The organism is Paraburkholderia sp. BL10I2N1, assembly GCF_004361815.1.
Classification (GTDB): domain Bacteria; phylum Pseudomonadota; class Gammaproteobacteria; order Burkholderiales; family Burkholderiaceae; genus Paraburkholderia.
This window is the reverse complement of sequence record NZ_SNWA01000002.1, coordinates 2460976-2576318: the sequence shown is the minus strand read 5'-3', so window position 1 is coordinate 2576318 and position 115343 is coordinate 2460976. Positions and strand designations below refer to the sequence as shown.

The window sequence follows — 115343 nt, the reverse complement described above, 5'->3', positions numbered from 1 at the left end:
GCACCGCCGCAAGGAATCCGCTTGATGTCTGCCGACGCTCCCCCGCTAGCCACCGAAGACTGCGATGTCCTGGTCATCGGCTCAGGGGCGGCCGGCTTCGCCGCAGCAGTGACGGCGGCCTGGCATGGCCAGAAAGTGATCGTGGTCGAGAAAGACCCGGTGTTCGGCGGCGCCACGGCCTGGTCCGGCGGCTGGATGTGGGTGCCGTGCAACCCGCTCGCACGACGGGCGGGCATCGTCGAGGATCGTTCGCTGCCTCGCACGTACCTCGAACATGAATTGGGCGACCGTTTCAGGCCGGCCCTCGTGGATGCATTTCTGGAGGCGGCGCCGAACATGGTGTCCTTCTTCGAGAAGCACACCTCGCTGCAATTCGCCGACGGCAATGCGATCGCCGACATCCATGGCGACACGCCGGGCGCGGGCACGGGCGGCCGCTCGGTGATCGCGGCGCCGTACAACGCCTACGAGGTCGGCAAGCTGCTCAAGCGCCTGCGCAAGACCATGCGCGAAACGTCGTTCATGGGCATGCCGATCATGGCCGGCACGGACCTCACCGCCTTCCTGACAATGACCCGCTCGTGGAAATCCCTGTTCCACGTGACGAAGCGCTTTAGCAAACACCTTCTCGATCTGGCCTTGACCGGACGCGCCATGCATCTTGTGAACGGCGTGGCCCTGGTGGCGCGGCTGGCAAAGTCGGCAGAAGACCTGGGGGTGCAGTTGAGGGAATCGACACCTGCCAGAAGCCTGATCCGCGAAAATGGCCGCGTAGCAGGCGCCGTGATCGAGACCGCTACAGGCCGCCGAGCTATACGCGCACGAAAAGGCGTCGTGCTGGCCGCCGGCGGCTTTCCCAATGACATCGAGCGGCGCAAGGCCATGTTCCCGCGCACGCCGACCGGCCGCGAACATCTGGCCTTGCCGCCGCTCGCTGCCAATGGCGACGGTTTGCGTCTGGGCGAAAGCGTCGGCGGCGTCGTTGCGCAGGATCTGGCGTCGCCCGCGGCGTGGTGTCCTGTTTCAAAGGTGCCGTACAAGGACGGGACGTTCGGGCATTTCCCTCACATCATCGAGCGCGGCAAACCCGGAATCATCGGCGTGCTGGCCAATGGCCAGCGCTTCGTGAACGAAGCCGGCGGGTATTACGACTATGCCCGCGCGATGGTCGAGGCCGCCCCCGGCGAAGAAGTGGCGTCCTGGCTGATCTGCAGCCATCCCTTTCAGCGCCGCTACGGGTTGGGGATTTCGCGTCCGTCCCCGGTTCCAGTGGGACCGTTCGTCCGCTCCGGCTACCTGAAGACGGGCAACACCATCGAAGAACTGGCGATCGCCTGCGGCATCGACGCTGCCGGCCTGCGCCGGACCGTCGACGACTTCAACGGCCATGCCCGCAACGGCGAAGACCCGCAGTTCGGCCGCGGTTCGACTCCTTACAACCGCAAACAGGGTGACGCCTTGCACAAGCCCAACCCATGCGTCGCGCCGATCGAACAGGGTCCGTTCTACGCCGTGAAGGTAGAGGCAGGAAGCTTTGGGACGTTCGCGGGCCTGAAAACCAACGAGCACGCTCAAGTGCTCGACGCCTCCGGTCAGCCTGTCGATGGCCTGTATGCCGCAGGCACCGACATGGCCAGCATCATGGGTGGCTACTATCCGGCAGGCGGCATCAACCTCGGGCCTGCCGCCACGTTCGGCTATATCGCCGCGCGCCATATGGCGGGCGTCACGCAATACGAATAGCCACGCTCAACCCCATCCTCAGACGCCAAAGGTAAATGCTCATGAATCAACGCATCATGTCGCTTGCAGCGCTGACCGTGCTCGAGCTGTCGCCGCCCGAAATGATCGACGTCGCTGCCCGCGCCGGCTACAGCCACGTCGGTCTGCGCACGGAGCCCGCCACGCCTGAGGAATATCACTTCCCGCTGCTGCGCGATGCCGATCTGCGCCGCGAGACCGCTGCGCGCCTTCGCGACACCGGCATCAAGGTGCTCGACATCGAAATCCTGCGGCTCAAGCCCGATACCGTCGTCGCTGACTTCGAACCGCATCTTGCGCTCGGTGCCGAATTCGGCGCAAGCGAATTGCTGGTTGCGGGCAACGATCCCGATGAGCACAGGCTCACCGAAAACTTTGCGGTGTTGTGTGACCTGGCCGCGCGGTATCGCATTCGCCCGCATCTGGAATTCATGCCGTGGACCGATGCACGCGATCTGACGCAGGCCATGCGCATCGTCGAAGGTGCTGGCCGGGAGAACGGCTGCGTGCTCGTCGATGCCTTCCATTTCGACCGGTCGGCATCGCGTCTCGACGATCTGCGCAAGCTCCCGGCTTCGCGTATTCACTACGCCCAGTTGTGCGATGTAGCCGGCCCGCGGCCCAACGACATGGCAGAGATCCTGCGGCAGGCGCGCAACGAACGACGCTTTCCCGGTGACGGCGACTGCGACCTGGCCGGCCTTCTGCGCGCGCTGCCCGCCGACCTGCCGCTAAGCCTCGAGATTCCCACGCGACAATTGCTCGAACAGGGTGTCAGCGCGCTGGAACGCGCAAAGATTGCGCTCGACAAGACCCGCGAGCTACTGGCGCGGCTTTGATGCCGCCCGCCATGGCCCGATTCCAGGCGCAGGCGGGCGGTTAGCGGTGCTGCAAGCTCACGTCGGCAAGTTGGCGCGCCCAGCTACTGTTTGATCTGGGAGACGGCTCGCAGCGCATCGGGCGTGGCCGTGCCGAAGCCAAAAAACTCCAGGTAAGCCGGAATCATCTCGAACAACATGTCGGTACCGACCTGCACCTGACAGCCTTTGGCCAGCGCCGCCTGCAGCAACGGCGTGTATTCCGCCTTCATTACAACCTCTCCGACGAAGGTGTTCGGCGCGATACGATCGATATCGAATGGCAACGGATCGCCTTCCTTCATGCCGAGGGGCGTTGCATTCACGATCAGGTCGAAGCCAGCGGGATCTTTCGAGCCGGTAGTCACCACCAGTTGCGGGTAGTGCTTGCGCAGACGCCCCGCGAGCGCCTCGACCGAAGCCTCCGCAGTGTCGAAGAGCGCCATCTCCGCCACGCCCGCGCCGGCTAGCGATGCCGCGATCGCCGAGCCCACCCCGCCACTGCCGAGCACCAGCACGCGGGCGCCCTTCAGCGCGCGCCCCTTGCGTTCGACACCCCGTACGAAGCCCGCACCGTCGAACTGGTCGCCGAGCAGCGTGCCGTCTTCACGTTTGAGAACCGCGTTGCAAGCGCCCGCAATACTGGCAGTGGGCGTCACTTCATCGACAAGCCCGACGGTCGTGATCTTGTGGGGCATCGTGACGAGTGCGCCACGAATGTTGGTCAGGCGGAACAGCGATGGAAAAACCGTCGGGTAATCGTCGACCAGCACGCCCATCGGCATGACGACCGCATCAATGCCTTTTTTCTCGAACCAGGGGTTGTAGATGAATGGCGCCTTGAAATTCTCAGTCGGGTAACCGAGGTGGGCAATCAAAGTGGTCTTTCCGCTGATCATCGCAGTCTCCTTGAATGTTCCTGGGATCCGACATCGATTTCGACACGCTGCACATCACTGTGGCTGAAAATGTACAACAGCGCGCCGCGCACTGACCGCCATGACGACCGGCACCGCCAGTCGACGTAAAGCATGTGGCACGTCTGCCTCATGACACATCCGATGATGAACCGACTCAAGCTTGACTGCACGTTCGAAATATTCCGGACCGCGAAACCTGCAACGAAAGAGACCAGAGGCCGGTCACCCGCCAGAAGTCGCTTTTCCGCCCTTCCGCAGGCTGATTGCCGTGCGAACGATCGATCGCAAAAAAAAATGGAATAAGCGTCGGAGGTATGTGTTCACCCTCATGTAGACGCTAACGCGAACGGACATAGTCCAGCGGGGGCGCTGCCAGAACCCGAATCAGATTTTCCAGGCACGGAATAGAAGCCGCACGGGTAGTTTTCCCTTGAGAAGTTAGACGGAATCAATCCAGCACAATTTAGGAGTGCAACATGAATGGCAAATTCGCAATCTCTCTTTCGATGATCCTCCTTGCTACGGCGGGAATCGCGACTAGCGCGTCGGCGCAGGAAAAGACCCGCGCAGAAATCCGCCAGGAATTGATCCAGGCGGAAAACAACGGCTCCCGCTTCGTGACCGACACGTCATACCCCGACGTCAATCCGATCTTCGTGCAAGAGGCGGCATATCTGAAACAGCGGAACGACAGCGGTGATGGAACCGGCATGTCGGGTTCAAGCGCGGCAGGCCAACGCGTAACAACACGCGTTGCCGGCAATACGGGCAGCCCGGCCGCCGCCTGCGTCGGTCGGGCTGGTTTCTGCACGCCCTACTTCGGTAGTTAAGGCGTTCACTCATCAACGGGCAGTTGATTTCTCAACCGCTCACTACCAGTCGATCAAGGACTATCAATCATGAAGATGCTCGCTTGCCTCACTCTTGCCGTCAGCGCACTGGCAGCCCCAGTTCTCAGCTTTGCTCAGACCGCCCCAGCCCAGATCACTCGCGCCGAGGTCCGCGCGGATCTGGTGCGTGTCGAGCAGGCGGGCTACAACCCGTCGCGGAGTGATGACGCCGACTACCCGGCGGACATCCAGGCGGCCGAAGCCAGGGTGGCGGCGCAGGATCACGCACAGGTCACCAATGATGCCGTGGGCGGTATGCCTCTCAATGGGATGACGTCGTCCGGCGCGCCGAAACACGCAGCCGCACAATCGTCCTGCGTCGGCCCGGTCAGCTTCTGCGATGTGTTCTTCGGCAGTTGAGCCGCCCGACTGCGCGGGAGCTGTCCCGCCTGTCAGATCATCGACCCTTGACGGAACTGGAGAGCGGCCCGAGTTTCTCGTTGAGCCAATAGGCGTAAGCGACCTCGACGTTCTCCTGCAATGCCACCAGATTAGTGGTCTGGTTGAAGAACAACTGACCGATCTGGGCCACGAGGTTGAACTCCTGCTCGACGAACTTGGAAACGGTGTTCGCACCTTTGATGCTGGCGCGCTCCTGATTCCAGACTGTCCAGCCTCGCACCCAGTCCTGTTGTTGCTGCATCAGCCGTTGCAGGATTGCCTGCTGCATCTGGAAGAGTTCGTCCCAGGTTTGCAGATTCATGCCGAAGGCGAGCAGTTTCCCGGTGTCGATCCCGTTACCCGCGGCACGGACCGCCCAGCCGCCCAGCAGGACGGGGGCTTTCAGCGAGTCCTGCACTGCGGCGGCATGTGCCGCCGGCACAGACCGTTGTAATGCCGACGCAGCGGGTACCAGCGAGGTAGATGGGGGTGTCGGAGAGTCGTCCATGGCAGGCTCGTCTTGTTTGAGGTGGAGGCGTCAACCGCCAAGCCGGCTCAACATGCGATACAGCGCCTTGATCTGAATGGCGTCGCGCGAGTAGTAGTCGGGCTGCTCGGGGTCGAGGCTGGTATAGCCCCACCAGTCCCAACAGCCGTCCGGGTTTTGCAGACCACCGCCGTCCGCGCCCTTCGCCTGCGGATAGAGCACGATGATGTCGTTGCTGTCCGCCATCTCGTTGTAGCCCGTCGTGGTGATATAGCGGTTGCCATAAGGCGCCTGGTTGGCGACGTCGGCCTGGCCGTAGACATAGTTCACGTAGCCGTAGCCCTGCTTGCAACCGTGCAATACGATGTGCACCCGCGCCGGCTTCTTTTCTTCTTCGACCGCGCGAGGCACGTAGGCGTAACCGAAATCGCTCATGCTTGCCCGCTCGTTCCCGTCGAAGAATTCGCTCTGGTCAAAGCGTATCAATCGCCCGTTCAGGTACTTCGACGGTGCATTCAGGCCGGCGTAGATGTGTTTCAGAATTTCGTGGGACTGCATGAAGTCGCCTTGATTGATGTACGGCGGCTGGTTCACACCCAGCAGCGAATCTTCAGGGTTGTCCGTGATGATCGAATGGCCAGCAGGGACGGTGTCCACAAACTTGATGTTCCTGGGTATCACGCCCAGCCGTTCGTAGAATTGCTGCGTGCACCTGACCACGTCCGAATACACGACCGTGTCGCGACTGCCCGTGAAGAGGTACACCCGGTCGTCGGCGAGGTTTGCGATCTCGTCGATCTTGCCTGCCTGCGCCGTCTCGCGGGCCAACTGCGCAAGATGACCGGCGTTCGGCCCGGTTTGCGCGGTCAAGGGACTCATGCAGATGAATTCCGCACTTTGCACGTAGGCATCCGCGGCGAGCGGCGCTGCCCCGCGGAACGATTCGGCGCAACGAAACGGGCCGCCGGCCACGACGCCGACGCCGGAAAAACTGGAGGAATGCGCGAGATGCAATTGCACCGTCATGAAGGCTCCCGAAGAAAGCCCGGAAACCGAACTCTCGCCCTTCTTAACGTTGTACGTGCCCAGTTGTACGATGCGCGAATTGTCGGTATCGCTCGCCATCAGCCTCTCCCCGTGACAACACTCGTAGCCGCACAGCAACCCGCCAGCCTGACGGCGCGGCGTAACCGTTTCCTGAGGCGCTTTTCGATACGTCAAAGCGCTCCGGCTATATTGGTATAGGCGACGTTGCGCGCTGCAGCAAGGGTAATTTTTCGCGGATTGCGGTGGCGGCCGGGCGTCACGGAAATAGTCCGCGAGCGTCTGATATCCGGCGATACGTTTCGAAAACCGAGCGGGCGCAGATAGCTCGCGCTTTTCATGAATCGCTTTATGCTTACGCGATATTCGCTAGCGGTTTGTACGCCACTTTGCCAAGCGTGATCGCACACCCCGCAAACGCAACGGCCCATGCTCATCGCGAGCGTGGGCCGGGCATCCGTTTCGAGCGTGGCTGATCAGTGGCCGAAAGATCCGGCCTCCTGCGAGGCGCCAGTGACGGTGTGCGGCCGTGCGGCCTGCTTGATCAGCAGCGCGATGCAGGAAATCACACCCGCGCCCGCGACGATCGCGAAGATGGCGGAGAAGCTGAAGTGTTCGCGTGTCAGTTCTGCGACGAGGAACGATCCGGCGATACCGCCAAAGCGTCCCACCCCGAGCATCCACGCCACGCCGGTGCCCCGCCCTTGCGTCGGATAAAACGCGGCGGCCAGCGCAGGCATCGACGACTGTGCCGTGTTCATGAGCACGCCCGCGACGAATACGATGAATACCAGCGCGCCGACGTTTCCGACAGCTTGACCGATGAAGTAGACGCTCACCGCGGTCAACGCATAGCACGCCGCAATGATGCGGTTCGCGTTGAAGCGGTCCATCAGCACGCCGCACAGCACAGCACCGACGCCGCCGAGCGGGAACAGCGCGGAAATCAGGGTGGCGCGCTGCGGAGTGAGGCCGGCGTCCTTGAGCAGCACCGGCATCCAGTTGATCGACGCATAGAAGATCACGAGGCCCATGAAGTACGCGACCCACAGCATCACGGAACCGACGATATACGTGCGCGACAGCACGACGCCGAGGCCCTTGCTGCCCGTTTGCGGAGCAGTCTCGGTCATCACGAAGGAGCCGGCTTGCACGGCGTCGTCTGAAATTCGCGCGAGCGCCGCGCGGATCCGTTCGACCGGGTGACTGCTCGCCACCATGTAGCGTACGGATTCCGGCATCTTCGCGAGCAGCAGGACCAGCAGCAGCAAAGGCGTGACACCACCAAGGACCAGCACGCTGCGCCAGCCGAAATGCGGGATCAGCCACGCGGCGAGAAAACCGCCAAACGCCGCGCCCAGCGGAAAGCCGCAGAACATCAGATTGATCAGCGTCGCACGGCGCCGGTCAGGGCAATATTCGCCCATCATCGTCACCGCGTTCGGCATCGCCGCGCCGAGGCCCACGCCGGTGATGAAGCGCAGTGTCGTCAATTGCTCGATGCTGCTGGAGAACGCCGAGCCGAGACACGCCACGCCGAATAGTAAAACCGACCCAAGCAGCAACGAGCGCCGCCCGATGCGGTCAGACAGCGGCCCCGAGACGAGCGCACCGCACGCGAGACCAAACAGGGCCGCGCTGAGCACCGGTGCAAGCGCCGGCTTGCTGATGCCCCATTCGGTAATCAGCGACGGCGCAATGAAGCCGATCGCCGCGGTGTCGAAACCATCCAGCAGGACGATGACGAAGCACATGAAAAAAATGAGCCATTGAAATCCGGAAAACGGATGCTCATTGATGAAGGTCTGTACGTTGACGGCATTGCTACGGCTCATGGCTTGTCTCCTTTGCGGGCGGCAGGCACGAGGGCCACCGTCCTTTTTACGATCGGGCCGCTTTAGCCGTATCGACCGGACTGCTGGCCTGGCGACCCGGTCGTCAAATCCTTGGCCTTCGTCTTTGTTCGCATATCGAACCCGCATTCTTGATGCGAACGGCCCGAACTGTAATGAATCCGCCAGCATAGGGTCAACGCGGGATAACCCCCATTCAATTTTTAATGCGACAGGCACCCGTTTTTAGTTGGACGAACGAGCGGGTGTCAGGAAGCACAGCGCAAACCGGACGAGCCTTGGCATGGTCGCGGAACGCCAGCCGGGCACCTGCCTGAATCACGGTCTGCAGCTCACCACAAGCTTCCTCGTCACGAAGCTGCCCGAGTCGGTATAGGTTTTCTTCTCCTGACGGTCGAGCACGTCGTATCCGCTAGAGCAGGCGTTCGCGGCCGCCTTGTCGCAGTCGTGCCATGTCCGCAGAAGGCCGCCGCAGGAGATGATCGCACCATTGCGGCCGCTCGCTGTCCGCGTGTGGTCGACCATCGCCCCGCAGCCGGCCAGGGAAACCACAAGGAGAATTGCGATGCTTCGCATGACGTCCCCTTCGGTATGGGTTAGCTGCCAGATTAGATCACAACGCAACTGGACTCCGCCCGGTACCCAACAATAGAGGCTCGGCCTACCCAGGCACGGTCGATCGCCGGCTGATCCGTGCTCGTGCCCGGGGGTAACGCGATCCATCGCGCAACTGGCGTGCATGGGGAAGCACCCGCCCTGCTGCCGTGAACGTATCCGCGAAAACTGCGCGATAAAGCGATGCTTACCCGTTCTGCGCCCGTAACACTTGCGCTACTGCTGCCACTGTACGTGCCACGTCCTGAGAACTGGTCTGCCAGTTGCACACTGACACGCGCATGCAACGCTTCCCCCGCCAGGTCGTGTTGCTGAAGAGCGCTTCGCCGCTTGCCAGCACCGCACTTGTGACAGCATCGGTCCATGCATCGTGCTCGGCCTCGGTGGCGTGTGGCCGTTGATCCAGAAAACGGACCAATCCCTGATTGATTGTCGGCTCCCACACCAACTCGGCGCCGGGAAGAGCGGCGATGCCAGTCGCGAGGCTATACGCTGCGTCGCAACAGCGCTCGATCAGAGCGGCGACGCCCTGGCGGCCGAGTTGACGTAGCGCGGCATAAGCCGCGACACCGCGCCCGCGCCGGGACCAATCCGGGTTCCAGTCCTTTTGCTCGCGCACCTGATCGTTGTGCGAGATGTAGCTTGCCTCGTAGGACATCGCATTGCGGTGAGCCTGCGGATGCGCGACGAAAGCAAAACCGCTGCCATACGGCACGTTCAGCCATTTGTGCCCGTCGGTTGCCCATGAGTCGGCCTGCTCGACGCCGGCCAGTAAATGTTTATAACGCGCGCTGACGTTCGCCCACAGACCGAAAGCGCCATCGACATGGACCCAGGCATCGTAGCGATGTGCGAGAGGAATCAGTTCGGCGAAACAATCATAGGCGCCGATGTTCAGATCGCCCGCCTGAAGCAGGACGATAGTGGGTGTGTCGGGCGCTTCCTGCAGCGCCTGTTCGAGCGTTGCAGCATCCAGTTGACCGGCCTGATTGGTCCGCAGCCCTGTCACCGCTCCTGTTCCCATCCCCAGCAAGCGCATGGCGCGAAGGATGCTGCCGTGGAACTGATCGCCGCTCAGGATACGGATTCTTGGTGCGCCGCAAAGCCCGTCGCGCTCGACCTGCCAGCCGCGGCCAGCAAGCAATGCGTGACGCGCTGCCGCCAGCGCGGTGACATGCGCCATCTGACAACCGCTGGTCAAAGCGAAACTGGCGTGGCGTGGCAAGCCGAGCAAATCCTTTAGCCAGTCTCCGCATACTTCTTCAATCACGGCTTCTGCCGGTCCGCATGAATACGATGCGGCATTTTGATCCCACGCGCTGGTCAGCCAGTCCGCCGCCAACGCGGCGGGCAAGGATCCACCGATCACCCAGCCGAAGAACCGGCCGCCAGCGCTACCGATGATGCCCCCGGCCGTGTCGGCGACAAGTTCGTCAATCACCCGCTCGGCGGGCATGCTCTCGCTGTTGAGTGGTTTCGCCAGGCGTTCGCGCAACGAATGCAGACTTGCGCTGGCGGCGACTGGACTATGTTCCAGATTTTCCAGATGCGCGAGGGAGTGGCTTAGCGCATGTTCAAGTACGAGGCGAAAAGAGGATGTGTCGTTCATGCCTGGTTCCCTGATAGATGTGGCCAGACAATAACCTGCGCCGCCGGCGCCGCAGCAATCACCTGGCATTCGGGGCAAGTGTAGCGACTATACGCAGCGTTGACTGGCGTTTGCAGCATGGATCCTGGTCTGCGCTGCGCCAACCTTATCCACATTACAACGGTGTCGAGGCTGCCGCCCTTGGCATTCCCGCGGTGGGAATGTCGAAACTCTACCCGACAGCGTGGCAAACATGAAGTTGCGCTGGCGATCGCGTTTCAGTCTCGGAGAGAATCGTCGGGATCAACATGTCGCAGACAAAAGCAGCAGACGACCCATCGACGGGGCTATGATTCGATCAGCCAATTCTCTTCAGTGTGTAAGAGAGCCCCGTTTTCCAGCCCGCTATCACCTTGATCATTTCATTCTGCGGGCTGCTGATGTGATGTGATGTATGCGAGAGATGCCATGAACCACACCGAATTGAAGAACCGTATCGCCGGATGGCTCGACCAGCATCGCGACGAACAGCAGGCGCTGCTTGCGGCACTCGTCCGTTGCCCATCGGACAACCCGCCGGGAGACTGCGCGCCCCACGGCGAACTCGTCGCCAGAGAAATGGAAAAGCTGGGCTTCACGGCGGAGCGTCATCGTGTTCCTGACGAGGTCCTCGCGCGTCACGGCCTGCGCAGCGTGATCAACGTCGTCGTGCGCGAGCGGTTCGGTAGAGGCCCGACCGTCGCCCTTAACGCGCACGGCGACGTGGTCCCTGCCGGCGGCGGTTGGAGCACCGACCCTTACGGCGCGGAAATACGCGACGGCTGGATGTATGGGCGCGGCTCGGCGGTATCCAAGTCCGACTTCGCAACCTATGCGTATGCGCTACGCGCGCTCAAGGATTGCGGTGCACCGCTTGCCGGCACGGTAGAACTGCACTTCACCCACGATGAAGAAACGGGTGGATTGGCAGGACCCGGCTGGCTGCTCTCAGAGGGCATCACGCGCCCCGATTTCGCCGTCTGCGCTTCGTTTTCGTATCACGTGACAATCGCGCACAACGGTTGCCTTCATCTCGAAGTCAAGGTCAGCGGAAAGTCCGCGCACGCAGCGCGACCCGACACGGGACACGACGCGCTTGAGGCCGCAACACGTATCCTCGCCGACCTGTACGCGCATCGCGCGACGCTCAGCGAGCGTCATTCGAAGGTCGCCGGCATCGACACGCCGACGCTCGTGGTCGGCCTCATCGAAGGCGGCATCAATACGAACGTGGTGCCCGACGAAGTCACGTTCCGACTCGACCGGCGGATCATTCCCGAAGAACAACCCGAAGCGGTCGAAGCCGAACTGCGCGCGCTCATCGAAGCGAGCGCCGCGAAGCTGCCCGGCACTCGTGTAGGTATCACGCAGATCCTGCTCGCCCGGCCATTCATGCCAATCGAGGGAGCCGAACGGCTCGCCGATATCTTCTGCCGCGAGGCCAGCCTCGTAATGGGCGAGGAGGTGCCGACCAACGGTGTCCCGCTGTACGCCGACGCCCGGCTCTACGTCGAAGCCGGTGTCCCGACCATCATGTACGGCGCGGGACCGCGCACGCTGCTGGAGGCGAATGGCCATCGCGCGGACGAACGGGTACCCGTGGCGACGCTTTCGCTCGCGAGCAAAGTGGTGGCTAACGCGATCGTGGAACTGCTCGGCACATCCGCCGGGCCAGGAGAGGGTCAATGACGCAACGGCATACGCACTCACGGTTCTCCAGCGAACTCGAATCGTTTAAGCGCGCCTCACAGTAGCCGAAAGCGCTCCTGTCGAGCTCGGTTGCGATTGCTATTCAAGCATCAAAGATTGGCGACGATTTAACCGGCATTACGGGGTGGCTGTAAATGGCCGATTTTGCCCCGCATGCGTCTTGCATAACGACCGTCATCCCGGCCACCCGCCGGAAGCGGCTCGCGACTTTTGTCCGGCCATCACGGCTGTTCAGCCTTCCCCGTCGCGACGATCATTCCGTCGCGAAGTCCAATACTGCCATCCAGACAGAAAGGGTTAATGTCCACAATCCACAGGGCATTGAGCGCTTATCCGTCCAGTGCCTTGCAAAAAAATAACACCAGCCACGAAATCTAAAGAATCGCAGTTGTGGGCCGTAAAAGAGAATACGTGTTCTCGTCGTTCGACGTATCTGATGCATCTGATCCATCGAGCGGCGGCTACCGGGGCCAGTTTCTGTTCGAGATAATCCGAAAAAGTAGAAACAAGAGATATTCATGTTCAATACAAAACGCACAATCGCGCTTGCCGGTGCAATCGGTCTTGAGCTATCGCTCTCTGCCTGCATGACGCCTCATTCGTATGTGGACCACTCGCTCGGCGAACCGCACTACGCAGATCTGAAAAAGTCCGCGAGCCCACAGCCCATCCAGTTGCTGGTCGAGTTCCAGAGCAAGGGCGTAACCAATGCACGGGCTACTGACGCCGTTAAACCCCGCGTGTACGAGCAGGTATCGCAATCCGGCCTTTTTAGCCAGGTGTCGTACGACCCTGTACCGTCCGGCCGCAAGCTGTCCATTTCCATCAACAACATCCCGTTGACGGACAACCTTGAAGCCAAGGGCTTCGGCGTCGGACTGACGTTCGGCCTCGTAGGCACGATGGTCACCGATGGGTACGTCTGCACCGTCAACTACGTCGAGCCTGGCCACGATGCGGTGACCAAGGTAGTCAAGCACGCTATCTACACGACGATCGGCAATGCATCTGGCCCGGCGGGACTTCAACCGATGCCCATTCAGCAAGCCTCCGACACAATGATCAGACAGATCGTGGCCAGGAGTCTGGAAGAAATCGATCAGTCGTCGGACCTGGCCCAGTGATTCGCTACCTCGAAGCCCGTCGGCGCCTGGCCAGGTCGCTTGCCGGACCGGCGATTCTGGCTGGCGCCCTGATCTTGAGCGGGTGCGTCACGCAGCAAGTGCTGCCCTATCAGGTGAGCGTGTCAAACCAGATGACGCTAGCGCGTCTCCCGCATGCAGCACGCTACCGGGTAACGACTGGCGCAGAGCCCGCCGACGTTCAGACCTCGGTGCGCGCCGTTCGCTTCTCCGCGCCGGGAAGCGGTTCGTGGTCCTCATACCTGAACGAAGCGATCCGCACCGAACTGTCGACCTCGGGAAATTACGACGCTGGCGCAACTGCAACGCTGGAAGCGACGCTCCTTGAAGTCCGGGTAACAGACGGCAAGGCAGAACTGACGGCACACTTTGTCGTCAGACGCGACCAGACCGTCCGTTACGACAAGATGCTGCGCGTGAGCACCCATTGGGATTCGGAGTTCCTTGGCGTACTCGCCGCCTCGAACGGACTTAATCAAACCACAGCCATCTTCCAGGATCTGCTTCGCAAGCTGTTCGAAGATCCGGATTTCGTCGCAGCCACCTAGGCCGGAACTGGCCTGACTCACCGGGTTGGGCGACTGGGCGATAGGTGATCGCTGATGCATGTCAATTCCCGGCTTATCGGTGATTGACTCATACGGGATCGGTTCAGAAACATTGGATCGATCCTCTTCTTCGAATCGCGACGGTCCGTGCATAAGCAGGATCAGGCATTCGGAATGCCGCTCTCTACGTCGTAATTGCGACCGTGGCGATTGCATCAACCGATGGCAATCGACCCCGCCAGCAAACCGGCCGCTTCGACGCATCTTTCAGCCGCATCGTCGACAGAAAAACCGCCGACAATACTTTGCATTCCCGATTTATTGCCGAATGCGCTAAAGCACCATCAAAGACCAGGTGCTTCACCTCCGTGCGGATTCAGCAAAAAGCCCCCGAATTCTTTCGCTTTGAAAGCACTGCAAGTTCACAGGCAATGCTTGATTCGCGTCCGCGTATACCCCATTGCAACTATTTTTTTCCCATGAAACACTTCCATCCATCTGCTGTGTCGGACAGCATTCCGATATATCAGACATACGAGCATAAGCGCGCGATTAGTTCGATCTCACCGATCGGAGCATGCCGGGAAGGCCATGTTGATCGCCGTTTCCTCCACCCACGGAGTTCTCACACCAGATCGGGATCGAAAAATGAGATTTGTCAGGGAAAGCGCAAAATTCACTTGCCTGTTCGCGGTAGCCGGCCTGCTGATGCTCGCCGGCTGCACGAAGGTCGCCCCGCCGGAACAAGGCGCCGCGGTTGATTCGACGCTGAAGCAGGTCCTGCAACGGGGCACGCTGCGCGTAGGCGACTGTTTGACCTTTGCGCCGTTCGGCTTCTACAACAAGGACGGCCAACCTGACGGCTACGACGTCGATCTGGCGAAAGAGCTGGCGAAGCAGATGGGCGTCAAGCTCGAAGTCGTGAATACGACGAGCGCCAACCGCATTCCGAACCTGCAAACCAGCAAGGTTGACGTCGTGTTCTGCAACTTCACCCGCAACCTGGAGCGGGCGAAGGAAATCGCGTTCACGAATCCCTATGTGGTCGCAAGTGAGGCGCTTCTGGTCAAGAAGAGCAGCGGCATCAAGTCCATCGACGACATGTCGAATCGCACGATTGCGACGGTCAAGGGCTCGACGAACGGCGACGAGGTGCGCTCGCTGAACATGAAGGTCAAGATCCAGGAATTCGACAGCTCTCAGGCAGCGATCCTCGCCGTCAAGCAGGGACAGGCCGATGCGATGATCGAGGACAACAACTTTCTCGCCTATCAGGCATCGCTCGATCAGGATCTGACCGTCACCAACGAAGCGCTGGTTCCGCTCGAATACAACGCATTCGGCGTGAAGGCAGGCGATGCGGTCTGGCTCAACTACCTGAACCTGTTCCTGTTCCAGGTCAACGCATCGAAGCAGAACGCGCAGCTCTACAAGAAGTGGTTCGGTGCCGAGCCGCGCTTCCCGCTGAACCCGCAGTACTGAAATCCCGCCAGCGCTGCGCTGCTCGACCGACGGAGGAACCATGAGCTATGAATGGGTGACCCTTGCGGGTTATTGGAACGATTTCGTTCGCGCGTCGTGGCTGACGCTCCAGGTCACGCTGCTGGCCTTCGTCCTCGCGATGCTGCTCGGTTTGCTCACCGCGCTCGCAAGCTCATCGCGCGTCGGGCTGCTACAGGCGATCGCCAGGATGTATATCGAAGCGATCCGCAATACGCCGGTACTGCTGCAGATCTTCATCGTGTTCTTCGGATTGCCATCGCTCGGCATCACGCTCAATGCCTATACGGCCGGCGTCATTGCGTTAGGCGTGAACGTCGGCGCATACCTGGCCGAAGTGTTTCGCGCGGGTATCCAGTCTGTGCCGCGCGGTCAGCTCGAGGCGGCGTCGATCCTTGGTCTGGAACGTTCGCAGATCTTCATCGAGGTGGTTCTGCCGCAGGCTGCGCGCGCCGTCTATCCGGCGATCGTCAACAACCTGATCCAGCTGCTGCTCGGCACGTCGCTCCTGTCGGCGATCGCGCTGCCGGAGCTGAGCGGAACGGCGACGGTGATCAATGCGCGCACGCTGCTCTATATCCAGACGTTCTCGATCACGCTAATTGCCTACCTGTTCCTGAGCAACCTGCTGTCGTGGCTGGCGGGCCAGATCAGCGTGCGTGTCTTTCATCCGCCGCTCGTCATGAAGAAACGCACGCGCCGGCCATTCCTCGTAGCACGACAGGCCGATCGCACCTGAGCGCTCAAACCGGAGACCGAACATGTCGAGCGAACTGTTAATGACCAGCCTGGCGATCCTGTTTCAGGGACTGCTGGCGACCCTGCTCCTCTCTGCGGCATCTATTGTTGGTGGAACGCTGATCGGACTGCTGGCAGCCGTATTGCGCTCGTTCGGGCCATGGGGCACGCCGCGCATCGCCAGGCTCTATACCGAACTGTTTCGCGGCACGCCTGTGCTGATCACGCTGATGTTCATCTATTTCGGCGTGTCGTACTTCGGCTACGCGATCGATGTATTCGCGGCGGGTGCCGTAGGCTTGAGCGTATATCAGGGCGCCTACATCGCCGAGGTGTTCCGCTCAGGCATCGAAGCCGTTCCGAAAGGCCAGTGGGAGGTGTCGCAGATCCTCGGGCTCAGCAAGACTCAGGCTTTCTTTTCGGTGATCCTGCCGCAGACCGGAAAGATCGTGATGCCGCCGCTCGTCGGCCAGTATTTATCGCTTATCAAGGACACGTCGATCGTGAGCATGATCGGCATGTCGGAATTGATGCATGGTGGCCAGGCCATCGTCGACCGGGTTGGCAAACCGGTGGAAATCTATGGACTCGTCGCCGTGCTTTATTTCATCGTGTGCTTTCCACTGTCGCAGTGGGTGCGCCACCATGATCGAAGAAGGAGCCTGTTGTCATGACCACTGTCACTACGTCGAAGCCCATCATCAACCTCACCGGCGTGAGCAAGTCGTTCGGCGCTACGCAGGTCCTGAAGGAGATCAACCTCGATGTGCGGCCGGGCGAAGTACTCGTGCTGATCGGCGCGTCGGGCTCTGGCAAGAGCACGGTGCTGCGCATCATGAGCGGTCTGGAAACAGCCGACACGGGCGAAGTCTGGGTCAACGAAGTGCCGCTGCACGATGCGCGCCGGGCGAAGGAAATCCGCGGTCATGTCGGCATGGTGTTTCAGCAGTTCAACCTGTTTCCGCACAAGAGCGCGCTTGGCAATGTGACGCTCGCGCTGATCAAGGCACGCAAGATGAGCGCAGCGGACGCGCGCAAGCGTGCGATGGACGCGCTCGACCGGGTGGGCCTCGCCGATCGCGCCGAGCACTATCCCAGCCAGCTCTCCGGCGGGCAACAGCAACGTGTCGCGATCGCAAGAGCGCTGGCAGTCGAGCCAGGCATCATGTTCTTCGACGAGGCCACCTCCGCCCTCGATCCGGAACTCGTCGGCGAAGTGACCGAAGTCATGCGTGGACTGGCGCGCGACGGGATGACCATGGTCGTGGTCACGCATGAAATGGGCTTCGCGCGCAAGACCGCCGACCGCGTCGTGTTCATGGACAAGGGTGTGATCGCGGAACAGGGCGCTCCCGAGCAGATCTTCGTGAACCCGCAGAACGAACGTACCCGCCAGTTCCTGCATCGTGTGCTCGATCATTGAGCGTGCCGCCGAAGAGGCGGCAGTCGTCTTCAGGCCGCAGGCTGACGGCGCGCCGCCCTTCACGCGCTAAACTCGCGTCACACAAACGACAAACTGCGAACCCTTTCGCCGACGGAGTTGAAGGAATGTCCGCACCAGAATCATCGAGGGCCAGGGGAGTTGACCGCGTCATTGGCATTCTCAAGCAGTTGCATATCGCGCGGCGTCCGATGACGATGCGCGAACTGATCGAAGCGACCGGCGCGCCGCGCTCGAGCATCTACGAACTGGTTACCATGCTCACGGAAGCCGGATGGCTCGAGACGACGGCCGACGGCAGCGTGTTTTTCGGCCGCGAGATGCATTACTACGGCTCCGACTATGCCGTACATAACGATCTGATCAGTCGCGCTCATCAGGCGATCCTCGCGCTCGTCCGGACCCATGATGAGACTGCGCAGTTGTGCATGCTCGAGGGCAACAAGTACACCGTGGTCCTGTCGGAGAACAGCTCGCGACCGTTCAACATCAGTTCCGACATCGGCGTGAAGGTGCCGATTCCATGGACTGCATCGGGCCGCCTGCTGCTCGCCCATCTGCGTGCGGAGGAGATTCGCAGCTTGATCCCGGACGAAGACTTTATCCTCGACAACGGCAGGCGCGTTGAATTTCAGGACTTTCTGCGCGACGTCGAACACGCCGCTGAACTGGGGTACTGTTGCACCGAAGGGCTTTCGCATACCTTTCGCCTGTGCATGGCAGCACCTATACACGACCGGACGGGGCTTCCTGTCGCCGCGCTTTGCTTCATGACGAGCCGCGACACGGATCCGAAAAAGCGCGAGGTGATGCTGGAGGATCTCATCAGGTCTGCGAAATCGTTATCGCAGCCTTATGCCCGGTTGTAGACGCACTGCGGGTCGCGTCTATCGCGCTGAAAGACGCTCCCCGCAAGACTGTTTCGAGCAGCCCGCACGCAAAGCATTCTCCAGGCAGCCATTCTGCCCGTTGTGAGTTCGCCTGCATCGCCGTGCCTCTCGGCTCAAACACTTCGCACTAACCAACCGGAGAATATCCGACTATATTTCGAATGGTCGCGCCGCCCCTTGCTCGATTCCGCAAGCGTTGTTTGCCAGCGCGGGAGGGAGGGGCCAATGTCGAGCGCCAGACTTATTCGAAAGCTTCTCAACCTGTCCGCACTGTGGTTGTGCGCGTACGCCGGCTCGGCATGCGCGCAAAGCGGCGATTCAGTGCCCGCCTACCACCACACGGGCGACCGAAGCGGCCAGTATGTCGTGGCGGGCCTCACCTGGCAGAGTGCGCCACGCCTGCATCGGGACGTGCGCTTCGACGGCGCGGTCGAGGGGCATGTCTATGCCCAGCCGCTCTACTGGCACCCTCCCGGGGCGACGAGCGGACTGCTGATCGTCGCGACTGAAGCGAACGTCGTCTACGCGCTGGATGCCGTAACGGGTCGCGTGGTCTGGCGCAATGCACTCGGAACGCCTGCACCTGCGGCTGCACTGCCGTGCGGCAACATCCATCCACTTGGAATCACTGGCACGCCGGTGATCGACTCCGCGACTGGCGCGCTATATCTCGACGCGCTGGTGGTCCGCCGGAATGAGCCGAGGCACCTGGTGTACGCGCTGTCGCTGCGCGACGGCTCGGCGCTGCCGGGCTGGCCGGTCGATATTGCCGTAGGGCTGCAGGCGAACGGAATGTCGTTCACGCCGCGCCTGCAGAACCAGCGAGGGGCGCTGACACTTCTCGATGGGCGGCTGTTCGTGCCATACGGCGGCCACTACGGCGACTGCGGCGACTACCATGGCTGGGTAGTTGGCTTGCGACTCGACACGCCAGCGGTCTTCGGCGGATGGGAGACTCGCGGACGCAAGGGTGGCATCTGGGCCCCTGGAGGAATCGCCACGGCCGACGCCGCCCTGTTCGTCTCGACCGGCAACACCGCCGGCGCCGATAGCTGGGCGGATGGCGAGGCAGTCATCCACCTCGCCCCCGACCTTCACCGGTCCGCAAGCCAGCACGACGCGTTTGCACCCGCCGACTGGCACGAGCTGGACGAGGCCGACCTCGACCTCGACGGTGCCAACCCGATGCCGATCGAACTACACGGCCATCGCCTGATCGTAGCGTTGGGCAAGGATGGCAAGGCCTATCTGCTGAACCGGGAGAATCTGGGCGGCATCGGCGGTGAGCTCGACGTGCAGCAGGTGTCGCGCGGGCCAATCCGCGCCGGGCCCGCCTCGTACGCCACGCCGGATGGGGTTTTTGTCGCATTCCCGGGCGCCGGGTCGGCGTGTCCGGGCGGAAGCGACACCAATGGTCTGGTCGTGTTGCGGATCAGCGCGGCTTCTCATGGCGGCTTGCGTACGGCCTGGTGCGCGAAAATTGACGGTGCGGGTAGCCCGATCACGACAACCAGCGACGGCAGCGCGGACCGCATCGTATGGATCGCAGGCGCGGAGGGCGACAACCGTCTGCATGGTTTCCGGGGCGACAGCGGCCAGCCGGTGTTCGTCGGCGGAGGCACTGACGATGTCATGCCCGGGCTGCGGCATTTCGTGACCATCCTCGCCGCAGAAGGGAAACTCTACGTCGCGGGTGACGGCAGAATCTACGCTTTCAGCATCGGACCGTGAGCCGGCTACCGGGCAAAGACGACGCCACGGACCGTTTTGAGAACATACTGCTGACGCGGCGAACGCTGCATCACCGGTACCCAGCCGAGTGTATAAAGAAAGCTCGACGCCGCGGAATTCACAGCCCTCGCTCTCAGGGTTCACGCAATAGGAGTACGCGGCCATCGGAGGTAGTGATGACCGATCTCTATCATCAGATCACAATCGAGGCCCCGGCCGGGCGCGTGTTCGCCGCGCTGGCCACCCAGGAAGGACTGCAGGCGTGGTGGACGGAAGATAGCGTCTTCGAAGCGCGCCCGGGCGGCATGGCCGAATTTGGTTTCTGGGAACGCAGCGTCGTATTCCGCATGCGTGTCGACGAGCTGGATCCGCCGCACAGGCTGGTGTGGTCCTGCGTCAGCGGGCCACCGGACTGGGTCGGCACCACGCTCAGTTTCGAGCTGGCGACGCTCGAGGCAGGTAAGACCCAGGTCTCTTTCCTGCACGCCGACGCACAGTCGGCAGCAAAGGCGATAGCCGAGCGCAACACGACCTGGGGATGCCTGATGCGCCAGCTGAAACACCAACTTGAAGGCATACCCTTCAACCCGGTGTTCGCGGTGTCGGGACGTCTGCGATGAATCTCCCTCTCCAACCCGGCACCTTGTGGCCCGCCATCCTGCGCCAAACGACGCATGCGCTGGCTTGTGGCGCGTTGCACCCGATCGGGACACTCCCCACGACGATCGAAGATGGCGGCGTACGCTTCCTTGTCCGCCAGGTGTCGAGTCTCGCGCGCAAGGATGAGGACCAGCAAAAGCGCAAGGCCAGGACTGCGGACGGTTGCAAACCTAACCCTTTCCTCCCTTACGACCCGGACCTCTTCGTCGCTGATATCTCGGAGACGCACCTCGCCCTCCTCAACAAGTTCAACGTCATCGATCATCACCTCCTCATCGTCACGCGTCGTTTCGAACTGCAGGAGGCGTTACTCAACCTGGAAGACTTTGCCGCGCTGTTCACCTGCATGGCGCAGTTCGATGGCCTCGGTTTCTACAATGGCGGTCTGGCCGCCGGCGCGAGCCAACGTCATAAGCATCTGCAGATCGTGCCCTTGCCACTCGATGAACTGGACCCGCTTTTGCCGATCGAGCCGCTCCTCGCGGCTGCATGCATGGACGGATTGATCGGTTCCGTACCCGGCCTCGCTTTTCCCCACGCGTTTGCCCGACTGGAGCCGTTGAGCGCAACGCATCCGCTGGAGACGGCTCACAGAGCATTCGAGCGCTACCTCGCGTTGCTCGATAGAGCCGGTATGCCGGCGATGGTTGTCGATGGCGAACCGCGGCAGTCGGCGCCGTATAACCTGCTCGTCACGACCCAGTGGATGCTGCTTGTGCCGAGATCGACAGAGTGCGTCGAGGGAATCCCGGTCAATGCCCTGGGGTTCGCGGGGTCCCTCTTCGTTCGTGACGAAATGCAGATGGAAACGGTCCGGAGACTCGGCCCGATGACCGTATTGCAGCGAGCCGCCAGGTCGACTTCGAAGTAAGTCCGTTCTTACGGCCTGCGTGCCTGACGTGTTGTCAAAGAACGTTCAACATCATCTTGCCCACCGGACAGTTACTGCTTGCCCGAAGCAAGCTGCTGGTTGCGCTCAGCAAGAAACTGGATCAAGGCGTCAACGCTGCCCTGCTGAATCTTATCGTTGAACTGCTGCCGATACGTTTGAACCAGCCACGAGCCGAGCACGTTCAGGTCATACACGCGCCAGCCTTGCGGCGTTTTGTACAAACGGTAGTCGATTTCTACGGGTCCGGCATCGTTGATCGCGACCGTGCGCACCACGACGTCGGTATCGGTCGGCGCGACGCGCATCGGCGGGTAATCGATCTTTTGATCCTGGCGAAGCTGCGCAAGCGTGCCCGCGTACATATGGATCAGCAGCGCCTGGAACTGGTCGGCCATCTGCTGCTGCTGCGTCGGCGTCGCCGTCCTCCAGTGGCGGCCCATCGCGAGCTGCGTGGTACGGTGAAAATCGATGTAGGGAAGGATGTCCCTGTTCACGACATCCTTGATGCGAGAGATATCGGTCGGCTCGATCGCCCGGGTGTGCACCTCGTCGAGTATCTGCTGGGTTACGGTCTTGATCAGCGCCTGAGGATCCGACTGGTCGACCTGCGCGTACGCCGCGCCGCCGAACATGAATAGCGCTGAGAAAACAGGGATGAGGAACAGAATCTTCATATGTAGGGTTCCGGCAATATTCACTATCGCGAGTGACAAGCATATTCCATCTACGCCAGATCGGCAGGCGCTGCTGCGCATCACCTTGAGTGTCACACCAAACGGGTGAGGCAGTCGGCACTCTGCGTCGTCCGCCCGCTCGACAATGATAGGAAGCCGTTCGGCGTGTCGCCATGCATTTTTTCAATGCAGGAAGGACTGATGGATTGCCTGAACCCGCTTCGGCGCCAGTCCAGAGGGGCCGGGACGCCCGCAGACTTTGTCGTCGCGCTTCTGGCCTTTGTGCCCGCGATCCACATAGGGCCCGCAAAGAAGATGCCTGTCGAAGCGTTGTCGCCGCTTGCGGACTGAAGCGCCGTGTGGCGATTGCTGGCGTCGCTGCAGGCAAAGCCGGTTTGCGTCAAACTGACAGTTCATCGGCAGCCAGAGCGTGCCCGTCGTGCGCGCGGCGCCTCGACTTTCCAGCCATGCAAGACATGGAGCATGCAACATGTCCACCGTGCCCCGTATCAAGGCGGCGATCCTCGACGATTATCAGAATGTCGCACTGACGATGGCCGACTGGTCGCCGCTGGACGGCCGCGTCGACATCGCTGTGTTCAATGACCACATCGACGACGTTGAAAAACTGATCGATCGTCTGAAGCCCTTCGACGTGCTGTGTGTAATGCGCGAGCGTACGCCGCTTACGGGCGACATCATCGACAAGCTGCCGAACCTCAAGCTGATCGCGTCGACCGGCGCGGCGAATGCGTCGATCGATCTCGACGCCGCGGCTCGCCGTGGTATCGAGGTGCGTCACACGGGTTACAGCTCCACGCCGACGATCGAATTCACGTGGGCGCTCATCTTGAGCATGGTTCGCAACATACCGCTCGAGAACCAGTCGTTCCGGCAGGGCGGCTGGCAACTGTCGCTGGGAGAAGAACTCGCCGGCAAGACGCTCGGCCTGCTTGGTCTGGGACGCGTTGGGTCCGCCGTCGGTGTGATCGGCAGTGCGTTCAGAATGAACGTCATTGCGTGGAGTCAGAATCTCACGGCGGAACGCGCGCAAGAGAAAGGCGTACAACGGGTCAGCAAGGACGAACTGTTTTCCGGCTCCGACCTCCTGTCGATCCATGTGCGTTTGAGCCCGAGAACGCATCATCTCGTTGGCGCAGCCGAATTTGCCCGGATGAAGCCGACCAGCCGGCTGATCAATACGTCGAGAGGTCCGATCGTCGACGCCGCCGCGCTCGTCAAGGCTTTGACGAGCGGTCAGATCGCCGGCGCCGCGCTGGATGTTTACGATGTCGAGCCTCTAGACAATCCGCATCCGCTGCGCGAATTGCCCAATCTATTCGGGACCCCGCATATCGGCTACGTGTCGAAGGAACTGTATCGCACGTTCTATGGTGATACGGTCCGCAACATCGTTCAGTGGCTTGACGAGACCGCGCGCGCTTCGAAGGCGTGACGCAGACAGTATGCGATACACGTCGCGCGGGTGGTGCAGGCACGCGAGTTCCCGTGCCTGCTCAGGAGCCGGCAGAAAAACTGGCGCTGTCGCTTCTTCAAAGTGCGTTCGCAATCGCAGCGAACACGCGTCCGACGTCCTCTTCGCTGGTGCGCCAGTTACTGAATGCGGCACGGATAGCCCGCGTGCCGTGCAAGACCGTGGGCGACAGGAATACCTGCCCATCGTCGCGCAGACGCCTTATGAGCATTTGAATTCGCTCTTCACCCGGTTCATGGGCGAGCGTAAAACAGACCACGTTCATTCGAACCGGCGCCAGTAGCAAGAGTCTCGGTTCGTTGGCGATACGCTCGCCCAATGCACGCGCCGCGGCGATGTTCTGTTCGACGATGTCACGATGCCCCGCTTTACCGTAGCTAGCCACAGCGAACCAAACCGCGAGTGCCCGAAGACGTCTCGAATTTTCGGGCGTGAGGTGCACGAAATCGGGTTCCCCCTGCGGAAATCCAAGATAAGACGCGTTGTTCTGGAACACGCGTACCTGCAGATCGCGACGCCGCGTGAACTGGAGCGCACTGTCATAAGGCACGTTCAGCCACTTGTGGCAATCGATGCAAATGGAATCTGCCGCGTCGAGCACGCGCACGAGGTGTGCGTGCTCTGCCGTCAATGCGGCGAATCCACCGAAGGCTGCATCGACGTGCAACCAGAAATTGTGGCGGCTCTTCAGTTCGACAATCGCGTCCAGATCGTCGAAGTCGACGGTATTCACGGTGCCGGCGTTGGCAACGACAATCGCAGGGGCGCCCGCGAGGCTGGTCAACACTTCATCCAGCGCGACCACATCGATTGCCTCACGTCCGGGTAACAGCGGTACGCGCTGGATGGCCTGCCGTCCGAGACCAAGCATGGATGCCGCCTTGTAGATGCTCGAATGCGGTGCGCCCGACAACACGCGTACGGCTCCCAGTGCGGCCAGACCTTGCTCACTGACGGATACGCCCGATCGCTCGCCGAGCCATTCGCGCGCGATGGCCAGTCCCACCATGTTCGACATGGTCGCGCCACTGACGAACGTCCCTGTGTGCGCAGTCGATATACCGAACATCTCCCGCATCCACGCCACGGTCTCACGCTCGAGATCCGGTGCCAGTGAGTCGAGGCCGGAGGTTGGATTCTGGTCGAAAACGCTGGTCAACCAGTCACCTGCGAGCGAGGCAGGTGTCGCACCGCCAGTGACGAATCCCAGATACCGCGGCCCGGCACTGCCTGAAAAACCCGGCGCCCATCTTGCGCGAAAATCGGCGAGCGCGACATCGAAGCCTCGTCCTGTAGCCGACAAGGGCATCGATGCGGGCGCTTTAGGGGCCTGCGCGACCGGCCGGTCATCCACAGCGGCAAGCAGCTGAGCCGCGTATTCCTGCGTCGTGGACAGAATCTGGGCAATACGGTCGAGATCGTGTTTCAGGTCGGGATGCATGATGGTTCGCTATCAACGTGTCCGACAAGCATGATCCGTCAGACTGAAATCCTGAAGATACAATTCCATAAGAACTGTACTGGTCAGCGGGACGCGCGGCTGCCTATGCCGGATTCGCTGCCGATCGCGGTTCGACGGGCAAGGATGTCCTCCCGACCATCCCCTTTCAGCGCGTAACCAGATCGATATCTTCGGCAAAGAAGCGCCGGCGCGCCGCTTCATCACTCGGCGTGTCCGGCCCGAGGCCCGATATATCCGGCGCACGCGCCGGCTCTTTGGCGAGGTGCGGCAGCACGTGCGCGCGGCGCGCGTCTGCGATTGGACCGGTCTCGTACAACAATCGGGTGAGCCAATCTTCGACGCGGTGTAGTGCCCCGTAATACGTGTCGTGCTGTTCGGCGTAAGCGTGTGCGGCGGCGTCCCAGTCGTCGGTGCCGAGCAGGCAGTCACGCAGCACCCTGACGTCGCGCAACGTGAGCGATAACCCGCACCCCCATGACGGGTCGCTGGCGGCGGCCGCATCGCCGATCAGCACCACGCCGTCTCGATACGGATGGTCGACCCAGGAGTCGGCGCCGGGATAGGCTGCCAGCGGGCCAGCGAGCGTCGCACCGGCGTACCAGTCGCGGGGCGCGCCGGTTTGGACGCACGCATCGACGAATTCGCCGATATGCTCGCTGCCGCTAATGGGACACCGCCGCTGCTCAACCCCGGACACGAAATAGGATCGGAATCGTTGCGAACCGAGCGGAAAAATCAAGGCTCCCTGCCCGCACGACGGATTCTGGAAGTAATGAACCGCGTCGTCCGGCGCGCCCAAGCCTTCATGTAACACGCCCGCAACGACCAGCCGCGCCGGATCCTGGCGCAGGATGAAGCCCGCTGAACGGCGCACCATCGAACGGCGACCCTCTGCACCCACTACGAGGCGTGCCGACACGCGCTCCGTACCGTGGCCCGAACGCAGTTGCACGACCGGCGCATTCCCCGGCTCGACTCCAACCACTGCCGTACCGCGGCGCACCACCGCGCCCGCCGCTTCAGCCGCATCGAGCAGCTTGCGTTGCATCGTCGGATGATGGAAATCGAGACACCCGCTATGTGCCGGTGTTGTTTCGGGAAGATCGCGGCAATCTCGCGGCACAGGTCCGAGGTAACGTTTCCACCAGCGGACCTCATGCGCGCCACTGTCGCGTAGCAGGCCATCGATACCTAACGCGCATGCCTCCGTGACGCCCCACGGGTGCATTCCCTCTCCACGTACGCGATCCTTGAAGACCACCTCGCGTTCAATGACGAGCGTGCGGATTCCCTGGGTCGCCAATGCGCGACCGAGCGTCGCTCCGCCCAGGCCGCCGCCCGCGATGACGATATCGTAGTGTCCATGTGCCATTTGCGTCGATCCTGAGCGGAGTCGGGGTCACGTGCTCACGTGACCAGACACCCAATAGACGATCGTCCGGCGGCGGGTTTGCAGTTGCGTTCAACGGTTGCGCGAAGCGGCGGGCAGGCCGTCCAGCCTTGTCAACAGCTCCGAAGCCCGTCTCCCCAGCGCGCGAGGCAACCCCGGCGTCGCCAGCACCGTATCGATGCGTGCGCGCCAGTAGGCCGGTGTCGTCACCATGGCCGACGGGTTGACGTCATGGCAGCGAATCAGGCGCTCCAGCTGCACAATCATGGTCTCGATATGCGACAGCTCCTGCATGGCATGGTCGTGATACCACATATGCACCTCGTCAATCCAGCTCTGGTGTTGCTGTTGTACCGGCCGTCGCCCGACTTCAGGCATGGCACCGACGCGGCCATCGCCGCGGCTTACCCGAGCCACGGCGCCCGTGGCCATCGATGCGGCATCGAGCAATCGGCCTACCGCGGCGCTGGTCGAACGTTCTGGTTAAGGCGAAAGAAATTGGTCGGGTCATACCTTTTCTTCAGTTCCATCAGTCGCGGATCGTTTTCGCCGTAAGCAGAGCGCACCCGATCCTCACCTTCCTCGCCGAGGTTGTTCGCATCGACCCCGCCAGTCGAGAACGGTTTGACTGCGTCCCATACCTCGCGCGCCCAACGGATATTCAGGTCGTCGTCGGCGGGATCGTCCCAGATCGAAATCGGAAAGCAGTCGTAACGCGCATCACGGTTCACATAGGCCGTTTCCGATTTCGACATCCGCGCGATCGCCCCGCCAACCTGCTGCAACACGAGCAGCGATGTGACGGAGGGCGCGTTCGCGTAGACGCTGAGCATTGTGTCGATGGCAGCGTCGGTGAGTTCGCCCAGGAATTGGGATTTCCAGTAATAGCGCCGCCCCCGCAAGAAGATGCCGTGCGATCCGGCGCACGGGATCGACTTCAATTCGCTTCATGCGCGAAAGATCGATCACGATCCCCTGGTCGCACACCGACAGACCCGCCACGTTGTGGCCGCCACTGCGAACCGCCACAATGTAGTTGCCCGACCTCGCGAAGTTAACCGCCTCGATGACGTCATTCGCATCGGCGCAATAGACGATGATCGCTGGTCGCCGGTCGATTGCACCGTTCCACACCTTGCGGGCGCACTCATATCCAGCATCCACCGGCAGGACGACCTCACCGCGCACGCGCTGCCGGAATCGCTCGACACTCGATGCTGGTTGATCGACGGCCCCGCCGGCACTCTCAATGCGCTTGCCCACTTCGATCGAGCCTTCTCCTCGCGTCCCGACCAGGCCGCCGACAGCTTCGCATCCGCCTGTCGCGGCTCACTCGTACAAAGGGATGTGCAGATCGCCTGTATGACGACGCCGTTGACCGGATTCCTACGCCGCCCAAAATTCTTACATAACGTAAGATAGACGAAAATATGAAAGTGTTTTGTAGGGATTACCCGGGTGCAGCATTGCGATACCTTGCTTCGAACGCAATGATCGCCGCGCACGCGGACAAACGGGAATACGGGCAAGTGACATAATTCCCACTTTGCAGTTCTGCACGACAGCGACTGCTTTATCGCCTCGAAACACAAGGAGATTCAAATGAGCAAGGGATATTGGGTGACCGCATACCGCAAGACGAAGGACCCGTCGAGGCTGGCGGCTTACGCACAGTTGGCGGCGCCCGCTCTGGCAGCCGCTGGCGGCAGATTCATCGTGCGGGGAGTGGCCGACGAGGCTCGTGAGCAAGGTTTGAAGGAGCGGACGGTCGTGATTGAGTTTCCGACCTACGAGCAGGCAGTTGCCGCATATGAAAGCGACGCGTACAAGAAGGCGCTTGAAGCCTTGGGCGACGCCGTCGAGCGCGATCTGCGAATCATTCGCGGCGCCGAATGACACGCGGCATGCGACCGACGCAGACGGAGTAAGACGGTCCGCTATCGGGTGGATCGGACAGCCGGATGTCTGCGCGAATGCACAGGCCGACCTAAGCGCGTCTCCGACGCGCTAGCCATCCCGGATGCGAGGTCAAACGAGCAACGTCAAGGTGTCAAACAGCACAAGATCTTCTTTCTTTGCCGATCTTGCGTGTTGGCGGATCACTTGCAGGAGGCACTCGATAAAGCACGAAGCCGCTCCGCTCAGCGTGCTGTTGCGTCGGGTGACAATGCTCAGTTGTCTCGGCTCGAATGCTTCCCTCAACGCCAGAACCGCCAGGTGCGCCTTGAACGGCGCCGCCACTTTCAGAATGGTCGGGCACCACGTGCACATATCGGCTCGTTCGATCAGGGTCTGGAGCGTCCCCAGTGAGTGCGCGCGCACGATGCGGCGCGGGTCTATTTGCGCACCATGGCGCGTAAATAGATAGTCGATGAGCGCGTCCCGCCCGTCCGGCGCGAAATTCAGCGCCCAGTCCTGGTCCAGTAAATCGTGAATTGAGCGACACGCCTGCCGAGGATGTCCTTGGCGCACCATAACGGCTGTCTCGTAGTTCAAGACCGGCTCGCAGGAAAACTCCTGCGTGGCAATAGACGGATCCAACTGCCCGATCACGAAGTCCATGTCGCCCGCACGCAAAAGCGGCTGCGCGACAGCCATCAGACTCTCGAACAGTTCCAGCTGAATATCGGGCATTCGCTTGCGGAACAGCAAGACCGTCTCGGCCAGAAACGTCAATGTGATCCACGGGGTGACTCCGACACTAAGCCGTCCCTCCGCCCGACCGCGTAACCTGGCCAGTTCGTTCTGTGCGTGATCCAGCTGATTGAGGACCAGCCGCGCATGCGTCAACAGCGCCCTGCCATATTCGGTAAAGCTGATCCCTTCAGGCGCGCGTATCAGCAGCGGCAGTTGCTGAGCGGCCTCAAGTTCGCGCAGTGCACGCGTGACAGCGGCCTGAGATATCCCCAATGAACGCGCGGCCGCCCGGATGCTGCCCGTTTCCGCACTCGCGACCAGCGCCTGCAATTGATGAAGCTTCACGAAACCACCCCGACAACAAACGGTTGTCAGCATAACAAAACTGCGGCTTCCCACTCGACATTTCGCTGAATAGCATTCCGACCAGTGCACACATCTGCGTCCTCGAACACCTGACGGCGTCGTGCGACGACAGAACCAGTCCACTCTCCAAAGGAATTCGTCAATGGTTCAAGACTGCGTTTTGCCCGGCATCGCCGCGATTCAAAAGGAAATGATCGGCTTGCGCCATCGCATTCATGCGCATCCGGAGCTGGGTTTTCAGGAGATGGCGACGAGCGAACTCGTCGCCGAATGTTTGAGCAAGTGGGGATATCAGGTCACGCGCGGTGTGGGCAAAACCGGCGTGGTCGGCACATTGAAGAACGGACAGGGACCCTCCCTTGGATTGCGCGCCGATATGGACGCGCTTCCCATCAGGGAGGCGACGGGCTTGCCCTATGCCAGCCGTAACGACGGCGTCATGCACGCATGCGGCCACGACGGGCATACCGCCACATTGCTGGCTGCAGCCATGTATCTGGCGGAAACGCGAGCGTTCTCCGGCACGCTGAACCTGATCTTCCAGCCCGCTGAAGAAGGCCTCGGCGGTGCGCAAAGAATGATGGAAGACGGTCTGTTCGAACGCTTCCCGTGCGATGCCATCTTCGCCCTCCACAACGTTCCGGGTTATCCGGCAGGCCGTCTGGGTTTTTTCAGCGGCGCATTCATGGCGTCTGCCGACACCGTCACCATTCGTGTGGTGGGTCGCGGCGGACACGGCGCCGTGCCGGACAAGGCCATTGACCCGATCGTCGTATGCGCGTCGATCGTGACGGCGCTGCAAAGCATCGTGTCGCGTAACGTAAGCCCGCGCGATCTGGCCATTATCAGCGTCGGGTCGATTCATGCGGGTGTCGCGTCGAATGTGATCCCGCCATCGGCGGAGATGCTACTGACCGTCCGGGCGCTTGCGCCGGATGTGCGCGATCTGCTCGAACGCCGGATTCACGAACTGGTGCACGGGCAGGCTGCAAGTTTCGGTGCGCATGCGGAGATCGACTACTTCCGTTGTCATCCGGTGCTGATCAATCATCGTAAAGAAACGGACTTCGCGCGCCAGGTGGCAGTGGAGTGTCTCGGCACGCAGGCGATCATCGACGACCTCGAACCCTTCACCGCCAGCGAGGACTTCGCCTGCATGCTCGAAAGATGTCCTGGCAGCTACCTCGTGATCGGTAATGGGGACGGCGAGCGCAGTTGCGCGCTACACAACCCCGCCTATGACTTCAACGACGACTGTCTGGCAGTGGGCGCCAGCTATTGGGTCAAGCTGACCGAGCGATTTCTGGCATGAACGATCCGCGCGGGATACAGGCAGTTCAACAAACGACATTCAGGAGAATCACATGAAGAAGACACTCGCGGCGATCCCGTTCGCTCTGATGATGTTGACCGGTGGCGCAAGTGCCGCCGATTGGTCCGGTAAGGAAATCAGGCTGGCGGTCGATCCAACCTACCCGCCGCTGGAGTTCAAAACGCCAGACGGCAAGCTGACCGGCTTTGGCGTGGATATCGCCAACGCGCTGTGTGCGGAACTCCGTGCGCGGTGCGTATGGGTTGAAACCAGCTTCGACGGAATGATCCCCGGACTGCTGGCGAGAAAGTTCGACGCGATTTCGTCGTCGATGAGCATCACGCCGAAGCGCATGCAGCAGATCGCGTTCACGAACAAGATCTCGAACGCACCGGCCCGGCTGGTGGTCAAGCGCGACTCCGGTCTGCTGCCCACCGCCGCTTCATTAAAGGGCAAGCGCGTCGGCGTCGAACAGGGTTCGACCCAGGAGGATTACGCGAGAGCGAAGTGGGAGCCGGCGGGCGTGCAGATTGTCTCTTACCAGAACCAGGATCAGGTCTACACAGACCTGATCTCGGGACGGCTCGACGCGGCATTTCAGGCATCGATAGAAGCGAGCGAAGGCTTTCTCAACAAGCCCGAGGGCAAGGACTACAGGTTTGCCGGCGCGGCTTTGGACGATCCGAAGTATTTCGGCCCTGGCGACGGTCTTGGCCTTCGCAAGGAAGACGTCGCGTTGCGTGATGCATTCAATCAGGCACTGGCTGCCGTGCTCGCGAATGGAACCTACGCACGGATCAACAGGAAGTACTTCGACTTCGATATCTACGGCGCGAAGTGAGCCGGCCTCAGCGCCCGCCGCCTTGATCAACCGGGGGCCAGACGGTCAGCTTCGCCGTCCGTCGGTCCCTGTTTGGCTCGAACAGATCTGCTACCCCCTCACCGCCCCATCGTCCGCATCGCCCGATATTCACGCCGCACGATATCCATCAGCTCCTCAACCGACGTGCTCGCCGCCTCCCGCTGATACGTCACGCGCCCTCGCTGCATCAGCATGACACGGTCCGCAATATCGAGCGTCTGCGCGTAGTTGTGCATGATCATGATGATGGACAAACCGCCCTTTGCCTTCAGCCGCAAGATCAGATCGATGATCAGCCCCGCCTCGCGGGCGCCCATCGCCGCGAGTGGTTCGTCCAGCAGCAGAATCCTTGCGTTCGAATTGACGGCGCGCGCAACTGCAATGGCTTGTCGCTGACCACCTGAGAGCTGCTCGACCGGCAGATCGACCGACGGCACATGCACGCCAATCTCTTCGAGACACTCCGCTGCCCGGCTACGCATGGCGCGGTTGTTCAACAGCCGGAATGGGCCCCGGCGGATGATCTCCCGATTCAGGAACATGTTGTGATAAATACTCAGGGAATTGGCCAGCGCCAGATCCTGGTAGACGCATTCAACGCCAAGCGAGCGGGCGTGATCAACCGAGCGAAGCATCGTCTCCTCGCCGCCCAGGAAAAGCCTGCCACTCGTCTGCTGATGAAACCCGGTGAGAATCTTGATCAACGTCGACTTGCCCGCACCGTTATCGCCGAGGATGCCGAGGATCTCCCCCTGCCTGAGCGTCAGCGATACGCCATCGAGTGCCGTGACCGCTCCAAAGCGCTTGACAATATCTTCGCCGCGCAGCGCCTCCCGCACGTCCGACATCACAACTCTCCCTTGCGTGCCAGGCGAACGACGTGGATGTTGAAGATCATGGCAGCCAGGATCGCAGCGCCGAGAATCATGTTGAAGGTGAAGGCGTTGATGCCGATCAGCGTGAACCCGTCATTGAGAATGCCAAGGACTGCTGCGCCGATCAGGCCGCCGATGATCGTGCCCGAGCCGCCGGCGAGTGGCGTGCCGCCGATCACCGCGGCGGCGACCGCGAGGAACATGATCTGGTTGCCCCCTGCTTGCGGATCGATCGAAGAAATCCGGAACCCCTCCAGAATTCCGGTAAAGCCCGCGAGCACCGCGGCGATAACAAAGTTGCCGAGTTTCAGGCGCCTGACATGGATACCCGCTTCGCTCGCGCCTAGCGGATTCGCCCCTGACGCAATCGTATGCAAGCCCCAGCGCGTATGCCGGAGCAGGACGTGCATGACCGCGGCAATCGAGATCGCCCAGATGATTTCGCTGTAGCCCCACGCCCCCATGAACGCCGCGAAACCGGCACTGTCCGGGGGTGAAACCGGTGTGCCTCGTGAAATCGTCAACGTGAAGCCGTTGACGAAAAACAGCGTACCAAGCGTGGTGACGAAGGATGGGATCCGCAGGTACACCGTCACGGCACCGTTGATGAACCCGACGAGGCCGGCCGCGAGCACGCCGGCCAGCAAGGCGATCCCTGCGGGCAAGCCGGCCTCGTGGGCGAAATGCATGACGAAGGGCGCGAACGCGAAGACCATCCCGGCGGAGAGATCGATCTCCCCGCCAATCATCAGCATGATTTCGCCAAAGGCAATGAGCGCAACCGGGGCGATGAACTGCGACAGGTTCTGGAGGCTGGCCCCGGTCAGCAGAAAATCATGGTTGGCTGCCTCGAAGTAGGCACTGAGGATCAGCGCAACCGCGAGGATGCGAATCTCGCTCGACCGCACGATCGACCGGGACCAGAGTCCCGGTCGTCCGCTGGATTTTTTAGTGTCCGTCACAGAAGACGTCACCCCTTGATCGCACCCGTGCGCGGCACGATCTGAGGCTTCGTGCTCTTGCCTTCATAGCGTGTCGAGGTGTTCAGGTAGGGTTCGACCGTGCCTTTAGTCACGAATTTCAGGCCGGTATTGACATTGGCCGGTCCGACAAGCCCACCTGACGACAGGAAGACGAACGCCTGGACCACCGTATAAAAGCCTTGCACGTAAGGCTGCTGATCGATCGTGAAGTCGAGGAAGCCTTCGTGAATCAGCTGGACCGTGCGCGGCAACAGGTCGAAGCCGCCGCCATGCACGCCCTTGGCTGGCAGGTTGGACTCTTTCATCACTTCCGCGACACCCTGGGTACTGCCCGCATCGACCGCGAACATGCCTTTGAGGTCCTGGTGGCCGAGGTAAAAGGACTTGATCTTCGAGAGTTCTTCGTTGACCGTCGCACCCGTCGCGATGGTCTGCACGTCGATCTTCTTGCCCGATTTCTTGATCGCCGCGACCGCGCCGTCGAGCCGGGGCTGAATGTTGAGCTGGCCTGGCGTCGCGATAAAGAGCCCAACCAGACCGCTATCGACGAGGCTTACGATGCGCTCACCCATCTGATAGCCAGACAGGTACAAATCCTGGCCGATGTAAGAGAGACGAGGATTCGACGAGCCCTGCGGGGCATCGGCGTTATAAGCGAATACCGGGATGCCAGCGTCGAGCGCTGCCTGGATCGGCTTGTCGAACGCCTTCGGGTCGACGATCGGCACGGCGATGGCGTCCGCTTTGCCGGCAATGGCCGCGTTGACGGCGTTCACCATCTCGGCAATGTCAGCATTAGCCGAGCCGGTCCATTGATAGTCCATCCCGAGCAAAGCCGTGGAGTCCTGAATGCCATATTGCGTCGGAACGAAGAACGGGTTCGTCGTGACATGGTTCACGAATACGATCTTCCAGCGCTTGTGGTCCGGGAACGGCCCCGCTTCCGCAGCCTGTGCCGGCGTAATCGCTCCGCCCAGCAGCGCCAGTGCGGCGCCGAGGCCCGCACCCTGTAGCAATCCGCGACGCATGACCTGCACTTCGCCCTTGCCTTCCTGCTCTTCCGTCATGTCATCCTCCAGTCTTTCAGTTATTGAATAACTCGCTGTGCATGACGGCGCAGGCCGGGAAAGCGCCGGTGCCGGGCATCACCACACCTCACGAACCACGTGTGCATGCGCGTGCGCCTGACGACCCTGCGGAAAATGCTATATCACGCACTTTTGCCTATTAATCGATGTATACCCTTAACTAGTCCGACTATTTGATCGTTGCCGGACGCCGCTTCATCACAGCTGCATTCAGACGGACAGCACTTCCGCATGATTGAAGCAAGTTCCGGGGCGACGGTCGTTGCAGACCACGCTCGCGGGTAACGCCGATGCGCAATCCTCACCGCTTTTGTGCCACACCCGCTGCGCTCCTTTCGGCTTGTGTTTCCTTGCCTTGCGGCCGGCAGCACGAATGCGGGATCGGTCGCGGACCTGTTCGCCGGTGGTGGCTCGAACGTTTCCGATAGCGATCTGCACTATGTGCCGTTTTAATAGTATTACTATCACGGGCCGCGACATTCGCACTGACGGATGCCAGCGCCGGGCCGCTGTGGAGAGTTACGCGGGGTGGTGGCTGCCGACTTCCAGGATGCTCTCGGCATCCGCGCGGGCGTTTTCGAGCTGGACCAGACTGGCGTGTCGCGCACCCAGCGGATCGCGGTTCTGGATGGCCGTGAGGATCGCCTTGTGGCGTGGCAATGACAGCGCATGTGTATCGGGGTGGCGGCTCGTCAGCTTGATCGACTCCGACAGGGCGAGCGACAACATGTTGCCTATATACGCCAGCATGTCGTTGTGTGTTGCCGTCATGATCGCACGGTGAAACTCGAGGTCCGGATCCAGCAGCGCGCTGGCGGTTGGCGCGTGCTCCATCCGGTCATAGGCAGATGCGATGCGCGCAACCTCGTCGCTGGTCGCCGCGGTGGCGGCGAGTGCCGCTGCCGCAGGTTCGATGATGCGGCGCACCGTCAATAGCGAGCTGAAGAATTCGCCTTCCGGAACGCTGCTGATTGTCCAGTACAGGACGTCGGGGTCGAGCATATGCCAGTCCGCACGCGGCTTCACGACACTGCCGACACGCGGTTTCGACACGACCAGTCCTTTTGCCACCAGCACGCGCGTCGCCTCGCGCAGCACCGGGCGGCTGACACCATAGCTCTCGCACAGAACCGTTTCCGCAGGCAACCGCTGTCCCGGCTGCAACTTGCCGCTCACGATATTCATGCCAAGTTCCTGCACGATGCGGCCGTGCATGCTCTTGCGTTCTTGAAGATGACGATAGTCCATGGTCAGAGATCGCGGTCGCGCACGGCTCAGTTCTGCTCCGACCTATGCAGCGTTCGAAACGGCACATACACCGTTGCCAACGCGGATACCGGTCTGCCACGATGAGCGCCGATGCGTTTTTGAAGCATAGCACGCGCCCTCTGGCGGCACCCGCCGGTCGATGCGCCTGGCTCGTCAGCTGATACATGTGGTGTTGGCGCCGTCGTGCCTGTTCACGATGAGGCGTCGCGGTGCCATGTCTGAGGCTGCGGATGTGTCTGGCGGTGTCCAGGACCGCACGGTCTTGCTCTTGACCTAAGGCATGCCACCGAAGCGAGCGTGCGACCTGGAAACAATCAGTCCCGCAATGTGCGTTTAACGCGTTACAGCGCCGACGGCGTCCTGCGTCATGACGAGCGCGAGCGAGGCGGACAGAATCTATTGAATGGTTCGGTGATGCGTGAGCCAGGCTCACCGGGGACCGCCGCTTATTCCACCACCAAGGCTGGCGTCACCGGGATGGCGAAGGTATTTGCGTCCGAACTCGTTCAGCGCGGCATCCGCGTGAACACCGTTATCCCGGGCGGCACGCGCACGCCGATCTGGACGCGCGGTGCAAGAGCCGGAGCGACCATTGATGAGGTCGAAGAGGCGTCCTGCCCAGCATTCCGCTGGCTCGCCTCGCTACCCCGGAAGAGGTGGCCGCGGCTGTGCTTTTCCTCGCGTCCGACGATGCTTCGGGAACGACGGCGGCGGAGATTGTCGTCGACGGTGGCATGACCGGCGCACCACGGGGCGCGCCTATGTTCCGCAAGGGGTAAACGGCAAGGACAGGCGTGCATTGAGGCGATCGACACGCGCGGGATAGCCGGCGTGTCGACGACTTTCCGTCTCGCTCTATAGCGGCATGCAGGACCCGTTAGCCCGCAAACTGCTGCAACTGTCTGACAGCGTCCTGCAGCTCGCTCTCCAGTTGGGCGAACAGTTCAGCCGCAGGCAATGACCTTGCCAGAGCGGCTGCCTGCCCCGCCCATTGTGCACCGTATCCAAACTCTCCCTTCGCTTTGGCTGCCGCGTGAAGCGCCTTTCCTGCGTCGTACGCGACCGGGTACACGGGCGGCTTCGGCGACCGCGCATCGTCACCGAGTTCGGTGAAGCTGTTCACCATGCTTCTCGCGATTCGCCCTGAGATTGCTGCCGTAAAGGTTGTCTGGCGCGCCGGGGCTCCAAGCATCGCACGGCGATAACCTTCGTCGATCGACGTTTCCGGGCAGGCAACGAAGGCGGTTCCGAGCTGAGCGGCCTGAGCACCGAGCGCCAGCGCCGCCGCAATCCCGGCGCCATCCATGATGCCGCCAGCGGCGATGACCGGCAGATCGAATTCCTTAACCAGCAAGCGAGTCAGAGCAAACGTGCCCAACCGGTCGTCAAACGCATCCGTGTCGAAGATACCGCGATGTCCGCCCGCCTCGATGCCCTGGGCGACGATTGCGTCGGCACCCGCCGCGGCAACCTGAGCAGCCTCCTTCAGATTCGTCGCCGAGGCCAACAGCCTGATGCCGGCTTTTCTCAGGTCAGCGATGACTTCAGAGGGTGGCAAACCGAAATGGAAACTGACAATCGCTGGCTTCTCGTCGAGGAAGACCTCCAGCATGGCAGGGTCCGCAACAAAGCTCGTATAGATCTCCGACAGCGACGCAGGCGGCTTAGCCCCGTATTTTTCGAACAGCGGCGCGAGCCAGTTCAACCATTGCCGATCGACAGCTTCGTCCGCCGCTGCAGGGCTATGACAGAAAACGTTGATGTTAAAAGGCTTCCCGGTCAGTGCCCGCGTCTCCCTGATGATCTTACGCGCGCCCTCAGCGTTCATCGCTCCAACGCCCAAAGAGCCCAGGCCCCCGGCATTGGATACAGCAGCAGCCAGTGCTGGCGTGCTAACGCCAGCCATTGGCGCCTGAATGATCGGCTTTTTGATGTTCAGCAAACGCAATAACGCTCGTTTGTCCGTCTGGTTGCTCATCTCGCTTCCTCTTCAAATTGGGTTTGTCGCCAATGCCGTCTACCCGATCCTGTCCGTCAATCACAACGCCAGTCGAAGTCCGGCTTCGTTAGCCGTCTCTTATATGCGGACGTCTCGCTCGCCCTGGCGAACAAACCGGGCGGACCCGATGCTTCACAGTCCACTGGTCGAAACGGTCTGATCGCCCGCCTAGGTCCCCAGTCTTTGCATCAGAAAATCCACAAAACTGCGCACACGCGACGACAGATGCCGTGAGTGCGGATAAAGCAGGATGAACGGCCTCGAACATCCCCCATACGGCTTGAGCAGTTCCTTGAGCGTTCCGTCCGCGATGTCTTTCTCGACAATGAAGCGATAGGTCTGGAATACCCCTGCCCCATGTCGAGCCAGGGTCACCCCGGCAAGCGCATCGCCCGATGAGCCACACCCTCCGCGCGTCACCATCTCGACCGATTCGCCATCCCGCTTGAAATCCCAGGCCAGGTGGCGACCGGTACTCGGCAACTCGAACTGGATGCAGTCGTGGTTAATCAGATCGTCCGGCGTGTCCAGTCTGGCAGCAACTCTGCGCAGGTACGCGGGTGATGCCACGACTACCAGCTCCGAATCCTCGAGCTTTCGCGCGATCAGACTGGAATCCTGCGGAGCGCGACCCCGGATCGCCAGATCGTAGCCTTCATCCGCAAAGTCGATGTTTCGGTTACTCAGGTGCGTTTCGACGGTGACATCGGGATAACGCTCACGGAAGTCCGCCAACAGAGGGAGAACGCGATAGTGACCGTACGGCGTTGGCATGCTGATTCGCAAGACGCCAGCCGGGCTTGTCTGTTGCCCTGTCGCTTCGCGCTCCGCATCCGCGAGCTGGCTCAGCGCCTGCCGGCACTGCTCGAAGTACCGCTTTCCAAGGTCCGTCAGTCGGATCTGCCGCGTCGTCCGCACGAACAGCCGTGCATCCAGGCGCTTTTCAAGCCGCGCCACTGAACGGCTGACCGCAGCGGGCGTGACGCTTGCAGCCGTCGCAGCGAGCGTGAAACTTCCCAGTTCCGCGGCAAGACAGAACAGTTCGATACTGCCCAGAAGGAGGTCGTCAAATTGGCGCTGCATGGTCTTTCAATGACATCCGATTCGTGCTCCTGTCGAGCGGCGCTTGAGCCATGCCACCTCCCGATGGAAAGTGCCGTCGGGCCTCTACGGATCGAAGCAACGCTTCGTATGCGCTGGTGATGTACGTCGAACGTGCGATCAGCCAGGTGTCGATCGCGGCAATTTCCTGAGTCCGGACATCGATCGGGGCGCGCTGCAAATCCAGTATCGACCTCGGGCAAAGCGCAAAACACGATCCCGCCGCGACGGACGCGAGGATCGAGTGGTATGACCCGAACTCCATCACGTTCCAGTAATTGTCTCCCTCAAACGCCCTGGTGCTCAACCATCGTTCGAGCACGCTTCGATACGTGCAGCCTCTGGAAAATGCAGCCAGTGTCGTTATCTTGAGGTCCTCCGGCCGGCTTGCGGGAGGGTGGTTGGGCGGCAGCACCAACAGCATCTCTTCCGCGTATGCCCATGTTGCCTTCAATCCGCACTCGGCAAACCTTGTGCCAGGTTCCGGTAAACCATCGAAACCCGCCTCGGCGACAAACGCGCAGTCCAGCCGGCTGCTTGCCACTTCGTCGACCAGTGAGCAGGACGTACCGATCGAAAGCTCCAGATGAACCTGCGGCCATCTGCTATGGTACGACGAAAGAAGCGCCGGCAGACGCGTCGCTGCGGTACTTTCCATCGCGCCAATTCGCAGCTGCCCCGTGGGTCGATCCGGCGTCATTGCCTGACGCGCTTCTTCAGCCAGGGACAGCAGGCGCTGCGCGTATGCGAACATTCGGTGCCCATCAGGCGTCAAGGTCATCTTCCTGCCGTCTCTCGAGAAGAGCTGAACCTTGAGTTCCTCCTCAAGCAGCTTCACCCGTGTCGTTACGTTTGACTGGACCCGTGCCAGATGCTGCGCCGCCCGGGTGATGCTTCGCTGCGTTGCGACTGCACAGAAAATTTCTAGCGATGAGAGGTCCATTTCGCGCTCGGTGAGATTCTCACTCGGGGACAATACCTGTCGAGATTGTCCGACTTGATGAAATCGGCGGTCAACCGGCAGGCTCGCAGACCAACCTCCGGCATCCCGCAATCTGGTCACGAGAACTCAGTCGATTTCGAAACCGTTTCCCACTTGTCTATTTCAGTGCTCAGCACAGACAACTTATCCCGGACCACGCTCAGCGCGTCATTGCCGAGCAGCAGATGAACCGGCGGCTTATCCATCTCGACGATATCCAGCAGGACCTGTGCAGCCCTTGCCGGATCGCCTGCCTGCCTTCCGTCTTTTGCCATGCGGGCCCGGCGAACCGGGTCGAAGACGGGGTTGTAGTCGTCTATTCTCCGCTCCGCGCGCACCATCGAACGGCCGGCCCAATCAGTCCGGAATGCACCTGGTGCGAGCGGTTACCTTGATGCCAAAACCGCGCACTTCCTTGTCCAGTGTTTCCGAGATCCCCTCGAGAGCGAATTTGCTGCCGCTGTAGTACGAGATACCGGGGAATGTCACGAAGCCGGCCATCGATGTGATGTTGACGATGTGACCCGTGCGCCGCACACGCATCGACGGAAGCACCGCCTTGATCATCGCCACGGCTCCGAACACGTTGACGTTGAACTGGCGAATCAGTTCATCGAGCGGCGACTCCTCAAGGGTTCCTTCGTGGCCATATCCAGCGTTGTTCACGAGAACGTCCACCGGCCCCACGCGCTCCGTGACGCCTTTAACGATTGGCTCAATCGACGCAAAGTCGGTTACGTCGAGAACCACGCCGTGAGCGAGTTCTCCATGCAGCTTCTCGAATTCCGCTTTTGCGGCCTCGCTTCTGACTGTACCTATGACGGCGTTGCCGGCGGCCAATGCAGCTTCAGCAAACGCCCGGCCAAAGCCAGAATTAACGCCTGTGATCAAAAACACCCGCTGGGCAGCTTTGTTCATCGCTGCACACTCCTTCATATTTGCAAACGACCGCGCAAGCAGATCGTTCACGCCTGTTGACGACCTGCCGGATCAGACCGCAGCGAATCGAGGCGCTTTGGGCTGAAGCGCAGGAGACGCCACAGCGCTCATATCTGCTGCTTGCGTGGAACCATTCAACCGGAAGAACTCCGTACAAAAATCGACGAAGGTCCGAAACCGCACGGGTAGCCACTCGCGGTGTGAATAGAACAGACAGATTTCCACGCCTCCGTCGCATGTCGAGCACTTCGGCAGAACCTGAACGAGATGACCCATCGCGATGTCTTCACGGATCATTGCTTCAGGCAACGCCGCAATGCCGGTGCCGGTCAGCGCGGCCGCGCGTAACAGGACCTCATTGCCATCCATTGACGACATCGGCAACACGCTGACGCGCCGCCCGTCCTCTAGCAACTCGATGAAGTTTGTGCCCTTCTGCCGGGATTGCCGGTCCAATAACAGAAAATGTTCGGAGAGGCCGGCAGCCTGGGTTGGCGTGCCATATCGGTTCAGATAACCTGGCGAGGCCACCATGACCCTCGACGATTTCGACAGCGTCCGTCGGACCACCGCGGATTGCTCAACCAGATGTGGCGGCAGAATAGCCGCGTCGTAAAGTCCGTCGTAAAGATTCACGGCGCCTTCCTGCACCGACACCATGAGATTCACACTGGGGGCGACCGCACGATAGTTCGATACGAAACGGGAGAACGTCTCGCTCACGAGCATCGGATGCACGACGAGACGCAACCTGCCGCTGTCGACATCCCTCTCCTTCGTAATCCGGCGATTCGCTTCGTCAAGCTCCTCGAGCAGGCGACAGCAACTGAGGTAATAGGGCTGCGCGGCCTCGGTCAGGGTCACGGACCGCGTCGTGCGATGCAGCACCCGGGTCTGGATACTGGCTTCCAGCTTCGCAATTGCTTTGGAGATTGAACCTGTTGTTACGCCGAGCGAGGCGGCCGCCTTGCTAAAACTTCGATACTGCGTCGCCGCAACGAACGCCCTCAACATATAGAGCTGGTCCATCCGCTACCTCACCGGATAAAGGCCAAATGCAAGATCTGCCCGCTGCACAAACCGGCCCTGGCGATCAATTCAACTGGAATTTACTCCACTCCGACTATTGCCTCATCGCCTATGAACAAGCTTAGCAACGTTTCAGGGAGGGCACGCGCGGTTTGTGATGATAGGGGTATCGCTCGAATCGATTGCCAACGACCACTATCGTCTCGATCCGGAATGTCCGACATCTTGAACACGTCGTTCTCTCGATAACGCTCGCGAGCTTTCGTTGCACCACGTACATATGTGCTTGACAGTTTCGCCTCATCGGCAACAGTCAATCGCGGCAACGCGGCACTCAATCCGGTACTATCGAACGCAACAGCATCATGCGGATGCCAGTTAATCAATCTCGATCTGGGGAATAGACATGGCTCTGACGGTCAGGCAACAAGCGATAAAAGATGAGTTCATCCGTGTCCGAAATACGTGGGCTCCGCAATGGAAGAGCATCCTGCGCATGGACTGCGAGTTTCTGAACGCCTACCTGAAGCTGTCGGCGGTTCCCCTGACGCACAACTACCTTGAGAACAAGGTAAAAGAATTCATCTACATTGCCGTCAATGCCTCATCGACGCACCTGTTCGCGCCTGGCATCCAGATACATATCAAGGCGGCGATTGAATTCGGCGCCACACGTGATGAACTGATGGAAGTACTCGAGCTAACCAGCACAGTCGGCATCCATGCATCGAACGTAGGGGTTCCGATCCTGCTCGAGGTTCTGGAAGAAGAAGGTTTGACGAATGGCGCGACGCTTCTCGACGATAGACAGGAGGCGCTCAAGCGACGGTTCATCGAAGAACAAGGCTATTGGGATGCGTCATGGAGCGCGCTGCTCACACTTGATCCCGATATGTTCGAAGCTTACTTTGAATTCTCCGCGATCCCCTGGCGCACCGGCAAGCTTGACGCAAAAACAAAGGATCTCGTGCTCTGTGCGCTGGATGCCGCGGCCACCCACCTTTACAAGCCGGGCATCAAAACGCATATGCGCAACGCGATCCGGCACGGCGCGACCGCGCACGAAATCATGGAAGTGCTGGAGATCGTGAGCGTCATTGGCATTCACGGCGCGCTTATCGGGACACCCCTGCTCGAAGACAGCCTGGCGGCGTCGGCCGGGAAATAAGACGACGCCGGAAGGACTACCCGCGCTGCAGATTAGGACCCGATCGCGGGCGGGTCTTCGCTTTACCCCACGTTGTCACGGCTGCATCGCCGCTGCCGGCGCTTGCTGATGCTTCGCCCACCGGTCGGCGATCGCGCAGGCAATCAGCACCCCGCCCGTCACGAAGAAGACCCAGCGCATGCCGAAATGCACGCCGATCGCCCCGCCGAGGAGCGGACCAATTACCTGCCCCGCATACTGCGCGGACTGAAGATAGCCGAGCATTTTTCCGGACTGTCTTTCGTCGACCGAATGACGTACAAGCTTGGCAATGGACGGCAACAAACCGGCGAGTGTCATGCCCATCAAACCTCGCAGCACGGCGAGTTGCCACCACTCGGTAACGAACGCCTGCGGGATCATCACGAGCCCAGTCGCGATGAGGCAGCCGATAATGACGTTCCAGCCTCCTATGCGATCCGCGAGTGCGCCAAGCCGTGCGGCCATCAACATGCTGCCGAATGCAGAACAGGCCATCACGATCCCCGCAACTGTAGCCAGCCTGTCATGACTCACACCAAGCTGGCCGATGTATACGGTAATGATCGGTTCGATAGACATGTTTGCAAGCAAGACCATCATCGCCGTCACGAGTAACGCGGCCATCGTCGCATAGTTCTGGCGCTGCCCCGCAACGGCAGTCTTGACGGCTTTCGTTTCGCGCGCAGGAGGCTTGCTGAAGTCTTCGCGGACCAATGTAATCGTCAGGATTGCAGCCACCGAAATCATGCCACCCGCTGCGAAGAACGCACCACGAATCCCAATCAGGTTCGGCAAAAAGCCACCAACCAGTGGACCGACCAGGTTGCCTGCGAGCACGCCGGTCGACAGCACACCCAGCGCCCAACCCGAGCGCTCTTTCGGAGCCTGAGTGCCGATCATCACAATCGCCGCAGACGCATAGCCCCCCACGAGACCGGCGGCGAAGCGGAGCGCCACCAGTTCGTAGACGTTGTGCGCAAGGCCAATAGTCGACATGACAACCGCCATTCCCACCGCCGCCCTGATCAACATCGGCTTGCGGCCATACCTGTCTGCAAGCTGCCCCCAGATCGGCGCAGTAACCGCCGTGCCGAGAAACGTGACGCCGAATGCGACGCCTGACCACTGCACGACCGCCGAGGTTGATGTCACCCCCAGTTGCTGAACGTAAAGCGGAAGGAACGGCAGCAGCATGCTCAGGCTGACCAGCGTCGTGAACGACCCGAACACGCAGATCACCAGGTTTCTACGCCAGTACCGAGCATTGCGCTCGGCATATGTGCCCCGCTCGGCGGATTGAGCCGCTCGCGGGCGCGTACTTGCAGGATTATCGGTTGAGTAGAGCCGATCCATCAGTTACCTCGCTGAATGAGGGGTGAATGCAAGATCTGCCTGCTGCGCGCAATTGTCCTTTCGAATGAAGCAACTGGACACGACACAACAAGACACCTGTCATTGACAGGCGAAACCACGCTTCGATGGCAGCAGACGCTGCCCCCCGATGTTCAGATCAAGTAACGTAATGATGGCGGACTCAGATACGTAAGTTGCTGCGATCTGCTTCGCCCTGACTGTTAACTCATCGCGTGGAAATGAGCTTATCAACATTTCACGACAGCACGCGCGGTTTGTGATGATGGGGGTATCGCCCAGATTGATAGCCCACGAACGCTATCGTCTCGACGCGGAATGTTCCGGCTGCGCCCGGATCGCCCGGAAAGCGATGGTGCATGCGGGTCGGACGCGTGGATTTCCGCTTTGCTTTTGCCGGGCGACCAGACGTTCCGGTAGTCCGCTTCTCCTCATTTGATACTCCGCGTAAAAACACATTTTCTCTGGAAGTTGTGTGCAAACGCGATTATCGAAGCCCGTATTGAATGGTCTCCCATTACTGCCAAAACATATCCGACCATGCAGCGCGCAAACGATCATTCCCGTTCGTGGACGGCCTTGACGAGGTTGTTGCGGAGCATCACGATCGCCCTCTGTATTTTGGGGAACTCTTCGGGCGTCAAGCCGCAAGCCGCCACGATGTTCATGTCCAGACCTTTTTCGCGCAGGCGCCTGCCGCTCCTGGTCAGACTGACCAGTACCTGGCGTTCGTCCTCAGGATCGCGCTGCCTATGCACATAACCCATCGCTTCAAGCTTCTTGAGGATCGGCGTGAGCGTGTTGGATTCGAGAAACAGCTTTTCGCCCAGGCTGCCGACGGTCTGATTGTCCTCCTCCCATAGCGAGATGATCGTGATGTACTGCGTATAGGTAAGGCCCAGCTCATCGAGAATCGGCTTATAGGCTTTGCCAAAGGCCAGATTCGCCGAGTAAACGGCGAAACACAGGAAATCGGAGAGCTTCAGGTCCGTGGGGTCTTCCAGATCGGTAGATTTCATTTGCGTCCTCGTCAGTACAAAGATGATGCGTCGTGAAAACCGCATTATATATCGGATGCGATTTAGTCGGAAGTGCTCGATATTTACCGTCGTGGCTGGCAACGAAAGGCGCAATCGATGAAGGCGGTCTTGCCCGCACAGGACGATACCGACGGGCAGATTCGAGGTTGCGAAGACGACGCAGGCTGCGAACCACTCGCGCGAGCTGCGCCGATTGCGCCGGGCAGCTTCGAGTGGCCCGCCTCTCATGTCCGACGCTGTGCTCAATCCCAAATTCCGGGGCGTGCACGCCGACGACAACCAATTCCTGGTCCCTCCTTGTTCCTGCGGGGAAGTCCAGTTGTTCCACCAATATCGCATACGATGTTATCGCATACGATTGACATTAACCGGCGAACGGATCATGATTTAGCTCACCCGCTTTAATCGCATGCGATCTATGTGCGACCACACACTCCCGACAAGGAAGCCATCATGATCCAGCTCGAAAAAGTACTGTACACAGGCAAGACTCACACCACCTCGGGTGGCCGCGACGGCACGTCCCGTAGCTCGGACGGCCGCCTGGACATCAAGCTGTCGTCTCCAGGAACGGCAGGCCCCGGCACCAATCCAGAACAACTGTTTGCGGCTGGCTGGTCAGCCTGTTTCATCGGTGCGATGGGACTTGCGGCGGCGAGGATGAAAGTCGTACTTCCGGTTGACCTGGCCGTTGATACCGAAATCGACCTCCGCACAGCAGAGGGTGCTTACTTTCTCAAGGCCCGGCTCGATGTCAGCCTGCCGGGTATGAAGCACGACGTGGCACAGGCATTGGTGGACGCAGCGCACGACACGTGCCCGTATTCCAAAGCTACGCGGGGCAACATCGACGTCACCATCAACATCGTCCAGGCCTGATCTGCCACGGAGCTGGGTAGCCGGCTCTCCTATTTGATTCAATATTGCCTAACTGGATTTCCACCATGAAGACCAAACTTATCGCCGCATTGCTCGTCGTAGCCTCCGCATCAATCGCCACGCCGGTTCTTGCAAGTGGCTACGGCCCAGCGCCTTTCTATAGGCCCTCGACCACCGTCGTTAATTCCCCACAGGATCAAAACACGGAAGCCAGCGCGGCCGAACGCAACGCCAGTGTTGATGCGCAGCGTGCATACGGCGGCATGACTGCCAGTTCCTCGCAATCGGGGAGTCGTGAGGGTTTCTCCGTCCAAGGTGGTCCCTTTGCCCACCACTGATTGCGTTTGAAACGTCATCGCGTGGTGTCGCAGTGCGCGATGCGATGACTCCATCGTCGAGACGCTGAAAATGCTTCCCGATCAAAACGCCTCGTCCAGGAGCAGGAAGGGGATCTTCCTTTGGCAAGGAACCATCCCCGCCCCATATTCGCTCAGTAGCTGTCAATTTCGATGACAAGGAAACAGCCTGGTTGCAAGAGCCCATACAGGCACGGGTTCGCTTCGTGACTGTCAGCGACCCGCCTCGATCCCGTTCGCTAGTTCGGCCAGGGTGTGGAAGTGATAGTCAGGTTTCGTAATGGCCGATTCGATGGTGCCGCCCGATCCCTTCTGCGCATGACGGCGCTCGATCCAGCATGTGGCAATTCCCAACCGCATCGAAATTCCAATATCGTGATACTGGCTTTGTGCCACATGCAGGTTATCTGCCTGCGTATAGCCCCATTTCTCCTCAAAGCGACCACGCGCATAAGCGAAGTAGCGCGCGTCGGGCTTCTCGCATAGGGCATTGTCGCAGCTCAACTCCAGGTCGAACGGCTGCTCCAGGGTCGCAGCGAAATGCCTGAGCGCCCAGGTTTGCGCATTGGTCATGGTGACCAGCCTGAAATGCTTGCGCAGACGCTTGAGCGCCTCGACCGAGTCTGAAAATGCCGGCCATTCGACCACGGAATCGCGAAAGCCCTGTGCAATCGCGTCGCTGTCCGGCAAGCCCAAAACAGGTGCGATGACATGCCAGCAGCGCACCAGGTCGTCCGGATACGCGATGGTATCTCCGCTTTTGCGAGCCTGACGGTAGGCGGCGAGGAAGTCTTCGTCGGAGACCCTGGCGCCTTTAGCGACCGCATGCAGATAATTGAGCATGCCGCGCTCAAAGTCGATCAGCGTCCCGACGACGTCAAAAGTGAGAACCTTGAAATCGGTGAGTTTCATGTTTCCGGATCCTTTGCCTGTCTTGCCGAATATCTTCAATAGAGACCGCTTTCGCGGACAGATCAAACATCGTGAGAATTTGCCGCAGTATTGCCGGCTTCGGCACACCAGCCATAACAGAAGAAGGGCCACGGCGGCCCTCGTCGTGGCGCAACCGGTTCTCTCGGCAATATCGCAAAACCCTGCGTTAAAAGGAATATACGAGCCGATTCTTTTGATGGCAATTCCCGAATTGTTTGATCAGACATAACATGGTGTTATGCCAATCCTGCGCAGAACTTCGCGAGCGACCGCGTCATTCGACTTCGAAACCTGGTGCGTGCGCAGCGGGATCAGGGCGACGCGGTTGAACGGCGCAGTGCCGGGATACTCGCACCGGCGCCGGGGTAGTCTTGAATGATCTCGATGGCGACGCGGTAGATGACATGGCCAATAGCCCGGAAATCAAGGCGGTCCTGTTCGACGTCATCGGGACGGTGGTCGACTGGCGCAGCGGAGCCGCACGAGAGCGGCGTCCGTTCCTCAGCCGCCATGCTTTGGCCATCGCAGGCATGGGACTTCGCAGCGACCGACTTGAACGACCTCGCTACGCAGTTGGAGTCCCACTTAGTCATTCGGCCTGCGGACGATTGAGCCTGCTGTGCCCTCCAGTCCCACATCGACTCGCCCATGCTACGCGGCGGCCATAACGGGACCCAGCTGGGAGCGTGCGACTTCGACGAAAGCCTCCATCGCACTCGACACATAAGCGTCGTGTCTGCGGATGAAAAGTGTCTCCACGTGCGCCTTTTCCGGTGCTATGTCATGAATGGCGACAAGGTCCTGGGCGGCAGCAGTCGCTACCACGCCTCTGGGCAACAACGTCACACCGATTCCCGCGGCCACGCACGCGATAATCGCGTCCATCGAACCGAATTCCAGCGGCGTTTTGACAAGGATGCCCATTTCCGCCAGCAACGCCTCGAGCCTCTGGCGATACGAACATCCGAGACGGAACACGATCGTTTTGAGATCCTGGACTGATCTGAGCGCTTCGAGCGAACGCATCGTTCGCGGCGTGACGAGGACCAGTTCCTCCTGGAAAATCGATTCGATGTGAAGATCGGGATGATCCAGCGGGCCGGCAATGAACGCGCCGTCGAGGCGACATTCGGCAACATCCTGCGTCAGGCTGCAGCTCGTGCCGGTCGTCAGCGAGAGTCTGACCTGCGGATACATTCTCGCGAAGTTGCTCAGGATTGGCGAAAGACGAAGGGCGGCAGTGGTCTCGAGCGTCCCAAGTACAAGGGTCCCGTTAGGTGGACCCTCATCCAGGGCCGCCATTTTCGCGTCTGAAACGAGCTTTGCAATGCGGGCGGCGTACGGAAGCATCCGTTGACCCGCAGGTGTCATGCTGACCCCGCGCACGTGGCGCTGAAACAGCGCCACGCCCACTTCCCGCTCTAGAGAACGTATCCGCGCGGTGACGTTCGACTGGACCGTGTGTAGCTCTGTCGCTGCCCGATTCATACTTCCATGCCGGGCAACGGCCTCAAACACCTTGAGGTCGGCAATGTCCATCCTTTGCACCTCTATCAACTGAACATAACCCGCACAAAGCCACGTTACCCGACAAAGCTGCCTTCATCGCCGCGCGATACTCGAAACCTTCGACTTATCGCGCCACTTCGCCAGGACCGCCAGCAACTCCTCTGAGGACAGCGCGCGTTGCGGGGGCACACGATGCGCTTGCGGATTGCGACTCTCCAGCGCCATCAACGACACTCGAACGGGAAGCTCTCCGGATCAAATCGTCTGTGCTTCACGATCGCGCCGTAACCGTTGAATGTGAGACCCATCCTACACCAAAGCCGGACTAAGCATACGCATGAAACAATGCTAAAAGCCTCGTGGCAGTTGGCAAAAGACTCTTTCCGCTGCGTCACAAATCAGGCTCGACGCAGTGGTTCCTGGCTCGTCGTCGACCGGATATTCACTCACCGTCAACAGCCGGGCGCGTCAGTTCCCGACCGGCCCGACATACGGGCCGCCCTCGATCGAACCATGAGTCCTGCCCCGGTCGATGTCCGCCTGCTTGCTGCGGTCCAGAATCGACACGACCCAGCACGTGACGAAAGCAAGCGGCATCGTCACGATGGTCGGCGGGTCGATCGAAAACAGCGCCACGGAATGACCCAGCACGTGAACCCACACGGCCGGACCCGCAACCGTCAGCACGACGGCCGAGACGAGGCCAAGCGTGCCGCCGACCACAGCCCCCATCGTGGTCAGCCTCTTCGAATACAAGGCCAGCAAGAGGACAGGGAACGTCGAACTACATGTGACCGAGAACGTCAGACCGATCATGTACGCGACGTTCATGCCCTGGAACGCGATACCCAACGCAACAGCGACAACGCCGAGCACGAGCGTCGAGACACGTGACACCCTCACTTCACTCTTCTCATCGACGCGGTTCTTGCGAAACACGCAGGCATACAGATCGTGCGATACAGCCGAAGAGCCCGCGAGTGTCAGACCGGACACCACGGCGAGAATCGTCGCAAACGCCACTGCCGATATGAAGCCCAGCAACGCACTACCACCCACGGCTTGTGCGAGATGGATTGCAACCATATTGCCGCCACCCAAAGGCTTACCCGCTGCGTCGAGGAAATCCGGATTCGACGCAACCAGTGCGATCGATCCGAAGCCGATGACGAACACGAGCGCGAAGAAGAGGTTCATGAACACACTTGCCCAGAACACCGAGGCGCGTGCGGTCCGCGCATTGGGTACCGTGAAGAAGCGCATCAGGATGTGAGGCAACCCTGACGTGCCGAACATAAGCGCCAGACCCAGCGAGAAACCCGACACTGGATCTTTCATCAGGAATTGGGGGCTGAGAATGGCCGCGCCTTTCGGATGGATGGAGACAGCACGTCGAAGCAACCCGGAAAAGCTGAAGTCAAACGCCTGCAGGATGAGAAAGCTCATCACCAGGCCACCCAGCAGCAATAGTGTCGCCTTGACAATCTGCACCCACGTTGTCGCGACCATCCCGCCAAACACCACATAAAGCATCATCAGAATTCCGACCAGGAACTCAGCGTAGATGTAATCGAGCCCAAACAGCAACTTGATCAACTGGCCCGCGCCCACCATCTGCGCGATCAGATAGAGTGAAACAATGCACAACGAGGCACAAGCCGAGAAGATCCTTATCGGGGTCTCGCCAAGCCTTGCCGAAACCGCGTCTGCAAACGTGTATTTGCCGAGCTTGCGCAACCTCGTAGCGAGCAGGAACACGACGATCGGCATGCCCGTTGAGTATCCCACCGCGTACACCAGACCATCGAAACCACTGCTGTACGCGAGCGCCGTGAGCCCAAGAAACGCCCCCGCCGACATAAAATCGCCCGCGATCGCCAGTCCGTTCTGAAGACCCGTTATTTCTCCTCCTGCCGCGTAGAAATCGTCGGTCGACTTTGTGTGCCTCGCAGCCCACCAGGTGATACAGAGAGTCGCCAGAACGAATATGAGGAAGAAGGTAATGGCGACGGGATTAATACCGCCGCTCACGCCGTTACCACCGCCAGCGGCAAAACACCGGCCGCTTGAGACGCACGCAGCCACGGCAAGCGCGCATGACGCGCCAGTCCAGATGAGCTTCATATTGAACAACCCAGGAAATTGAACGTTGAACTGCCGACTGAAAACGAAAGAAGCTTTGCGCTTACGCCTCGTTTTTGTTTTCTGCCAAAACATAAAGTCCGGTAAGCAGCACGCTGACGATCAGAATCACTATGCCGTATGCGAACGCTACTGTGATCTCCGCCCCGCTTGAAATGGGAGCGGCCAATGTTGCCGGCGACGCCACCGCAATCGCGATGAAGCCGAAGAACATGAACACTTCCATGACAGTCAGTATTAAGGCGAGTCCAACTCTCTCGCGACCACTAGTTGCGAGGCTCTCCAAACCATGTACTCCGTTCATCGCATCACCCAGAAAGGATATTGGATTGCAAATGTCCGGCTCTTTTGTTTTTATTTCGTGGAAACCGGGCAGGACGGGACAAAATAGTTATTGATGATTGTGCGAGGGGCGAGCAATGCGCCCCACGTCACTCACCGGGCAGATTGCCCCGGTGCAAACCAGTTACCCGACGTGGGACGGGTCAGCCAGCTATTGGAAAGCACGCAGTCAACCCGCGCCCTTCTTCCTGAAATCTTCGCCGTTGATACGGCTCGAGACGCTAATATTTTCAGCCGGATGTTCGTGCAGGATCACGTTGATGATCTTCGGATCCGAGCCGATCGAATCATGCGTGACCTGAATGATGTCTCTGATGAGTTGAGTACGACGCTCCTGCGTCAGACCGGCTTTGATGTGGCATTCAATAAAAGGCATGGTTATCTCCCGGCATTCCCTATTTCAGACGATTGATCAGGTCTTTGTCGTTCCCGGCACCTTCGACATATTCAGGAAGATGCTCGCCGTGTTCGACGAAATTGATCCCGCGCCCTTCGCGAATCACAAAAAAAATGTCGTCTTTCGTTTCTCCCGTCGCTTCGCTGATCACACGCAGCAGACCAGCCGCAAGCTGCCTCTTCTGCTCGTCCGTTCTACCAAATCGCATATCACAAGAAATAAGGGCCATTTGCTTCTCCTAAGCGCTTGCATGGTTACTGAATTCCCGGGTGTTTCGCCGGGAACATTGGTACTGGACTCACCTTCGTCATGAGTTGCATCAACTCGGCAATCGAGTGCTCATCCAATCTGGAGACCAGATCGACGATCTGACCTCGAAGCTCTTCATCGGCGTATTGCTCGCTCAGCCAATGGAATTTCTCCACTGTGCGATCCCAACTCAGCGGATTGTCGAGGCCACCCTCAAAGCCGGTGTGCTCAGCAGAGAACACGCGACCGTCTTTGCATCTGATGGTCACTCTTGTGTTCAAGGCGCCTGGATACTGGGCGGTAAATTCCGGGTCGGGGCGCACGGTCACTCGATTCAGCAGTGCCTGCGCATCGGGGGCCTGCACTCGCGCGGGCTCCAGTTGGGCCGGTCCGACCTGGTCGTCGAGCAAGGCGGCCGCGATGAGGTATTTGAGGTTGTAGTCCGCCTGCTCTTTGGTTTGCGGATGGTCCTTCGGGCCAAAGCCTCCGCCGCCGGCGATATCGAATCCCGTCTGGAAGATGTCACACAGCACTTCCTCGACATCATCGCTTTTCACGTTGTTCTTGCGCTTGAGTGCAAGCGTGGCTTCAAGAACAGGCTGACCATGAATCAGCGAGCAGTACTTCTTCATCACGGTCTGATAGATCACTTCCAGACGCTGATCTTCCCAGTCAACGTCGACAGCTTGATCGAACATCCGTACGAGGCCGTTGGGCCCTTCGAACAGGCGCAGTGGGCCGGTGAAACCGCGCTTCGCAAGCGACGCCGAATACACAGCGCGCATTCCCGTGATGCCCGGCGAAAAGCCTTTCCATTGCGAAACCGGCTCCGAGTGAACACAGCTCAACGAGATGTTATCCACCGTGGCGATAGCGATCGCATGAGCGAGTTGATTCGCGTCGAGGCCGAACAGCTTGCCTGATCCGGCCGCCGCAGAAATCGCCAGTTGAATGGCGTGATTGAAGCCCTTTGCCATCACGGGGACGACCGCCGTTATACGGCTCTGTATTTCGTACGCTACCGCGAGCGCAAGCATGAAGTCCTCGCCGCTTGCGGACGCGTGCTCGGCCGCCGCCAGGATTGCGCCGAAATTATCGCTCGGGTGGCAAAGTCCACCCGGAGACATGTAGCTATCCAACAGATCGACGTAACGAACCAGGGCTGAGTTGTACAGGGCCGCCTGGTCGGGCGATGTCGTTCCGCCACCGATCAGCGAGCAGGAACCCGAGCTACGGTACTCGTCGGACTGCTCTCGCAGCGCCTTGAACGGGGTGCCAGGCAGCGCCGCAATCGCGCAGCCAAGACTGTCGAGTATATTGCGCTTGAATAGCTTGCGAGCCTGCGGTGTCAGGTGACTCGCTCGTGCGTTCGAAGCGAACGTTCCAATGCGCTGAACAGTGGTTAATGCAGTCATTTTCGACAATTGTCTCTCTAGGATTGGAGGATCACGGCGAATGTGAGTCTGACCTTGCGACAATGCTTGATGCCGCCGACTCCACGTTCGCACCGTTCAAAATGAAGTTCAAGCGAAGGTATTGCATAGGCCTATCACAATCGTAGATAGCCCTTCAGAAGCCTTGATTCAAGGCTCCCGGCGTGCGCGACTGCGTCGCCAATCCAGCATGGCGGCGATCGTCTCTTCGCGACGACCTGGGACAATCCGGATAGAGGACCCGGCAGAGAGGTGGCCGGTCTCGACCACGCTCAAATAGACGCCGGCGTATCCGCTTAGCAGCATGTGCCTGACTGCCCTTTTGTAGCCCATAACCGCATTGAGTTTGAAACAGGGATTGCGCGGCGCCTCGACGCGAAGCACGACTCCGTCAATCTCAATGCGATCGCCAATCCACAACGATTCCTCAAGCAGACCGCTTGTCGTGATGTTCTCGCCCAGCGCGCCGAACGTCAGCGGCAGATCGGCTCCTGCCGCGTCGGCTTCGCGACGCCTCTGCTGCCACCAGTCGTAGTGCTCCACGGGATACATATAGACGGCCCTGTTGAGGCCGCCATGGACACTCAGGTCTGCCTGCTCGTCGCCGACCAGACCGAGGCGTCGGACTTCGACACTGGCTGGATTGTCGATCGCACTCACGGGCCCTACCGCTAAGCGGATCCTCCGACGCCCGCTGGAAGGAACGCCGGACCGTACGACGTTCAGGCCACCGCTTTGAACCCACGCTGGTCGCCTGCAGCCGCATCACCGAGAATCTCGCGCATTTCCCTGACGATGTTGCCGACAATGGTTCTAGCCGGGAGAACGTCATGGACAAGTCCCGCCGATTCTCCAGCGATGACCGCGGCGGTGTCGAAATCACCGTTGGCGCGAGCCTCGAGATAGCGCGGCGTCTCAAGCTGCAACTGCTGAAGCAGATCGCGCTCGCGACCAACCCATTTATCGGAAAACTGATTGCGAAGCACGCGTCCTGTGAACGGCGCTGGCCAGACGTTGTTGCGCGCCATGTCAAACAGAATGCCGCGAATCGTCTCTTCGCCACCCTTGCACTGAACGATGCGCCGCTTCGCATCCGCGTGTCCGATCGCCTCTTCGCTGGCATAAAAACGCGTCCCGACAACGACGCCTGAAGCACCCAGCGCAAGCGATGCCGCAAAGCCACGTCCGTCGGCAATTCCGCCCGCTGCAACGACGGGCACCTTGTCCCCGACTGCATCGACGACCGTCGGCACCAGAGAAATGGTCCCGCATGCAACCCCGTGACCACCACCCTCCGCGCCTTGCGCCACGATGATGTCCGCGCCATATGCCACGGCTTCCCGCGCCATCGCGGCGGTCTGAACCTGGCAGATCGACAGAATTCCCGCCGCTTTAACCTTCTTGATGTGCTTGCTCGCGTCGCCAAACGAGAACATCACCGCTACCGGCGAATGCTCGATACATACATCGATCAGATGAGGCTGGCGGGAAAGGCTCCATGTAATGAAGCCAACCCCAATCCGCACCCCCTGCGCCGCGGCGAACTGTTCGCGCAGCCATGCTTCGTCACCGTAGCCGCCACCAATGATGCCGAGGCCACCCGCCTCAGTCACGGCTGCGGCGAGCTTTCCTCCCGCCACGAGGTCCATCGGTGCAAGCAGCACGGGGTGATTGACGCCTAGTTTCTTCGAGAGCGTTTCATAATTCTCAAACATCACTGTCTCCTGTTTTTCGGCGCGCCATTGCCACGTCGACACATCTACTCCGGAAGGAATCCCCATGAATTCACGTGAACACATGAGCGAAAGCACGACGGATTGATTCTTTACACGCTTGCCAAACCACTCCGTGACCGGGCTGGCGGTCGCCTTGCCCCAACTGCAGTGGCGGCGAAGTGTGCGTTGTGTGTGCGGTTTCTGTGTCGTCAATATAGGTCCATCGAATCGAGCATTTGAAACGATTTGTTTTGATAGCAGCGATCGTTTCGCCAGATACCTACGACCGTTGGTCAGCCGCGGGGATGCGTGCAGTTCCGCACACCATTTTTCCGCACCCGGCCCAAAGTTCGGCGCTAGAATCGATCAAAGGAATCTGTGAGGGAGGAGATCGAATTCATGGACCTGCGCGATCTGAAGGTTTTTGCGGCAGTGGCAGAAGCAGGTGTGGTGACACGCGCAGCGACGCAACTGAATACGGTGCAGTCGAATGTCACGGCGAGACTTCGTGCGCTCGAACAGGAACTGGGTGTTCCGCTCTTTGTCAGGCACAGCCGCGGCATGTCGCTCACTGCGGCCGGCATGCATCTGCAGCCCTATGCGATAAGGATTCTCGCGTTGGTCGATGAGGCGAAGAACGCCGTTTGCGACAACGGCGAGCCCAAAGGCGTACTCCGTTTGGGATCGATGGAAACGACGGCCGCAGTCCGAATGCCCTCGTTGTTGATCAGTTTCACTAAACGTTTTTCGTTGATCGATGTCAATTTTTATACTGGAACGACAGGGGAACTGGTGCGGGATGTTCTTGACCGCAAGCTCGACGGCGCCTTTGTAGCAGGCCCTGTTGCGCACCGTGATCTGGAGTCAGCGGTCGCGTTCGAAGAAGAACTCGCCATTGCGACGTCGAATCGCGTGAGATCTCTGGACGATCTTATTGCGTCCTCTGAAGAGCTGCGCATCCTTGTCTTTCGCCAGGGTTGTATTTACCGACGACGGCTCGAAGCGCTTCTGGGCAAGCGCGGTGTGGCAAACATGAAGATCCTGGAGTTCGGCACGCTGGAAGGTATTTTGGGCTGCGTCTCCGCGGGCCTCGGTATAACGCTGCTACCCACGTCGGTGGTGAAACCCGGCGCCGGCCTCGCCTGCCACGCGTTGACCACCGACGAGGCACGTATCGAAACCGTCTTCATTTCTCGCGCCGGCAGCCACGCCCATTCCCCGGTCGCGCACTTCCGGCGACACGTCGAGGAGCGCACTGCCGCGCTTCATGCAATCGCCGCCAGGCCCTGCAGGCTCGTGGCCATAACGTGAGGCGCAGCGCCCCACACGAATCCGCTACAGGTGCTTAAACCGGTGTGAGAAACGCAGTCTTGCCCTTGAAATCAGGACGCCAAAAGCGGGAAAGGCGCCACGCGAGATGACTCGCGCAGCGCCTGGCGGCGTATGACCGGCGTCTGGTCGACTTACCTGGCGGTTGGCATGGCGAATTCAGCGCCCTTTTCGGTACTTTCCGACCAACGCTGCATGATCGACTTCTGCTTCGTATAGAAGCGAACACCTTCTTCACCGTACGCATGCGTGTCGCCGAACAGGCTGCGCTTCCAGCCACCGAAGCCATGCCAGGCCATCGGCACCGGAATTGGCACGTTGATACCGACCATACCCACTTCGATTCGACGACCGAATTCACGCGCAATATGACCGTCGCGCGTATAGCACGCGACACCGTTGCCGAACTCGTGCGCATTGATCAGATCGACAGCTTCGGTGAAATCCCTGACGCGAACGCAGGCGAGAACCGGCCCGAAGATCTCTTCCTTGTAGATGCGCATATCTGGCGTCACGTTGTCGAACAGCGTGCCTCCGGTGAAGAACCCGTCCTCATGCCCCTTGACCTTCAGACCTCGACCGTCCACCACCAGTGTCGCACCCTCATCGACGCCCGCGGCGATGTACCCCTCGATACGCTCGAGAGCCTGCCGGGTGACGATGGGCCCCATTTCCGCATCGGGTTCCATGCCGTTCTTCACGACCAGGTTGCGAGCGCGTTCGGCCAGTCGCGGAATGATCCTGTCGGCGACGTCGCCGACAAGCACTGCAACCGAGATCGCCATGCAGCGTTCTCCGGCGGAGCCATATCCGGCGCCCACGAGTGCATCGACAGCCTGGTCGAGGTCCGCGTCCGGCATGACGACCATATGGTTTTTCGCGCCGCCGAGTGCCTGCACGCGCTTGCCATTCTTTGCGCCGGTCTCGTAAATATAGTTGGCAATCGGCGTCGAACCCACGAAGCTGACCGCCTTGACGTCCGGATGGGCGAGGAGCGCGTCGACGACGACCTTGTCGCCCTGAACCACATTGAAAACGCCATCAGGCAGGCCCGCTTCCTTGAGCAGCTTCGCCATGAACAACGAAGCGGACGGGTCACGTTCGCTCGGCTTCAGGATGAACGCGTTGCCGGCGGCGATCGCAACGGGGAACATCCAGCACGGCACCATGCAAGGAAAGTTGAATGGCGTGATACCCGCTACGACACCCAATGCCTGACGAACCGTCCAGTTGTCCATCCCGGTAGAAACCTGCTCGGTATAGTCACCCTTCAGCAATTGCGGAATGCCACAAGCGAATTCGATCACATCGATGCCGCGCGCAACTTCACCTTGCGCGTCGGAAAATACCTTCCCATGTTCGGCCGTAATGATCGCGGCAAGTTCGTCGCGGTGTCTGTTCATCAGTTCGAGGAATCGCAACATCACGCGCGCACGACGAATCGGCGGCGTATTGCTCCAATTCGGGAAGGCGGCCTTCGCACTGGCCACCGCCGCGTCGATGTCGCCTGCCTCGCCTAGCAAGAGCTTGCGAGGACGCTCACCCGTTGCGGGGTTAAAGATGGGCTGGGTACGCGTACCCGAGCCACGGACAGGTTCACCATGAATGAAATGGGTCACATCGGCAGTATCGTTAAACGCTTGCATGTCGATTCCTCTACATTGATTGGCGATATGGCGAAGTGTATGGAGCTCCTTCGAGTATGCAAAGGCGTTAAACTTAAAATCATTGTTTTCATTGGCGAACAATAGGCACATGGATACGCAAAAGGTCGAAGGTCTCTGGACGCACCTGCACTGGTTGACGGTGCTTGCAGAACAGGGGAGCTATACCGCCGCCGCAGCTCGCCTCGGCGTAAGCAAGGCGGCGATGAGCCAGCGCATCGCCGAGCTCGAGCGCGTCGCCGGCGTCACGCTAGTGCAACGCACCACGCGTAGCGTGCGGTTCACCGAAGCCGGACAGCGGCTCGTTGAAAGCACGCGCGGGGAATACGAGCACATTGCGACGAGCTTCGCCACGGTGAGAGAGATGGCGGGCGTCGCACGCGGGTTGATCCGTGTAACGGCGCCGGTTGCATTTGTCCGGCAGCAACTGGTGCCGAAAATGTCGGCATTTCTGCGAGCGAATCCTGAAGTCCGCGTGCAACTCGAAGTGTCCGACCGACTTAGCTCGATTGCTACCGAGGGATTCGATCTGGCGATCAGGCACAGCGCGCAAGCACCCGAAACGCATGTCGCATGGAAGCTTTGCGAAACGCACTCGGTGATCGTCGCGACGCGCGCATACCTCAAGCGACGAGGCACTCCGGAGTCGCCAGCGGATCTGTCGTCTCACGATTGCCTGTTCTACCCTCGCGCTTTAGGCCCGGGGATCTGGTCTTTTGAACGAAAGACAACGCGCAAGCCGGATACCGGACCGGTCACGGTCACGGTGAACGGGCCGCTTTCAGCCAACAACAGTGAGGCCTTGCGAGACGCGGCGCTCGATGACCTGGGTATCGCACTCCTGCCTGATTTTACCGCGCAGACAGCGATTCGATCCGGCAAACTGCAGGTCCTTTTGCCGGATTGGCGTCCGGTCGGCGCCTTTGCCGGGCAACTCTATGTCGTGCGCCCCTACACACCCCACGTGCCGCGTGCGGTAGCACTGTTCGTCACGTATCTTCGCGAAACGTTCGCTGACGGGTTTTCGGTTCAGTAACCGGGCATTCGGCAAAGCGATGAATCATGCAATGATCGACCCCTGCCCTCAGAACCGCAGCAACCGCCTACCGCCGCGCCAAACAACAAAATATTTGAGCGTCAGGACGCTTGCCGCGAATACGCGTTGTTATAATTCTTTCATCTCATGACTCTATTCTAACGTTCGGGCGCCCGTTCTCTGGCGCCCCGTACGCCCCGCCAGATGGCAAAAATTGATCGCTTGCGCCTTCTTGCCGATACCTTGAAAACGCAAGGTGTCCTGCATCTGCGCGATGCTGCTACCTTGCTCCAGGTCTCCGAGATGACCGTGCGCCGCGACATTGCCGCAACGCCCGGTCAGTTCACCTATCTGGGCGGCTACATCGTCAGCGCCAACGACGTGCCCAACGCCGCGGGCTACACCATCGAACATGAAAAAGACCACTTTGCGCAGGCAAAGGCGGAAGCGTCCGCTATCGCGTCGAGTCTGCTCGCGAACGACGAGACCATTTTCATCGACTGTGGGACAACGCTCGTCACACTCGCACGTCTGATCCCCGCCGACATGCACCTGACGGTGGTGTGCTATTCGTTGAACGTCGCGGAAGTTTTGCGGCGCAAACCGAACGTACGGATGATATTGCTGGGCGGGGTGTATATGCCGTCGTCGGATTCGTTTGCGAACGAAGACAGCGTCGAGACGTTGCGGCGAATGGGAATCAACAAGGCCTTTCTATCGGCCGGCGGCGTTGACGAGGCGCGTGGCGTGACCTGCTGGAATTTTCACGAAGTGGCTATCAAACAGGCGGCGATGGCAAGCGCCGTCGAACGTCATCTGGTGGTCGATCAGAGCAAACTCGGCAAGGTCAAGGCGGTGCGGTTTTCGCAACTCGATGAGTTCGATTCGATCGTGACCGAACTGGGGCAAACGGTGCGAAAGCGCCAGCCGGATTGAATCTCTAACCACGTTGCGGCCGCCAGCCGCAACGCGGTTCGTATCTTGCTGTCAGCCCCTCCGCCCGAGCGCGAACAACGTCCCGGCAACGAGAATGAAGGCGCCGATAATTGCCTTTTGCCAGGTACTCGGCACGCCAATCAAGATCAGCACGCTGTTGATCAGCGTCACGAGCGCAACGCCGAGCAACGTGCCCATCACGGTCCCCGTGCCGCCGGTTATGCGCGCGCCGCCTAGAATCACGGCAGCAATCACATCGAGTTCGGTGCCGACCAGATCGAAGGGATTCGCGAGCCGGTTCGTCGATACATGCAGAATGCCAGCCACGCCCGCGAGCATGCCCGTATAGCCGAATACGAACAGCTGGATCGCGCGCGCGTTGTAGCCAAGCCGCTCCGCAATCGGCAAACTGCCGCCGATCGCATACACGCCGCGGCCCATCATCGTGCGGTTGAGCAGCCACCACGTCAGCAACGCGGTCACGACCAATGCAATGACCGACACCGGCAGCACGGCGCGAAGCCCGTCGGCAGTCGTGTAGAAGAACAACGGCAACTGGCCGAACCGGTCCATGCTATGCGGAATGTTCATGAAGAACTGCGTGCCGACGAAGGTCAGCAATACGCCGCGAAACAGGTACTGGGTGCCGATCGTGACGATCAGCGAAGGCGCCTTGAGCCGGTGCACCAGCATCCCGTTCACGACGCCGAGCGCCGTGCCACCCACTGCACCGGCAAGCAGGATCAGCGCGAACGGCGCATCGGGCCACCACGCGAAGACGGCCTTCGTCAGCGAATACATCGTCAGCGCGGCAATCGCGGTGAAGGACACGTCGATGCCGCCCGAAGCGAGCACCACGAGCGTACCCATCGCGAAGATCGACATCGTGGTCGCCGAATGCAGCAGGTCGAACAGCGTCGCGTACTGGAAGAAGCGCGGATTGATCGCCCCGACAATCAGACACGTCAGCACGATCAGCGCGACGGTGAACCATTCGGGATTGCGCATCAGACGCGTGCGCATGTCGAGCTTGCGCACGCTCGGCGCGATGGCCTCCACTGCGGCTGCCGTCTCGGGATGCGGAGCGGATTGAAGGGATTCGTTCATGAGATTGCTGTTCACGTGGGTCAGGCGGCCTCGGAAAGAAGTGCGTGATACAGACCGGCCTCGTCGAGTTCATCGGCGCGATATTCGGCGGCGACGCGACCTTTCTTCATCATCAGAATGCGGTCGCAGTTCTGTAGCAGTTCGGGCAGGTCGTCGCTAATCAGAATGATGCCGATACCCTGCTCCGACAAACGCTGCATGATGCGATAAATGATGTCCTTCGATCCGACGTCGACGCCTACCGTTGGTCCGTGCAGAATCAGGACGCGCGGATCGATTGCAAGCCAGCGGCCAATCAGCACGCGCTGCTGGTTGCCGCCGGACAGCGACTGAACGGCCTTGTCGACGTCGGGCGTTGCGATCTGCAGATCCCTGACCGTGCGCTCAGCCAGTTCCTGCGCGCGGCGCCGGTCGATCTGCGCGAAGCGGTCGCGCAATGTCGAGATCATTGCGGTAATGACGTTGTCGCGGATCGGCTTGTCGAGAAACAGGCCTTCGTTGAGGCGATCCTCGGGTACATAGCCAATCCGCTGCGCCTTCGCATCGGACGGCGTGCGCAGCCGGACGAGGTCGCCGTCGAGCGTCACGGTGCCGGCATCCGCGGGACTCACGCCCGCCAGCGCGCGCGCCAGTTCATTGCGGCCCGAATCGAGCAGGCCGGTCACGCCGAGAATCTCGCCGCGATACAGGGAAAACGACACATCGGCAAACTGGTTGCGGCGGCCAAGCGCCTTGACATCGAGTATCACGTCATGCGCATCGGCACCGGCGACCTGGCGATACCGCTCGGTCGACAGATGCTTGCCCGTCATCAGTTCGCTGATCTGTGCTTTCGTGAAGTTGGCGATCGGGCCTTGGGCCATCTTCTGGCCGTCGCGCAACACGATCACCTCGCCGCCGATCGTAAAGCACTCGTCGAGCTTGTGGCTCACGAACAGCACGGCGACACCCTCCGCACGCAGCTTCGCGAGCACCGCGATCAGGTTATCGACTTCCTTTTGCGTCAGCGACGTAGTGGGCTCATCCATGATCACGAAGCGCGCCTCGCTTGCGATCGCTCGCGCGATCGCGACCAGCTGGCGTGTCGCGAGCGGCAACTGTTCGATCAATGTGCGCTGAAACTCGGCGTCGCCGGACAAACCGACGGCCTCGAGCGCGCGGGCCGCGGTCTTCGCGAGCACCTTGCGATCGAAGGTCCGTGTGAGCCGGCCGTTGTGCGCGGCGAGTTCAACTGTCAAACCGATGTTCTCCGCGACGCTCATGTTGGGTAGCAGCGACAGGTCCTGATAGACCGTCTCGACGCCCGCGGCCAGCGCCTCCAAAGGCGACAGGCGCGCGTGCCGCGTGCCTTCGATCACGAGTTCGCCCTGGTCGGGCGGCTGCGCACCCGAGATGATCTTGATCAGCGTGCTCTTGCCGCAACCGTTCTCGCCGAGCAGATGGTAGATCTGCCCGCGCTCGAACTGCAGACTCACGCCACGCAGCGCATACACGCCGGTGAAGTGCTTATGAATATCGACGACTTCGAGAAGCGGTGCCTGACTCATGTTCACCTGCAACGTTGAAGGCGGCGCGCGCCGGTACGGCGCACGCCGCCGCACATCAGAACGGATACTGCTTGTAGTTCGTCTTGTCGACGTCGACCCAGCCCGCTCCGCGCACGATGATGCCCTTGCCCGGTCCCTTGCTGACGGTCACCTTGTTATAGCCGACGATGCCGAGGTCCGCGCCGTCCTCCACCGTTTTGCCGGCCACCAGCATCTGCGCGACCTTGTTCATCGCGATGCCGGCGAGCTTCGGATCCCAGAACGCGATGCCGTTGACTGCACCGCTTTCAAGGAACTTGCCAGCCTCGGTCGGCAGGCCCGTGCCGTACACGCAGATCTTGCCGACCTTGCCCGCTTCTTCGACCGCGCGGCCAATGCCGATCACATCAAGCGACGACGAGCCCTGGAAGCCGTTCAGGTCCGGATGCTTGCGCAACACTTCTTTCGCGACCTTGTACGCCTGTTCGCCGTCGTTGTTGGTTTCGAGCTTCGGCTCGACGAGGTCCATCTTCGGGTACTTCTGCTTTGCATTGCCGATGCCGCCATCGGCCCACTGCACCTGCGAACGGCTGCCGAGCGAACCCACCAGTACCGCCCACTTGCCCTGCTGCCCCATGCATTTCGCCAGACGTTCGTTCAGACCCGCGCCGTATGCGGTGTTGTCGAACGCTTCGATGTCGACCATCGTGTTCTTCTCGTTGTCCGCCTCATGCGTGACGACCTTGATGCCACGATCCATCGCTTTTTTCAACGCGGGTTCCAGCGTGGGCGGGTCGAACGGCACGACCGCGATCGCCGTGACCTTCTTCGCGATCAGGTCCTCGACGATCTTCAGTTGCTGCGCGGCGTCGGCGCGGCCGGGACCTGTCTGATACACGTTAATGTTCGGATTGTCCTTGCCGAACTCCTTGACGCCTTCGTCCATCCGGTTGAACCAGTTGATGCCGGTCACCTTGACGACCGTGACGATCGTCTCGTCAGTCGCGGCTTGCGCCGTGAGGATCGCGCCCGCCGCGAGAGCGGCGCCTGCGACAGCGATAGCAAGTCGATTCAGTTTCATGCGATGTCTCCTGTATGGTTCGAATGTGCTGCACATGAAGGAAGGGGGGAATCTAACGTCCCGTCGACGCGGGTGGCCGCGGCACGCTGGGCGCCGCTCGCGCGCCGCCAATGCCGAAGATCGTGCGAACCCGTTCGCCGCCCGCAAACGCCAGCGATGCGAGCAACAGGAAGCCCCACGCGCAATCGCCGAAAAACTGCGATACGCCTAGCAGATTGAACAGGCTCGAGAGGAATTGCAGTGCCGTTGCGGCGAGGAATACGCAGACGATCCGTCCATAGCCGCCCGACGGATTCACGCCGCCCATCACCGCGATCAGGATCGCGATCAGCAGATACGAATTGCCGTAGTCCCACTTTGCACTCGACGTATGCGTCGCGCTGATCAGACCGGCGAGCGACGCCAGCACGCCACACAGGCCATACGTGATGACCAGCATCCGCGTGCGGGGAATGCCTGCGTAAAAGGCCGCCTTGGGATTGGTGCCCATCAGGAACAGGCGCAGGCCGAACGGCGTGCGCCTCAACACCCAGCCGAGCACGAGCACGGTCACAACGAAGATCGCGAAGGAGATTGGAATCTGCAGCCACGTGCCGTTGCCGATCGCCGACAACGGATCGACGTATTCGACCCGCACCGACGCGCCGTTGCTCAGCACGACGGCGATACCGGTGAACAATAGCGACGTGCCAAGCGTGCACAGGATCGGCGTGAGACGCAGGCGCGCGATCACGATCCCGTTCAGCACACCGCCGAGCACACCCATCGCTAGCACGATCGCGGTGAACACGGCCGTGTAGAGCGCAGGCGAATCGTCGGCGGAGACAAGATGCGGCAACAGCATGGCTGCGACCATGCCGGACAGATTCGCAAGCGCGACGCCCGACAGGTCGATGCCGCCGTTGCCCGACACCATCGACAGCATGATGCCGAGTGCGAGCAGCCCGAGTTCCGGCAACTGGCCGCCCATCGACTGCAGGTTGTCGATGTCGACGAACTGTCCGTGCGACAGCACCGTCGCGACGATCACGATCAGCAGGTTCACGCCGACCAGGAAGTTCAGTTGCCTGTCCCTGAACCAGGACGACCAGGACGTCATGTTCAGGCCGCTCATGATTGAGCCGCGAGCGCAGCGTGAGCGCCCAGCACTGCGTTGATTTCGTCGAGCGTCGGCATCGACGGCGCGGTGCCCGCCCGCGTGACTGACAGGCTCGCCAGCGCGCAGCCGAAGCGCACCGCGTCGAGCGGAGAATCGCCGCGCGACAGCGCCGCGGCAAGCCCGCCGGCGAAGCCGTCGCCTGCGCCGGCGGTTTCCACCACACGACCGCAATCGAATGCGGGCACGTGCTCCGAAAGCTCGCGCGTGTGAAGTAACGCACCCGCTTCGCCGAGCGTCACGATCACCGCCCGCACGCCCTTCGACAGCAGGATGTCGGCCGCACGACGGGCATCGTCGAGCGTTTCGACCGGCACGCCCGTGAGCGCCGTCGCTTCGGTTTCGTTCGGCGTGATGTAGTCGCACAGCGGGAACATGTCGTCATCGAACGGCACGGCCGGCGCGGGGTTGAACACGGTCGTCACGCCATGGCGGCGCGCGAGTTCGAGACCGCGCTTCGCCGCCGGGACTGGTTGCTCCAGTTGCGTGACGAACACCTTCGCTTTTGCAATGTCGGCCTCGATCGCCTCGACGTCGGCGGGGCCGAGCGTGCCGGCGGCGCCGGCCGCGACGATGATCGCATTGCCGCCGGTGACGTCATCGACGTAGATATGGGCTGCGCCAGTTGCCATGTCGTCGACCACCGTCGCGCGCGATGTGATGCCTTCCGCGGCCCACGTGGATTGCGCGATTTCACCGAATGCGTCGCCGCCGATACGCGTGCAGAACACGACGTCCGCGCCGGCCCGCGCGGCAGCTACTGCCTGGTTCGATCCCTTGCCACCCGGGCCCATCGCGAACGAGGTGCCGGCAATCGTTTCGCCAAGCGCCGGCATGCGGCTCGCGCGGAAGCTGAGATCGGTCACATAGATGCCGAGAATGACGACGCTCATCGCGAACCCTCCGCGGCGTTGGGCGCATCGGGCGCGAGGTCGACACCCTTCTTGAAGATGAAGCAGCCATAGCCGCGCGCTTCGCCGGTGGCAATCACGCAGTACGCCTTCTTTGCCCGCTCGTAGAACGTGAAGCGCTCGATCGACGCGAACGGCGTCGAACGTCCTTCCGCATGATCGACTTCGCGCTGCGCTTCACGCTGCACAGCAGGCAAGGCATCGGCATCGCCGACCACTTCCATGCGTTCGGCCGGATGATCGACGAACGAGTCGAGCGGCAGGACCGACAGCACTGCGCGAATGGCGCGCGGCGCGTTCGCGCCGTCAAGCCGCAGCACTTTGCCCAGCACGGTTTGACGGGCGACGGAATCCGCAGGGAAGTTCGCGTCGCAGACCACCACCTCGTCGCCGTGTCCCATCGCGCTGAGTGCATACAGCACGTCGGGGTTGAGCAACGGATCGATATTCTTCAGCATGTGTCTCCTCCATCTTGCGGGCACCTGTTACAGGTCTGCGCCCACGGCTGTCATTGCCGGCCATCAGTCGCCGTACGGAATCCAGATGTTCTTGACCTGCACCGCGTGTCGCAGGAACGGCAAACCTTCTGCTGACGCAGCGTACCAGTCGAACACGCGCCCATGATCGACGAACGTGCGCTTCAGATTGCCAACCGATTCGCGCTCGACAAGCGTCGAGAGTTCTGCGCCGCCGAAACTCCACAGCGCGTCGACGTCATCGTGCTGGGCAAGTGTCCTGGCAAGCGCCGCGTGTTCGCCGGTGACGATGTTCAACGCACCCGCCTGCACATCCGACGTCTCGACCACCTGATAGAAATCCGTCGCCATCAACGGGCAGCGTTCGCTCGGCACGACGACTACCCGATTGCCCATCGCAAGCGCCGGTGCGATCAGCGACACGAAACCCAGCAACGGCGCTTCTTCCGGGCTGATCACGCCAAGCACGCCAAGCGGCTCGTTCATGGCGAGTGCGACGCCGCGCAATGGCGGCGAATGGACTGCGCCGTCGAACTTGTCGGCCCACGCGGCATATGTGAAGAGCCGCGTGATCGATGCCTCGACTTCGCGCCCGGCTTCGGCCTCGTTCGATCCTGCACGAATCACGAGTTGCCGTCTGAATTCGTCCGCGCGCGCCGACAGGTTTTCCGCGAGGTAGTAGAGTACCTGAGCACGGTTATGCGTGCTTGTCTGCGACCACTTCACCGCACTGCGCGCCGCTGCGACCGCATTGCGAATGTCCTTGCGGCTACCGTCCGCCGTCTCGCCGACGATCACCCCGGACGGCGCACGGACGACGCGCGAACTGCCGTTGTCCGGCCGCATCTGCCTGCCGCCGATGAACAGCTTCGCGGTCCGATCCATCGTGCTGAGATAGATATCGGCTTGCGCGACGGGTTTCACCTCGTCGCGTTCGTTCGCGCGCAGCGGCAGGTTGGTCCACGCCTGCGGCTTTAGATACTCGTAGATCCCCTCACGGCCGCCTTCCCGTCCAAAGCCCGACTCGCGATAGCCACCGAAGCCGACGCCCGCATCGAACAGGTTCGTTGCGTTGATCCACACGACACCGCATTCAAGACGAGGCGCGATATCCAGCACGCGGCCGATCGTCTCGCTCCACACACTCGCAGCCAGTCCGTAACGTGAATGGTTCGCGAGCGCGACCGCTTCGTCGGGCGTGCGAAAGCTCATCGCGACCAGCACCGGTCCGAATATTTCCTCCTGCGCAAGCGTCGAGGCGGGCGCAACGCGGGTGACCAGCGTCGGTGGGAAGAACACACCGTTCTCAGGCATCCGCAGATGCGCGGGCTGATAGACCTCGCACCCTTCACGCTCGCCTTGCGCGACAAGTGACTTGATGCGCTCCCGTTGCACCTCGTCGACAATCGCGCCCATGTCGATGCTCTTGTCGAGCGAATGACCGACGCGCAGTGTCTCCATCCGGCGCTTCAGCTTTTCGATGAAGCGCGCTTCAACACCCTCCTGCACCAGCAGACGCGAACCCGCGCAGCAGACTTGCCCCTGGTTGAACCAGATCGCGTCGACCACGCCTTCGACCGCGCCATCCAGATCGGCATCGTCGAAGACGATGAACGGCGACTTGCCGCCGAGTTCGAGCGTGAGCGACTTGCCCGAGCCTGCGGTCGCGACACGGATCTGCCGCCCGACACTGGTCGATCCGGTGAACGCGATCTTCGCGACCTGAGGATGTTCGACCAGCTTTGCGCCGGTGCGGCCGTCTCCTGTGACGACGTTCAACACGCCCGCTGGCAGACCCGCGCGATGCGCGAGTTCCGCGAACAGCAGTGCTGTCAGCGGCGTAAATTCAGCGGGCTTCAGCACCACGCAATTGCCGGTGGCCAGTGCCGGCGCGATCTTCCACGCCAGCATCAGCAGCGGGAAATTCCACGGCACGATCTGCCCGATCACGCCAAGCGGTGTCCAGCCCGACAGTTCGCTTTCCTGAAGCTGCGCCCAGCCGGCGTGATGCAGGAAATGTCGCGCGACAAGGGGAATGTCTATGTCGCGCGTCTCGCGGATCGGCTTGCCGTTGTCCAGCGATTCGAGCACGGCGAAGAGCCGGCTATGCCGCTGCACCATCCGTGCGAGCGCATAGAGATGCCGCGCGCGGCCCGCTCCGCCCAATGCCTGCCACGCGGGCAGCGCCTTGTGAGCGGCAGCGACCGCCGCGTTCACATCGGCCTCGTCGCCTTGCGCGATGTTTGCGAGCACACGGCCCGTCGCAGGCTCGCTGGATTCGAATGTTTCGGCACCGTCGCCGGACGCCGGCGCGCGGAAAGCGCCATCGATAAAGTGGCCGAAGCCGTGCGCATGCTCAGCGAGCCAGGCGCGCGCGGCCTTGTCGTCTTCCGGGGCAGGTCCGTATTCCATCGAAGAAAAATATTCAGCTACGCTCATGTGGGGTCTTCGTTGTGCGAGGTCACGCGACCGGGTGACGATGGAATGCAGAATAGCGGCCGCTCACGTGGTGCTCGAGTTGTCGCTCAATATCGGCCAGCAGGCTCGATGCGCCGATCCGGAACAGATCCGGTTCGAGCCATTGCCGTCCAAGTTCTTCTTTCATCAGGATCTGGTATTCGAGCACCGACTTCGCAGTCGACACGCCGCCCGCCGGTTTGAAACCAATTTCGATGCCGGTGCGCTCGAAGTACTCGCGGATCATCCGGACCATCGCGAGCGACACAGCCAGCGTTGCGTTGACGCCTTCCTTGCCGGTGGACGTCTTGATGAAATCGGCGCCCGCCATCATGCAGACCATCGACGCCTTCGCGACGTTCGACAGCGTGCGGATATCGCCAGTGGCGAGAATTGCCTTCACGTGGGCATCGCCACACGCGGCGCGGAAATCGCCCATCTCGTCGTACAGCGCCTGCCAGTTGCCGGTCAGCACGTGCTCGCGGGTCACCACGATATCGATCTCGGCGGCGCCATCGGCCACCGACGCTTCGATCTCTTTGAGTTTCAGCGGATGCGGGATCATCCCGGCAGGAAAACCGGTGGACACGGCTGCGACCGGAATGCCGCTGCCGGCCAGCGCCGCGACCGCCGTGCTCACGAAGCGGTGATACACGCAGACCGCCCCCGTTGTGATGGTCTGCGCCTGCATCCCAAGCGCTTCGAGCAGATCGTCACGCACCGGGCGGCGGGCTTTTGCACACAGACGCTCGACGCGGCCAGCCGTGTCGTCCCCAGCGAGCGTGGTCAGGTCGATGCACGTAATGGCCTTGAGCAGCCACGCGGCCTGCGCGTCCTTTTTAACCGACCGGCGCGTACCGAGCGTCGCGACGCGCTGCTCGACCGCCGACCGGTTTACGCGCAGCGAGTCGACCCACGACAGATCGAACGGAACACCGGGATTGCGGGCACGGGCGTGCGACGCGTGCGCGCGACCCGGCCAGGCGACCACGGAACTGGATGCTTCATCGAACATAGGTAGGCTCGTTGTTGTGCATTGCACAACACTTGTTGATAACTTGGTATCAGATTAGAGCACAAATGTTACGATTGTGACATAGGGAAAACCTGCATTCCACAGCGGCATGGCTGACAGGTGGTACGGCAACCGGCTGCCTCGATGTTAGTATATTCACATCGTGAAATTGAACGGGCGTGAAGTCAGTGGGACGGCCAATCCTCTGGCCGACGCACAAGACGCAGCTTCGTCATGAGGGAACCTCCACACGGATGTCGGGATACGCCCGTGCCGACAGCTATGTATTTGCCACCAGCAGTTCCTCCGCATTGTCTGGCGGACGCAGATCATCTGTCCTGCCCGCGAAGTAGCGCCGGGTAAGATCGGCCGCCGAGACGTGCCGTGCTTCCCTGAAGCCAGCTTCGTGGGCACGCGCCAGGATCTCCGGCGGAGTGAAGAAGCTGAGGAAAGGTGTCCCGCTCGCTCGCGCGCCCTTCTCCGCCATCTCGAGTCCCGGACGTACCTCGGGGTCCGCCAGCTCGAGCGGGAGCAGAAACGTCATGGCGAGCGTCGATCCTGGGGCGAGGGCCGCGACCTGGCGTAACGTGGCCGCGTTCGCATCCTTGCTGAGATACATGCTGACGCCCGTGGAGACCACGACGGCTGGCTTGCTGTCATCGAAGCCGGCAGTCACGAGCGCATCCCGCCAGGCCCCTCCCGCCTCGAAATCGACCGGCACGAAGCGCAGCCAGTCCGGGACGCCGAAGCCGAGCTCGATCAGGCGCTGACGCTTCCATGCCTGGGGACCTGGCTGGTCGATCTCAAACACCCTGAGACGGGACGCGATCTCCGGCCTCCGCTGTGCGAAGCTGTCGAGACCGGCGCCGAGGATGACATACTGACCAAGCCCGCGGCCGGCCTGTTCCACGACCAGATCCTCAATGAAACGGGCACGAGCCACGATTGAGGCGCGGAAGGGACGCGTGAACTGCAGGTCCATGTCGCCGCGGTGGCGCCAGCCCTTGTCCGGAGACAGCAGCTTAAGGCCGATTTCATCTTCCAGCACATGCGGCGGAGGGTCGGCCTCGACATGCAGAGCACGCCACAGGGCGACTCGCGCTGCTGTGCTGTCTGGCGCTACATCTGGCTTGTCGCTCATGACTTTCAATCCTGTTTGTTCGTCTTTGACTGAGGCTGACCTGCTCGTACTGTGCCACGCGATGCAGGAAAGAGTTGTTGCTTCGGTCCTTTGGCGAATGACCGGGAACGTTTCACACAGCATCCGCACGTAGAAATGCAGTGAGCAGTGCGGATGTACGGCTGGATATGGCCGGACCAGGCTGTTTGCGATGAACCCGGCTGGAAGGACTAGCCATGCCGCTTCCCAGGTTCTGGTGGTGTCGAAGGAGCAAGCACCAGCGTGGCGACCTTGCCGTCGTTCTCGATTTCGACAAAACCGATTCTTCTGTACCAGTCATAGGCGACCCGGTTGCACAGCAGGACATGCAGGTACAGCGGTTTTTGCAAGAGACTGGACAGCGACATGACCTTGGCAATCGCTTCACTGCCAATCTTCCTGTTTTGCATCCCCGGGACGATACAAAGCATTCTCAGCCATACGAGATCGGGTTCGATTTCCCAGTGCACAAACCCGCATCGGTTGCCTTCGCACGTGACGATCTGACAACAGCCCTGGCGAACGCTTTTTGCAAACCCCGCTCGTTGCAGGCTCTCGTCCCAGCCATAGGCTGCGGTCACGAAATCCCTCATCGTTCGCTGGTATGTATCAAATAGCCACTCCGAGTCTCCGGGGACAGCCTGTCGAAAATCCAGTTCCATAGCAACCGCCGCTTCGCCAGATGTGATGGAACGATAGCGAGTGACGCCGCCCAGCAGGTCGCTCCCGCTTTGCCAGTCCGCGATTCCGCTGTCAATCAATCCCATGGCGGTCTATAACATAACCGCGGGAGGGTTCTTTTTGATCAATGGGCTTACAACGTCCTGTCATCAGCGCACCGATTGCGCGTCCTTCTGTTCCGCCCGGTATCCGCCTCGCGTCATCGTCCAGATTGTCATCTAATAAGTCCGGCTTTTGGCACAGACAGTGCAACAAGCCAACTTCGCATTCGCTCGCCTCTACGGCTTGGCGGTGTCGATGGTGCACGGCGTTTGGAGGAGCGGACAACGGAAATCAGCAAGGCGCGAAGAAAGGTCTTGAACAACTCGCGCACAAATCAAGGAGTTGAGATGAATTCACAACTGATATTGGCGGCGGGCGCGACGTGCCTGTTCGCACTGGCAGGGGTGGCCCGCGCCCAAGGCCCGCCGCAACGAGCACCGCCTTCCACGCAGCCGGTGATACAGCAGAACGCAGCGGCACCTGCGCAACCTGGCGCTGACGCGTCATATGGTGGGGTTCCCGCCACCCGAAGCGCAGCGGGCATCCCCGCGACGTGACGGTCCAGGGCGAGATTATCTGGAGTAGCACTTCTGTTGACTGGTTCAAGAAACCAGGCCAAGCGGAATTTCGTGGAGTACGTAGATATGAACCCGCTCAAAATCGCGGCCGTTAGCGCCGCCGTTCTTGCATTTGGATATGTTCAGGCTCAGGACATGTCATCTGCACCGCAGGCCAACCAACCCACCGTGTCCTCGACAGACTCTGCGGGAGGTGTCCCAGGCACGAGGAGCGACGCTGGCGCTCCAATGGGAAAGACCCGAGCCCAGGTCTATCAGGAGTATCTGCACGCACGCCAATCGGGTGAACTCGACCGCATAAACGCAGAGTATGGCGGTCAATAAAGCAATGGGGCTGCGGCTCAAGGCAAAGTGACATCGCAACATGAAAGCTTGGCAAACCGGGGGCGTCCACGCGTGACTATCCTGCTGTCGGCGGCGGCAAAATTTCATGCCTTTGGCCTAGAGGCAACGCCACTTTCTGCGCCTACTGCGGAGCGATGTCCCTCTGTACGCGATGGATGTGCTGTTCGACATAGAACGCCGCAGCATCCGCATCCCCCGTCACAATGGCTTCATAGATCAGCCGATGCTCCGCAACGTAGAGCCGGATCCGCGTCGGATCATAAATGCCGTCGTCTTTAAGTCGCTTCCAGAGCGACTGGTCCATCGTCGCAGCAATCTCCTCGGCCAGCTTCGCGAGCAATGCGTCACCCGTCATCACTGCGAGTTGACGATGAAACAGCCTGTCACTGTTATTCCACAAAGCCCGCTGCTCAGGATCGGCGACATCAGTCAACGTTTCCATCTGGGCCAGATAGTGCTCGGCCAGCCGGTCGCGCTTCTTACGCATCGCGGCACGCCGCGCTATTGCGGGCTCCAGGATCAATCGGACGTCCAACGTCGCCGAAGGGCTAAAGTCAGATGCCTCCGTTCCCGCTGCATTCGTCGTGGCGGCAGATGCAAGGATTTGCCCCGCCGCAGAAGCGACGTATGTGCCCGAGTTGCGCCTGGTGACGACAAGCCCTTCATTCTGTAGTGCACCAATGGCCTCGCGAACTGCGGGCCTGCCGACGCCGAAGCGTGCTGCCAGCTCTCGCTCCGACGGCAATCGCGCGTCCGGGAGAAACATTCCGGAACGGATCGCAGCCCGAATTTTCTCCGAGACCTGCTCGTAGATCTGCAACGGGCGGAAGTTGCTCTCAAATTCGATGGGAACTGAAGCCATTTCGTAATGAGTGGAGCGGATGTGGTTCACAAATATACCAAATTTCGTTAACCGTGGCGGCGCGCGATGAAAACCCGGCAAGATAAAACCGTCCATCAACTGGTTCAAATGTGGATCATTCAAAAGCATCACTCGCCATTGTGGTTTTCTCTGATACCACAAATGCGCTACACGTCTGAAATTTGCTTGTTATATGCAGGGCGGTTTCAAAACCGAAATGCAACAGGTTAATGAAGGGTTGAAGGTGTTTGCGTGTTGGTCTCGAGCATGCGCGCAAAGACTTCCAGAGGCGAGTGAAAGGCGTGGGTAGCACGGGGCCTGCTGTTCAGGCTGTCGGCGATGTCGTCAAGTTCATCCTGGCTGTAGACCGAGAGATCGGTGCCCTTGGGCAGATACTGGCGTAGCAGTCCGTTGGTGTTCTCACAGGTGCCACGCTGCCACGGACTGTGCGGGTCACAGAAATACACGCGCACGCCGGTGGCGGCGGTGAGTTCCGGATGCCGCGCCATCTCCTTGCCCTGATCATAGGTCAGGCTCTGACGCAGTGGCGTGGCGATGGAGTTCAGTTTGGCGGTGAAGCCGGCCAGCGCTGAGGCGGCGGTGGCATCCTCCATCTTCGCGAGCAGGACAAGCCGGCTGGTGCGCTCGACCAGAACTCCCACGGAGGACTGGTTGCCCGCACCCTTGATAAAGTCTCCCTCCCAGTGCCCGGGCATGACCCGATCGTTCACCTCAGGCGGGCGTACGTGGATGCTCAGCATGTCGGCGATCTTGCCCCGTCTGTCGTTGCCACGACTGCGTGGCATTCGCGTGCTGCGAGCCTGGCGCAGACACGAGATGAGCTGGCGGCGCAGTTCGCCGCGCGGGTGTGCATAGATTGCGTTGTAGATGGTCTCGTGCGAGACGTGCATGGAAGGGTCATCGGGCCACATGCGCGTCAGCGTACCGGAGATCTGCTGCGGCGACCACTTCCAGCTAAGCAGACTGAGCACAATGCGCCACAGTGCGCCTTGGGGATTCAGCTTACCCGGCGTGCGCGCTGCAGCCCGCCGGTTCGAACTGATGGTCTGCGCGACTACCGAAGCGTAGCCGCGCACCGGACACGCATTACGCGCCAGTTCACGGCTGACGCTCGAAGCTGAGCGGTCAAGCGTGCGGGCCATGGCCCGCACGCTCAAACCCTGCTGTTTCATGCTGGCAATAGTGATACGTTCTTCAGGCTGCAACTGCTGATACTTTCTTGTAGTCATGTGCGCACCTTAGCAGATCAAGGTGTTGCACTTCAAAATTGATCGCGCCCAGATTATTGGTTTAGCTTTCATCCCAAGAGCCAACATCAACACCTAAGGCCAGCCGTATGTCGATTCAACGCAAACTGGTTGCATTTGCGTCCAGTTCCACGCCAGCCGGCGCGCTGCGCGTTCTTTCATACGTGAGAGGAATGACTGCCGCTATCACCCGGAACTTCGATGCCCAGGCAACCGCCGAACTGCTGAACTATTCATCACTCGTGCGAGTTCTCCAGCAAGTCATCCTTGAATATGGCGCGGGAAAGATTGTCAGCCCCGAGCACATGGTCGTTCCGATGCAAGAGGGCGGCCTGATGCTGTCGATGCCTGCCAGTGTGCGGCCTGTGACCTGGCTGCGTGCCGCGTCGCCCGTCAGGCGCTAGCCGCTCATTAACCAGACACGCGAAGTACCTCTGCATTACCGAAGTCATGCCGTGCACCGACCAGACTGAAACGGTCTGGTTTCCACTTAGCCCACCTGGAGTTCGTATGCGCCGTCTCGCAACAATCGTGGCCGCCGTAGTGGCCGCTGGATTCACCCTGTCCGCCAATGCGCAGGTCGTCGTTACCATCGGTCACTCCGCTCCGCTCACCGGACCGCAGGCGCCGAACGGCAAAGACAACGAAAACGGCGCACGCCTGGCCATCGATGAACTGAACAAGACGGGCGTCACCGTTGCGGGACAGAAAGTCACGTTCAAGCTGGACTCGGAAGACGACCAGGCTGACCCGAAAATCGGCGTGCAGATTGCGCAGAAGCTGGTCGACAGCGGCGTAATCGCCGTCGTGGGACCGTACAACTCAGGCGTCGCCATTCCGGCCTCGCGCGTCTATAACACCGGTGGGGTTCCCATCCTGCCTGTCGCGTCTAACCCTGCATTGACGAAGCAGGGTTTCAAGAACATTTTCCGTATCGGCGCAAGCGATGAGCAGCTCGGCGGAACGATGGGGCAGTTTGCAGCGAAAACGCTGAAGGCGAAAACGGCGGCAGTTATCGACGACCGCACGGCGTATGGTCAGGGCGTCGCCGAGCAGTCCATCAAGGTCGCCAAGGCAAACGGTATCCAGATTGTTGACCAGGAATTCACCAATTCGTCGGCAACGGACTTCCTCGGGATTCTCACCAACATCAAGGGCAAGAACCCCGACGTGATTTTCTTCGGTGGCTACGCTGCACAGGGCGCGCCGATGGCAAAGCAGATGCGCCAGCGTGGTCTGCGCGCAAAGCTGCTCGGTGGTGACGGCATCTGCTCGGCTGATATGGGTAAGGTCGCGGGGGATGCAGCTTCAATCGTGTACTGCGCCCAGGGCGGCATCGCGCTTGACAAGACAGCTGCCGGCCGCGAGTTCCTGCAGAAGTACAAAGCCGCCTACAACACTGATACGCAGGTCTACGCCGTCAGCTACTACGACGGCATCAAGATGCTCGCCGACGCGATGGTGAAGGCCGGGACGACGACCGACAAGGCGAAACTGACCGCCGAACTCGCGAAAGAAAACTATAAAGGTGTAGCCGGTACGTACTCGTTCGATGAATACGGCGACCTCAAGGGCGCACCGACTACCGTTTATACAATCAAGAATGGCCTGCCGGTTCCCTACGGCCAGTGAGGCATTAGTCCCAGTGACTTCATGAAGCAGACGTGAAAATCACTCGCACCAGTTCGACTGTCGAAGTCCATACCGGCGGTGAAGCGTTCCGCATCGTCACCAGCGGCCTGCCACGTTTGCCAGGCGACACTATCGTCAAGCGACGCGAGTGGCCAAAGGAGAATGCTGACGACATTCGCAAAGCGCTGATGTGTGCGGCTTCGCAAATTGGATAGTGGACGAACGCGCCCCGCTGACATACGGATTCCTCGTTCGATAAGCCAATTGCAGTAGAGGTACCAGGTTGGCGCGTTACGCTGAGCAATCGGCCTGGCGCGCTTTTTTTCTTCACTGCTACGCCAACGCCTGGTCACCGTCGAATCAAGCACAGAAACATTGCAGCGTGACATCGCTCGTCGTACCGGTGCCGTACGATGACACACCTTCTCCCGTCGGACTCCCGGAGCGCTAAACCCTCAACCCAAGTACACCCGGCCTTCTGGATAGAGCAAGCGGTTTGGCGTGTTGCGTGCAAGGGTGAGGCCAAGAGTGAGTGGACCCACGCGTCCGATGAACATCATGACCGTGACGATCATTCGCCCGGAGTCAGTCAGTTCACCACTTATGCCTCGAGATAAGCCCACGGTTGCAAGCGAAGAAACGGTTTCGAATAGCAGATCGAGAAATGGCTGGGTCTGCACCATGGTGAGTGCGAAGGTGCCGAGCACCACGATGCTAGAGCTGATAGAAGTCAGGGCGAGGACTTTGAGGATATCGGCGGGCGGAATCGTCCGGCCGAAGGCGCCTGGCGTGCTCGATTTCCTCAGGAAAGCCCAAGTCACAATCACGAGCACCATGAACGAGCTAACCTTGATGCCGCCGGCGTTCGACGTGCTTCCGCCGCCGATAAACATCAGCCCGAGCGTCACCAGCGTCGTACTGTCGTTGAGCGATGCGATGTCGATTGTATTTAATCCGGCCGAGCGCGTAGTCACCGACTGAAAGAACGACATGAGCAACCTGTCAGCGACGCTGGCATGCAACCCCAGCGTTTTCGGATTGTGCCATTCCAGTATTGCAAAGCCAACAAACCCCAGCATCAGCAGCACTGCCGTACCAACCAGCGTGAGCCTGCTGTGAAGGCTAAGGTAAGTCCATCTGCGGCGCGAGCACAGATCGTCCAGGACGCTGAATCCAAGACCGCCGATAACGATCAGGGCAACAGTGACGAGGTTGATCCAGGGGTCGGTTGCCCAGCGTGTCATACTGTCAGGGAAAAGAGCAAAACCAGCGTTATTAAACGCCGAAATTGAGTGAAACAACGCATAGAACAATCCTTCGGACCAGCCGAATTGCGGCACGAAGCGCACCGCCAGCAACAATGTCCCACTGGCTTCCGTAACGACTACGACACCCGCGATCATTCGCACCAGCTGCATCAGGTCGCCCAGCGAAGTTTGATTCAGATCCTCTTTAAGCAGCATCTGTTGACGGATACTCAGGCGTAGCCCCAGCAGAGACAGGACCATCACGGTGAAGGTCATCATTCCAAGCCCACCGAGCTGAATCAGGACAAGCATAACCACCTGCCCGAAACGGGTGAGCCCCGCCCCAACATCCACGACGCTCAGCCCTGTCACCGTCACGGCTGAAGTGGCCATAAAGAGAGCGTCAATCCAGCGCAGGGGTTGCAAGGTCGAGATCGGCAAACTCAGGACGGTTGCGCCGGCGACGATGAGTCCGGCAAACACCATGGCCAGCACTGCTGTCGGAGGCAGACGAAGGATCCGTGGTGCACGCCGCCCCCATGGTGAGTGAAACGACCAGTGTTTCAAAGCAGCTCCCGCGAGAAGCGCCGCAGTGCAGCAATGTTCCCGAGCAATACCAGCCGGTCGCCGTTTGATAGAACAAGGTCCGCCGTGACGCGGCTCGATGCGCTGTCACCACGCTTGAAAGCCAGCACCTCGATGTCATAGCGCTCGTGTAACCGAAGGTTGTCTAGCGGATGCTTGTCGAGCGTCTCAGGGACTTCCAACTCCACGACATAATCATCCCCGCCCAACGCTATGTAATCGAGCACATGGGGGTAGATCATGGTGCGCGCGACATGCATGCCGACGTGGCGTTCGGGGTTGACTATTCGATCCGCCCCTAGCTTCTCGAGAATGAGGTGGTGGGCAGACGAGGAAGCTTTTACCCAAACCTGCTGCACACCGAGGTTCTTCAGCGCTAGCGTACAGAGAATGCTGGATTCAAGATCCTCTCCGATTGCGACGACCACTCCGTCATATTCCGCGAGCCCGAGATTGCGAAGGGTCCGTTCGTCGCGACCGTCGGCGATGGCCGCGTGTGATATCTCGTCGGCGATATGATTGACCCGCACTTCGTCTTCGTCGATGCCGAGAACTTCGTTGCCCAGACTCTCGAGCTCTCTTGCAACAGTACTGCCGAATGCGCCGAGGCCAATGACTGCATATTTATGCTTGCTCATAGGTCGCGTGACGGGTTCGATGAAGTCGGACCATTCTACACGGCACTGCGGGCGGCCGGAAAATGTGGATGCCACCAATTCGTATAACGTAGGGGTTGTACGCCGGAATCGCGGAATATTCCGCCAGGCTAACTGTAGCGGCCCGATAACATCCTGCGTAGGACTACATCGGTGGTCTCGGCATCACATTGACTGAGAATATCGGCGTGTCGTGGACCAGGACCACAATGTTTGAGAACTTGCGACACGAAGTCGCCTGTTGAAGTTGTCCCCACGGAAACGGAGGGGACCGCCCGTGTCACCGGGTGAATCTACGGGCCTGAATAAAGAGCGGCCCTGACAATGAAACGAAGCACCGCAAGGTGCGGGGCATCAATCGCGAGAGGCGTGCCCTTCTGGGAGCCACAACCCGGATGAGTGCTAGATAGCCGGTATGGTGAAGACATCTGAATCTGCGATAAAGACCGTGAATAATGACAAGCGGAAGTGGCTACTACGCTTGACCAAAAAACGGTATCGGAGGCGGGAAGAATGTTCGTTCTCTGCATTCTCGTGACCCCATTGCCTCCCGGTCGACAGCAGACACCTAACCCGGCGTACTTCAGCAGGCGGAACGTGGAAACCTCGTATCGCTCCCCTCGGGGACAGCAGGCTGTGAAGTCTGCCCATGGCGGTGCGGGCTTGGGATGTCGGAAGAAGCGAAGGCCGGCCTGTAATGGTCCGGATACGGGTTTGAATGTCACCCGGCACGAAAGTGAGCCAACGTCCGACTGGTCTTACCTCGCAAGAGAATTTGTGGAATCGTTATGATGGGGAAAGGCAAATGACGACAGCGGCCATGCCGTTGATTGGTGCGTCCTCTAAGGTTGCAAGCTGGGACGCCATCAATTGGCGCGCCATCGAACAACAGGTACAGCGACTGCAGATGCGTATTGCGAAGGCAGCTCGGGAAAGGCGCTGGGGCAAGGTGCAAGCCTTGCAATGGCTCCTGACCCACGCGTTCTCGGCCAAGTTATTAGCCGTGCGACGCGTGACCCAGAACTCCGGCCGCAACACAGCAGGAGTAGATGGTGTTGTCTGGAAAACCGCAGCCCGGAAACTCATGGCTGCCCGGTCACTACAGCGGCGGGGCTACCGCCCGCAGCCGCTGCGGCGTATATATATCCCCAAAAAGAACGGCAAACTTCGGCCCCTCGGCATCCCCGCTATGTCCGACCGCGCCCAGCAAGCGCTCCATCTGCTGGGTCTGGAACCGGTAGCTGAGATGCTGGCGGACCCGAATGCATATGGGTTCCGACCCAAACGCTCCACCGCCGATGCTATTGGCCAATGCTTCACAGTTTTAGCACCGAAGCAAGGCGCCCAATGGATTCTCGAAGGAGATATTAAAGCCTGCTTTGACCGAATCAGTCACCCCTGGCTGATTGACCATATCCCGATGGATAAACCTATCCTAAGGAAATGGCTGGCGGCAGGTTACATGGAAGAAGGCGTCGTCTACCCCACGGAAGCTGGTACACCTCAAGGCGGAATCGCATCACCGGTTTTGGCGAATATGGCACTGGATGGTTTAGAGGACGTCGCTCGACGGGCGGCCCCCCGCAACCAGAAAATCCATGTCGTCAAATATGCCGATGATTTTATCATCACGTGCGCGTCGAAAGAAGTGCTCGAGACGATGGTGAAGCCTGCGGTTGTCGCCTTCCTCAAGGAACGTGGTCTGGAACTCTCTGACGAGAAGACCCGCATCACGCACATCGACGACGGCTTTGACTTTCTCGGATTCAACGTGCGCAAGTACGCGGGCAAGCTACTTATCAAGCCCTCCAAGAAAGCAGTCCTCAGCTTTCTGGAAAAGATTCGAGGAACAATCAGGGCCAACATTGCAGCCAAGACGGAAGATCTGATCCGGCAACTCAACAGCAAGTTGAGGGGCTGGGCCAACTACTATCGTCACGTGGTCGCAAAGAAAGCCTTCGCCTATGTTGACCACCATGTGTTTCAGGCGCTGATCGCATGGATCAATCGACGGCACCCCAACAAATCGGCACGATGGAAGCGTCAGCGATACTTTCGCTCCGAAGGTCGACGCAATTGGGTGTTTTTCGCATTGACCCGTGATGGACTGGGGAAAGCCACTTGCCTTGATCTGTTTCAAGCCGCCAGTGTTCCAATTACCCGGCACATCAAGATTCAAGCGAACGCCACCCCCTACGACCCAGCTTTCACGGATTACTTCGCTCGGCGTGCGCATTTCCGACGAGTAAGTCGCCTGGCATGGCGTGGGATGGCTGCGTTTGCCTGAGCGGAATTCCGGCCAATACCGCAGGACGAGTCGCCGGGTCAGATTGGCCTTGGTAAGGCTTGAGCCGTGTGCGTCTAAAGGCGCACGCACGGTTCTTAGAGGGCTGGGGATGGGTAACCGTCCCTGGCTACTCGGCGTGCCCGAATACCAGCGGTTCAGTGATGTTTCGAATGTACGGCGAGCAACTCCCGGTGGCGTGCTTCGGTTTCGTCATCGGCCGGAAACATGCATTCCAGGCGTAGTTCCTGTGCCACAACGTTCTGCGGCGCGCCAACGGTCGTGACCATCGAGAAATATCGAAGCACGACTCCCTCGCTGATGAAACCCATCGGAATGACGGGCATCGTGGGCGCGGCGGACGGCCCGTGATGCGTTTTCCAGTCGCGCGGCACGTCTGGATAGGCAAGCAGTTCGTCGAGCAGACGGCTGGTGCCGGCGTCGACCACGTGACCGACCGATTCTCGATACACGCGTTGCAGCAAGCTTCGCGAAACCGTGTCCCAATCGGCCACGAATGGACGCATCCCCTGCGGATCGAAGATCAGATGCAGCATGTTGCGCGGACCGTTGCGCGAGGCCATGTCGATGAAACAGTCGAAGAAGCGCGGCGCTGCGTCGTTGGTCATCAGAACGTTCCAGTGGCGATCCATCACGATCGCCGGAAACGGCTCATGCTGGCGCACGACCCGTTCGAGCGCGCGGATTACACCATGCATCTCCCGTGCGTTCCATGGCGCCTCTGAATACACGGGCGCGTAGCCGGCGGCGAGCAGCAGGGCATTGCGCTCGCGCAGCGGCACGTCGAGCGTCTGTGCAAGCGTCAGCAGCGTGTCCCGGCCCGGCACGCTGCGCCCGCTTTCGATGAAGCTGATCTGGCGCTGCGAGACACCGGCCTCGAGCGACAGATCGAGCTGACTCACGCCACGCACGTCGCGCCAATAGCGCAGCAGGTCACCGAGTTCGCTCGGCGGCGCTTTCGGATCGGGACTGATGGCGTTCATTGGATTCCCCTAATCGAGGTGGATGAATGGAGAGGACTCAGGGGGCGGGTGCATGCCAGGCGAACGCCTCAAACTGCGCTTCGAGCGGCGGCCGGGTTACGCTGCTGGTGTAGTTCGTGATCGTCGATGCGGCAATCACCGCAATGACCTCGAGTATCTGTTCAGCGCTAAACCCCGCTTCCAGGAACCGTCTCTGCTCCGATTCGGCCAGACGGCCGCGCTTTTCTATCAGCGTGCGCGCCAATGCCGATAGCGCGGCCAGTCCGGGGTCATCAGGCAGGACGCGGTGCCGGATCGCGTCGACGTCGGCGGGATGCACGCCCTCCTTCAACGCGAGCGCCGTGTGAAACGCGACCGGCCATTCGCTGGCGTTCGCGACCGCGTTGGTCAGCAACAGGGTCTGAATCTGCGGCTCGGTCAGGCTGCTCGCATGCACGCGCTCGAACAGGCCGATGAAACCGTTGATCAGCACCGGTGATCCGGCCATCTTGGCCGCGATGTTCGGGATCAGGCCGAACGCCTGTTGCAGTTGCTGGAGCACGGGCCTTGATTGCGCGGGAGCGGATTCGATCGTGTGAAGTGGATAGCTGGACATGGTATCTCCTTGGCGGTGCGCGCTACCGGAATGGAGGCGCGACAGCCGAAGAGTAAAAGCGGTCGTTCCTTGCGCCAATTACATCCCATGTAATCACCGCGCGACGGAGCACGGCCCGCGGCGCGTGGCCTCGCCGTGCAAGGCGACCCGGAATCCCGCCGCGTCTTGCCCTTCTCTATTGCGCGCTCATGGCCAGGCTGAGTGACGGGTGTCAAACGCTAACCTGACATCGAAACGAGCGTGACATGAATTGCGCCAAGGTTCCGTTCCTGGCCGGTTGCACCCTTTGAGCCATGACGCCGCAAAGCTGCCGCCGGTGAAGGGCGAATGTTCTTGTGCGGCGGCTCACGGCAAAGTCGGCTGAGCGCATACAGTCGCCAGAAGCGGTCCGTCCATCGGCGAAGGTAATTGGACACTTAAGAATGATTGCGGCGCTCACTTGTCGCGAACGACAAGCACCATCCGCCCGGAGGCGAGATCGGGGTCTGAAGGCGACATGAACATAAGCCCCGCATATTCCTTCGCTATTCAAGTCAGCGCGATCAGTCGCCAGGCTACTCCTTATTCAGATAGTTTTTTTCAAGGTATTCGGACCTGAAATTTTGTGGCGGAGTGGGGATGTCGGGCCGACCCTCTGGCGTAAAGTCCATGAGATTCCAATACGGCCACACCGTGTCAACATGATTCGCCGACAATTCAGTTCCCCAGAAATGAAAAATCTTTCCATCCTGCCTCCTGAATACGTGCATCACTGGCCATTGCATATCATCAAAGTCCCCCTGGCATTTGTAATCGGCTTGATAGGCGGAGCCCGATCCAGAAACCAGTGCAATCTGCGACCATCCACGTTGCTTGGCCCATGTATTGATTCGATCAGCCGGAGCTTTGGCAATTGCTACGAACGCGGCATGTTGAGTGACCTGATACCAGGTGCGATCGAACCCATCGACCAGCGACGTACACGACGGACAGGGATTGTCCCAGTTCGGACCGAACATAAATGAGTAAAGGAGCAGCGTGTTCTTATCCCCAAACAGCTCGGAGAATTTCACGCTCTTGCCCACTTTCCCATCGTTGGCCCATTGGAATACGTAGTCCTCTTTCAACTGCCCACCTGGAGGAAGATCGCGGCGTTGTTTTGCGACTGATCTCACTCTGTCGACAAGCTCTTGTTCTTCTTTAAGCAATAGGTCACGCGCATTGCGATACTCTCTGCTTTCGTTTGGATACCGTAGTTCACTCATGTTCGGCTCCTCCTGGAACTGGTATTTGAGTTCCCTGCCCTCCCGGACCCATCGAATGACGTGATGTAGTCTCGGGGAGCAGGGAAACCCCATCCGAGTGTACTCTGGATGGCAGCTCGAGGCCGATGAATGGAACGTTCACCTTCGCCGATCGAACGGCCGTTTGCTGCGCGGAGCCGCCGCTGGAGTGACCGAGCGACGCGATGGATGAATGGCGCTTCCTGGCCGCCGACTGACCGATGCGGTCGGCGGTAGTCGACTTGCCCGGCTTGCGCACACCCGTTACGGTCCTTCGCTCTTCCGCGAAGCGGTCATTCAACGTTGGGCGAATTCGGTCTTCTGGCGCGTTATGGACGGCCACTCACACTAACTTTTTTCTAACGTCGCGATCTGTTTCGCTAGTCGCTACTATTCGGTCACGCTACGCGCATGCAGCCGGTCTGTGTGCCGCAAGCCGCTTCCGTGAAGAGATCAGGAGAACCAAAAGACCGCTGTCCGTGTGGGCAGCGGTCTTATTTATGCGGCACTGTTCACAATTGCAACTGCGCCCTGCGAGATTGAAGCGCTTAGTCGCTTTGCGCTCATTTGCGCCCGGTTGCCAGCCTTGATTGCTCTTATTGGGCTGCTGGCGACTTTGTGGTCGGGATCGCCAGCGTGTTGTTACTCCCGAAAGCGGGGGTGGGGGACGTCGAGCTAGTGTTCGTGCTATTCGGCTGGCCCGAGTTCGGCGACCCAGCGCCGCTGTCCGAGTTGGTGACGCCAGGCGTGCCGTAGCCACTCGTTGCATTGGCCGGCGACTTTGTGGTTGGGGTCGCCAGCGTGTTGTTGCTTTGTGCATAGGCGCCGCCCGACACCGTGAGTGCGGCGACGGCCGCGATCAGTGTGCTGGTTGCCTTGTTCATGACCCGCTCCTCCTTGGTTGGACTGGAATTTCGACGCAAACAATCCTTCCGTATTTCCATGGCGGTCGTTATACGCCTGACTCTTGGCGAACAGACTCGAGCGACCGTTCGCATTGGTGCACGTGAAGCAAATCACAGATCACCGCTCAGGGCTGGCAGCGAGACACGTACTTCCTTCTTGTAAAGAATCTACGCCTGCCTAAGGAATACCTGGGTGACCGGAACCTCGTTTCGGCCCACTATGCCCTCTATGTCTCAATCAGCTCCATCAGCTCCATCAGCTCCATCAGCTCCATCAGCTCCATCAGCTCCATCAGCTCACGATAAGGCCTATCAGGCCGCTATTGCACAGTATTGACGCCATGCCGCGAACAGATAGCATGGGATCGAGTCCATGCCTGTTAATGCCAAGTTTAGGAAAACGGCCGCTGATAATTAAGCGCGTTGTTCGCAATGGTGAATTTCGATTTTCGGGGCTAACCGGCTGACCCAATGCGTCCTGGTCCCCAATCTGAGTCCGGCGTGGTTTGGCACTGCGCGGCGCAGGTCATGCGTCGCCGCGAGGAAATCGATTGGGCTGTGTGGATAGCGAACAGTCACTGGAGCGGAAGCCGGTGAGCAAACTTGCAAACGAACTCCCCCACGATTGGGAAGGATCTTGGCGGACGCATCGAACGTCTCTTACCGGCCGACTGCCGTCTCAGGGCATGCGAAGATCGATGCCGATCGTACAGAGCAGTACGACGTATCATCGAAGTCTCGCACATTGACTGCCTTGTACTATGCGTCTCGCCGCCTTTTCCCAGGTCGAAGCGGTGTTCGTACCGCCGGGCCCACTTGCAGCACATACTTCGTTGCGGTCTCGAACACGTGTATGGTTGCTGATCCAGGCTGCGGCGCTTAGCCTGGCGTTGGCCGGATGCACCGGCACCCCTTCTTCTCACGAGGCCCGTACCGCGGTCGACCCATTCGGGCTGTTCCCAATGGCCGCGTATAACCAGGACGTCGATCACTGGATAGACCCGTCCGGTCCAGGCTATGACAAGGCGTTCCTGAGCGCGGACGACCAGCGCACCCATTTTGAAGCGCTCTATGCACGCTACTTCGGGAACCGCCCGGACGACCCTTCGCCCTGGAACCCGGCCTATGTCGACTCGCACGTCTATCGACAAAGCGGCAGCGATATGGTCGCCTTGCAACACCGTCGTCTTGCCTGGTTCGACAACACCGACAAGACCGGCAAGTACATCGGTTACGGTCAGAACTTCCGGCCCCACACCGTAGCCTGGATTGAAACCATCGCACGGAATATGGACGTTGACCAATTCACGCGCGCCCCCGGTTATATCTCCGCGCACCGCGCAATTGCCACCGGCAACCTGCTGGTGCGCGAGTTGCCGACCCTGGATCCGTCGTTTGATGACCGCCGCCTTGCGGGCGAAGGCTACCCGTTCGACAACTTGCAGATCTCTGCAGTACGGCCCGGCACGCCGCTATATGTGCTGGGGAGCAGCCTCGACGGGGGGTGGCGCTATGTGCAGACGCCCGATGTGCAGGGCTGGGTGCGCAGCGAGGACATAGGCATGGTGAATGACGCGTTTGTCGACAGGTGGCGAGACGCGACACACGAGGCATTGGGCGCCGTGACCGTGGCATTGGCTCCGGTTCGGGACAGCCGCGGTGCGTTTCGCTTTGACGCGCCGGCGGGGAGCCTGCTTCCGCTACTTCCCGCGAGCGCGCCGGGCATTCGCAACATCCTCGTGCCCGCCCGCAACGCGGATGGTCTGGCCGTCATCCGCACCGCGCAACTGAGCGACGCGCAAATCTCGCCGATGCCACTGGCCGCGACACCACGCCATCTGGCGAGGCTGCTCAAGACCCTGATCGGGCGCCCCTATGGCTGGGGCAACACCGGTCTCTATAACGATTGCTCGTCGGAACTGCAAAGCATCTTCGTCGCATTCGGAGTCTGGTTGCCACGTCACTCGTCGACCCAGATGAGCGCCGGACGCATGACTGACCTTTCCGGCGCCACGCCGGCAGAGCGGCTCGATTACGTGACGCGTCATGGACAGCCCATGCGCACCCTGATCTACATCGGTGGCCACGTCATGCTGTACCTGGGTAACACCACCCGCAACAAACAGGAATTGCCAGTTGTCTACCAGGACATTTGGGGGCTGCGACCGGCTGACAATACCCGGCGCGCGGTGATCGGCGGCTCGGTGATCCTACCCCTGCTTGAACGTATCCCAGAGGATCCGATGCTGGAATCTTTGGCGGCCACGCCGATTTTTCAGATCAGTATTCTTGGCGCGCCCGGGGAAGGCACGCCAGTCCCTCCCGACGAAGACAATCCCGCGAGTTGAGGACATTGACGCAGGGTGTCCTTCGCCGCTCGCAGCTTCGCCACTTTGAGAACACAATCGTTTCACTTGCCCTGCCCGGCGCACAATGTAATGCCCGTCGTCACATCACCCGGAGCACCATCATGATCGAACTGATCCCCAATCTTCCCGAAAACGTCGTCGGCATCACCGCCTCGGGCCAGGTGACAGGAAGCGACTATGAGACCGTCCTCGTCCCGGCGATAGAGGCTGTGCTGAAGAAGCGATCGAAAGTGCGCCTGCTGTATCAAGTGGGGCCCAACTACAGCGGATTCACCTCCGGTGCGATGTGGGACGACATGAAGTTAGGCGTAACCCATATCGGCGCGTGGGAACGTGTTGCCCTGGTCACCGACGTCGAGTGGATTGCGACCGCCACGCGGATGCTTGGCTTTGTCTTGTTTTGCCCGGTCCGGGTCTTCGCGAACAGCGAACTCGCCGAGGCGAAGAACTGGATCGCAGCCGACTAAGGCACTGTTTTTGCGGTCACTGTTGGCGCCGACACTCCGACCGCGTGGATTACCCCAGTCCCAGCATTCATGCGCATTTCAGGCGTTTTGCTGGGCCGACTCCTACGCAGCCTTCATTTTGGTGATTTCAGCGATCTGCGAATGTCGGCAATTGGCCGACCTGCGCCTGATGGTGATCGGCGGCAGACGACCCGCTTGGGCCCGGCACGATCTCAAGGGCGGCTTTCAAGTTACAAGGGCCGGCAGGCTGGTCTTCGAGCGCAACCTTGGCTACACGGTCTTCCTGTCGCATCGGCGTGCAGCGGATACTCACTGGTAGGGAATGACTGAGGTCCGTCGCAGCGTGTTCGAAACCGGCTGGACGCTTTGTTCTTGTGGCGGCTCGACGCTGTTTTCCGGGGCCGGTTGAACGTCTTCTTCCGGAAGCGGCTCAATGCTCTGCACGGCGGGCGGCTGAATGCTCTTGACCACGACGGGCGGCTTAACGTCTGGCGTCGGTTTGCTGTGCAGGTCGGCGCTCAGGCCCGTGCCGACGTTCGAGGTCGCGGTGTTTGCAGTCTTGAGGATGCCGAGTGAATTGAACAGGAACACCGCCGCCGACGACCGCGTGTCGGCACCGCCAACCAGCGCCCCGATGAAAGGAAGAAAGCTCTCAGGGTGCGGCCTCGACGTCACAAACGTGTAGACCAACAGCGTCGAGCCGTCGTCCAGCGCTGTCTGAACCGACGCTGGACCGAGTGTGGCTGTCACGTCTTGCAGCGTCGTCACGCCGGGCTTGAAGTTCGACATTTGTTCAGGCCTCACTTCGACCCCCGCCGACATGCAACCGGCAAGCAGCGCGCCGCACAGCAGCCCAACTACCAGTCCATGTTTCATGTTGCCCCCCGTATTGACAATGATATGCCGACGGAGTGATCTCGGCGTGCGGCGAAAAAAGGGCCGACACGCTAACGGTCCTGGCTTCGTGGAAACGCTCGGGAGCCAAGAGATCGGAATCAACCCGTCGCGACCGGAGAACGGCGGCGACCATGCGAATGCCCGGCAACTCGAGCATCAGGATGCGACGTCGGGCAACTGGAGCAAGTCCAGGAAGGCCCGGGCGAGTGGTGTCAGCTCGTTCCGCGCGCCGCCCCTGAATACCGCCGCAAGCTCCCAGCAGGGCTCCTCGCTTTCGCGCAACGTTGCAGTCGCGATCGACGCGCCGCGCGTATCGCGCACCCGTGCGGCGGCCACTGATTCAGGCACCATTGTGATCGCGAGGCCCTGCGCAGCCAGTTCGAGCAACATCGGCAGATCGTTGACCTCGAAGCCGGTTCGACGCTGCAACCCTGCAGCCGCGAAACTTCGATCGACGAGGCGCCGCACGCTCCAGTCAGAACGGAGGTCGGCGAACGTTTCTTCGCTGAGATCGGACAGCTTGAGGTCACTCGCGCCCGCGAGCCGGTGATCCTCCGCGCAGACCACGACCATCCCCTCACACGCGAACATGTGCATCCCCAGTTCGTCAGGCAAAGGGTCCGGCGGCTGCGTGAATGCGAGATCGAGGCGGCCTTCGCGCACCTGATCAATCAACGCGCGCGAGCCGTCGAGTGTCAGTTCGATGTCGATCCCGCTGAACGCGGCCCGAAACTGTCCCAGCGAAGCAGGCAGATCGACGAACGGCGCAAGGCTATGAATCGCACCAATGCTGAGCCGACCGCGAGCGAGCCCATGCACCTGCGTCACGGCGTGCCGCGCCTCCCGCGCTGCGGCGAGCACGCGCCGCGCCTCCTCGAAGAGCACTTCACCTGCGGGCGTCAGGCCGACACTCCTCGTGCTGCGGACAAACAATGGTCCGCCGAGGTCCTCTTCCAATGACCGGATCGACGCCGACAACCCGGACTGAACCAGGTTGAGACGCCGCGACGCGCGCGTGAAATGCCGTTCTTCCGCGACCGCCACAAAATGTTCCAGCTGCTTCAGATCCACGCCGCCTCCCTCGTACTCTGGTTCTACGATTAAGCACTATAAGTGCACAATTTAATCATATATTTCTGTTTGAATGATAAGTCAATCTCCTCTATCGTTGAGTGCCTGACCGCGCTCTCGCAACGACATCTGGCACGCTTTGTCCGCGAAGATGATCGAAACGGCCCTGCGCCGGTCCCGGATTCTGAGCAACAGTTACAGGAGAGGGCTTCATCATGGAATATCGTCAACTCGGCCGTTCGGGTCTCAAGGTATCGACTATCACCCTTGGCACCATGACGATGGGCGGCAAAGGCAAATTCGCGCAGGTCGGCGAGGTCGGCCTCGAAGAGGCGCGCCGGCAGATCGACATGTGTATCGACGCCGGCGTCAACCTGATCGATACAGCGGATGTCTATTCGAATGGCGCGTCGGAGGAGATCGTCGGCGCGGCGCTCGGTGGCAAACGCAAGGGTGGCGTGCTGATCGCCACCAAGGCGCGCTTCCCCATGGGCGACGGTCCGAACGATCGGGGCCTGTCGCGGCATCATCTGATCGAAGCGTGCGAAGCGAGCCTCCGACGCCTCAAGACCGATGTGATCGACCTCTACCAGGTTCATCAATGGGACGGGATAACGCCGCTTGAAGAAACGCTCGAAGCGCTCGATCTGCTGGTCCGGCAGGGCAAGGTCCGATATGTCGGCTGCTCGAACTACTCGGGCTGGCACCTCATGAAGGCGTTGCATGTGAGCGAACGCGACCGCCTGCCGCGTTTCGCGAGCCAGCAGATCCATTACACGCTCGAAGCACGCGAAGCGGAATACGAGCTCGCGCCCATCGCACTCGATCAGGGGCTCGGCATTCTCGTATGGAGTCCGCTCGCAGGTGGCCTGTTATCCGGAAAGCACCGTCGTAACTCGACGCCTGGGGGCACGCGCCAGCTAGCTGGCTGGACCGAGCCACCGATCCGCAATGAGGAGCGGTTGTGGTCGATCGTCGATGTACTCGTCGAGATTGCCGACGAGCATCAGGTCTCGGCCGCCCAGGTTGCGCTTGCGTGGACGCTTGGGCGCCCGGCCGTCGCCTCGGTCATCATCGGCGGACGCAACGAGACCCAGTTGCGCGACAACCTGGGCGCCGCGAATCTCACATTGACCACCGGGCAACGCGCACGACTCGACAAGGTGAGCGCGCCGCCTCTGCTCTACCCTTACTGGCACCAGGTACAGACCGCACACGACCGTCTTGGAGGCCCTGACCTGTCGTTACTGGGACCGCATCTGCACGGATAGGGCGATTCCGTCGGCGTCGCCTGTCAATCACGCCGAAAAGGGCCGCGCGACAGCGAGGGTGCGATCACTTCGACTGAAGAACCATGAGAGCATCCTCATCGCTGGCGCTGTTCTCGGAAGCGTCACCCCATCCCTGGACGCCTGTTGCGTCGACGCTTCGAAGCGTTGAACAGGCAGCCCAGGGAGCCCGGTGATGACAACGCTCTGGCCAGCCGCGACGAGCACGCGATCATGCCATCCGTGTCCTTCGCGCCACCCAGGCGGAGCAGGAGCGGCTGACGTTCACGCCTCCAGTCACACGGAGGTTGATTGTCGCCAAACCTTTGACTAGCGTCGTTCGTTCAATTCATTTTCGCAGGTCGCCTTTTCCGATTACGAACTGTCAAAAGCAACGCATGGAAACGGCTCCAGAGCGTCTACGACTGGCGCCACCTTCTTTGCCCTCACACTTCCACGATCACTTCAAAGCCGCCGTAGATCAGCCGCTTGCCGTCGAAAGGCATGGGATTCTTATCAGGCTGTATCCGCGGGTCGGCCATTACTGCTTTCATTCCCTCGTCTCGCGCCTGACGCGAGGGCCAGACAACCCAGGAAAACACCACCGCCTCGTCATCCTGACGTTTGACCGCCATCGGGAAGGACGTCAACTTACCTTCCGGGACGTCATCTCCCCAGCACTCGACCACACTCAGCGCGCCGTGCTCCTTGAAGACGGCCGCTGCCAATCCGGCGTGCGTCCTGTACGCTTCACGATTGGCCGTGGGCACGGCGGCGACAAATCCATCTACGTAAGTCATGAACGATCTCCTTTCTAGTAAACAAGGAATAGAGGGTGCAATGCGGCGCCGTTTCGATCGGCGCCGCATTGTCACAGCACGCCCCTATACACACGACGAACGACGCCTTGAGAATTCGACAACACTCACCATAGATTTCGAGGTTCTCCGAAACATACACACATGGGGGGCGCAGAACCAATGGATAGACACGGACAAGAAGCCACGCGATAGAACATCCAGGCGCCAAGCCCATATTTGTGGCTGGAAACGTCCTGGGTGAATGGGTGTGATTCGAGCGTATAGAAACGGATCCGTCGGCCATCCGGATCTTCCAATATCAAAAGCCACCCCGGCGGGTCGATCTTTGCGGACGGTTGTGGATCGCGGCCGCGCAGAGTTGGAGTGATCGCGCTGATCGCGGTGCTACATCGTCTGCCCCAGCGGCTCGCCGAACTGGAGGGCGGCAAGCTGCGCGTAGAGCGGCGAGGTCTGCAGAAGATCGGCGTGACGGCCCTGCGCGACGATGCGACCTTTGTCCAGCACGACAATGCGGTCGGCCTGTTGTACGGTAGCCAGGCGGTGCGCAATGACCAGCGTGGTGCGGTTCTGTGCGGCATTGTCCAGCGCCTGTTGTACGAGCCGTTCGCTGGCGGCATCGAGGGCGCTGGTGGCCTCGTCGAGCAGCAGAATGGGCGGATTCTTCAGGATCGCGCGGGCGATCGCAATGCGTTGACGTTGCCCGCCAGAGAGCCGCACCCCGCGCTCGCCGAGAAACGTGTCGTAGCGTTGCGGCAACTCTTCGATAAAACCGGTCGCGGCGGCCATTTCTGCAGCGCGCTGTACTTGCGCGAGGGTGGCATCGGGCGCGCCGTAGCGGATATTGTCGAGCACAGTGCCTGAAAAGATCACCGACTCCTGCAGTACCACCCCGATTTCCCGGCGCAACTCGGCGAGCGGCACCTGCCGCGTCGGGACGCCGTTGATGAGGATGCTGCCGGACTGCGGATCGTAAAAACGCAGCAGCAGCTGGAACAGCGTGGTCTTACCGCCACCGGATGGCCCGACCAATGCGACATGCTCGCCTGGACGGACATCGAGCGAGAGTCCAGTGAGCGCGGCGACGCCTGGGCGCGAGGGATAAGAGAAGCTGACGTTGTCGAAGCGGATGCCCTCCCCGCGCGTCGGCAGCGGTACGGTGGCCTCGGCCTGCGCGACCGGCGAGCGCGCCGCCAGCAGTTGCAGCAGCCGCTCCGTGGCGCCGGCGGCCCGCTGCAGATCGCCCCACACTTCGGCGACCGCTCCCACCGCCCCGGCGGTGACCACCGCGTAGAGGATGAACTGAGACAATTGGCCCGCCGTCATGCTGCCGCCCAGCACCGCCTGCGCCCCGAGCCACAGCACGAACACGATGGCGGCGAACACCAGCACGATCACCACTGCGGTCAGCCAGGCGCGCGCCCGAATTCGCGTGAGTGCCGTCTCGAATGCGACTTCCACCGCGCCGGCGAAGCGCGTTGCCTCGCGGGGCTCCTGCACAAAGGACTGCACGGTTGGCATGGCGTTGAGTACCTCGCCCGCCAGCGCGCTTGCGTTGGCCACCTTGTCCTGGCTGGCGCGCGAGAGCCGACGCACACGCCGCCCGAAGACGACGATGGGCGCGACCACGACGACCAGCGTGGCCATGATGTAGCCGGACAGCACGGGGCTCGTCACCGCCAGCATCGCGACGCCGCCGGTAAGCAGGAAGAAGTTGCGCAACCCCATCGACAGGCTGGTGCCCACTACCGTCTGGATCAGCGTGGTGTCAGCGGTGAGCCGCGACAGCACCTCTCCGGTCTGCGTGGTCTCAAAGAACTGTGGACTCATCCCCAGGATGTGCTCGTAGACCGCGCGCCGCAAATCAGCCGTGACCCGCTCACCCAGCCACGACACCAGGTAGAAGCGCAGCGCTGTGGCGCCGGCCAATACCAGCGACACAACGAACAACGCCAGAAAATAACGATCGATATGCGTCCGGTTGCCGGCTGCGAAGCCCCGATCGATCAGGTATTTGAATGCCACCGGCAACGTCAGTGTCGCGCCCGCCGACGTCACCAGCGCCACGAAGGCCAGCGCCCAGCGTCCGGTATAACGACGAAGGAAGGGTAACAAGGCGAACAGCGGACCGAGACGCGAAGCGCGCGGGGCGAAATCTGGCATGAGGATTCCTGAGCGGATCGAATGTCTCCCGATTTTGCCAGTCCTGTGGATTCGAAGGCGTCCCGCGTAAAAGCTTGGCACGGATCCATGGGTACCGCGGCGTGCGCTCGTGCCGTTCCGGAAATCCCGCCTGCCTGGCTATGCGGTGCCCGGTAGACTGCTTCAGCGAGCTTGCCGCGACTGCCCATCTGTATCAAGATCAAGTCGACTCATCAGGCGTATGCCATTGCCATGACAGACAACCCGGATCCTGACAAACTGAAAGGCCCCGGCGGCTTGACGTTCCGCCAGATCCACGAGCAGGTGCAGAAGAGCGTCGAGCGCGACCGCGAAGCGCAGGTAACGCGCAACGCTCCCGCTCCGCCGCAGAGCCGGTGGCGACGCTGGGTGCGCTATGTGTGGGGCCGCAGCGGGCGTCGCTAGCCTGGCCAGTCGCTCTATGTCAGCGCTGAAGACGTCGATCACGCGGACCAGATCGCAGCGAATGACACTGTTACGAGGCGGTGGTTTTCAGGAGTAAAGGAGCGTTGAGGTAGAGATCGGGAAACATCTTTTTCAGGTTGTCCACTTTCGGCAAATCGTTGATGACGATATACGGGTCGCCGGGATGCAGCGCGAGAAAATTCTGGTGATAGGCTTCGGCCGGATAGAACCCATTGAAGTTCTCCACGCGAGTGACGATCGGCGCCGAAAATACATGGGCTTTTCCGAGTTGCGCGATATACGCCTGAGCAACACTGCGCTGCTCCTGATTGACGGGGAACACGGCCGAGCGATATTGCGTGCCGCGGTCGGGACCTTGGTAGTTCAATTCAGTCGGATCATGTGCGACCGAGAAAAAGATCTGCAGCAGACGCCCATACGTGATCTGCGTCGGGTCGTAAGTGACCTGTACCGATTCCGCATGACCGGTATCGCCTTCTTCAACGGTGTCGTAGTGTGCCGTGCTGGCCGAGCCGCCCGTATAACCTGAGGCAACCTGCCTAACGCCGCGCACGTGCTCGAACACACCCTGCATGCCCCAGAAGCAGCCGCCGGCAAATACGGCGGCTTCGCTATGCGCCGCGACGACTTCTTCGTCCTGGGCAGGAGCGGGAATCTTCGTTGCCGGTTCGGCCGAATTTGCGAAACGCTGTAATGCGATTACCCCCACGGCCAGCGTAACGAGGCCGGCAAGTCTGGCCATGGACGAACGGCTTCGCCACGAAGCGGTGATGGTCGGTGTCCTGTTCACGATTGTCAGTCCTTTGAGTGGTCAGTGTATGTGCGCCGGTCCGCAAGGCGTCAGCCGAACGTGAATGCATAGGCTTCGACGCCCGGGTCCAGAAACTCGATCGAGAAAGTGTGATCCTTGACGTCACCGGTCTGCCGCACCAGTTGATAAAGCCGCTGCCCGGTCACGGTTCCGCTGCCGTCGGCGGTGACGTCTGTGCCGTGCGCGTCGCCAGGCGGAGCACCGTCGATGCTGACGCGAAACCGAACCGGCTTGCCGTCACTGCCCGGTCCGAGCACCAGATGCACATCGCGCGCATGAAACTGGTAGACGATGCGCCCACACGCTGCCGCAAGCGTCGCGTACTCGGCACCGACCTTCCACCTGCCATCGAGCCCCCAGTCATTCAAGGCAGGCTGCGCGGGCGCGGTGTACGTATGCGGCTGGTCCTGCGTTTCGCCGCCGGGTGAAGCGAAATTCTCTGCGCGCCCGTAGCCGATATAGGTTTCCGGCGACTGCAGATCGGCGGCGTCGGCAGCCGCTTGCACGCCCTGGACGCTGGCGTTTGTCAGCCCCGCCGCGATCTTTGCTGCGTCGGGGTGACCGGCTTCGGTCAGTAACGCCTGGATGACCTCTTCCGACTGTGCATCGTCGCCTTCGCCAAAATGGTGGTAGCGGATTTGCCCCCTGGCGTCGACCAAATATTGCGCCGGCCAGTACTGGTTGTTCAGCGTGCGCCAGATCGCGTAGTTGTTGTCGATCGCGACGGGATAATCGATGCCGAGGTCATGCGTGGCCTTCTTCACGTTCTCGATGTCGCGTTCAAACGCGAATTCGGGCGCATGCACGCCAATGACGACGAGTCCCTGATCCTTGTATTTCTGCGCCCACGCTTCCACATACGGCAGCGTGCGCAGGCAGTTGATGCACGAATAGGTCCAGAAATTGACCAGCACGACCTTGCCGCGCAGCCCCTGCGCCGTCAGCGGCGGCGAGTTCAGCCACTGAACCGCGCCGTCTAGCGTGGGCAGCACGCCTTCGACGGGCAGCGGCGCCGCGTTGTCCGCTGAGACCGCGCGGGCGGGCGTCGAACTGGGCGAGAACCGGTCGATCAGTTTCTGTTCAAGGCCGCCAGTGGCAATGGTCGATAAGCGAGTCAATGCCCCGGTGTCGAGGCCAAGTGCAATGGCCGCCACGCCGCACAGCATCGCCGCGCCAATCGCGCGGCGGATCCATTCACCAGCGCCAAGCGAACGTTTCATTGCAGCAAACACCCGGCCGCCGATCAGCAGCGCCACGGCCAGAGAGGTCGCCGCTCCGGCCGCGTAGGCGAACAGCAGCAGCGTGGTGCCGACGCTCGCGCCGCGTAGGGCCGCACCCGTCAGTACAAGACCGAGGATCGGCCCGGCGCATGGTGCCCACAGCAGGCCGGTGGCGATACCCAACAAAAACGAGGAACCCGCGCGAACCTGCTGGCCATTTCCCTGCGCGAACGTCGAAAGCCGGTTGCCGGCGCTCACCAGCGGGCGCATCAGATAGTCGGCGAAGCGCGGCAGCAGCAGCGTCACGCCAAATACGGCCAGCAGCGCGATCGCGAGCCAGCGGCCATACTGATTGGCCTCGGCGACCCAGCCGCCGCCGACCGCCGCGAGCGTCGCCACGACGGCGAACGTGAGCGCCATGCCGGTAAGCAGCGGCAAGCCGCTGCGAACAAAAGGCTGGTCAGCGCGAGCGAAAACGAAGGGCAGCACCGGCAGGATGCACGGGCTGAGGATCGTGAGGGCACCGCCCAGGTAGGCGAGAACGATGAGTAACATGATTTGTTGAGCCGTTGGTCTTCGTAGGCATCCGGTGCACGCGAATACGCCCGCGCGAGGCTCGTCATCGAGCAGAGCGCTGTGAGGCCGCTCGGTGCCCTCGTGACACAGTACGGTGCACTGTGCCGCCGTCAGCAACCGGAGCCATCGGTCATCCGCGCGGGTTTTCGAGGCTTTCGGCTGGCTTGTCGGCGTCGGCAGCTGCCGCTGCCGCCGCGACAGCCAGCGTGCGCCAAACGGCGTTATTGGCCGAAGTAGATCGGCTTCATGCCATCATCAGTTGCGGAGCGAGCGGCCACTTGGGCACCTGATGCCGACGAACCGCCGACAGTCCCGCCCATGCCGCCTGTCGCATCGTTTTGCGCAGCCACGCGGGCTTCAGCAGCCTGGATGTCATTCGGGTAATACGCATCGGCGCTGCTGGCCGGGTTATAGCCGGCCTTTTCGAGCTGAACCAGTTCGGCGCGAACTTGAGCACGGGTCAGGGGCTGGCTCGACTGGGCGAAAGAGGCGAGCGGGGCAGCGAGCACAGCAGCAACGACAACGGCTTGAATAAGCGATTTCATGATGACCTATCTCCAGAGTGGGTCCTGTCCTGTCAGAAAGACGTCCGGATATCACAGACCACGGGCCACAGTCTCGTTAGGATCTGCGAGGTGGAATGCATGTCGATTCCGGCGTTGATGCATTTGAACTCGCAGAGGTATCTGGCATGTGTCTGGAAAGCAGGTCATTTGCAATGTTGTGTATCAGTTTGACCGGCGGATACACTACGACACAAATATCGCTCTGGCTCGCGTTCACGCTATAGAGCAGGCTCAGATATCGGAGGGGCGAATCGCGGAGCCAGGTGTGGTTGTCGGCGTTGTCAGGTTGACCGATCAGTCGCGTTGGCGTGATCGTGACGTACGAGGCGATCCGGTGCTGGTGCGGCATGTCGTGCCGCTTTCACCTGGTGAGCCAGGCCCGTCCCGTCATTCACCCAGGCTTTCGCGCTCAAGCTGCTCACGCGGGATGTGGCGCACATCCTTGCCTTTGACGATATAGATGATGAATTCCGCTATGTTCGTCGCATGGTCGCCGATGCGTTCAATGGCCTTGGCAATGAAGAGATAGTCCAGCCCGATGGAGATGATTCGAGGGTCCTTTGTCATGCTCGTCACCAGCGTGCGTACGAACGCACGAAATTGTTCGTCGATAGCGTCGTCATCGCGGACCACTTGAGCTGCGGCAACGGTATCGAGGCGAGCGAAGGCATCAAGCGCACGGCGGAGGATGGTAAATGCCATTTCGCCGGACAAAGTGACTCCCACGGTGTCGATAGTCCTCGCCTTGCCGTCTTCCGCAATTCGGCGGGTTCGCTTCGCGACCTTCCGCGCTTCATCTCCGGCACGTTCGAGGTTCGTGACGGTCTTCGAGATGGACATCAGCAGACGCAGGTCGCGTGCAGCGGGCTGGCGCCGCGCGATAATGTTGATGCACTCTTCGTCGACTTCCGCTTCCATTGCATTGAGTCGACGCTCGTCGGTGAGGATTCTGCTGACCAGGTCCAGATCGAAGTCCTTGAGCGCCTGCAGCGCATTGGCGACTTGTGACTCAACGATGCCGCCCATCTCGAAGACCTTTGACAGTACCCGATTGAGGTCAGAGTCGAATCGACTGGAAAGGTGCTTGTCGGGCATCGGATCCCCCACGTTAGCTGAACCGGCCGGTTACGCAATCCCTGCGATTTCGCGAGCGCCGCATCACGGCACGCTGGCGTCGAAAGGAACGGTGGCCGAAGTTGCATGTAACGTGCATAAGCATCCAGCAAAGCGCGCTGCCCGCCTCCGGGCCGCATGAGCAGCCCGCCCGAGGTGACGTACAGCTACGATTTTGCTGGTCGACCCGTCTTGACGGTTTCGACCGCCGAAATCGCCGCAACCAGACGCGTGGCAGGAGCCGAGTCCAGCAAATGCAGACCAGCGCGAAGAAGCTCACTCTTTTTCACCGAGACGCCTGCGTCGAGACACTTCTGTTTCAGTGACGCGATTTTGTCGTAGTCGGACTTTGGCATCGTGAAGCTGTCGCGTACCACCTTCTCTTTCCTGGCGCGTTTTGCTTTCACCTCTACGGCGGGACTGACTGGTGCGGCATCAACGGGCTTCGCGCGCTTCGGTTTGGCGGCCTTCGTCGAAGCCGGTTCGGCATCCGGGGCTGCGACTGCAGGAGCGTTTTCCTCATTCGCTTGCTGCTCGTCCGCCTTCGCGTGGCCGTTGGCATGCTTTGGAAAGTGAAAGGCCTTCTTCGTCGGCTTCCTCGTGCTGGGTTGACTCATGATTCTCTCCAGATCGATAAACGATATAAACAGTATATATCGTTTATCGATGATTACCAGACCACATTGGAGATGCCATGCCCCACCGACGACCGTAAAGTTGTCCACATAATCTGTTGGCAAATTTGTGGAAAACATGGGTGAAGAAGCGTCAAGTGTCTGAAGCGAAACAGCAATTTGCTGGCGGGTTCAATGCGAGCATGGGCCTTCGACAGGAACGACGACTCACCGCAACCCGGATGTCTCTCACGTCGCGCCACTGTCAAAGCCAACAGGCATAGCGTGCGTTGGGTCACCCATCTCTTTCAGCCGCGTCTGCAGGAGCGCCCTAACCCCCCGCTGTGCTCAGGGCGTGTGCGCGTCGAAGCCTTTCGCGACTGTTGCTCAAATGCATCCGCATTGCCGCGCGAGCGTCGTCCGCGTCCTGACGCTCGATTGCCCGGTAAATCAGCCGATGCTCGCTCAGCACGTTTCGCAGGTGCTCGATATGGTCAAGCTCGGCAAGTTCGGCGGAACCAAGCCGTGTGCGCGGACTCACCGCGCGGCCGAGTTGACTGAGGACGTCAAAGAAGTAGCGATTCCCGCTTGCTCGCGCAATCTGCAGATGAAACTCAATATCGTGCGCGAGCACGTCGGTGCTCCCCCTTTCGAGTTCGGACTCGAAACGGTCTAACGCGCTACGCATCTGCTTGAGATTCTGCTCGGTACGCCTGCCTGCCGCCAGAGCGGCCGATGCTGCCTCAACGTCGATACGGAACTCGATAATGGCCATCACATCGAGCATGTTGGAGAGGTCGGCTGCGGGCAACTGCATTGGCTCTTCAGTCGACGGCGCCAATACAAACGTGCCGATGCCGTGGCGTGTCTCGACAACTTTCGCCGCCTGAAGGCGCGATATCGCCTCGCGAACAACAGAGCGACTCACAGAGAGTTGCTTCATCATCGCGACTTCTGTGGGAATCCGGTCTCCCGGCCTCAAGATTCCGCGTCGAATTTCGTCGGACAGGGCGGCGACCACCTTCTCAGTCAGGCTGCTCATTTTGTGGCTTGTTGAATAATCACGAGGAAAAGCACACGTTCCGTGCGGGAGATCACGTCATCAGACGTCTCGACATAAGTCATCATAACGCCAGTCCCGCTTCAAGGCGATGTCATCGCCAAAACCGCGGTGGCGTGTTGAAAGGGAATCCTGTTTCGATGTCTTCATGCCGAAACAGCAGGTCGAATCGTTGTCCGACAACGCAAAATCAAAAGCTGCGGCGGATATCTCAGGTGTACTCGTCGGCGGTGTTCAACTGCGATCCCGAAGACCGCGATGGACTTCTATCGCAATTGCCACCGATTGCCACGCGATTCGCGTGGCAGACTCATCGACGAGTACTTCCAACTCTCGTTCTTCTGCTCGTATCTATTCAATTGTGGCGGGGGAGGTCGGCGACGTTGTCTTCATCTGCCGCCTTCCAATATACCTCATGTCATCCGACGTCCTAGCTCGCATCCCCTGAGACTCAGAATTAACGCAGCATATTTCCTCATTCAGACCCAGTATCCTGCGACTTAAGCAGGGTAAACACCCGTATTGGAAAGCAGAAACGAAAATCGTAGACTGTCATCGGACAACCGATGACGTCGATTCAAGATGGCGACCCATCCGCTCTATCGGGTGCACCGCATTGCGTTGGATTGGGCCGACCATTCGGCCGACACTGGAGACAATCTTGACATCTGCTTTCACTAGACCAGCGACCGACGTGCTCGAATCGGCGGTTTCGAAGGTCAAGCGGCACGTGCTGCCACTCTTCCTCATCATGTTTATCGCGAACTACGTCGACCGCGTGAACATTGGGTTCGTCAATCAGCACATGGAAACCGATTTAGGTATCGGTGCGGCAGCATTCGGACTCGGCAGCGGACTGTTTTTCATCGGATATGCGCTATTTGAAGTGCCTTCAAACGTCCTGATGCAAAAGTACGGGGCCCGGATCTGGCTGACCCGCATCATGGGCACCTGGGGCCTCGTCGCTGCCGCAATGGCATTCGTCTGGAACGACACGTCGTTTTACGTTTTGCGTTTCCTGCTTGGGGTCGCCGAGGCGGGCTTCTTTCCCGGTGTCGTCTTTTACTTCACCCAATGGCTACCGCAAAAGGAACGCGGCAAAGCGGTTGCCGTGTTCCTTGCCGGTTCGGCACTCGCGTCCGTGCTTTCCGGGCCGATTACGGGCGGGCTGCTGTCGATTCGCGGCTTCGGATTGCAAGGTTGGCAGTGGATGTTCCTCATCGAGGGCGGATTCTCCATCCTGTTGTGCGGCGTAACCTGGGTGCTGCTGAAATCGCATATCCGCGACGCTTCGTGGCTCACGGAAAGCGAGAAGAACGCGCTCGAGACGTCCATCGCCGCCGAGCAGGCCGAGCGGGAAGCACTCGGCGGTGCGCACGTGCCGACCCTGAAACTCCTGAAAGACCCGCAGATCATCCTGTTCTGCCTTCTCTATTTCGCCATCCAGCTCACGATTTACGCGGCTACTTTCTGGCTGCCGACTATCATCCGAAAGATGGGGGGCCTGACGGATTTCCAGGTTGGCCTGTTCAATGCCGTACCCTGGCTCATCGCAATGATCGCCATGTACTGTTTTGCGGTGCTTTCAGCCAAATGGCGCTTCCAGCAGGCGTGGCTTGCGGCGGCCCTGATCATCGCGGCTTGCGGACTGTTCGCTTCGACGTCCGGCAACCCGGTCTTCTCGTTCGTCGCTATCTGCTTCTCGGCCATTGGCTTCAAGGCCGCAGCGTCGCTCTTCTGGCCCATTCCGCAGGGATACCTGGACGCACGGGTCGCTGCAGCCGTGATCGCACTCATCAATTCAATTGGAAACCTGGGTGGCTTCTTCGCACCGGCTGCTTTCGGTTACCTGCAACAGCACACAGGCTCGATTTCCGGTGGCCTGTATGGCCTGGCGGTGGCATCGTTACTTGCTGCGGCGGCAGGCTTCCTTACCCGCAATCGCCGTGTGAGCCATGCCATGCCTGTACAAACCGTCCATGGCAAAGCGCATTGACCGCCCGAGACTTTGAAAATGAACCACGCGATATCCGGCGGCCGAGACCGTCATGCCCATGACCCTCTCACCTGACCCAGGCGTTCTTTACGCCGCGACGCGCGGTTCGCAGCCGGGCGCCTTTCATCGCGTAACGTACTGACTATCCGTCAACCGGCTAACCCACTTACCTGGCCCTACTCTCATGTCCACGAATTCAATCCCATTGAACGCTACCCCGGCGGTCACCGAACTGCGCGTCGTGCCCGTCGCGGGTCGCGACAGTATGTTGATGAACCTGAGCGGCGCACACGGCCCGTTCTTCACTCGCAACATCGTTATCCTGCGCGACAGTGCCGGCAACACCGGCGTAGGTGAAGTGCCCGGGGGCGAGAACATCCGCAAGACCATCGATGATGCCCGTCCGCTTGTCGTGGGTCAGTCAATCGGCAATCTGCACGCCACACTCAACAAGGTGCGCACGCAGTTCGCCGACCGTGACGCCGGTGGCCGCGGCTTGCAGACCTTCGACCTGCGCACGACAATTCATGCGGTGACCGCGCTCGAAGCTGCCCTGCTCGATCTGCTCGGACAACATCTGGGCGTGCCCGTCGCAGCACTGCTTGGCGAAGGCCAGCAACGGGACGAAGTGGAAATGCTCGGCTACCTGTTCTACATCGGCGACCGCGGGAAGACTGACCTGCCCTACGCCAGCGGTGCAGAGGGACGCGACGACTGGGAGCGCGTTCGCACTGAAGAGGCCATGACACCCGAGGCGGTCGTGCGCCTGGCTGAAGCGGCACAAGCGCGCTATGGCTTCAACGACTTCAAGCTCAAAGGCGGCGTTCTTCCTGGCGACGCCGAAATCGAAGCGGTGACCGCCCTCGCTGAGCGGTTCCCGAAGGCACGCGTGACGCTCGATCCGAACGGTGCCTGGTCCCTGTCGGAGGCAATCCGTCTATGCCGCGACAAACACGATGTGCTTGCCTACGCAGAAGACCCGTGCGGCGCCGAGAACGGCTATTCGGGCCGTGAAGTGATGGCCGAATTCCGCCGCGCAACCGGCCTGCCGACCGCGACGAACATGATCGCCACGGACTGGCGTCAGATGGGTCACGCCATCCAGCTGCAATCGGTCGACATCCCGCTCGCCGACCCGCACTTCTGGACCATGCAAGGCTCGGTGCGGGTCGCGCAGATGTGCAACGAATGGGGTCTTACGTGGGGATCGCATTCGAACAACCACTTCGACATTTCGCTCGCCATGTTCACGCACGTTGCCGCCGCGGCGCCTGGCAAGATTACCGCCATCGATACTCACTGGATCTGGCAGGACGGCCAGCGCCTGACGCGCAATCCGCTGCAGATTGTGGGCGGGAAGGTAAGGGTGCCGGAGAAGGCCGGTCTTGGGGTTGAACTCGACCTGGACGAACTCGATAAAGCGCATGCGCTGTATCAGCAGCACGGTTTAGGCGCACGCGACGACGGCATCGCCATGCAATACCTGATACCGAACTGGAAATTCGACAACAAGCGTCCGTGTCTCGTGCGCTAGGTCAAACATTACCCCGGATGCGGCCTTGATGGCCGCTGACTTGCATGTGCCTTTGCCTCCTCCGGACTTTCGTAGATATACGTTGAGACGCTACGCTGCTGTAGCGCCTCTCCAAGCTTCATCCTGAGAAAGCTGCTCGTCGTATATCTCGTCACTCCCGAATAGAACCGGGAGACGAGGGACGTCACCATATCGGAATAGGCGTCGATGACTTCCGGACGGATTGAGAAGTTATCGTAGTTCACCACCGCGTGCGGCTTCACGCGAGCGTCGCGCAGCCTGGCTTCGACCTCTGCCCGTATAGCCTCGACGTCTTCGAGGCTGGTAACTTCGTGCCCTTCAAAATTGATGAAAAGTATGTTCTGGGCGGCGTCGTAGCTGAACCGTTCGCTGAAGCGCAGCCTGAGGATGGCGCCTCGCAGACCCATCGGGGCAGGCCGAAATATGCGTTCGTCCATCAAACGCGGCGCTTTGTCGATTACCGGAGCAAAGCCCATCTGCGCAACGATATCTCTCTGGATATCTATCCCGGGCCCGACCTCAACAAGTTCAAGGCCAGCGGCCGTGAGCGAAAACACACACCGCTCGGTCACGTAGAGCACCGGCTGGCCACGCTTTAACGCGTACTCACCGCTGAAAGTCCGATGCTCGACGGTATCGACAAATTTGTGGCAGGTTCCGTCACGCAGGATTATCAGACGTCCGTCTTCAATTGCGATATCGAGATCGCCTGCGTTGAACGTGCCGACGAATACAACCCTCTTGGCACTCTGGCTGATGTTGATAAAGCCGCCCGCGCCCGCGAGCTTCGGGCCGAATTTGCTTACGTTGAGGTTGCCCTGCCGGTCGGCCTGCGCGAGACCGAGAAAAGCGATGTCCAGCCCGCCACCATCGTAGAAGTCGAACTGATAAGGCTGATCGATGATGGCCTGGGTGTTCGTTGCCGCGCCGAAGTTCAGACCGCCGGCAGGAATACCCCCGATGACGCCCGGCTCGGTTGTCATCGTAAAGAGGTCGATGACCTGTTCCTCATTGGCGACACTTGCGATTCCCTCCGGCATCCCGATGCCCAGGTTGACGACACTGTTGGCCATCAATTCGAACGCGGCCCGCCGTGCAATGACCTTCCGCGCGTCCAGCGCCATCGGCGGCAGCGATGTCGCGGCAACCCGAAGTTCGCTGGAAAACGCGGCGGAATAGGGCACGGCGAAGGTTTGCCAGTGATGCTCGGGCTGCGCGACGACCACGCAATCGACCATGATGCCCGGTATCTTGACGTTCCTCGGATTCAAGGTATTCGACTCTGCAAGCCGTTCGACCTGAACTATCACGACGCCACCGGAATTGCGAGCGGCCGTTGCAATCGACAGTGATTCGAGGGTGAGTGCCTCCTTCTCCATCGTGACGTTGCCCGACGCATCCGCCGTCGTACCTCTGATGATGGCGACGTCTATCGGAAATGCCTTGTAAAAGAGAAACTCTTCGTCGTCGACCAACATGAGGCGGACCAGGTCGTCGGTCGTCCGTGAGTTGAGCTTGCCGCCACCATATCGCGGGTCCACGAACGTGCCCAGCCCAATCGTCGACAGGTGCCCCGGCTTGTGCGCGGCGATGTCACGAAACAGATGTGAAATGACGCCTTGCGGAAGGTTGTAAGCCTCAATCAGGCCATCGATTGCCAGCTTCTGCAGGCCGGGAACAAGACCCCAGTGACCGCCGATGACCCGTCGCACCAGACCGGCGTGCGCGAAATGGTTCAGGCCTTTCGTCTTGCCGTCCCCTTGCCCGGCCGCGTAGACCAGCGTCAGGTCGCGCAGAGTCGGGCCATCGTTTCCTCCGGACTCGAGAAACCGCTGCTCCAGGGCAACGGCAACTTCTTCCGCAAATCCGATCCCCACGAAACCACCGGTGGCAATGGTGTCTCCGGAACGCACCAGCTGGACGGCTTCGCGTGCAGTCACAACCTTCCCTCGCTCAACGCTGCGCGTCGAGGAAGGAAACGGATAGTGGAATCCTCCGTTCATGATGTCTCCTTGTCCGCGGTGGGCGTCGACGTGGCACGGTGTGACGCGCAGAGTTCCGCGACGTTCAAGACCGTCGGGAGCACCGCTGCACCACGCGCACCAGTTCGGAACGTCATGGCCGCCGGCTCGGCGGTCGCGTCTCTCAGCCGTGGCCCGTGCGAAATAGCCACTTGCGACGATTCTGCGCCTTAGTCGACTGGTCCGCTACCCTGACTCGTACGAGAGTAGCGGCAGCTACGCCCTGAAATCTCCAGTTTCAGAACTCGCGACTGCGGGTTGTCATCACGGGGGTTCGTGGAGTTAAGGCCAACGCCTTTGCTCGGAAAAGCAAATGGACACACGACCTCATTGCAGCGCGCGAGTATCGCGGTGTCCTGGTCGAGTTCCGACTCCTGGAAGCGCGAATCGCAGTCGAATGCAGCGTTCGTTTGGCCCTGGCGCTCTGACCGAAAGCTTTGCACGCCAGATATGCCTGAGGCCGGGCCGCCGACAGAACGACGCCCGGCCTGTACTACCTGAAATCCGAGCTGGATAGCTCAATCATTCACACCGCGCCGGCTTCAATGACAGTCGCTGGGACAAGGCGTTCTGGTCGCGCGACGATGCGGCTGCCGTTATCCCATAGCTTCCTCCGTCAAGCTGCCAGAAGTGCCTGTTCACGTTCCATGTCGCGAGGCGCTGCGCAGGAATGAAGACCTTCACCAGTTGAGCCTCGCCAGGTTGAAGCATCACTTTCGTCCAACCGACAAGCCGCTTAGGCGGCTCTCCCAGCCCTGGCGGCAGCGTGGCGTACACCTGCGCAACTTCTGCGCCCGCGCGCGACCCGGTATTCGTTACCGTGAACGTCACTGTGACGTTTCCACGGCCGTCGGCCTGCGCGTTCATTCTCGAATAGCCGAAGGTCGTGTAGGACAACCCGTGTCCAAACGGGAACAAGGGATCGATGCTCTTCGCGTCGTACCAACGATAGCCCATCAGCAAGCCCTCGCTGTAGACGACGTTGAGATTACTTGCATCGATCGTTGTTTGAGGCAGGTCGGCATCCCGCTTAGGGAATGTGATCGGCAGTTTCGCCGACGGATTAGCATCACCAAACAGGATATCCGCGATCGCCTGGCCGCCCTGTACACCCGGATACCAAGCCTCGACAACGCCTTGCACGTTATCGATCCATGGCATGAGAACGGGACTACCGTTCTCGAGCACGACAATCACCCGTTTAGCCTTCGCTGCTACCGCAGAGATAAGCGCGTTCTGATCATATTGCTCGTTGCCTGGATCGCTCTGCGCGTTGGGTAGTGACAGGCTGGCCAGATCCGAACCCTCGCTTTCCCATTGGGTGGCAAAGACGATTGCAACATCGGCCTTCGATGCCGCGTTTGCAGCTGCGACCGGGTCCGTGCCGTCAAGGTAAGTCACCGTCGCACGCGGGGCTTTGCCCCTGATCGCGTTGAGCGGGGGCGATTTGTACCAGGTCGCGCAGGTCGAGAGGAACGGACTGCTCGACTGGCAGCCGGTGACCGCGTTACCGTCCGCTGCCGGGACCGCGCCTGAACCACCGCCCGACATCACCCCTGCGTCGGCATGACCGCCGACTACCACAACCGACGACAGCGCATTAGCCGACAAAGGCAGCACCGGTTGATAGCTACCTCCTGGCTGTGCGTTTTTCAAGAGTACGATTGACTGTTGCGCGACTGCCAACGCATCCGCATTGCCCGCTGCGCGATCGACCGTTCCACCAGGCTTTGGCGGATCATCCATCATGCCCAGGCTGATCAGGGTGCGCAGCTTCCGTTGAACCATGTCGTTCAGTCTGGACATGGGTACGCTTCCCGATGTCACGGCATCCTTCAGTTTTGAGTTGAAGTAGGAAGTGATGCCAAACGAGGCGCCCGCCGTACCGGCGTCACCTGGCTGCTCTTCGTCTAGGCCTGCCAACGCGGACGCCACCGTGCTGTGGTTGGCCGTCCAGTCAGACTGCACGATTCCCTTGAAGCCCCAATCGCCCTTCAAGGTCGTCGTGAGAAGGTACGGGTTCTGGCATGCATATGTGCCATTGACCAGGTTGTAGGAGCACATCACGTTGCCCGGTCTGCCCTCCTTCACGCCGATCTCGAATGCAAGAAGCTCGGTCTCCCTCATCGTTCGTTCGTCGACGACCGAGTTACTCGTCGTGCGATTCGTCTCCTGATCGTTCATCGCATAGTGCTTGACCGTTGCAATGACCTTCTGCGACTGCGTGCCAATGGTGCGGGCCGCACTCATTGTGCCGGCAAGCACCGGGTCTTCTCCCATGTACTCGAAGGTCCGGCCGTTGCGCGGCTCACGCGCAAGGTTCACCCCGCCGCCAAGGCCCTCAGCGTAGCCCAGAACGCGCAGTTCCTTCGCAATGCGCCTGCCGTAAAACGTTGCCAGCTGCGGGTTCCAGCTTGATGCGAGCGCGACCGGAGAAGGAAACGCCGTCGCGCCCACGTTCGAGACGTTCACCCCGCCCGCGGAGTCGGCACTTGCAATTGGCGGAATTCCAAGCCGGTCAATGCCGGGGATGTAACCTGCACCATGTACCCAGGACGGGAACGGGCCGCCAAAACCAATGTTCGGAAACCCCGTGCCATGCACAAGCTGTATTTTCTCGTCGAGCGTCATCTGCGCGACAAGCCGGCCCGCGCGCTGGTCGATCAATGCATCCGCCCCGCTCCCGCTGCCCGGCCGGTCATCCGCACCGTGTGCTGGAGGGGTTGCGCCTCCCAAACCAATAGCAGCAGCGAATGCGCTTAGCGCGGCAAACGGGCTGGCTCCCATGGCAGTGTTAGGACCACTGCTCTCGTCGGCTTGCGACGCAACGCAAAAGGCTAAAAGAGAGAAACTCGCGAGGATCGACAATTGCATCCGGGGGCTCTTCATTCACATCTCCTCATGTACGGGGTGGCAGTTTATGTATTCAGGCTACAAGCCATTGTCCTGGTGCTGATGCATCAACCTGCGTTGCCTATACCCGCGCTTCCACCGTGCCAGTCAGTACCGGATCCTCCGCCGTGTATTCGAAGGTGGGGCGCGGCAAGCGCGATCGGCGCTGGCCGCGCGGTCACGCGCGCGTTGTTGTCTTTGACCCCGCGGCCGGATCGGTTCTGCTTGTCGCGGGAACACCGAGCCGGGGAATGTCGGGGATATAGCTTGAGCCGCTCAGCGCTTCGGCCGGGGAGGTACCATAGCCGGGAATCGGCATACCGGTGCCATGGACGAGCTGGCGTTTCTCAGTGGTCGTCATCTGGGCGACGAATTGAGCCGTCCGCTGATCGGCAACTCCTCCCGGGTCGGTCGATGCGGGCGTAATATCGTGGCCGCATGCGTCAATCGGCATCGCAATGCCGCATGCACAAGCAATGGCACCGGGTTCCATTGAGTTTTGGTTTTGCCGACTCTTCGAATCGAACCGATGCATTACTCCTCCGGTCAGGGCATCTTCTGCTTGTGAAATCGAGTGTAATGAAGGCATCGGCGTCGCATTTGATCGCAAGGAGCGGTATTTGATCGCGCCGATCCCAGTGGAAACCCGAATTGATCGACCCGCGTCGTAGTAGGGGAAACTTGCGCGTCATACGGAGAAAACAACGATGATGGCCTTTCAGAAAACTGTCTCGGCGCGTATTTATCGATTGTTTCTCGCGCATGCCGAACGGAACGGTTGCGATCCACGTGCGATCGCCAAAGGAATGGGACTCGATGAAGACTCGCTCGAGAACCCTTATGCGCGGGTCAGTCGCGACAGACATTTGAGCCTGTTGAGAATGGCGGCGGATTGGACCGTTCCATTCGAACCGGTCAAGAATGGAATCGCGGGATGGCTTCGTCCGTTCCCCGAGCTCGCGGGCGTCGTCTGCAATTGCCCGACGCTCGGCGATGCGATGCAACATTTCGTTCAATACCGCGACATCATTGGCAATGTGGATTGGGTCACGGTCCAGCAATCGGACGACTCGATCGCAATCGAATATATGCTCGACGGCGACGATCTCACGGGACGTGCACTTGGCAACTTCGCGATCATCGTCGATCTCGCGCGGCTCTATGACCCCCGCGTGAAGGTGGGTGACGCGGAACTGAGCGGTGCGCCGTCGCCCGCATATAAAACATGGAGCGATGTGATCGGCACACGCATCGAGCATCATCAGCCGCGCAATCGTCTCGTTCTCCGCTCAAGTGCGCTTCATACACCGTTCGTGAAATACAACGAGACGCTCGCGAGCATTCATCTCGATGCGGCGATGCGCCTGCGCGAGACGATCCGCGGTCGCGCGTCGTTCGCCGAGCAGGTCAAACTGCACTTACACGAGTGGCTGCGTGACGCGTCCGACGACCTGTCCCAGGAACGGATACAGCAACGCCTTTGCGAACAGCTGGGAATTTCACGTTGGACGTTACAACGGCGGTTGCAGGCCGAACAGGTTCAGTTCGGCCATCTGCTCAATCTCGCGCGTGTGCATGAAGCGACCTGGCTGCTTACCCATACGCAGCTACCGATCAGCGAAATCGCCGATCGCATGCGTTTCGGATCGACGAGCGCGTTCACCCGCTTCTTTACGCGCGCTTACGGGACACCACCGACGCGCTATCGAACGGCGAATTGGCGCGGAACTGATCCGTTGACGACGATCGGTCAGGCATAGCTCTCACCAATCTCCTGACCGTCTTGTCCTTGCACCAGGTTTCGCCCCACGCGCGCAGCGCGTGAATGACGGGATAGAACGACCGACCCTTCCCGGTCAGCCGATATTCGCGGCGTAGCGGCTTCTCGCTATACGGATGACGCTCGATCATTCCATCTGCCTCGAGCGACTTCAGGCGGGTTGCCGCCATTTGCGGCGTCGCTTCCGTCTGAATCTGTAGAACAGATCGCCCTCGCAGGTGCATACGCATATGTCCAGTGAGATCGACTTCGGCGGGACTCACGCCAACCACCTGAAATCATCCGAAAATCCACGTCGCACTTGACACTATGTTTTTCATAGTTATATGCTGCGCTCAGGTTATGCGATACGTGAGACGTCACGAATCGTCCGACAAAAGCAGCGCGCCCGCCGACTACAAAACGCGGCCGGTTCGCCCGCACTTTCTGACTGGAGCACTGAAATGACTAACCCTGTGTATCGCGCGGAGCGCACCGGCCTGTTACTGGTCGACCCGTATAACGACTTTCTCTCGAACGGCGGCAAGGTATTTCCCATGATCAAGGCCATCGCCGACGACGTCCGGCTGCTGGACAATCTCCGCGCCACGGTCGCCACCGTGCGCGAGGCCGATATCCAGGTCTTCTACGTACCGCACCGTCGGTGGCAACCCGGCGATTACGACAACTGGGATCATCCGAATCCGACTCAACGTCTGATTCAGCAACGTCACACCTTTGCAAATGGGACGTGGGGTGGCGAATGGCACCCGGACTTCGTGCCGCAGGAAGGCGACATCGTCATCCAGGAACACTGGGGCCAAAGCGGCTTTGCCAACACCAATCTCGACTTCCAGTTGAAACAGCAAGGCATCACACACGTGATCGTCGTCGGCCTGCTGGCCAACACATGCATTGAATCGACGAGCCGCTTTGCGATGGAACTGGGCTATCACGTCACACTCGTGCGCGATGCAACGGCCGCGTTCACCAGGGAAATGATGCACGCCGCACACGAACTGAACGGCCCGACTTTCGCCCACGAAATCCTGACGACCGTCGAGTTGATCGCCGCGCTTCCGCCCGAATCACATGGAGACCATGCATGAAGCTCACTGGCAATCTGCTCATCGGCGCGCATGACGTAGCCGCAACCGCCGGCACCATGAAGGCGCTGAATCCAGCGACGAATGTTGAGATTGAACCGCTCTTCGCGTTTGGCGGAATCGCGGAAGTCAATCACGCAGCACAACTCGCCGATGAAGCATTCGATAGTTATAACCGTACGAGCCTTTCCGAACGTGCCGCGTTTCTCGAACGCATTGCCGACGGCCTCGACGCCATCACACCCGAGCTCGCGCAACGCGCGTCGTTCGAAACCGGCTTGCCTGTTGCTCAACTTGAAGGAGAAGCTGCGAAGTCGGCGACCCAGTTTCGCCAGTTCGCGACCGTCGTCCGGCAAGGACGCTTTCGCCAGGCAACGATCGATCCCGCCCAGCCGGAGCGTCAACCACGACCGCGGATGGATCATCGCTTGCAGAAGATCGCGCTGGGTCCTGTCGCGATCTTCGGTGCAAGCCGATCTCGTATTCGGTCGCAGGCGGCGATACTGCGTCAGCACTGGCCGCTGGCTGTCCCGTCATTTTGAAAGCCCACAACGGGCATCCCGGCGCGTCCGAACTGATGGGCCGCGTGATCCAGCAGGCTGTGAAAGATTCGGGACTGCACGAGGGCGTGTTTTCTCTGGTCCGCGGCCGCGGTAATGTGATCGGCGAGGCGCTGGTCGATCACCCGCTCATCAAGGGCGTGACCTTCACGGGCTCCGAAGGCGGTGGAATGGCGCTGTTCCGGCGCGCGCAGCAACGTCCTGATCCGATCCCCGTCTTCACCGAAATGACCAGCGTCAAACCGACTTTCGTGCTTCCGGCTGCGCTTGCTGCACGTGGCGGCGATATCGGCGATGGTTTCACCGAGCGTATGCTGGTCACCGTGGGTCAGGCCTGCCTGAAGCCCGCGGTCCTGCTCGCCATCGATGGTCCCGGCTATATCGAACTGAAGCGAGCGATGATCGCGCGTGTCGAATCGATGCAGGCGCGCACGATGCTGACGCCAGGCATCAGCTCCGCATATCGCAAGAATGTGGAGCGGCAGAGCAACGCAGGTGCAGAACGAATCGCAGCGGGCGGCAAACCGCAAGGTGCGTGGGACGGTCAATCGGTTCTCTTCGAGGTCGACGGAGCACGCATGCTCGACGAGCCTTCATTGTCGGAAGAAGTATTTGGCCCGGCTGCACTTCTGGTGCGTGTGAAAGACATCGAACAGCTGATCGCAATTGCGAAGCAGTTTCGCGGTCAGCTGTCGGCGACCTTCCAGATCGATCCGTCCGACTATCCGCTCGCCGCGCGCCTGTTGCCGCTGCTCGAACGTCGCACGGGACGCATCGTCGTCAATGCGTTCGCGCATCCGCAAGAAGTGTCATACGCATCGATTCATGGCGGCCCATTTCCCGCGACGTCGGATAGCCGCTTCACCTCAGTTGGCATGAGTTCGATCGAGCGCTTTCTGCGCCCCGTGTGCTATCAGGGCTTCCCGGACGAACTGTTGCCCGAAGCCTTGAAGCATGACAATCCCCGCGGCATCTGGCGCCTCACGGATGGCGAGTTGTCGAAAGCCTGATTCAAGCTGGCGATCACACGAAAGGAACCCGCGACCTGCGTGTGTCGCCGGGTCGCGGGCTCTTCGTGAGTTGCACTGTGATGGTCAACGCGACACTGCTCAAGGGAAGCGTTTCATGGACAAGATCCACCACATGCGCGTGTTTTCACGCGTCGTTGAGGCCGGCAGTTTCACCGCCGTGGCCAACGTTATCAATAGCAACGTCGCGCACGTCTCGCGCGCTGTTTCGGTACTGGAAGACGAGTTGCGTGTCCGGCTGTTTCATCGCACGACGCGCCGCATCACGCTCACTGATGCGGGCGAGCGCTACTACCGACGCTGTCAGCAGATTCTCGCCGACCTCGATTACGCCGACGCCGAAGCCGGCGATGCGCTGAACGAACCATACGGCACGCTTCGCGTTCACGCAATGCCTGGGCTTGGACAGACGCATCTCGCAGCTTGCATCGTCGACTATCAGAAGCGTTATCCGAACGTGAACATTGAGCTCGTGCTGTCGTCGACGATGCCAAGACTCGTCGAGGAACAGTTCGACGTATCGGTCGTGACGGCACAAGCGCTTCCTGACTCTGGCTACGTTAGCCAGGTGACAGGCACCAGCTACAGCGTGCTGGTCGCTGCACCGTCGTATCTGGAGAAGCATCCTCCGTCGCGTTCGCCGGAAGACCTGGAACGCCATGCATGCGTGCGGATACAGTCGCCTGCGTCGCCGGCGAATGACTGGCAGCTCGAGAGTGCCGACAGCGTGCTGTCGATTTCATCGACTGCACGCTTCAGGGTCAACGATCCGGAGGCCTTACGCATGGCGCTGCGCGCGGGCGCGGGGATCGGCGCGCTGGCCGTTTACTCGGCAATCGACGACCTGCGCGCCGGAACGCTCGTGCGCGTCCTGCCGCAGTTTCAGTTGCCCACTCGCAAAGTCTATTCGGTTTATGCTTCGCGCCGTTATATCGACGCAAAGATCCGCACGTTCGTCGACTTCCTCAAGGATGACCTCGGCGCGAGGATTTCCTCGCAGGAATCCGCTCTGAACACCCGAACTCACTGGATCCCCACATTCAGATCGCGTGATTCCGATGAGCTTGCCGGCGTCTCGAAGCACAATGGAGAACTGGTCTCCCTCGATGGCATCCCCCTGGATCGTGCCGCTTAGGTCCCCGCAAAGGCCACGTTCCGCGCCCGGCGCACGGGCAGTCCAATCGCCTCACGAAGGCCTCCAGGCAGCGCGTGCTGAAGCCGTCGTTACGCGACTGCACGCCCATGCTGCTCCAGTAGAGATGACCGCTCGGCAGCTATCGCTGGCAAGCGCGGAGACGTCGCAGCCGTCGCTCATTGCCGAAAGCAAACGATTGCTGCCTTGATCGAGCAAGGCAACCGCAGGTCATCAGTTACGGTGCAAAGTTTGCACTCCGTAGTTTTTTAGCAGATTAAAAAAGGCTTTTACCGAACGCTGTCTTTTTCTTCCGAAGCGTGCTCCCTAGAC

At 60.4% G+C, this 115343-nt stretch carries 103 protein-coding genes and 5 pseudogenes; 42 read left to right on the top strand and 66 right to left on the bottom strand.

All coding sequences use genetic code 11. The features are described from left to right. Positions 1-24 precede the first annotated feature (24 nt). A complete protein-coding gene (locus tag B0G77_RS33900) occupies positions 25-1743 on the top strand; it encodes an FAD-dependent oxidoreductase (protein WP_133666167.1) in 1719 nt (572 codons plus the stop codon). A gap of 41 nt (positions 1744-1784) precedes the next feature. After that, positions 1785-2600 (top strand): sugar phosphate isomerase/epimerase, encoded by an 816-nt coding sequence (locus B0G77_RS33895; RefSeq protein WP_133666166.1) that lies wholly within the window; start codon positions 1785-1787, stop codon positions 2598-2600. 83 nt (positions 2601-2683) lie between these two features. Here B0G77_RS33895 and B0G77_RS33890 read toward each other — a convergent pair whose 3' ends face one another. Then, positions 2684-3517 (bottom strand): ThiF family adenylyltransferase, encoded by an 834-nt coding sequence (locus tag B0G77_RS33890; protein WP_133666165.1) that lies wholly within the window; start codon positions 3515-3517, stop codon positions 2684-2686. Between the two features lie 497 nt (positions 3518-4014). Between B0G77_RS33890 and B0G77_RS33885 the strand changes: the two genes are divergently transcribed. Next, entirely contained in the window at positions 4015-4368 is a 354-nt protein-coding gene (locus tag B0G77_RS33885; RefSeq protein WP_133666164.1) for a DUF4148 domain-containing protein, read from the top strand. 69 nt (positions 4369-4437) lie between these two features. After that, entirely contained in the window at positions 4438-4788 is a 351-nt protein-coding gene (locus B0G77_RS33880; RefSeq protein ID WP_208116534.1) for a DUF4148 domain-containing protein, read from the top strand. Between the two features lie 37 nt (positions 4789-4825). On the opposite strand, the gene B0G77_RS33875 is transcribed toward B0G77_RS33880, so the two are convergent. The 5 genes from B0G77_RS33875 to B0G77_RS33855 all read right to left on the bottom strand — a co-directional run bounded on the left by B0G77_RS33875 (position 4826) and on the right by B0G77_RS33855 (position 10417). Next, on the bottom strand, positions 4826-5317 hold the full coding sequence (locus B0G77_RS33875) for a hypothetical protein (RefSeq protein ID WP_133666162.1): 492 nt from the start codon (positions 5315-5317) through the stop codon (positions 4826-4828). A 30-nt stretch (positions 5318-5347) separates the two neighbouring features. Beyond that, positions 5348-6421, bottom strand: a complete 1074-nt coding sequence (locus B0G77_RS33870) for a poly(3-hydroxybutyrate) depolymerase (RefSeq protein WP_133666161.1) — start codon at positions 6419-6421, stop codon at positions 5348-5350. 395 nt (positions 6422-6816) lie between these two features. Continuing rightward, on the bottom strand, positions 6817-8175 hold the full coding sequence (locus B0G77_RS33865) for an MFS transporter (RefSeq protein WP_133666160.1): 1359 nt from the start codon (positions 8173-8175) through the stop codon (positions 6817-6819). 336 nt (positions 8176-8511) lie between these two features. Then, positions 8512-8769, bottom strand: a complete 258-nt coding sequence (locus tag B0G77_RS33860) for a hypothetical protein (RefSeq protein WP_133666159.1) — start codon at positions 8767-8769, stop codon at positions 8512-8514. A gap of 226 nt (positions 8770-8995) precedes the next feature. Further along, on the bottom strand, positions 8996-10417 hold the full coding sequence (locus tag B0G77_RS33855; protein WP_133666158.1) for an aminotransferase class V-fold PLP-dependent enzyme: 1422 nt from the start codon (positions 10415-10417) through the stop codon (positions 8996-8998). A 447-nt stretch (positions 10418-10864) separates the two neighbouring features. On the opposite strand from B0G77_RS33855, the gene B0G77_RS33850 reads away from it, so the two are divergent. The 11 genes from B0G77_RS33850 to B0G77_RS33800 all read left to right on the top strand — a co-directional run bounded on the left by B0G77_RS33850 (position 10865) and on the right by B0G77_RS33800 (position 21666). Further along, positions 10865-12124: a M20/M25/M40 family metallo-hydrolase gene (locus B0G77_RS33850; protein WP_243751329.1), complete on the top strand. Its 1260-nt coding sequence runs from the start codon at positions 10865-10867 to the stop codon at positions 12122-12124. 539 nt (positions 12125-12663) lie between these two features. Further along, a complete protein-coding gene (locus B0G77_RS33845) occupies positions 12664-13269 on the top strand; it encodes a hypothetical protein (protein ID WP_133666156.1) in 606 nt (201 codons plus the stop codon). Continuing rightward, positions 13266-13835, top strand: a complete 570-nt coding sequence (locus tag B0G77_RS33840) for a hypothetical protein (RefSeq protein WP_133666155.1) — start codon at positions 13266-13268, stop codon at positions 13833-13835. Before B0G77_RS33845 ends, B0G77_RS33840 begins: the two co-directional genes overlap by 4 nt. Before the next feature lie 648 nt (positions 13836-14483). Beyond that, positions 14484-15317, top strand: coding sequence for a transporter substrate-binding domain-containing protein (locus B0G77_RS33835; protein WP_133666154.1), 834 nt, complete (start codon positions 14484-14486; stop codon positions 15315-15317). A 40-nt stretch (positions 15318-15357) separates the two neighbouring features. Further along, positions 15358-16074, top strand: a complete 717-nt coding sequence (locus B0G77_RS33830; RefSeq protein ID WP_133666153.1) for an amino acid ABC transporter permease — start codon at positions 15358-15360, stop codon at positions 16072-16074. A gap of 22 nt (positions 16075-16096) precedes the next feature. Next, positions 16097-16747, top strand: coding sequence for an amino acid ABC transporter permease (locus B0G77_RS33825; protein WP_133666152.1), 651 nt, complete (start codon positions 16097-16099; stop codon positions 16745-16747). Beyond that, positions 16744-17496 carry an amino acid ABC transporter ATP-binding protein gene (locus B0G77_RS33820; protein WP_133666151.1) on the top strand — a complete coding sequence of 251 codons (753 nt, stop codon included), beginning with the start codon at positions 16744-16746 and terminating at the stop codon, positions 17494-17496. Before B0G77_RS33825 ends, B0G77_RS33820 begins: the two co-directional genes overlap by 4 nt. 125 nt (positions 17497-17621) lie before the next feature. Beyond that, positions 17622-18383 carry an IclR family transcriptional regulator gene (locus tag B0G77_RS33815; RefSeq protein ID WP_133666150.1) on the top strand — a complete coding sequence of 254 codons (762 nt, stop codon included), beginning with the start codon at positions 17622-17624 and terminating at the stop codon, positions 18381-18383. Positions 18384-18629: 246 nt separating this feature from the next. Then, the gene (locus tag B0G77_RS33810; RefSeq protein ID WP_133666149.1) at positions 18630-20135 is read left to right on the top strand and encodes a PQQ-binding-like beta-propeller repeat protein; all 1506 of its coding nucleotides are present in this window, start codon (positions 18630-18632) and stop codon (positions 20133-20135) included. Positions 20136-20311: 176 nt separating this feature from the next. Then, positions 20312-20755, top strand: a complete 444-nt coding sequence (locus B0G77_RS33805) for an SRPBCC domain-containing protein (protein ID WP_133666148.1) — start codon at positions 20312-20314, stop codon at positions 20753-20755. Next, the gene (locus tag B0G77_RS33800) at positions 20752-21666 is read left to right on the top strand and encodes a phosphorylase (RefSeq protein ID WP_133666147.1); all 915 of its coding nucleotides are present in this window, start codon (positions 20752-20754) and stop codon (positions 21664-21666) included. Before B0G77_RS33805 ends, B0G77_RS33800 begins: the two co-directional genes overlap by 4 nt. Before the next feature lie 71 nt (positions 21667-21737). Here the strand turns inward: B0G77_RS33800 and B0G77_RS33795 are convergent, their stop codons facing one another. Beyond that, positions 21738-22361, bottom strand: a complete 624-nt coding sequence (locus tag B0G77_RS33795; RefSeq protein WP_133666146.1) for an ABC transporter substrate-binding protein — start codon at positions 22359-22361, stop codon at positions 21738-21740. Between the two features lie 490 nt (positions 22362-22851). Between B0G77_RS33795 and B0G77_RS33790 the strand changes: the two genes are divergently transcribed. Continuing rightward, positions 22852-23817: a D-2-hydroxyacid dehydrogenase family protein gene (locus tag B0G77_RS33790; RefSeq protein ID WP_133666145.1), complete on the top strand. Its 966-nt coding sequence runs from the start codon at positions 22852-22854 to the stop codon at positions 23815-23817. 97 nt (positions 23818-23914) lie between these two features. On the opposite strand, the gene B0G77_RS33785 is transcribed toward B0G77_RS33790, so the two are convergent. From B0G77_RS33785 to B0G77_RS44845, 5 genes are all read right to left on the bottom strand, one after another. Next, positions 23915-25297: a pyridoxal-dependent decarboxylase gene (locus tag B0G77_RS33785; RefSeq protein WP_133666144.1), complete on the bottom strand. Its 1383-nt coding sequence runs from the start codon at positions 25295-25297 to the stop codon at positions 23915-23917. Between the two features lie 166 nt (positions 25298-25463). Further along, positions 25464-26690, bottom strand: coding sequence for an FAD-dependent monooxygenase (locus B0G77_RS33780; RefSeq protein WP_133666143.1), 1227 nt, complete (start codon positions 26688-26690; stop codon positions 25464-25466). 90 nt (positions 26691-26780) lie between these two features. Then, the gene (locus tag B0G77_RS44855; protein WP_243751328.1) at positions 26781-27158 is read right to left on the bottom strand and encodes a hypothetical protein; all 378 of its coding nucleotides are present in this window, start codon (positions 27156-27158) and stop codon (positions 26781-26783) included. 5 nt (positions 27159-27163) lie between these two features. After that, positions 27164-27463: a BBE domain-containing protein gene (locus B0G77_RS44850; protein ID WP_243751327.1), complete on the bottom strand. Its 300-nt coding sequence runs from the start codon at positions 27461-27463 to the stop codon at positions 27164-27166. After that, positions 27429-27971 carry an FAD-dependent oxidoreductase gene (locus tag B0G77_RS44845; RefSeq protein WP_243751326.1) on the bottom strand — a complete coding sequence of 181 codons (543 nt, stop codon included), beginning with the start codon at positions 27969-27971 and terminating at the stop codon, positions 27429-27431. Before B0G77_RS44845 ends, B0G77_RS44850 begins: the two co-directional genes overlap by 35 nt. 339 nt (positions 27972-28310) lie before the next feature. Here B0G77_RS44845 and B0G77_RS33765 point away from each other — a divergent pair, with 339 nt between their 5' ends. After that, the gene (locus tag B0G77_RS33765; protein ID WP_133666142.1) at positions 28311-28604 is read left to right on the top strand and encodes a DUF1330 domain-containing protein; all 294 of its coding nucleotides are present in this window, start codon (positions 28311-28313) and stop codon (positions 28602-28604) included. 132 nt (positions 28605-28736) lie between these two features. On the opposite strand, the gene B0G77_RS33760 is transcribed toward B0G77_RS33765, so the two are convergent. Then, positions 28737-29723 (bottom strand): LysR substrate-binding domain-containing protein, encoded by a 987-nt coding sequence (locus tag B0G77_RS33760; protein WP_133666994.1) that lies wholly within the window; start codon positions 29721-29723, stop codon positions 28737-28739. 130 nt (positions 29724-29853) lie between these two features. Here B0G77_RS33760 and B0G77_RS33755 point away from each other — a divergent pair, with 130 nt between their 5' ends. Beyond that, positions 29854-31023, top strand: a complete 1170-nt coding sequence (locus B0G77_RS33755) for a M20 aminoacylase family protein (RefSeq protein WP_133666141.1) — start codon at positions 29854-29856, stop codon at positions 31021-31023. Positions 31024-31075: 52 nt separating this feature from the next. Further along, positions 31076-31864 carry an ABC transporter substrate-binding protein gene (locus B0G77_RS33750; protein ID WP_133666140.1) on the top strand — a complete coding sequence of 263 codons (789 nt, stop codon included), beginning with the start codon at positions 31076-31078 and terminating at the stop codon, positions 31862-31864. A 98-nt stretch (positions 31865-31962) separates the two neighbouring features. Here B0G77_RS33750 and B0G77_RS33745 read toward each other — a convergent pair whose 3' ends face one another. From B0G77_RS33745 to B0G77_RS33730, 4 genes are all read right to left on the bottom strand, one after another. Then, complete coding sequence (locus tag B0G77_RS33745) at positions 31963-32733, bottom strand: ATP-binding cassette domain-containing protein (RefSeq protein ID WP_133666139.1); 771 nt, start codon at positions 32731-32733, stop codon at positions 31963-31965. Further along, the gene (locus B0G77_RS33740) at positions 32733-33734 is read right to left on the bottom strand and encodes an ABC transporter permease (protein WP_133666138.1); all 1002 of its coding nucleotides are present in this window, start codon (positions 33732-33734) and stop codon (positions 32733-32735) included. Before B0G77_RS33740 ends, B0G77_RS33745 begins: the two co-directional genes overlap by 1 nt. Then, positions 33731-34810 (bottom strand): sugar ABC transporter substrate-binding protein, encoded by a 1080-nt coding sequence (locus tag B0G77_RS33735; protein ID WP_133666137.1) that lies wholly within the window; start codon positions 34808-34810, stop codon positions 33731-33733. Before B0G77_RS33735 ends, B0G77_RS33740 begins: the two co-directional genes overlap by 4 nt. 540 nt (positions 34811-35350) lie before the next feature. Next, entirely contained in the window at positions 35351-36079 is a 729-nt protein-coding gene (locus tag B0G77_RS33730) for a FadR/GntR family transcriptional regulator (protein ID WP_133666136.1), read from the bottom strand. 435 nt (positions 36080-36514) lie between these two features. Between B0G77_RS33730 and B0G77_RS44840 the strand changes: the two are divergent. After that, positions 36515-36652 (top strand): annotated as a pseudogene (locus B0G77_RS44840) (SDR family NAD(P)-dependent oxidoreductase); the annotation flags it as partial. A 104-nt stretch (positions 36653-36756) separates the two neighbouring features. Beyond that, positions 36757-36879, top strand: a complete 123-nt coding sequence (locus B0G77_RS44835; RefSeq protein WP_347814199.1) for an SDR family oxidoreductase — start codon at positions 36757-36759, stop codon at positions 36877-36879. A 98-nt stretch (positions 36880-36977) separates the two neighbouring features. Here the strand turns inward: B0G77_RS44835 and B0G77_RS33720 are convergent, their stop codons facing one another. The 5 genes and pseudogenes from B0G77_RS33720 to B0G77_RS33700 form a co-directional block, all read right to left on the bottom strand. Next, positions 36978-38078, bottom strand: coding sequence for a nitronate monooxygenase (locus tag B0G77_RS33720; RefSeq protein WP_133666135.1), 1101 nt, complete (start codon positions 38076-38078; stop codon positions 36978-36980). Positions 38079-38267: 189 nt separating this feature from the next. After that, positions 38268-39182 carry a LysR family transcriptional regulator gene (locus B0G77_RS33715; protein ID WP_133666134.1) on the bottom strand — a complete coding sequence of 305 codons (915 nt, stop codon included), beginning with the start codon at positions 39180-39182 and terminating at the stop codon, positions 38268-38270. Beyond that, positions 39166-40143, bottom strand: a complete 978-nt coding sequence (locus B0G77_RS33710; RefSeq protein ID WP_133666133.1) for a LysR family transcriptional regulator — start codon at positions 40141-40143, stop codon at positions 39166-39168. Before B0G77_RS33710 ends, B0G77_RS33715 begins: the two co-directional genes overlap by 17 nt. A gap of 116 nt (positions 40144-40259) precedes the next feature. Next, positions 40260-41100 (bottom strand): annotated as a pseudogene (locus B0G77_RS33705) (oxidoreductase). A gap of 72 nt (positions 41101-41172) precedes the next feature. Continuing rightward, a complete protein-coding gene (locus tag B0G77_RS33700) occupies positions 41173-42150 on the bottom strand; it encodes a LysR family transcriptional regulator (RefSeq protein WP_133666132.1) in 978 nt (325 codons plus the stop codon). A 406-nt stretch (positions 42151-42556) separates the two neighbouring features. Here B0G77_RS33700 and B0G77_RS33695 point away from each other — a divergent pair, with 406 nt between their 5' ends. Continuing rightward, the gene (locus B0G77_RS33695; RefSeq protein ID WP_133666131.1) at positions 42557-43318 is read left to right on the top strand and encodes a carboxymuconolactone decarboxylase family protein; all 762 of its coding nucleotides are present in this window, start codon (positions 42557-42559) and stop codon (positions 43316-43318) included. Positions 43319-43393: 75 nt separating this feature from the next. Here the strand turns inward: B0G77_RS33695 and B0G77_RS33690 are convergent, their stop codons facing one another. Both B0G77_RS33690 and B0G77_RS33685 read right to left on the bottom strand, forming a co-directional pair. Further along, complete coding sequence (locus B0G77_RS33690; protein ID WP_133666130.1) at positions 43394-44692, bottom strand: MFS transporter; 1299 nt, start codon at positions 44690-44692, stop codon at positions 43394-43396. 575 nt (positions 44693-45267) lie between these two features. After that, positions 45268-45729: a MarR family transcriptional regulator gene (locus B0G77_RS33685; protein ID WP_133666993.1), complete on the bottom strand. Its 462-nt coding sequence runs from the start codon at positions 45727-45729 to the stop codon at positions 45268-45270. A 474-nt stretch (positions 45730-46203) separates the two neighbouring features. Between B0G77_RS33685 and B0G77_RS33680 the strand changes: the two genes are divergently transcribed. Both B0G77_RS33680 and B0G77_RS33675 read left to right on the top strand, forming a co-directional pair. Next, entirely contained in the window at positions 46204-46629 is a 426-nt protein-coding gene (locus tag B0G77_RS33680) for an organic hydroperoxide resistance protein (protein ID WP_133666129.1), read from the top strand. 65 nt (positions 46630-46694) lie between these two features. Beyond that, a complete protein-coding gene (locus B0G77_RS33675; RefSeq protein WP_133666128.1) occupies positions 46695-46967 on the top strand; it encodes a hypothetical protein in 273 nt (90 codons plus the stop codon). 231 nt (positions 46968-47198) lie between these two features. Here B0G77_RS33675 and B0G77_RS33670 read toward each other — a convergent pair whose 3' ends face one another. Beyond that, a complete protein-coding gene (locus B0G77_RS33670; RefSeq protein WP_133666127.1) occupies positions 47199-47897 on the bottom strand; it encodes an HAD-IA family hydrolase in 699 nt (232 codons plus the stop codon). A 425-nt stretch (positions 47898-48322) separates the two neighbouring features. On the opposite strand from B0G77_RS33670, the pseudogene B0G77_RS44830 reads away from it, so the two are divergent. Further along, positions 48323-48433 (top strand): annotated as a pseudogene (locus B0G77_RS44830) (haloacid dehalogenase type II); the annotation flags it as partial. A 136-nt stretch (positions 48434-48569) separates the two neighbouring features. On the opposite strand, the gene B0G77_RS33660 reads toward B0G77_RS44830, so the two are convergent. The 8 genes from B0G77_RS33660 to B0G77_RS33625 all read right to left on the bottom strand — a co-directional run bounded on the left by B0G77_RS33660 (position 48570) and on the right by B0G77_RS33625 (position 55705). Beyond that, positions 48570-49457 (bottom strand): LysR family transcriptional regulator, encoded by an 888-nt coding sequence (locus tag B0G77_RS33660; protein ID WP_133666126.1) that lies wholly within the window; start codon positions 49455-49457, stop codon positions 48570-48572. Positions 49458-49895: 438 nt separating this feature from the next. Then, positions 49896-51551, bottom strand: a complete 1656-nt coding sequence (gene actP / locus B0G77_RS33655) for a cation/acetate symporter ActP (protein WP_133666125.1) — start codon at positions 51549-51551, stop codon at positions 49896-49898. Between the two features lie 61 nt (positions 51552-51612). Beyond that, positions 51613-51873, bottom strand: a complete 261-nt coding sequence (locus B0G77_RS33650) for a DUF485 domain-containing protein (RefSeq protein WP_133666124.1) — start codon at positions 51871-51873, stop codon at positions 51613-51615. 207 nt (positions 51874-52080) lie between these two features. Further along, positions 52081-52287 (bottom strand): tautomerase family protein, encoded by a 207-nt coding sequence (locus B0G77_RS33645; protein WP_133666123.1) that lies wholly within the window; start codon positions 52285-52287, stop codon positions 52081-52083. Positions 52288-52306: 19 nt separating this feature from the next. Continuing rightward, complete coding sequence (locus tag B0G77_RS33640; protein ID WP_133666122.1) at positions 52307-52537, bottom strand: tautomerase family protein; 231 nt, start codon at positions 52535-52537, stop codon at positions 52307-52309. A gap of 25 nt (positions 52538-52562) precedes the next feature. Continuing rightward, on the bottom strand, positions 52563-53972 hold the full coding sequence (locus tag B0G77_RS33635; RefSeq protein ID WP_133666992.1) for an MmgE/PrpD family protein: 1410 nt from the start codon (positions 53970-53972) through the stop codon (positions 52563-52565). A 168-nt stretch (positions 53973-54140) separates the two neighbouring features. Beyond that, entirely contained in the window at positions 54141-54650 is a 510-nt protein-coding gene (locus B0G77_RS33630; protein WP_243751323.1) for an MOSC domain-containing protein, read from the bottom strand. Between the two features lie 62 nt (positions 54651-54712). Continuing rightward, positions 54713-55705 carry a nitronate monooxygenase gene (locus B0G77_RS33625; protein WP_133666121.1) on the bottom strand — a complete coding sequence of 331 codons (993 nt, stop codon included), beginning with the start codon at positions 55703-55705 and terminating at the stop codon, positions 54713-54715. A 399-nt stretch (positions 55706-56104) separates the two neighbouring features. Between B0G77_RS33625 and B0G77_RS33620 the strand changes: the two genes are divergently transcribed. Further along, the gene (locus B0G77_RS33620; RefSeq protein WP_133666120.1) at positions 56105-57016 is read left to right on the top strand and encodes a LysR family transcriptional regulator; all 912 of its coding nucleotides are present in this window, start codon (positions 56105-56107) and stop codon (positions 57014-57016) included. A gap of 152 nt (positions 57017-57168) precedes the next feature. Here the strand turns inward: B0G77_RS33620 and B0G77_RS33615 are convergent, their stop codons facing one another. Next, the gene (locus tag B0G77_RS33615; protein ID WP_133666119.1) at positions 57169-58680 is read right to left on the bottom strand and encodes a CoA-acylating methylmalonate-semialdehyde dehydrogenase; all 1512 of its coding nucleotides are present in this window, start codon (positions 58678-58680) and stop codon (positions 57169-57171) included. 109 nt (positions 58681-58789) lie between these two features. On the opposite strand from B0G77_RS33615, the gene B0G77_RS33610 reads away from it, so the two are divergent. Continuing rightward, positions 58790-59734, top strand: a complete 945-nt coding sequence (locus B0G77_RS33610; protein ID WP_133666118.1) for a LysR family transcriptional regulator — start codon at positions 58790-58792, stop codon at positions 59732-59734. A 204-nt stretch (positions 59735-59938) separates the two neighbouring features. Then, positions 59939-60670: a DeoR/GlpR family DNA-binding transcription regulator gene (locus B0G77_RS33605; RefSeq protein WP_133666117.1), complete on the top strand. Its 732-nt coding sequence runs from the start codon at positions 59939-59941 to the stop codon at positions 60668-60670. Positions 60671-60721: 51 nt separating this feature from the next. On the opposite strand, the gene B0G77_RS33600 is transcribed toward B0G77_RS33605, so the two are convergent. The 12 genes from B0G77_RS33600 to B0G77_RS33545 form a co-directional block, all read right to left on the bottom strand. Beyond that, positions 60722-61777 carry an ABC transporter permease gene (locus B0G77_RS33600; protein WP_133666116.1) on the bottom strand — a complete coding sequence of 352 codons (1056 nt, stop codon included), beginning with the start codon at positions 61775-61777 and terminating at the stop codon, positions 60722-60724. A gap of 20 nt (positions 61778-61797) precedes the next feature. Then, positions 61798-63324, bottom strand: coding sequence for a sugar ABC transporter ATP-binding protein (locus B0G77_RS33595; RefSeq protein WP_208116533.1), 1527 nt, complete (start codon positions 63322-63324; stop codon positions 61798-61800). 55 nt (positions 63325-63379) lie between these two features. Beyond that, positions 63380-64384 carry a substrate-binding domain-containing protein gene (locus B0G77_RS33590; RefSeq protein WP_133666115.1) on the bottom strand — a complete coding sequence of 335 codons (1005 nt, stop codon included), beginning with the start codon at positions 64382-64384 and terminating at the stop codon, positions 63380-63382. A 52-nt stretch (positions 64385-64436) separates the two neighbouring features. After that, the gene (locus tag B0G77_RS33585) at positions 64437-65498 is read right to left on the bottom strand and encodes an ABC transporter permease (protein ID WP_243751321.1); all 1062 of its coding nucleotides are present in this window, start codon (positions 65496-65498) and stop codon (positions 64437-64439) included. Next, positions 65495-66433 (bottom strand): ribokinase, encoded by a 939-nt coding sequence (rbsK, locus tag B0G77_RS33580; RefSeq protein ID WP_133666114.1) that lies wholly within the window; start codon positions 66431-66433, stop codon positions 65495-65497. Before rbsK ends, B0G77_RS33585 begins: the two co-directional genes overlap by 4 nt. After that, a complete protein-coding gene (locus tag B0G77_RS33575) occupies positions 66430-66909 on the bottom strand; it encodes an RbsD/FucU family protein (protein WP_133666113.1) in 480 nt (159 codons plus the stop codon). The genes rbsK and B0G77_RS33575 overlap by 4 nt, the downstream gene beginning before the upstream one ends. A gap of 63 nt (positions 66910-66972) precedes the next feature. Further along, positions 66973-69366, bottom strand: a complete 2394-nt coding sequence (locus B0G77_RS33570; protein WP_133666112.1) for an aldehyde dehydrogenase family protein — start codon at positions 69364-69366, stop codon at positions 66973-66975. A gap of 22 nt (positions 69367-69388) precedes the next feature. Then, positions 69389-70399, bottom strand: a complete 1011-nt coding sequence (deoC, locus tag B0G77_RS33565; RefSeq protein WP_133666111.1) for a deoxyribose-phosphate aldolase — start codon at positions 70397-70399, stop codon at positions 69389-69391. 280 nt (positions 70400-70679) lie between these two features. Next, a complete protein-coding gene (locus tag B0G77_RS33560; protein WP_133666110.1) occupies positions 70680-71540 on the bottom strand; it encodes a class I SAM-dependent methyltransferase in 861 nt (286 codons plus the stop codon). Between the two features lie 209 nt (positions 71541-71749). Further along, positions 71750-72325 (bottom strand): GNAT family N-acetyltransferase, encoded by a 576-nt coding sequence (locus B0G77_RS33555; protein WP_243751320.1) that lies wholly within the window; start codon positions 72323-72325, stop codon positions 71750-71752. Between the two features lie 1000 nt (positions 72326-73325). Next, complete coding sequence (locus tag B0G77_RS33550) at positions 73326-74066, bottom strand: GntR family transcriptional regulator (protein ID WP_133666987.1); 741 nt, start codon at positions 74064-74066, stop codon at positions 73326-73328. Between the two features lie 227 nt (positions 74067-74293). After that, on the bottom strand, positions 74294-75316 hold the full coding sequence (locus B0G77_RS33545) for an IS30 family transposase (RefSeq protein WP_133664546.1): 1023 nt from the start codon (positions 75314-75316) through the stop codon (positions 74294-74296). Positions 75317-75507: 191 nt separating this feature from the next. Here B0G77_RS33545 and B0G77_RS33540 point away from each other — a divergent pair, with 191 nt between their 5' ends. From B0G77_RS33540 to B0G77_RS33530, 3 genes and pseudogenes are all read left to right on the top strand, one after another. Then, positions 75508-75738, top strand: coding sequence for a hypothetical protein (locus B0G77_RS33540; protein WP_133666109.1), 231 nt, complete (start codon positions 75508-75510; stop codon positions 75736-75738). 106 nt (positions 75739-75844) lie between these two features. Beyond that, complete coding sequence (locus B0G77_RS33535; protein WP_133666108.1) at positions 75845-76966, top strand: branched-chain amino acid ABC transporter substrate-binding protein; 1122 nt, start codon at positions 75845-75847, stop codon at positions 76964-76966. A gap of 32 nt (positions 76967-76998) precedes the next feature. Beyond that, a pseudogene (locus tag B0G77_RS33530) lies at positions 76999-77157 on the top strand (proline racemase family protein); the annotation flags it as partial. A 264-nt stretch (positions 77158-77421) separates the two neighbouring features. On the opposite strand, the gene B0G77_RS33525 reads toward B0G77_RS33530, so the two are convergent. Together B0G77_RS33525 and B0G77_RS33520 are read right to left on the bottom strand one after the other, a co-directional pair. After that, positions 77422-78699 carry a TrkH family potassium uptake protein gene (locus B0G77_RS33525; protein ID WP_133666107.1) on the bottom strand — a complete coding sequence of 426 codons (1278 nt, stop codon included), beginning with the start codon at positions 78697-78699 and terminating at the stop codon, positions 77422-77424. Positions 78700-78776: 77 nt separating this feature from the next. Then, positions 78777-79436 carry a TrkA family potassium uptake protein gene (locus tag B0G77_RS33520; protein WP_133666106.1) on the bottom strand — a complete coding sequence of 220 codons (660 nt, stop codon included), beginning with the start codon at positions 79434-79436 and terminating at the stop codon, positions 78777-78779. Positions 79437-80259: 823 nt separating this feature from the next. Between B0G77_RS33520 and ltrA the strand changes: the two genes are divergently transcribed. Beyond that, a complete protein-coding gene (gene ltrA, locus B0G77_RS33515; protein ID WP_133666105.1) occupies positions 80260-81741 on the top strand; it encodes a group II intron reverse transcriptase/maturase in 1482 nt (493 codons plus the stop codon). Positions 81742-81896: 155 nt separating this feature from the next. On the opposite strand, the gene B0G77_RS33510 is transcribed toward ltrA, so the two are convergent. From B0G77_RS33510 to B0G77_RS33495, 4 genes are all read right to left on the bottom strand, one after another. Next, entirely contained in the window at positions 81897-82742 is an 846-nt protein-coding gene (locus tag B0G77_RS33510) for a helix-turn-helix transcriptional regulator (RefSeq protein ID WP_133666104.1), read from the bottom strand. A gap of 37 nt (positions 82743-82779) precedes the next feature. Beyond that, positions 82780-83337, bottom strand: a complete 558-nt coding sequence (locus B0G77_RS33505) for a carboxymuconolactone decarboxylase family protein (RefSeq protein ID WP_133666103.1) — start codon at positions 83335-83337, stop codon at positions 82780-82782. Between the two features lie 554 nt (positions 83338-83891). After that, positions 83892-84581, bottom strand: a complete 690-nt coding sequence (locus tag B0G77_RS33500) for a DUF899 family protein (RefSeq protein ID WP_133666102.1) — start codon at positions 84579-84581, stop codon at positions 83892-83894. Positions 84582-85195: 614 nt separating this feature from the next. Continuing rightward, positions 85196-85483 carry a hypothetical protein gene (locus tag B0G77_RS33495; protein ID WP_133666101.1) on the bottom strand — a complete coding sequence of 96 codons (288 nt, stop codon included), beginning with the start codon at positions 85481-85483 and terminating at the stop codon, positions 85196-85198. A gap of 878 nt (positions 85484-86361) precedes the next feature. Between B0G77_RS33495 and B0G77_RS33490 the strand changes: the two genes are divergently transcribed. Both B0G77_RS33490 and B0G77_RS33485 read left to right on the top strand, forming a co-directional pair. After that, positions 86362-87852 (top strand): SH3 domain-containing C40 family peptidase, encoded by a 1491-nt coding sequence (locus B0G77_RS33490; RefSeq protein WP_243751319.1) that lies wholly within the window; start codon positions 86362-86364, stop codon positions 87850-87852. Positions 87853-87974: 122 nt separating this feature from the next. Further along, a complete protein-coding gene (locus B0G77_RS33485; RefSeq protein ID WP_133666099.1) occupies positions 87975-88340 on the top strand; it encodes an STAS/SEC14 domain-containing protein in 366 nt (121 codons plus the stop codon). 309 nt (positions 88341-88649) lie between these two features. Here B0G77_RS33485 and B0G77_RS33480 read toward each other — a convergent pair whose 3' ends face one another. Beyond that, on the bottom strand, positions 88650-89216 hold the full coding sequence (locus B0G77_RS33480; RefSeq protein WP_133666098.1) for a hypothetical protein: 567 nt from the start codon (positions 89214-89216) through the stop codon (positions 88650-88652). Positions 89217-89393: 177 nt separating this feature from the next. Further along, the gene (locus tag B0G77_RS33475) at positions 89394-90308 is read right to left on the bottom strand and encodes a LysR family transcriptional regulator (RefSeq protein WP_133666097.1); all 915 of its coding nucleotides are present in this window, start codon (positions 90306-90308) and stop codon (positions 89394-89396) included. 215 nt (positions 90309-90523) lie between these two features. Here B0G77_RS33475 and B0G77_RS33470 point away from each other — a divergent pair, with 215 nt between their 5' ends. Beyond that, positions 90524-91579 (top strand): aldo/keto reductase, encoded by a 1056-nt coding sequence (locus B0G77_RS33470; protein WP_133666096.1) that lies wholly within the window; start codon positions 90524-90526, stop codon positions 91577-91579. A gap of 443 nt (positions 91580-92022) precedes the next feature. Here the strand turns inward: B0G77_RS33470 and B0G77_RS33465 are convergent, their stop codons facing one another. Beyond that, the gene (locus B0G77_RS33465) at positions 92023-92376 is read right to left on the bottom strand and encodes a DUF1428 domain-containing protein (RefSeq protein WP_133666095.1); all 354 of its coding nucleotides are present in this window, start codon (positions 92374-92376) and stop codon (positions 92023-92025) included. 405 nt (positions 92377-92781) lie between these two features. Beyond that, positions 92782-94557, bottom strand: a complete 1776-nt coding sequence (locus B0G77_RS33460) for an ABC transporter transmembrane domain-containing protein (RefSeq protein WP_133666094.1) — start codon at positions 94555-94557, stop codon at positions 92782-92784. A 231-nt stretch (positions 94558-94788) separates the two neighbouring features. Between B0G77_RS33460 and B0G77_RS33455 the strand changes: the two genes are divergently transcribed. Then, positions 94789-94980 carry a hypothetical protein gene (locus B0G77_RS33455; protein ID WP_133666093.1) on the top strand — a complete coding sequence of 64 codons (192 nt, stop codon included), beginning with the start codon at positions 94789-94791 and terminating at the stop codon, positions 94978-94980. A gap of 70 nt (positions 94981-95050) precedes the next feature. On the opposite strand, the gene msrA is transcribed toward B0G77_RS33455, so the two are convergent. The 6 genes from msrA to B0G77_RS33425 form a co-directional block, all read right to left on the bottom strand. After that, positions 95051-95743 carry a peptide-methionine (S)-S-oxide reductase MsrA gene (gene msrA / locus B0G77_RS33450; RefSeq protein WP_133666986.1) on the bottom strand — a complete coding sequence of 231 codons (693 nt, stop codon included), beginning with the start codon at positions 95741-95743 and terminating at the stop codon, positions 95051-95053. A 98-nt stretch (positions 95744-95841) separates the two neighbouring features. Continuing rightward, entirely contained in the window at positions 95842-97587 is a 1746-nt protein-coding gene (locus B0G77_RS33445; RefSeq protein ID WP_133666092.1) for a cytochrome c biogenesis protein DipZ, read from the bottom strand. Between the two features lie 242 nt (positions 97588-97829). Next, positions 97830-98153, bottom strand: coding sequence for a DUF4148 domain-containing protein (locus B0G77_RS33440; protein WP_133666091.1), 324 nt, complete (start codon positions 98151-98153; stop codon positions 97830-97832). A 408-nt stretch (positions 98154-98561) separates the two neighbouring features. Further along, entirely contained in the window at positions 98562-99269 is a 708-nt protein-coding gene (phoU, locus tag B0G77_RS33435) for a phosphate signaling complex protein PhoU (protein ID WP_133666090.1), read from the bottom strand. Between the two features lie 185 nt (positions 99270-99454). After that, positions 99455-99904, bottom strand: a complete 450-nt coding sequence (locus tag B0G77_RS33430) for a hypothetical protein (protein WP_133666985.1) — start codon at positions 99902-99904, stop codon at positions 99455-99457. A 328-nt stretch (positions 99905-100232) separates the two neighbouring features. Then, positions 100233-100943, bottom strand: a complete 711-nt coding sequence (locus B0G77_RS33425; RefSeq protein ID WP_133666089.1) for a FadR/GntR family transcriptional regulator — start codon at positions 100941-100943, stop codon at positions 100233-100235. 679 nt (positions 100944-101622) lie between these two features. Here B0G77_RS33425 and B0G77_RS33420 point away from each other — a divergent pair. Both B0G77_RS33420 and gudD read left to right on the top strand, forming a co-directional pair. Then, complete coding sequence (locus B0G77_RS33420) at positions 101623-102957, top strand: MFS transporter (RefSeq protein WP_133666088.1); 1335 nt, start codon at positions 101623-101625, stop codon at positions 102955-102957. A gap of 184 nt (positions 102958-103141) precedes the next feature. Further along, positions 103142-104491 carry a glucarate dehydratase gene (gene gudD, locus B0G77_RS33415; RefSeq protein ID WP_133666087.1) on the top strand — a complete coding sequence of 450 codons (1350 nt, stop codon included), beginning with the start codon at positions 103142-103144 and terminating at the stop codon, positions 104489-104491. An 8-nt stretch (positions 104492-104499) separates the two neighbouring features. Here the strand turns inward: gudD and B0G77_RS33410 are convergent, their stop codons facing one another. The 3 genes from B0G77_RS33410 to B0G77_RS33400 form a co-directional block, all read right to left on the bottom strand. Then, positions 104500-106515: an acyl CoA:acetate/3-ketoacid CoA transferase gene (locus B0G77_RS33410; protein ID WP_133666086.1), complete on the bottom strand. Its 2016-nt coding sequence runs from the start codon at positions 106513-106515 to the stop codon at positions 104500-104502. 540 nt (positions 106516-107055) lie between these two features. After that, entirely contained in the window at positions 107056-109422 is a 2367-nt protein-coding gene (locus tag B0G77_RS33405; protein ID WP_243751318.1) for a glycoside hydrolase family 3 C-terminal domain-containing protein, read from the bottom strand. Between the two features lie 181 nt (positions 109423-109603). Further along, entirely contained in the window at positions 109604-110014 is a 411-nt protein-coding gene (locus tag B0G77_RS33400) for a hypothetical protein (RefSeq protein ID WP_133666085.1), read from the bottom strand. A gap of 118 nt (positions 110015-110132) precedes the next feature. On the opposite strand from B0G77_RS33400, the gene B0G77_RS33395 reads away from it, so the two are divergent. Further along, positions 110133-111185 carry an AraC family transcriptional regulator gene (locus B0G77_RS33395; protein ID WP_133666084.1) on the top strand — a complete coding sequence of 351 codons (1053 nt, stop codon included), beginning with the start codon at positions 110133-110135 and terminating at the stop codon, positions 111183-111185. Here the strand turns inward: B0G77_RS33395 and B0G77_RS33390 are convergent. Beyond that, complete coding sequence (locus B0G77_RS33390; protein WP_279571367.1) at positions 111097-111429, bottom strand: helix-turn-helix domain-containing protein; 333 nt, start codon at positions 111427-111429, stop codon at positions 111097-111099. The two genes, B0G77_RS33395 and B0G77_RS33390, sit on opposite strands and share 89 nt — an antisense overlap. A 219-nt stretch (positions 111430-111648) precedes the next feature. On the opposite strand from B0G77_RS33390, the gene B0G77_RS33385 reads away from it, so the two are divergent. From B0G77_RS33385 to B0G77_RS33375, 3 genes and pseudogenes are all read left to right on the top strand, one after another. Beyond that, positions 111649-112293, top strand: coding sequence for an isochorismatase family cysteine hydrolase (locus tag B0G77_RS33385; RefSeq protein ID WP_133666083.1), 645 nt, complete (start codon positions 111649-111651; stop codon positions 112291-112293). Further along, positions 112290-113860: pseudogene (locus tag B0G77_RS33380) on the top strand (aldehyde dehydrogenase (NADP(+))). The gene B0G77_RS33385 and the pseudogene B0G77_RS33380 overlap by 4 nt, the downstream one beginning before the upstream one ends. 115 nt (positions 113861-113975) lie before the next feature. Then, a complete protein-coding gene (locus B0G77_RS33375) occupies positions 113976-115013 on the top strand; it encodes a LysR family transcriptional regulator (RefSeq protein WP_133666082.1) in 1038 nt (345 codons plus the stop codon). Positions 115014-115343 lie beyond the last annotated feature (330 nt).

Coding starts and splice junctions, on each gene's coding strand:
- B0G77_RS33900 (WP_133666167.1), top strand. CDS start 25: ATGTCTGCCGACGCTCCCCCGCTAGCCACCGAAGACTGCGATGTCCTG.
- B0G77_RS33895 (WP_133666166.1), top strand. CDS start 1,785: ATGAATCAACGCATCATGTCGCTTGCAGCGCTGACCGTGCTCGAGCTG.
- B0G77_RS33890 (WP_133666165.1), bottom strand. CDS start 3,517: ATGATCAGCGGAAAGACCACTTTGATTGCCCACCTCGGTTACCCGACT.
- B0G77_RS33885 (WP_133666164.1), top strand. CDS start 4,015: ATGAATGGCAAATTCGCAATCTCTCTTTCGATGATCCTCCTTGCTACG.
- B0G77_RS33880 (WP_208116534.1), top strand. CDS start 4,438: ATGAAGATGCTCGCTTGCCTCACTCTTGCCGTCAGCGCACTGGCAGCC.
- B0G77_RS33875 (WP_133666162.1), bottom strand. CDS start 5,317: ATGGACGACTCTCCGACACCCCCATCTACCTCGCTGGTACCCGCTGCG.
- B0G77_RS33870 (WP_133666161.1), bottom strand. CDS start 6,421: ATGGCGAGCGATACCGACAATTCGCGCATCGTACAACTGGGCACGTAC.
- B0G77_RS33865 (WP_133666160.1), bottom strand. CDS start 8,175: ATGAGCCGTAGCAATGCCGTCAACGTACAGACCTTCATCAATGAGCAT.
- B0G77_RS33860 (WP_133666159.1), bottom strand. CDS start 8,769: ATGCGAAGCATCGCAATTCTCCTTGTGGTTTCCCTGGCCGGCTGCGGG.
- B0G77_RS33855 (WP_133666158.1), bottom strand. CDS start 10,417: ATGAACGACACATCCTCTTTTCGCCTCGTACTTGAACATGCGCTAAGC.
- B0G77_RS33850 (WP_243751329.1), top strand. CDS start 10,865: ATGAACCACACCGAATTGAAGAACCGTATCGCCGGATGGCTCGACCAG.
- B0G77_RS33845 (WP_133666156.1), top strand. CDS start 12,664: ATGTTCAATACAAAACGCACAATCGCGCTTGCCGGTGCAATCGGTCTT.
- B0G77_RS33835 (WP_133666154.1), top strand. CDS start 14,484: ATGAGATTTGTCAGGGAAAGCGCAAAATTCACTTGCCTGTTCGCGGTA.
- B0G77_RS33830 (WP_133666153.1), top strand. CDS start 15,358: ATGAGCTATGAATGGGTGACCCTTGCGGGTTATTGGAACGATTTCGTT.
- B0G77_RS33825 (WP_133666152.1), top strand. CDS start 16,097: ATGTCGAGCGAACTGTTAATGACCAGCCTGGCGATCCTGTTTCAGGGA.
- B0G77_RS33820 (WP_133666151.1), top strand. CDS start 16,744: ATGACCACTGTCACTACGTCGAAGCCCATCATCAACCTCACCGGCGTG.
- B0G77_RS33815 (WP_133666150.1), top strand. CDS start 17,622: ATGTCCGCACCAGAATCATCGAGGGCCAGGGGAGTTGACCGCGTCATT.
- B0G77_RS33810 (WP_133666149.1), top strand. CDS start 18,630: ATGTCGAGCGCCAGACTTATTCGAAAGCTTCTCAACCTGTCCGCACTG.
- B0G77_RS33805 (WP_133666148.1), top strand. CDS start 20,312: ATGACCGATCTCTATCATCAGATCACAATCGAGGCCCCGGCCGGGCGC.
- B0G77_RS33800 (WP_133666147.1), top strand. CDS start 20,752: ATGAATCTCCCTCTCCAACCCGGCACCTTGTGGCCCGCCATCCTGCGC.
- B0G77_RS33795 (WP_133666146.1), bottom strand. CDS start 22,361: ATGAAGATTCTGTTCCTCATCCCTGTTTTCTCAGCGCTATTCATGTTC.
- B0G77_RS33790 (WP_133666145.1), top strand. CDS start 22,852: ATGTCCACCGTGCCCCGTATCAAGGCGGCGATCCTCGACGATTATCAG.
- B0G77_RS33785 (WP_133666144.1), bottom strand. CDS start 25,297: ATGCATCCCGACCTGAAACACGATCTCGACCGTATTGCCCAGATTCTG.
- B0G77_RS33780 (WP_133666143.1), bottom strand. CDS start 26,690: ATGGCACATGGACACTACGATATCGTCATCGCGGGCGGCGGCCTGGGC.
- B0G77_RS44850 (WP_243751327.1), bottom strand. CDS start 27,463: ATGTCGAAATCGGAAACGGCCTATGTGAACCGTGATGCGCGTTACGAC.
- B0G77_RS33765 (WP_133666142.1), top strand. CDS start 28,311: ATGAGCAAGGGATATTGGGTGACCGCATACCGCAAGACGAAGGACCCG.
- B0G77_RS33760 (WP_133666994.1), bottom strand. CDS start 29,723: ATGCTGACAACCGTTTGTTGTCGGGGTGGTTTCGTGAAGCTTCATCAA.
- B0G77_RS33755 (WP_133666141.1), top strand. CDS start 29,854: ATGGTTCAAGACTGCGTTTTGCCCGGCATCGCCGCGATTCAAAAGGAA.
- B0G77_RS33750 (WP_133666140.1), top strand. CDS start 31,076: ATGAAGAAGACACTCGCGGCGATCCCGTTCGCTCTGATGATGTTGACC.
- B0G77_RS33745 (WP_133666139.1), bottom strand. CDS start 32,733: ATGTCGGACGTGCGGGAGGCGCTGCGCGGCGAAGATATTGTCAAGCGC.
- B0G77_RS33735 (WP_133666137.1), bottom strand. CDS start 34,810: ATGACGGAAGAGCAGGAAGGCAAGGGCGAAGTGCAGGTCATGCGTCGC.
- B0G77_RS33730 (WP_133666136.1), bottom strand. CDS start 36,079: ATGGACTATCGTCATCTTCAAGAACGCAAGAGCATGCACGGCCGCATC.
- B0G77_RS33720 (WP_133666135.1), bottom strand. CDS start 38,078: ATGAGCAACCAGACGGACAAACGAGCGTTATTGCGTTTGCTGAACATC.
- B0G77_RS33715 (WP_133666134.1), bottom strand. CDS start 39,182: ATGCAGCGCCAATTTGACGACCTCCTTCTGGGCAGTATCGAACTGTTC.
- B0G77_RS33710 (WP_133666133.1), bottom strand. CDS start 40,143: ATGGACCTCTCATCGCTAGAAATTTTCTGTGCAGTCGCAACGCAGCGA.
- B0G77_RS33700 (WP_133666132.1), bottom strand. CDS start 42,150: ATGGACCAGCTCTATATGTTGAGGGCGTTCGTTGCGGCGACGCAGTAT.
- B0G77_RS33695 (WP_133666131.1), top strand. CDS start 42,557: ATGGCTCTGACGGTCAGGCAACAAGCGATAAAAGATGAGTTCATCCGT.
- B0G77_RS33690 (WP_133666130.1), bottom strand. CDS start 44,692: ATGGATCGGCTCTACTCAACCGATAATCCTGCAAGTACGCGCCCGCGA.
- B0G77_RS33685 (WP_133666993.1), bottom strand. CDS start 45,729: ATGAAATCTACCGATCTGGAAGACCCCACGGACCTGAAGCTCTCCGAT.
- B0G77_RS33680 (WP_133666129.1), top strand. CDS start 46,204: ATGATCCAGCTCGAAAAAGTACTGTACACAGGCAAGACTCACACCACC.
- B0G77_RS33675 (WP_133666128.1), top strand. CDS start 46,695: ATGAAGACCAAACTTATCGCCGCATTGCTCGTCGTAGCCTCCGCATCA.
- B0G77_RS33670 (WP_133666127.1), bottom strand. CDS start 47,897: ATGAAACTCACCGATTTCAAGGTTCTCACTTTTGACGTCGTCGGGACG.
- B0G77_RS33660 (WP_133666126.1), bottom strand. CDS start 49,457: ATGGACATTGCCGACCTCAAGGTGTTTGAGGCCGTTGCCCGGCATGGA.
- actP (WP_133666125.1), bottom strand. CDS start 51,551: ATGAAGCTCATCTGGACTGGCGCGTCATGCGCGCTTGCCGTGGCTGCG.
- B0G77_RS33650 (WP_133666124.1), bottom strand. CDS start 51,873: ATGAACGGAGTACATGGTTTGGAGAGCCTCGCAACTAGTGGTCGCGAG.
- B0G77_RS33645 (WP_133666123.1), bottom strand. CDS start 52,287: ATGCCTTTTATTGAATGCCACATCAAAGCCGGTCTGACGCAGGAGCGT.
- B0G77_RS33640 (WP_133666122.1), bottom strand. CDS start 52,537: ATGGCCCTTATTTCTTGTGATATGCGATTTGGTAGAACGGACGAGCAG.
- B0G77_RS33635 (WP_133666992.1), bottom strand. CDS start 53,972: ATGACTGCATTAACCACTGTTCAGCGCATTGGAACGTTCGCTTCGAAC.
- B0G77_RS33625 (WP_133666121.1), bottom strand. CDS start 55,705: ATGTTTGAGAATTATGAAACGCTCTCGAAGAAACTAGGCGTCAATCAC.
- B0G77_RS33620 (WP_133666120.1), top strand. CDS start 56,105: ATGGACCTGCGCGATCTGAAGGTTTTTGCGGCAGTGGCAGAAGCAGGT.
- B0G77_RS33615 (WP_133666119.1), bottom strand. CDS start 58,680: ATGCAAGCGTTTAACGATACTGCCGATGTGACCCATTTCATTCATGGT.
- B0G77_RS33610 (WP_133666118.1), top strand. CDS start 58,790: ATGGATACGCAAAAGGTCGAAGGTCTCTGGACGCACCTGCACTGGTTG.
- B0G77_RS33605 (WP_133666117.1), top strand. CDS start 59,939: ATGGCAAAAATTGATCGCTTGCGCCTTCTTGCCGATACCTTGAAAACG.
- B0G77_RS33600 (WP_133666116.1), bottom strand. CDS start 61,777: ATGAACGAATCCCTTCAATCCGCTCCGCATCCCGAGACGGCAGCCGCA.
- B0G77_RS33595 (WP_208116533.1), bottom strand. CDS start 63,324: ATGAGTCAGGCACCGCTTCTCGAAGTCGTCGATATTCATAAGCACTTC.
- B0G77_RS33590 (WP_133666115.1), bottom strand. CDS start 64,384: ATGAAACTGAATCGACTTGCTATCGCTGTCGCAGGCGCCGCTCTCGCG.
- B0G77_RS33585 (WP_243751321.1), bottom strand. CDS start 65,498: ATGAGCGGCCTGAACATGACGTCCTGGTCGTCCTGGTTCAGGGACAGG.
- rbsK (WP_133666114.1), bottom strand. CDS start 66,433: ATGAGCGTCGTCATTCTCGGCATCTATGTGACCGATCTCAGCTTCCGC.
- B0G77_RS33575 (WP_133666113.1), bottom strand. CDS start 66,909: ATGCTGAAGAATATCGATCCGTTGCTCAACCCCGACGTGCTGTATGCA.
- B0G77_RS33570 (WP_133666112.1), bottom strand. CDS start 69,366: ATGAGCGTAGCTGAATATTTTTCTTCGATGGAATACGGACCTGCCCCG.
- deoC (WP_133666111.1), bottom strand. CDS start 70,399: ATGTTCGATGAAGCATCCAGTTCCGTGGTCGCCTGGCCGGGTCGCGCG.
- B0G77_RS33560 (WP_133666110.1), bottom strand. CDS start 71,540: ATGAGCGACAAGCCAGATGTAGCGCCAGACAGCACAGCAGCGCGAGTC.
- B0G77_RS33555 (WP_243751320.1), bottom strand. CDS start 72,325: ATGGGATTGATTGACAGCGGAATCGCGGACTGGCAAAGCGGGAGCGAC.
- B0G77_RS33550 (WP_133666987.1), bottom strand. CDS start 74,066: ATGGCTTCAGTTCCCATCGAATTTGAGAGCAACTTCCGCCCGTTGCAG.
- B0G77_RS33545 (WP_133664546.1), bottom strand. CDS start 75,316: ATGACTACAAGAAAGTATCAGCAGTTGCAGCCTGAAGAACGTATCACT.
- B0G77_RS33540 (WP_133666109.1), top strand. CDS start 75,508: ATGACTGCCGCTATCACCCGGAACTTCGATGCCCAGGCAACCGCCGAA.
- B0G77_RS33535 (WP_133666108.1), top strand. CDS start 75,845: ATGCGCCGTCTCGCAACAATCGTGGCCGCCGTAGTGGCCGCTGGATTC.
- B0G77_RS33525 (WP_133666107.1), bottom strand. CDS start 78,699: ATGGTGTTTGCCGGACTCATCGTCGCCGGCGCAACCGTCCTGAGTTTG.
- B0G77_RS33520 (WP_133666106.1), bottom strand. CDS start 79,436: ATGAGCAAGCATAAATATGCAGTCATTGGCCTCGGCGCATTCGGCAGT.
- ltrA (WP_133666105.1), top strand. CDS start 80,260: ATGACGACAGCGGCCATGCCGTTGATTGGTGCGTCCTCTAAGGTTGCA.
- B0G77_RS33510 (WP_133666104.1), bottom strand. CDS start 82,742: ATGAACGCCATCAGTCCCGATCCGAAAGCGCCGCCGAGCGAACTCGGT.
- B0G77_RS33505 (WP_133666103.1), bottom strand. CDS start 83,337: ATGTCCAGCTATCCACTTCACACGATCGAATCCGCTCCCGCGCAATCA.
- B0G77_RS33500 (WP_133666102.1), bottom strand. CDS start 84,581: ATGAGTGAACTACGGTATCCAAACGAAAGCAGAGAGTATCGCAATGCG.
- B0G77_RS33495 (WP_133666101.1), bottom strand. CDS start 85,483: ATGAACAAGGCAACCAGCACACTGATCGCGGCCGTCGCCGCACTCACG.
- B0G77_RS33485 (WP_133666099.1), top strand. CDS start 87,975: ATGATCGAACTGATCCCCAATCTTCCCGAAAACGTCGTCGGCATCACC.
- B0G77_RS33480 (WP_133666098.1), bottom strand. CDS start 89,216: ATGAAACATGGACTGGTAGTTGGGCTGCTGTGCGGCGCGCTGCTTGCC.
- B0G77_RS33470 (WP_133666096.1), top strand. CDS start 90,524: ATGGAATATCGTCAACTCGGCCGTTCGGGTCTCAAGGTATCGACTATC.
- B0G77_RS33465 (WP_133666095.1), bottom strand. CDS start 92,376: ATGACTTACGTAGATGGATTTGTCGCCGCCGTGCCCACGGCCAATCGT.
- B0G77_RS33460 (WP_133666094.1), bottom strand. CDS start 94,557: ATGCCAGATTTCGCCCCGCGCGCTTCGCGTCTCGGTCCGCTGTTCGCC.
- B0G77_RS33455 (WP_133666093.1), top strand. CDS start 94,789: ATGACAGACAACCCGGATCCTGACAAACTGAAAGGCCCCGGCGGCTTG.
- msrA (WP_133666986.1), bottom strand. CDS start 95,743: ATGGCCAGACTTGCCGGCCTCGTTACGCTGGCCGTGGGGGTAATCGCA.
- B0G77_RS33445 (WP_133666092.1), bottom strand. CDS start 97,587: ATGTTACTCATCGTTCTCGCCTACCTGGGCGGTGCCCTCACGATCCTC.
- B0G77_RS33440 (WP_133666091.1), bottom strand. CDS start 98,153: ATGAAATCGCTTATTCAAGCCGTTGTCGTTGCTGCTGTGCTCGCTGCC.
- phoU (WP_133666090.1), bottom strand. CDS start 99,269: ATGCCCGACAAGCACCTTTCCAGTCGATTCGACTCTGACCTCAATCGG.
- B0G77_RS33430 (WP_133666985.1), bottom strand. CDS start 99,904: ATGAGTCAACCCAGCACGAGGAAGCCGACGAAGAAGGCCTTTCACTTT.
- B0G77_RS33425 (WP_133666089.1), bottom strand. CDS start 100,943: ATGAGCAGCCTGACTGAGAAGGTGGTCGCCGCCCTGTCCGACGAAATT.
- gudD (WP_133666087.1), top strand. CDS start 103,142: ATGTCCACGAATTCAATCCCATTGAACGCTACCCCGGCGGTCACCGAA.
- B0G77_RS33410 (WP_133666086.1), bottom strand. CDS start 106,515: ATGAACGGAGGATTCCACTATCCGTTTCCTTCCTCGACGCGCAGCGTT.
- B0G77_RS33405 (WP_243751318.1), bottom strand. CDS start 109,422: ATGAAGAGCCCCCGGATGCAATTGTCGATCCTCGCGAGTTTCTCTCTT.
- B0G77_RS33400 (WP_133666085.1), bottom strand. CDS start 110,014: ATGCCTTCATTACACTCGATTTCACAAGCAGAAGATGCCCTGACCGGA.
- B0G77_RS33395 (WP_133666084.1), top strand. CDS start 110,133: ATGATGGCCTTTCAGAAAACTGTCTCGGCGCGTATTTATCGATTGTTT.
- B0G77_RS33390 (WP_279571367.1), bottom strand. CDS start 111,429: ATGCACCTGCGAGGGCGATCTGTTCTACAGATTCAGACGGAAGCGACG.
- B0G77_RS33385 (WP_133666083.1), top strand. CDS start 111,649: ATGACTAACCCTGTGTATCGCGCGGAGCGCACCGGCCTGTTACTGGTC.
- B0G77_RS33375 (WP_133666082.1), top strand. CDS start 113,976: ATGGACAAGATCCACCACATGCGCGTGTTTTCACGCGTCGTTGAGGCC.